Source organism: Micromonospora sp. C28ISP2-4, assembly GCF_030519385.1.
GTDB lineage: Bacteria > Actinomycetota > Actinomycetes > Mycobacteriales > Micromonosporaceae > Micromonospora > Micromonospora tulbaghiae.
On the sequence record NZ_JAUMKG010000006.1, the window covers coordinates 287040 to 402382 of the forward strand.

The 115343-nt window shown below is 73.6% G+C and carries 79 protein-coding genes (1 of these 79 only partly in view); 53 read left to right on the plus strand and 26 right to left on the minus strand.

From position 1 onward, the window contains the following. Positions 1 to 3 precede the first annotated feature (3 nt). From Q3W68_RS22445 to Q3W68_RS22505, 13 genes are all read left to right on the plus strand, one after another. Complete coding sequence (locus tag Q3W68_RS22445) at positions 4 to 324, plus strand: WXG100 family type VII secretion target (protein WP_013286989.1); 321 nt, start codon at positions 4 to 6, stop codon at positions 322 to 324. A 37-nt stretch (positions 325 to 361) separates the two neighbouring features. Beyond that, complete coding sequence (locus Q3W68_RS22450; protein WP_013286988.1) at positions 362 to 664, plus strand: WXG100 family type VII secretion target; 303 nt, start codon at positions 362 to 364, stop codon at positions 662 to 664. A 132-nt stretch (positions 665 to 796) separates the two neighbouring features. After that, the gene (locus tag Q3W68_RS22455; RefSeq protein ID WP_302907320.1) at positions 797 to 1633 is read left to right on the plus strand and encodes a hypothetical protein; all 837 of its coding nucleotides are present in this window, start codon (positions 797 to 799) and stop codon (positions 1631 to 1633) included. A 42-nt stretch (positions 1634 to 1675) separates the two neighbouring features. Continuing rightward, entirely contained in the window at positions 1676 to 5143 is a 3468-nt protein-coding gene (locus Q3W68_RS22460) for a hypothetical protein (RefSeq protein WP_302907321.1), read from the plus strand. A gap of 2 nt (positions 5144 to 5145) precedes the next feature. Further along, positions 5146 to 5544 (plus strand): hypothetical protein, encoded by a 399-nt coding sequence (locus Q3W68_RS22465; protein WP_302907322.1) that lies wholly within the window; start codon positions 5146 to 5148, stop codon positions 5542 to 5544. After that, the gene (gene eccCa, locus Q3W68_RS22470) at positions 5541 to 9500 is read left to right on the plus strand and encodes a type VII secretion protein EccCa (protein ID WP_302907323.1); all 3960 of its coding nucleotides are present in this window, start codon (positions 5541 to 5543) and stop codon (positions 9498 to 9500) included. Before Q3W68_RS22465 ends, eccCa begins: the two co-directional genes overlap by 4 nt. Before the next feature lie 13 nt (positions 9501 to 9513). Next, positions 9514 to 10923 (plus strand): type VII secretion integral membrane protein EccD, encoded by a 1410-nt coding sequence (gene eccD / locus Q3W68_RS22475; protein ID WP_302907324.1) that lies wholly within the window; start codon positions 9514 to 9516, stop codon positions 10921 to 10923. 6 nt (positions 10924 to 10929) lie between these two features. After that, positions 10930 to 12285 carry a type VII secretion protein EccB gene (gene eccB, locus Q3W68_RS22480; protein WP_302907325.1) on the plus strand — a complete coding sequence of 452 codons (1356 nt, stop codon included), beginning with the start codon at positions 10930 to 10932 and terminating at the stop codon, positions 12283 to 12285. A 4-nt stretch (positions 12286 to 12289) separates the two neighbouring features. After that, entirely contained in the window at positions 12290 to 15238 is a 2949-nt protein-coding gene (locus Q3W68_RS22485; protein ID WP_302907326.1) for a hypothetical protein, read from the plus strand. 4 nt (positions 15239 to 15242) lie between these two features. Further along, on the plus strand, positions 15243 to 18530 hold the full coding sequence (locus Q3W68_RS22490; RefSeq protein WP_302907327.1) for a right-handed parallel beta-helix repeat-containing protein: 3288 nt from the start codon (positions 15243 to 15245) through the stop codon (positions 18528 to 18530). Between the two features lie 31 nt (positions 18531 to 18561). Further along, positions 18562 to 18882, plus strand: a complete 321-nt coding sequence (locus Q3W68_RS22495; protein ID WP_302907328.1) for a YbaB/EbfC family nucleoid-associated protein — start codon at positions 18562 to 18564, stop codon at positions 18880 to 18882. Between the two features lie 119 nt (positions 18883 to 19001). Further along, entirely contained in the window at positions 19002 to 19637 is a 636-nt protein-coding gene (locus tag Q3W68_RS22500) for a response regulator transcription factor (RefSeq protein WP_302907329.1), read from the plus strand. 1 nt (position 19638) lies between these two features. Beyond that, complete coding sequence (locus Q3W68_RS22505; RefSeq protein ID WP_302907330.1) at positions 19639 to 22254, plus strand: hypothetical protein; 2616 nt, start codon at positions 19639 to 19641, stop codon at positions 22252 to 22254. 198 nt (positions 22255 to 22452) lie between these two features. Here the strand turns inward: Q3W68_RS22505 and Q3W68_RS22510 are convergent, their stop codons facing one another. The 6 genes from Q3W68_RS22510 to Q3W68_RS22535 form a co-directional block, all read right to left on the minus strand. Beyond that, positions 22453 to 22860, minus strand: coding sequence for a four-helix bundle copper-binding protein (locus Q3W68_RS22510; RefSeq protein WP_302907331.1), 408 nt, complete (start codon positions 22858 to 22860; stop codon positions 22453 to 22455). A gap of 85 nt (positions 22861 to 22945) precedes the next feature. Next, positions 22946 to 23341, minus strand: coding sequence for a DUF4190 domain-containing protein (locus tag Q3W68_RS22515; RefSeq protein WP_302907332.1), 396 nt, complete (start codon positions 23339 to 23341; stop codon positions 22946 to 22948). 297 nt (positions 23342 to 23638) lie between these two features. Next, complete coding sequence (locus tag Q3W68_RS22520; RefSeq protein WP_302907333.1) at positions 23639 to 25675, minus strand: BTAD domain-containing putative transcriptional regulator; 2037 nt, start codon at positions 25673 to 25675, stop codon at positions 23639 to 23641. Further along, positions 25672 to 27858, minus strand: coding sequence for a BTAD domain-containing putative transcriptional regulator (locus Q3W68_RS22525; protein WP_302907334.1), 2187 nt, complete (start codon positions 27856 to 27858; stop codon positions 25672 to 25674). Before Q3W68_RS22525 ends, Q3W68_RS22520 begins: the two co-directional genes overlap by 4 nt. 288 nt (positions 27859 to 28146) lie before the next feature. Beyond that, positions 28147 to 29376, minus strand: a complete 1230-nt coding sequence (locus tag Q3W68_RS22530; protein WP_302907335.1) for a cellulose binding domain-containing protein — start codon at positions 29374 to 29376, stop codon at positions 28147 to 28149. 148 nt (positions 29377 to 29524) lie between these two features. Beyond that, positions 29525 to 31522: an acyl-CoA dehydrogenase gene (locus Q3W68_RS22535; RefSeq protein WP_302907336.1), complete on the minus strand. Its 1998-nt coding sequence runs from the start codon at positions 31520 to 31522 to the stop codon at positions 29525 to 29527. Between the two features lie 167 nt (positions 31523 to 31689). Between Q3W68_RS22535 and Q3W68_RS22540 the strand changes: the two genes are divergently transcribed. Genes Q3W68_RS22540 through Q3W68_RS22550 form a run of 3 tightly spaced genes read left to right on the plus strand, consistent with a single transcriptional unit; the run spans position 31690 to position 36774 of the window. Then, a complete protein-coding gene (locus Q3W68_RS22540; protein ID WP_302907337.1) occupies positions 31690 to 33411 on the plus strand; it encodes an ABC transporter ATP-binding protein in 1722 nt (573 codons plus the stop codon). Then, on the plus strand, positions 33408 to 35216 hold the full coding sequence (locus Q3W68_RS22545) for an ABC transporter ATP-binding protein (protein ID WP_302907338.1): 1809 nt from the start codon (positions 33408 to 33410) through the stop codon (positions 35214 to 35216). Before Q3W68_RS22540 ends, Q3W68_RS22545 begins: the two co-directional genes overlap by 4 nt. A gap of 34 nt (positions 35217 to 35250) precedes the next feature. Then, positions 35251 to 36774, plus strand: coding sequence for a methyltransferase domain-containing protein (locus Q3W68_RS22550; protein WP_302907339.1), 1524 nt, complete (start codon positions 35251 to 35253; stop codon positions 36772 to 36774). 63 nt (positions 36775 to 36837) lie between these two features. On the opposite strand, the gene Q3W68_RS22555 is transcribed toward Q3W68_RS22550, so the two are convergent. The 6 genes from Q3W68_RS22555 to Q3W68_RS22580 are packed head-to-tail and all read right to left on the minus strand — an operon-like array spanning position 36838 to position 41956. After that, complete coding sequence (locus tag Q3W68_RS22555) at positions 36838 to 37530, minus strand: LysE family translocator (RefSeq protein ID WP_302907340.1); 693 nt, start codon at positions 37528 to 37530, stop codon at positions 36838 to 36840. Next, positions 37523 to 37897 carry a hypothetical protein gene (locus Q3W68_RS22560; RefSeq protein ID WP_302907341.1) on the minus strand — a complete coding sequence of 125 codons (375 nt, stop codon included), beginning with the start codon at positions 37895 to 37897 and terminating at the stop codon, positions 37523 to 37525. Before Q3W68_RS22560 ends, Q3W68_RS22555 begins: the two co-directional genes overlap by 8 nt. A 5-nt stretch (positions 37898 to 37902) precedes the next feature. Beyond that, positions 37903 to 39162, minus strand: coding sequence for a lysine N(6)-hydroxylase/L-ornithine N(5)-oxygenase family protein (locus Q3W68_RS22565; RefSeq protein WP_302907342.1), 1260 nt, complete (start codon positions 39160 to 39162; stop codon positions 37903 to 37905). Beyond that, positions 39159 to 40205 carry an FAD-binding oxidoreductase gene (locus Q3W68_RS22570; RefSeq protein WP_302907343.1) on the minus strand — a complete coding sequence of 349 codons (1047 nt, stop codon included), beginning with the start codon at positions 40203 to 40205 and terminating at the stop codon, positions 39159 to 39161. Before Q3W68_RS22570 ends, Q3W68_RS22565 begins: the two co-directional genes overlap by 4 nt. After that, entirely contained in the window at positions 40198 to 41562 is a 1365-nt protein-coding gene (locus Q3W68_RS22575; protein ID WP_302907344.1) for a class I tRNA ligase family protein, read from the minus strand. Before Q3W68_RS22575 ends, Q3W68_RS22570 begins: the two co-directional genes overlap by 8 nt. Beyond that, positions 41555 to 41956 (minus strand): cupin domain-containing protein, encoded by a 402-nt coding sequence (locus tag Q3W68_RS22580; protein WP_302907345.1) that lies wholly within the window; start codon positions 41954 to 41956, stop codon positions 41555 to 41557. Before Q3W68_RS22580 ends, Q3W68_RS22575 begins: the two co-directional genes overlap by 8 nt. 315 nt (positions 41957 to 42271) lie before the next feature. Here Q3W68_RS22580 and Q3W68_RS22585 point away from each other — a divergent pair, with 315 nt between their 5' ends. Next, on the plus strand, positions 42272 to 43180 hold the full coding sequence (locus Q3W68_RS22585) for an NB-ARC domain-containing protein (protein ID WP_302907346.1): 909 nt from the start codon (positions 42272 to 42274) through the stop codon (positions 43178 to 43180). Between the two features lie 45 nt (positions 43181 to 43225). Here the strand turns inward: Q3W68_RS22585 and Q3W68_RS22590 are convergent, their stop codons facing one another. Continuing rightward, positions 43226 to 43900: a pyridoxamine 5'-phosphate oxidase family protein gene (locus tag Q3W68_RS22590; protein ID WP_302907347.1), complete on the minus strand. Its 675-nt coding sequence runs from the start codon at positions 43898 to 43900 to the stop codon at positions 43226 to 43228. Positions 43901 to 44179: 279 nt separating this feature from the next. On the opposite strand from Q3W68_RS22590, the gene Q3W68_RS22595 reads away from it, so the two are divergent. Further along, complete coding sequence (locus Q3W68_RS22595) at positions 44180 to 44731, plus strand: hypothetical protein (protein ID WP_302907348.1); 552 nt, start codon at positions 44180 to 44182, stop codon at positions 44729 to 44731. Positions 44732 to 44959: 228 nt separating this feature from the next. Further along, on the plus strand, positions 44960 to 45742 hold the full coding sequence (locus Q3W68_RS22600) for an AfsR/SARP family transcriptional regulator (protein ID WP_302907349.1): 783 nt from the start codon (positions 44960 to 44962) through the stop codon (positions 45740 to 45742). Between the two features lie 59 nt (positions 45743 to 45801). Here the strand turns inward: Q3W68_RS22600 and Q3W68_RS22605 are convergent, their stop codons facing one another. From Q3W68_RS22605 to Q3W68_RS22615, 3 genes are all read right to left on the minus strand, one after another. Beyond that, on the minus strand, positions 45802 to 46482 hold the full coding sequence (locus Q3W68_RS22605; protein ID WP_302907350.1) for a response regulator transcription factor: 681 nt from the start codon (positions 46480 to 46482) through the stop codon (positions 45802 to 45804). Then, on the minus strand, positions 46479 to 47552 hold the full coding sequence (locus tag Q3W68_RS22610; protein ID WP_302907351.1) for a sensor histidine kinase: 1074 nt from the start codon (positions 47550 to 47552) through the stop codon (positions 46479 to 46481). The genes Q3W68_RS22605 and Q3W68_RS22610 overlap by 4 nt, the downstream gene beginning before the upstream one ends. Positions 47553 to 47649: 97 nt before the next feature. Beyond that, positions 47650 to 48195, minus strand: a complete 546-nt coding sequence (locus Q3W68_RS22615) for a DUF3995 domain-containing protein (RefSeq protein WP_302907352.1) — start codon at positions 48193 to 48195, stop codon at positions 47650 to 47652. Between the two features lie 277 nt (positions 48196 to 48472). Here Q3W68_RS22615 and Q3W68_RS22620 point away from each other — a divergent pair, with 277 nt between their 5' ends. From Q3W68_RS22620 to Q3W68_RS22730, 23 genes are all read left to right on the plus strand, one after another. After that, positions 48473 to 49684, plus strand: a complete 1212-nt coding sequence (locus Q3W68_RS22620) for a beta-ketoacyl synthase (protein WP_302907353.1) — start codon at positions 48473 to 48475, stop codon at positions 49682 to 49684. Further along, positions 49681 to 50802: a beta-ketoacyl synthase N-terminal-like domain-containing protein gene (locus Q3W68_RS22625; RefSeq protein ID WP_302907354.1), complete on the plus strand. Its 1122-nt coding sequence runs from the start codon at positions 49681 to 49683 to the stop codon at positions 50800 to 50802. The genes Q3W68_RS22620 and Q3W68_RS22625 overlap by 4 nt, the downstream gene beginning before the upstream one ends. Next, complete coding sequence (locus tag Q3W68_RS22630; protein WP_302907355.1) at positions 50780 to 51907, plus strand: beta-ketoacyl synthase N-terminal-like domain-containing protein; 1128 nt, start codon at positions 50780 to 50782, stop codon at positions 51905 to 51907. The genes Q3W68_RS22625 and Q3W68_RS22630 overlap by 23 nt, the downstream gene beginning before the upstream one ends. Further along, positions 51897 to 52817, plus strand: coding sequence for a beta-ketoacyl synthase N-terminal-like domain-containing protein (locus Q3W68_RS22635; RefSeq protein ID WP_302907356.1), 921 nt, complete (start codon positions 51897 to 51899; stop codon positions 52815 to 52817). Before Q3W68_RS22630 ends, Q3W68_RS22635 begins: the two co-directional genes overlap by 11 nt. Continuing rightward, the gene (locus Q3W68_RS22640) at positions 52814 to 53635 is read left to right on the plus strand and encodes an alpha/beta fold hydrolase (RefSeq protein WP_302907357.1); all 822 of its coding nucleotides are present in this window, start codon (positions 52814 to 52816) and stop codon (positions 53633 to 53635) included. The genes Q3W68_RS22635 and Q3W68_RS22640 overlap by 4 nt, the downstream gene beginning before the upstream one ends. Further along, positions 53632 to 54534, plus strand: coding sequence for a thioesterase (locus Q3W68_RS22645; protein WP_302907358.1), 903 nt, complete (start codon positions 53632 to 53634; stop codon positions 54532 to 54534). The genes Q3W68_RS22640 and Q3W68_RS22645 overlap by 4 nt, the downstream gene beginning before the upstream one ends. After that, positions 54531 to 55244 (plus strand): 2-hydroxychromene-2-carboxylate isomerase, encoded by a 714-nt coding sequence (locus Q3W68_RS22650; RefSeq protein ID WP_302907359.1) that lies wholly within the window; start codon positions 54531 to 54533, stop codon positions 55242 to 55244. The genes Q3W68_RS22645 and Q3W68_RS22650 overlap by 4 nt, the downstream gene beginning before the upstream one ends. Before the next feature lie 23 nt (positions 55245 to 55267). Continuing rightward, the gene (locus Q3W68_RS22655; protein ID WP_302907360.1) at positions 55268 to 56212 is read left to right on the plus strand and encodes a beta-ketoacyl-ACP synthase III; all 945 of its coding nucleotides are present in this window, start codon (positions 55268 to 55270) and stop codon (positions 56210 to 56212) included. Positions 56213 to 56477: 265 nt separating this feature from the next. Further along, a complete protein-coding gene (gene sbnA, locus Q3W68_RS22660) occupies positions 56478 to 57467 on the plus strand; it encodes a 2,3-diaminopropionate biosynthesis protein SbnA (protein WP_302907361.1) in 990 nt (329 codons plus the stop codon). 16 nt (positions 57468 to 57483) lie between these two features. Next, the gene (sbnB, locus tag Q3W68_RS22665) at positions 57484 to 58500 is read left to right on the plus strand and encodes a 2,3-diaminopropionate biosynthesis protein SbnB (RefSeq protein ID WP_302907362.1); all 1017 of its coding nucleotides are present in this window, start codon (positions 57484 to 57486) and stop codon (positions 58498 to 58500) included. Positions 58501 to 58543: 43 nt separating this feature from the next. Continuing rightward, the gene (locus tag Q3W68_RS22670; protein WP_302907363.1) at positions 58544 to 59506 is read left to right on the plus strand and encodes an ATP-binding cassette domain-containing protein; all 963 of its coding nucleotides are present in this window, start codon (positions 58544 to 58546) and stop codon (positions 59504 to 59506) included. Next, the gene (locus Q3W68_RS22675; protein ID WP_302907364.1) at positions 59503 to 60291 is read left to right on the plus strand and encodes an ABC transporter permease; all 789 of its coding nucleotides are present in this window, start codon (positions 59503 to 59505) and stop codon (positions 60289 to 60291) included. The genes Q3W68_RS22670 and Q3W68_RS22675 overlap by 4 nt, the downstream gene beginning before the upstream one ends. Before the next feature lie 111 nt (positions 60292 to 60402). Continuing rightward, positions 60403 to 69612, plus strand: coding sequence for a non-ribosomal peptide synthetase (locus Q3W68_RS22680; RefSeq protein WP_302907365.1), 9210 nt, complete (start codon positions 60403 to 60405; stop codon positions 69610 to 69612). 2 nt (positions 69613 to 69614) lie between these two features. Continuing rightward, positions 69615 to 84587 (plus strand): non-ribosomal peptide synthetase, encoded by a 14973-nt coding sequence (locus Q3W68_RS22685; RefSeq protein ID WP_302907366.1) that lies wholly within the window; start codon positions 69615 to 69617, stop codon positions 84585 to 84587. Continuing rightward, positions 84584 to 84829, plus strand: a complete 246-nt coding sequence (locus Q3W68_RS22690) for an MbtH family protein (protein WP_302907367.1) — start codon at positions 84584 to 84586, stop codon at positions 84827 to 84829. Before Q3W68_RS22685 ends, Q3W68_RS22690 begins: the two co-directional genes overlap by 4 nt. Next, positions 84829 to 85566, plus strand: a complete 738-nt coding sequence (gene fabG, locus Q3W68_RS22695; RefSeq protein ID WP_302907368.1) for a 3-oxoacyl-[acyl-carrier-protein] reductase — start codon at positions 84829 to 84831, stop codon at positions 85564 to 85566. Before Q3W68_RS22690 ends, fabG begins: the two co-directional genes overlap by 1 nt. 86 nt (positions 85567 to 85652) lie before the next feature. Further along, entirely contained in the window at positions 85653 to 86072 is a 420-nt protein-coding gene (locus Q3W68_RS22700) for a 3-hydroxyacyl-ACP dehydratase FabZ family protein (RefSeq protein ID WP_302907369.1), read from the plus strand. Next, entirely contained in the window at positions 86065 to 86547 is a 483-nt protein-coding gene (locus Q3W68_RS22705; protein WP_302907371.1) for a 3-hydroxyacyl-ACP dehydratase FabZ family protein, read from the plus strand. Before Q3W68_RS22700 ends, Q3W68_RS22705 begins: the two co-directional genes overlap by 8 nt. 28 nt (positions 86548 to 86575) lie before the next feature. After that, the gene (locus Q3W68_RS22710; RefSeq protein ID WP_302907372.1) at positions 86576 to 86833 is read left to right on the plus strand and encodes an acyl carrier protein; all 258 of its coding nucleotides are present in this window, start codon (positions 86576 to 86578) and stop codon (positions 86831 to 86833) included. A 73-nt stretch (positions 86834 to 86906) separates the two neighbouring features. After that, a complete protein-coding gene (locus Q3W68_RS22715; protein ID WP_302907373.1) occupies positions 86907 to 87722 on the plus strand; it encodes an alpha/beta fold hydrolase in 816 nt (271 codons plus the stop codon). Positions 87723 to 87743: 21 nt separating this feature from the next. Then, entirely contained in the window at positions 87744 to 88367 is a 624-nt protein-coding gene (locus tag Q3W68_RS22720) for a DsbA family protein (RefSeq protein WP_302907374.1), read from the plus strand. Continuing rightward, positions 88364 to 88831, plus strand: a complete 468-nt coding sequence (locus tag Q3W68_RS22725; RefSeq protein ID WP_302907375.1) for a cobalamin B12-binding domain-containing protein — start codon at positions 88364 to 88366, stop codon at positions 88829 to 88831. Before Q3W68_RS22720 ends, Q3W68_RS22725 begins: the two co-directional genes overlap by 4 nt. After that, entirely contained in the window at positions 88828 to 90135 is a 1308-nt protein-coding gene (locus Q3W68_RS22730; protein ID WP_302907376.1) for a methylaspartate mutase, read from the plus strand. Before Q3W68_RS22725 ends, Q3W68_RS22730 begins: the two co-directional genes overlap by 4 nt. Positions 90136 to 90200: 65 nt before the next feature. On the opposite strand, the gene Q3W68_RS22735 is transcribed toward Q3W68_RS22730, so the two are convergent. The 3 genes from Q3W68_RS22735 to Q3W68_RS22745 all read right to left on the minus strand — a co-directional run bounded on the left by Q3W68_RS22735 (position 90201) and on the right by Q3W68_RS22745 (position 94010). Further along, positions 90201 to 92456, minus strand: a complete 2256-nt coding sequence (locus Q3W68_RS22735; RefSeq protein WP_302907377.1) for an MMPL family transporter — start codon at positions 92454 to 92456, stop codon at positions 90201 to 90203. A 323-nt stretch (positions 92457 to 92779) separates the two neighbouring features. After that, positions 92780 to 93562, minus strand: coding sequence for a DUF2470 domain-containing protein (locus Q3W68_RS22740; protein ID WP_302907378.1), 783 nt, complete (start codon positions 93560 to 93562; stop codon positions 92780 to 92782). Positions 93563 to 93713: 151 nt separating this feature from the next. Further along, a complete protein-coding gene (locus Q3W68_RS22745; protein ID WP_302907379.1) occupies positions 93714 to 94010 on the minus strand; it encodes a DUF1540 domain-containing protein in 297 nt (98 codons plus the stop codon). Positions 94011 to 94602: 592 nt separating this feature from the next. Between Q3W68_RS22745 and Q3W68_RS22750 the strand changes: the two genes are divergently transcribed. Continuing rightward, positions 94603 to 94902 (plus strand): hypothetical protein, encoded by a 300-nt coding sequence (locus Q3W68_RS22750; RefSeq protein ID WP_302907380.1) that lies wholly within the window; start codon positions 94603 to 94605, stop codon positions 94900 to 94902. 15 nt (positions 94903 to 94917) lie between these two features. Next, positions 94918 to 95181 carry a VanZ family protein gene (locus tag Q3W68_RS22755; protein ID WP_302907523.1) on the plus strand — a complete coding sequence of 88 codons (264 nt, stop codon included), beginning with the start codon at positions 94918 to 94920 and terminating at the stop codon, positions 95179 to 95181. Between the two features lie 94 nt (positions 95182 to 95275). Here the strand turns inward: Q3W68_RS22755 and Q3W68_RS22760 are convergent, their stop codons facing one another. Further along, positions 95276 to 97996: a sugar-binding protein gene (locus Q3W68_RS22760; RefSeq protein ID WP_302907381.1), complete on the minus strand. Its 2721-nt coding sequence runs from the start codon at positions 97994 to 97996 to the stop codon at positions 95276 to 95278. A 523-nt stretch (positions 97997 to 98519) separates the two neighbouring features. Here Q3W68_RS22760 and Q3W68_RS22765 point away from each other — a divergent pair. The 7 genes from Q3W68_RS22765 (at position 98520) to Q3W68_RS22795 (ending at position 107142) form a co-directional block, all read left to right on the plus strand. Then, the gene (locus Q3W68_RS22765) at positions 98520 to 99668 is read left to right on the plus strand and encodes an ROK family transcriptional regulator (protein ID WP_302907382.1); all 1149 of its coding nucleotides are present in this window, start codon (positions 98520 to 98522) and stop codon (positions 99666 to 99668) included. 235 nt (positions 99669 to 99903) lie between these two features. After that, on the plus strand, positions 99904 to 100956 hold the full coding sequence (locus tag Q3W68_RS22770) for an extracellular solute-binding protein (protein ID WP_302907383.1): 1053 nt from the start codon (positions 99904 to 99906) through the stop codon (positions 100954 to 100956). Positions 100957 to 101017: 61 nt separating this feature from the next. Further along, on the plus strand, positions 101018 to 102091 hold the full coding sequence (locus Q3W68_RS22775) for an ABC transporter ATP-binding protein (RefSeq protein ID WP_302907384.1): 1074 nt from the start codon (positions 101018 to 101020) through the stop codon (positions 102089 to 102091). After that, positions 102088 to 103836 carry an iron ABC transporter permease gene (locus Q3W68_RS22780; RefSeq protein ID WP_302907385.1) on the plus strand — a complete coding sequence of 583 codons (1749 nt, stop codon included), beginning with the start codon at positions 102088 to 102090 and terminating at the stop codon, positions 103834 to 103836. The genes Q3W68_RS22775 and Q3W68_RS22780 overlap by 4 nt, the downstream gene beginning before the upstream one ends. Further along, positions 103824 to 104645: a creatininase family protein gene (locus Q3W68_RS22785; RefSeq protein ID WP_302907386.1), complete on the plus strand. Its 822-nt coding sequence runs from the start codon at positions 103824 to 103826 to the stop codon at positions 104643 to 104645. Before Q3W68_RS22780 ends, Q3W68_RS22785 begins: the two co-directional genes overlap by 13 nt. Positions 104646 to 104692: 47 nt before the next feature. After that, positions 104693 to 106147: an argininosuccinate lyase gene (locus Q3W68_RS22790; RefSeq protein WP_302907387.1), complete on the plus strand. Its 1455-nt coding sequence runs from the start codon at positions 104693 to 104695 to the stop codon at positions 106145 to 106147. A gap of 95 nt (positions 106148 to 106242) precedes the next feature. After that, the gene (locus Q3W68_RS22795) at positions 106243 to 107142 is read left to right on the plus strand and encodes an ROK family protein (RefSeq protein ID WP_302907388.1); all 900 of its coding nucleotides are present in this window, start codon (positions 106243 to 106245) and stop codon (positions 107140 to 107142) included. Positions 107143 to 107262: 120 nt separating this feature from the next. Here the strand turns inward: Q3W68_RS22795 and Q3W68_RS22800 are convergent, their stop codons facing one another. The 5 genes from Q3W68_RS22800 to Q3W68_RS22820 all read right to left on the minus strand — a co-directional run bounded on the left by Q3W68_RS22800 (position 107263) and on the right by Q3W68_RS22820 (position 112837). Next, positions 107263 to 108120 carry a CoA ester lyase gene (locus Q3W68_RS22800; RefSeq protein WP_302907389.1) on the minus strand — a complete coding sequence of 286 codons (858 nt, stop codon included), beginning with the start codon at positions 108118 to 108120 and terminating at the stop codon, positions 107263 to 107265. A 542-nt stretch (positions 108121 to 108662) separates the two neighbouring features. Then, positions 108663 to 109247, minus strand: a complete 585-nt coding sequence (locus tag Q3W68_RS22805) for a TetR/AcrR family transcriptional regulator (protein WP_302907391.1) — start codon at positions 109245 to 109247, stop codon at positions 108663 to 108665. 60 nt (positions 109248 to 109307) lie between these two features. Then, positions 109308 to 110033: an ABC transporter ATP-binding protein gene (locus tag Q3W68_RS22810; RefSeq protein WP_302907392.1), complete on the minus strand. Its 726-nt coding sequence runs from the start codon at positions 110031 to 110033 to the stop codon at positions 109308 to 109310. Continuing rightward, positions 110030 to 111160 carry an ABC transporter permease gene (locus Q3W68_RS22815; RefSeq protein ID WP_302907393.1) on the minus strand — a complete coding sequence of 377 codons (1131 nt, stop codon included), beginning with the start codon at positions 111158 to 111160 and terminating at the stop codon, positions 110030 to 110032. The genes Q3W68_RS22810 and Q3W68_RS22815 overlap by 4 nt, the downstream gene beginning before the upstream one ends. Before the next feature lie 309 nt (positions 111161 to 111469). After that, positions 111470 to 112837, minus strand: a complete 1368-nt coding sequence (locus Q3W68_RS22820; protein WP_302907394.1) for a PHB depolymerase family esterase — start codon at positions 112835 to 112837, stop codon at positions 111470 to 111472. 237 nt (positions 112838 to 113074) lie between these two features. Between Q3W68_RS22820 and Q3W68_RS22825 the strand changes: the two genes are divergently transcribed. Then, positions 113075 to 114037 (plus strand): PaaX family transcriptional regulator C-terminal domain-containing protein, encoded by a 963-nt coding sequence (locus Q3W68_RS22825; RefSeq protein ID WP_302907395.1) that lies wholly within the window; start codon positions 113075 to 113077, stop codon positions 114035 to 114037. Positions 114038 to 114201: 164 nt separating this feature from the next. Here Q3W68_RS22825 and Q3W68_RS22830 read toward each other — a convergent pair whose 3' ends face one another. Then, positions 114202 to 114882, minus strand: coding sequence for a 4'-phosphopantetheinyl transferase superfamily protein (locus tag Q3W68_RS22830; RefSeq protein ID WP_302907396.1), 681 nt, complete (start codon positions 114880 to 114882; stop codon positions 114202 to 114204). Between the two features lie 450 nt (positions 114883 to 115332). Here Q3W68_RS22830 and Q3W68_RS22835 point away from each other — a divergent pair, with 450 nt between their 5' ends. Next, a protein-coding gene (locus tag Q3W68_RS22835) for a hypothetical protein (protein WP_302907397.1) crosses the window boundary here: on the plus strand, positions 115333 to 115343 show its start. It continues 469 nt past the right edge of the window; 11 of the gene's 480 nt are visible here — the first part of the coding sequence; it begins with the start codon at positions 115333 to 115335; its stop codon lies off the right edge, out of view.

Consider the following 115343-nt stretch of genomic DNA (forward strand, 5'->3'; position numbering starts at 1 on the left):
GCCGTGACGATGCCGACCGTCAGCACCACCGAAGAGGGTATGCAGCGGGCTGCCCAGGAGTTCTCCGACAAGGCCACCGCCTTCACCGGCCAGCTGCGCGCGGTCAACGGGCAGATGGCCATCCTGATCTCCTCCTGGACCGGCCAGGCGTCCCAGGGCTTCAACCAGGCCATGGACAACTGGGAGAACGCGTTCCAGCGGGTGATCAACGAGCTGCTGAACATGCTCGAGGTCATGGGCGTGACCACCAAGGGCTACCAGACGGCCGAGGACGAGGCGTCGAGCGTGGCCAACTCCTTCGGCGCGGCCCTGCCCGGTATCTGAGCCGCACCCCGACCCCCGATCTCCCGAGAGGACTGACGTGTCCAACTACACCTTCGACTTCGTGCAGGCAGACGCCGTGCTGACCGACATGAACCGCATCAACGGCCAGATCCAGTCGTCGCTGGAGGAGATGGAGCGCACCGTCGAGGCCAGCCTCGCGCAGTGGACCGGTGCCGCCCAGGAGCAGTACAAGGTCTCGAAGCTGGCCTGGAACCAGGCCGCCGACTCGATGGTCGGCTATCTGGAGCAGGCCCGGATGACGCTGCTGCAGATCTCGGACAACTACGGCACCACCGAGCAGCGTCACGCCATGATCTGGAACGACGTCCGGGGCGGCTGACCCGCCGGACGGCCGCCGCGGACGCGGTGCGGCGGCCCGCGTCGTCCGTCCCCGGCCCGGTGAGCTGGACGACCCGGGCCGCCGGGGTCTGTGCCAACGTTCCGCCGTCGACTCTCGAGTGGAGTGAGCTCCATGGCCCGCATTGACTGGGGATACCCCAACGACAAAGCCATCAGCGCGATGAACGCCTACGGCATGGGCGACGCCGCCCTCAAGAAGCCGGAGGGCACCGTTCAGGCGGCGCACGACTCCTGGATGGCCTTCTACAACAAGAACCAGAACAACCGCACCGGCGTGAACTACGAGAAGTGGAAGGACGAGGTCCGCGCCGAGCATCCGGAGTGGATCGAGGCCCGCGACTGGTACGACAAGAACATCCTCGACACCGACGGCTGGAAGAACCTCGTCAAGACGTACAAGGACAACATCACCGACCCGTCGAACGTGAAGCCGCCCGCGTTCACCGACCAGTCCGACTGGATCGACGACGAGATCTCGACCGGCTCGGGCTTCAAACCGCCGGCGATCAACCCGACGTTCAAGGGTGACACCGCCTCGACCGGTGGCGTGGCGGTCAACACCGCCGCGCTGAAGTGGTTCGCCGAGGAGGTGCTGGCCAAGGTCACCGGTGCCGGGAACATCCTGCTCACCACGGCCGACCAGGTGGGCGCGATCGACCCGCGTCCCGGTGCCTTCGCCCGGGCCGAGGTGCTGCGGCAGGCGATCGTCGGGGCGACGGCCCAGGACGGCGGCGTCAAGGGCGACATGAAGGACATGCTCGTCAACATGAACACCGCCCTGCTCGCGGTGCAGGCCGCCCTGCTGAAGATGGCCGCGGAGTACGAGAACCTCGAAGAGCTGAACGCGCTGACCACCGACAAGCTCGGCGAGATCATGGGTGACTCCTTCAAGGGCCTGGACAACCTGAGCACCTACGGCCAGAAGATCGTCAAGACCGACGGAAACTGACGCGGGCGAACAGGTCTCGCCGCTCGCGAAGAGGGACAGGGCATGGGCAACGGTCTCGGTGACAGCAAGCTCGACGGGTGGAACGACCCCGCGGAGGAGGCGGCCACCTTCCCACCCAAGGTGGTCCCCGTCAGCGACCTGTACGACTACCAGACCTGGGCGAAGGAGACCCGGGGCTGGCGGAAGCTCGAGGCCGCGGTGAACGGCGGCGCCGCGCTGACCACCGAGACCGGGCGGGACCACGCCGAAACGCTGGTGAGCGTCCGGTCCGTCGTCGAGACCGCGCAGGCCTTCCAGGCGACCCAGGACCTGCTGATCTGGCTCGAACAGACCATCCGTACCGCTGTCACCTCGATGGTCGGCGACGACAAGGCGTGGAAGGGGCCGGCGGCCAACGGGTTCCGCGACAAGATGAACTTCTACGCCGACCTGCTCGGCAAGCAGGCAGAGCACCTGGCCGGCGGCGCAATCCCGGACTCCACCACGGCGGCCAACAGCATCAACTCCTCGACCAACCGCAACTCGCTGCCGTCGCAGCTCTACGACGCCGCCAACCACCTGTCCTGGGCCCAGCAGACGATCGCCTACCTGGACCGCGCCTGGGCGACGATCGCCTCGGACAACGGCGTGGGAAGCGGCAGCGGCCCGGTGCCGATCAGCGGCACGGAGTACGAGAAACCGATGGCACAGCAGATGTCCGAGGTCGTCCACACGGTCGCCGAGAAGTACAGGATGACCACCGACAGGGCGGGGACGTCAGGGGTCACCATGCCGACGCCGAGCATCAGCGTGCCGACGGGCCCGCCGATCTCGTCGCCGAACCTCACGACGCCGAACCTCTCGGCCCTGTCGACGGTTCCCCCTCCGGTGTTCACCACGCCCTCCATCGCCGGCGTGACCACTCCACCGGTGAACGCGCCGCCGAACATCACGGTGCCCACGATCACCCCGCCGAACCTGGCCGGTGGGCCCGGCACCGGCGGACCGGGCGCCGGCCAGGGACCGGGGACCTTCACCCCGCCGTCGTTCTCCGGACCCGGCGGGATCGGCGGTCCCACGCCCGGCGGCGGGGGCGCCGGCAGCGGGCTGCCCGGCTTCGACGCGCCCGGCATCAACGGTCCCGGCTTCGACGCGCGCGGCTTCGACGCGCCCGGCATCAACGGGCCGGGCGGCCTCCCGGGCGGCGGTCTGCCCGGCAGCGGCGTACCGGGCGGGTTCGTCCCCGGTGTGGTTCCGCCGGGCATCAAGCCGCCCGGCTCGGCCAACCTCGGCGGCGGCGCGGGCGGCGCCGGTTCGGTCAAGCCGCCGTCGTTCTCCGGACCGGGTGAGGTGGGCGGCCTGAAGCCCGGGGCCGGCACAGGCGCCGGCATCGGCAGACCGGGCGGCGGCTTCACCGCTCCGGGTATCCCCGGCTTCGGCTCACCCGGCGGCGCCGGCCCCGGCGCGGGCGGTGGTCCGAGCCTGCCGGAGAAGCCGGACGCGAACGGTCTGCTCGGCAACAGCGACGACTTCGCCCCCGGCGCCGTCGGCGGTGTGGACATCCCGGCCGCCCCCGGTGGTGCCGTGCCCGGTGGCGGCGGCTTCCAGTCGCCGATGATGCCGGGCATGCCCGGCGCGGGCGCTCCCGGTGCCGGCGGCGGATCCGGTGTCCCCGAGGCGCCTGACGCCAAGGGCCTGGTGGAGGGCGACGAGGCGGACTGGCGGTCACCCGGGTTCGACGGCGTGCAGATTCCCGGTGCACCGGCGGGCGCCTCGTCCGGCGGCGCCGGGCTGGGCGCCGGCATGCCGCCCATGCCCGGCATGCCGGGGCCCGCCGGTGGCGGGAACAATCCCGGCGGGACCGAGTCGCCCGACGCCCGGGGACTCGTCAGCGGCGATCCGGAGACCTGGGGGCCGGTGGGCGTGGACGCGGGCGTACCGGACGGGTCGGGCGGTGCGCCGGCCGGTGGTGACGGGCTCGGCGTCGACGGTCCGCAGATCCCCGCCGCCCCGCCCGTGGCTCCGGGCGTCGGCGTCGACTCGCCGGTGGCGGCGCCGGCCGGCCCCGCCATGCCGATGATGCCCGGAGCGCCGGGTGCGCCGGGCGCCGGTGCGGGCGCGTCCGGCGCCGGTGTGCCGGACGCACCCGACGCCTCCGGGCTGATCCAGGCCGATGTCGACGACTGGCGACCGTCGGCCTCCGACACCGGCGTACCGCAGGCGCCCACCGGCGCGGACGCGGGCGGCGCCGGGCTGGTGGAGCCGGCCCTGCCGCCCTCCCTGCCGAGCACCGGTGCGACGCCGCCGGCGGCCGGTGTGGTGCCGCCGATGGCCGGCCCGGCGGGCAGCAACGCACCCGCCGGGACCACGCCCCGGACCGCGCCCGACGCGTCCGGCCTGATCCGCCCGGACGCGGCCGACTGGACCCCGGCCGGAGCGGGGAACGGCGTGCCGGAGGCGGGCGGCGGCACGGCGGCCGGTGGCGCGGGACTCGACGGCTCCGCGCCGGTCGCGGGCGTGCCCGCCCCGCAGCCGGAGCCGGGCGACGCCACAGCGGGCGACGGCGCGGGTCCCGACGGCTCCGTACCGGTCGCCGGCGTGCCCGCCCCGCGACCGGACGGTCCGCCCGTCGGCCCGGGTCCGGGCGTGCCGGAGGCCGCCGTCGAGGAACCGGCCGCGCCGGAGGTTCCGGCAACGCCCGGGTCCGGCATCGGCGGTACGTCGCCGGGCGCGCCCGTACCCGAGGTGATCGCACCGCCGACGGCGGTGGAGGTGCCGACTGTGGTCGACCTGTCCCCGGCGGTGGAACCGCCGCCGCGGGCCGAGCCGCCCGCGGCCGTCGTGCCGCCCCCAGCCGTCGCGACGCCTCCGGCGGTGGTGTCGCCTCCGGCCGAGCCGGCGGTCGGCGGTGTCGTGGCGGCTCCGGTGATCGTCGGTCCGCCGGGCGTGCCGGGCGTGCCCGCCCAGCCGGGCCTGCCCGCCCCGCCCGGCCCGGTGGCGAACCCACCCGCCCAGGCAGCCGCACCGAACCCGCCCGCGCAGCCGAACCAGCCCGCGCAGCCGAACCAGCCCGCGCAGCCGAGCCAACCGGCCCCGCCGGGTGGTGGCAGTCCGGAGGGGACGCACCGGAAGGCCGGCGTCGCCGTCGTCGTGGCCGAGGGCGAGGTGGCGGTCGTGGTCCCCGGCGCGCTCGGTCTGGCCGGCGCCGCCGCAGTGGCCGGGGTCGCCGGCCCGCAGGCGCCCGGCCGTTCGGCGGCCGGCGCGGACCCCGACGACCCGGCCCGGGCCGGTACGGTCCGGCGTCGCTCCGATCGCGACGACGACCGCGAGCCCGGCGCCGGCCGGGAGCCCGCCGCCGGGCTGCGCGAGGACGACGCCGTCTGGGGCGGTGACAGTGCCCGGCCGGCGGCCGACGACCACGTGCCGCTGGTCCGTCCGGACGACGACCCCGACGACACGACGGGCTGGGACGACCTCAGCGACGCCGACTGGCTGACCGGTCCGTCAGCGGACGACGGCAGGGAAGGGTGACCATGTCGGAGACACCGCAGCGCCCGCGCGCCGTGTGGCGGCGGGTCGCGCCCGCGAAGGCGCCCCGGCCGGCGGACGGCAGGTTCGACTTCTTCAGCGCCGACCTGGAGAAGATGCGCGGGTGCGGCGAGCCCGGCGTCAGCGACGCCGAGTTCACGGCGTCGCTCGCCGAGGAGGAGAAGGCGGCGGCCGCCCGCGCCGAGGCGTTCTGGGCGGAGCAGGAGCGACGGCGCCGGGACGAGGAGGAGCGGGCGAAGAAGGAGAAGAAGCGCCAGGCCGAGGAGGACGACGACGTCAAGGTGGCCGAGCGCTACCGAAACGACCGCTACGCGGTGAAACTGCTGCGCCAGGAACGCACCGTCTGGGGCGGCGACGGCGCCGACGCGGGGACGATCGGATGAGTACGGTCACCGTCAAGCGCCCGCCCCGCGCGCCGGGCCCGGAGGCGCCGGAAGGCTCGATCGAGCTTCAGGAGCCGCCGCTGATGGCGGAGGAGGCCCCGCTCGACTTCCGCTCGTTCGCGATGGTCGTGCCGATGGGCCTCGGCATGGGCGCGATGCTCGCCATGTTCGGCCTCTACAACCGCACCCCGATCATGTACGTGATGGGTGGCGCGATGGCCGGCGGCATGCTGCTCATGGGCGTCATGCAGATCGGCCGCGCGGCCGCCGAGCGCAAGCGCAAGATGCGCGGCGAACGGCGCGACTTCCTCCGCTACATCGGGCAGTTGCGCAAGCAGGCCCGCGAGGCGGCCGACCAGCAGCGCCGGCACGTGCTGTGGAACAACCCGCAGCCGGGCTGGCTGTGGTCGATCGCGATGGGCAGCCGGCTGTGGGAGCGCCGGCCCAGCCACGACGACTTCGGCCGGGTCCGCATCGGTCTCGGCCGGCAGACCGCGATGCTGAAGTTCGACCCGCCGTCCACCAAACCGATCGAGGATCTCGAACCGCTGTCGTCGATCTCGCTGCGGCGGTTCTCCGAGGCGTACCGGACGGTGTCCGGCATCCCCACCTCCGTCGGCCTGCCGAGCTTCACCAGCGTCGAGTTCGAGGGCGCGATCGACCCGGCGATCGACCTGGCCCGCGCCATGGTGGCGCAGCTCGCCACCTTCCACGCCCCGGACGAGCTGCGGATCGCCGTGCTCGCCGCCGAGGTGCACCGGGGCCCGTGGGAGTGGGTCAAGTGGCTGCCGCACAACGCGCACCCCACCGCGTACGACGCGGCCGGCCCGGTCCGGATGTTCGCCGGCAGCCACGACGCGCTGATGGACATGCTCGGCCCCGAGATCACCGACCGGGGCGACCACGACCGGGCCGTCAAACCGACCACGAGCGAACCGTTCCTGGTGATCGTCGCGCATCTGGTGGACCTGCCGGACAGCTCCCGCCTGCTCGGCGCGGGTATCCGCAACGTGGTGCTGCTCGACCTGACCGGCGCGATGCCCGGCGGCCCCAAGGTGCTGCGGCTCACTGTCACCGACGACGTCGTGGAGTTCCCGGCCGGCGCGACGACCGGCACGGCCACGCGTGACGGGCTGGACCAGACCCAGTGCGAGGCGCTCGCCCGGATCATCGCGCCGAAGCGGACCAGCGGCACGCTGGAGGTCTCCGACGAGCCGCTGGACACCAGCTTCGAGCTGACCACGCTGCTCGGCATCCGCGACGCGATGACCTTCGACGTGCAGGCCCTGTGGCGTACGCGGACGCCGCAGCGCAACCGCCTCATGGTGCCGATCGGCGTCACCGAGGAGGGCGAGGTCATCGAGCTGGACCTGAAGGAGTCCGCGCAGGGCGGCATGGGACCGCACGGACTGCTCATCGGCGCCACCGGCTCGGGCAAGTCGGAGCTGCTGCGTACCCTCGTCTGCGGCCTGGCCGCGACGCACAGCTCGGAGATCCTCAACCTGGTGCTCGTCGACTTCAAGGGCGGCGCCACGTTCCTCGGCATGGACAAGCTGCCGCACACCTCGGCGGTGATCACGAACCTGGCCGACGAGCTGCCGCTGGTCGACCGGATGCAGGACGCGCTCAACGGCGAGATGACCCGGCGGCAGGAGATGCTGCGCGCCAGCGGCTACGCCTCGCTGTTCGACTACGAGAAGGCGCGCGGCAACGGCGCCCAGCTCGTGCCCTTCCCGGTGCTGCTGATCATCGTGGACGAGTTCAGCGAGCTGCTGTCCAGCAAGAGCGAGTTCATGGACCTGTTCGTGTCCATCGGCCGGCTCGGCCGGTCGCTCGGCGTGCACCTGCTGCTCGCCTCCCAGCGCCTGGACGAGGGGCGGATCAACCGGGTCGAGGGGCACCTGTCGTACCGGCTGGCGCTACGCACGTTCTCCTCGATGGAGTCGCGGTCGGTGATCGGCGTGGGCGCCGCGTACGAGCTGCCGCCCGAGCCCGGCAACGGCTACCTGAAGGTGGACACCACGAACCTGGTGCGCTTCAAGGCGGCGTACGTCTCCGGCGCGTACACCGGAAGTGGGCGCCGCGGCGGCGTCGCGGACGCCGGGGACGAGCCGACCGCGGACGTGGTGCCGTTCACCACCCGGCAGGTCGCGGTGCGCCACGACCCCGGGCCGGAGCGCCCGGCCGAGCAGGTCGAGGAGCCCGCCGCCGACGCGAACGGGCCGAGCCTGGTCGAGGTGCTGCTGGACCGGCTCGCCGGCTCGGGTCCGCCGGCCCGGCAGGTCTGGCTGCCCCCGCTGTCCAGTGCGCCCAGCCTGGACTCGCTCATGCCGAGCGTGCTGCCCGACCCGGTGCGCGGCATGACAATCGCCGACCCGGCCGTCCAGGGCGGCCTGCGGGTCCCGGTCGGCGTCGTGGACCGGCCCGCCGAGCAGCTGCGCGAGCTGCTGGTGGTCGACCTGAACGGCGCCGACGGCCACGTCGGCATCGCGGGCGCACCGCAGAGCGGCAAGTCGACGCTGCTGCGCAGCCTGATCCTGGCGCTGTCGCTGGCGAACACGCCGCGCGAGGTGCAGTTCTACGGCCTCGACTTCGGCGGTGGCGGTCTCGCCTCGGTCGCCGGCCTGCCGCACGTCGGCTCGATCGCGACCCGGATGGAACGCGACCGCGTCGTCCGGACGGTCGAGGAGGTCCTCCAGGTCATGGAGAAGCGGGAGGCCGAGTTCGCGCGGCACGGCCTCGACTCCATGTCCAGCTACCTGGCCAAGGTCGCCGAGGGGGTGATCGAGGACGGCTTCGGACATGTCTTCCTGGTCATCGACGGCTGGTACACGATGAAGCAGGACTTCCAGGAATTGGAGCAGAAGTTCCAGGAACTGGCCTCGCGTGGCCTGTCCTTCGGCGTGCACGTGATCGTCACCGCGACCCGCTGGTCGGAGCTGCGCACCTGGATGCGGGACCTGCTCGGCACGAAGCTGGAGCTGCGGCTCGGCGACGCGATGGAGTCCGAGCACGGCTCCCGCAAGGCGGCCACGGTGCCCAACCAGGTCGGCCGCGGCCTCACCGCGGGCGCGCTGCACTTCCTGGCCGCGCTGCCCCGGATGGACGGCAGCTCCGAGGTGGGCGACCTGGCCGAGGCGACCAAGTCGGTGGTCGAGGAGATCGGCACGTTCTGGCCCGGCCCGGCCGCCCCGCCGGTACGCATGCTCCCCGCGCATCTGATGGTCGAGACACTGCCGCCGCCCGCGTCCGACTTCAAGTTCGTCATCGGCCAGGACGAGCAGCGTCTCGCCCCGGTGTGGCACGACTTCATGGCCACCCCGCACATGCTGGTCTTCGGCGACAGCGAGACCGGCAAGACCAACCTGCTGCGGCTCGTCCTGCGGTCCATCCAGCAGCACTACCCGCCGGAGCGGGCAAAGGTCGTGCTCGGCGACTCGCGCCGCGACCTGGACACCGCGATCGGCGCCGCGTACCAGGTGGGCTTCGCCTTCACCGGCGACAAGATGCACGAACTGGCCGGCCACGCGTCGGTCTCGATGAACCGGCGGATGCCCGGGGCGGACGTCTCGTCCGAGCGGATGCGCAAACGCGACTGGTGGGAGGGGCCGGAGCTGTTCGTCATCGTCGACGACTACGACCTGATGACCAAGAGCACCGGGATGGGCTCGACGCTCGACCCGCTCCTGCCGTTGCTGGCCCAGGGCGCCTACATCGGGCTGCACGTGATCGTCGCGCGGAGCACCTCCGGCGCGATGCGGGCCATGATGGACCCGGTGATCCGGCGGATGTGGGAGCTGGGCACGCCCGCGACGCTCTTCTCCTACCCCAAGGAGGAGGGCAAGTTCCTCGGCGAGGCAAAGCCCCGCCAACTGCCGCCCGGGCGCGCCCAGCTCGTCACCCGGCGCGGCGTACGCCTGATGCAGACCGGTTTCGTGTCGGACACGGCCCGATGAGAGAGGCTCGCTGGTGACCGCAGCGCTGAACGACCAACTGTGCCGGATCACGGTGATCGGGCCGGCGCGCCGGGCCGACCTGGCCGTGCCGGCCCGGATGCCGGTGGCGAACCTGATGCCGCTGCTGGTGCGGCACACCACCGACCTGGCCCGGTTGCCCGACGGCGAGGTGCCCGACGAGTCGTGGGTGCTGCAACGCCTCGGGCAGGCGCCGTTCGAGCTGTCCGGCACGCCGGAGAGCCTGGACTGGCTGGAGGGCGAGGAACTGCACCTGCGCCCGGCGCAGGACCCGCTGCCCGAACTCGACTTCGACGACCTGGCCGAGGGCGTCGCCACGGTGGTCAACCGGCGGGCCGACAGGTGGCAGCCGGAGTACCGCCGGGTGCTGTTCCTTCTGCTCTCCCTGGTGGCGATGGGCCTGATCGCCGCCGTGCTCGTGGACCGGGGGCCGGTGCTGCCCCAGGTGGTCGCCGGCGCCGTGCTCGCGGTCGGCCTGTTCACAGCGGCGATCGTCAGTGCCCGCCAGCAGACCGACGGCGCGTTCCCGTTGCTGTTCGGCGGCGGCGCCGCCTTCTTCGCGGCGGTCGCCGCGTCCAGCGCCGTCGACGGCGACCCGGACGGCGTGGCCTGGAACGCCACTGCCGGGCTAGCCGCCGCCGTCGCGATCGTCGCGGTGACCGCGTTCCTGCTGATCGCCCAGCGCACCGTCACGCCGGTCATGCCGTTCGCCCCACTGCTGATCGCCGGGCTGACCGCCGCGATGGTGGTGCTCGTGCTGCTGGCCGGCGACGGCTTCGCGCTCACCGCGCCGGAGGTCTCCGCCGTGGCCGTGTCGGTGATCCTGGTGCTGATCGTGATCGCGCCCCGGGTGGCGGTGAAACTGGCCCGGCTGCGCGGGCCCCAGCTGCCGAAGACCGGCGCCGACATGTCGTACGACATCGAGCCGGAGGACTCCGACCTGGTCAAGTCGCGCGCCGACGAGGCGGACACCTACCTGACCGCCTGCATGACCGCGTCCGCCCTGGTCCTGCCGGTGCTGATGCACCACACCATGCGGGCGCCGGGCTGGTCCGGGTGGACGCTCGTGCTCGTGACATCGAGTGCAATCCTGTTGCGCTCGCGTACCTTCTTCGGGTTCTGGCAGCGGGTCGCCCTGGTGGGGGCCGGTACCGTCGGCTACCTCATGGTGGCCCTGATGTTCTCCGACAAGCTCGCCCCGACCGGCCGGTACGTCCTGCTCGGCGGGCTCGTCGCCCTCCTGGTGCCGCTGGTGATGGCCGCGCTGCGGCCGTGGCCGCGGCGCATGCTGCCGTTCTGGGAGTACACCGCCGGCGGCCTGGACGTCGCCACCGGCCTGGCCGTGCTGCCGGTGCTCGCCCAGGTGCTCGGGCTCTACGCCTGGGCCCGCGGACTCTTCGGGTAGCCGGCCGTGCAGACCCAGCGCGACCACGTCCACGCCCACCAGTTCATGATGGGCCGGTTGAGTTCGGCCCTGGTGCAGGGCGACCCGTCCACAGCCGAGATACCCGGGCAGCGCGCCGTCACCGGCCTGGCCTTCGGCGTGCTCATCAGCGTCCTGGTCGTGGCCGGGTTCGCCGTCTACGGCTGGATCGTCCCTGGCGGCAGCAAGGCGTACACCAAGAGCGGCGTGATCCTGGTGGAGAAGGAGAGCGGCAACCGGTACGTCTACCTCGACGGCGTGCTGCGCCCGACGCCGAACCTCACCTCGGCCATGCTGATCCAGGGCGGCGGCGCGACCGTCAAGCTGATCTCCAAGGAGTCGATCAAGGACGTTCCGCGCGGGCCGTCGATCGGCATCGACGGCGCCCCGCAGTCGGTCGCCACCGGGTCGATGGTCGCCGGCCCGTGGCTGGCCTGCCTGCCCGGCTCCGTCGCCGACGAACCCGGCGACCGGCTCGGCATCAACCTCGACCCGCGTGCCGAGGCCGTACCGGTGCCGGCCGACCGCTTCGCCGTCGTCCGCCGCGCCGACGGGCCGACCTACCTGGTGACCGCCGGCCGCAAGCACCGCGTCGCCGACCCCGCAGTGCTCGCCGCGCTCGGCGCCACCACCACCCGCAAGGTGCCCGCACCGCGGGACTGGCTCGACTTCCTGCCCGACGGACCGGACCTGGCGCCGGCCACTGTCCCCGGCGAGGGCCGCTCCGGCCGGGTCGGCGACCGCACGTACCCGATCGGCACGCTGTTCCGCCAGCGTCCCGACACCGGCGCGGAGCAACTGCTGGTGCTGCGCCGCGACGGCCTCGCGCCACTGAGCCGGACCGAGTTCCTGCTGGCCACCGCCGCCTCCGGGAAGGAGCCGGTGGAGCTGAGCGCCGCCGAACTCGCCGCGGCGCGGATGTCGGCCGACCGGTCCCTGCTCACCCGGCTGCCCGACCTGACCGGCCTCACCCCACAGGAGCCCGGCCCGTACGCGCTGTGCCTGCGGCAGAGCCCGGTGGACGGGACGCGGTTCGACAGCACCGCGGTGCTCGTCCCGCCGGCCCGCTCCGGCGTCCGCCCCGACGGCCGCACGACGGTGCTCCTGGCGCCCGGCAGCGGCATGGCGGTGCTCCCGGCGCCGGTCGGCTCCGGTGTGGCGCAGCCCCTGCCCACGTACATCGCGGACGACGGAAAGGCGTACCCGATCGGCGACCAGGACGCGGTACGGGCGCTGAAGCTCGACCGGGTCGTGAGCGTTCCCTTCCCGAGGCAGCTGCTCGCGCTGGTGCCCCAGGGGCCGGCGCTGAGCACGAGGGCCCTCGCGGCCGCAGAAGTGGGGTAGGTCGATGGCAACCCGGATCCGGGACCTGTTCGGCGGCGGCAAGGACCGCCCCGGGGGCGTCGTCCAGCACACGGTCGGCAACGCCCTCGTGGTGCACGCCGAGGACGCCATCAGTCCCGAGGCCCAGTCGCTGGCGCTGTCCGTGATCGAGGACGCGGAGAACGACGTGGTCGTGCTCGACCTCGGCGACGGCATGCCGATCAGCGCGTGGGAGGCCATGGCCGGGGTGCTGCCGCGCCGCCGCCGCGGCATCCGGCTCATCGCCTGCGGCCGGCACGGCAACTCGGCGGCGATGGCCGGTCAGTGGCTCTCCGAACGCCTCAACCGCACGGTCATCGCCCCGGACGGCGACCTGGTACGCGGCTCGGCCGGGACGCTGTTCGTCCACTCCGCGCCGGGCAGCGGCTGGGTGCGGTTCCGGCCCGGCCGCCCGCCGGCCTGGGACGCCAAGCGCTACCCGACGCCGCGATGGGACCGGGCCGCGATCGACACCCGGCCGTCCAGCGCCACCGCGGAGATCGAGCCGATCCCCGCCGGGGTCTGGATCCACAGCAACCGCGACCCGCAGGTGGTCGACCCGCAGCGGCAGCGGCTCACCGCGTACGTGCCCTGCCAGGCGGAGACCATGACCGTGCTGCTGGGCTGCCCCGGCACGCCGCCGCTGTCGCTGGACGACGTGGTGCGCTTCTGGCGCGGGCTCGACGAGGAGAACCGGCAGCGGGTGCGCTTCGTGCAGTTCGGCGAGGTCCGGATCCCCGAGGGCGAGGCGTTCGGCCAGGCGCTCGCCGACCTGCTGAACACCGAGGTCACCTGCTACACCGGCGTGCCGATCGGCAGCCCGCACCGGTACGAGATCCGTACCGTGCTGCCGGACGGCGCATTCGGCTGGGCGCCGTACGCGCTCGAACTGTCCTACTCGCCCCGGGCGCACCCCAACTCGCGCGCCCGCCGCCCTGCGGTGCTCAGCCACCGCCCGCCGCTTCCAGGTGCCGAGGAGGTAGCGCCCCGGGTCTACTGGTTCGCCCCCGGCGCCGTGGTCGAGGTGGTGCAGACCGGTCTCTGGGTACGTTCCACGGCCGAGCCGAGGAACGCCGAGCAGGTCCGGTCCGCGATGCTCGACGCGCGCAGCGGCACGCTCGTCTTCGACGACACCGTGCACTCCACCGCCCACCGGATGCGGGAACTGGCGCTCGACCTGGCCGCGCGGGTCGACGGCATGGCTGGTGCGGGCCGCGCGCTGATGCCCGCGTCGGTGCTGGTGCCCGGCGCGAAACCGGCCAGCCGGGCCGAGGTGGTCATCGACCTCGAAGCCGAGACGCGCGCGGTGGGCACGACAGTGCCGGTGCCCGCGTACGCGGAGGTCGCTCCGCCCGCGCCGGTCGCCCCGCCCGCCGCGGACAGCGTGGTGGTCGCCGTGCCCGCCCCGGTCCCGGCTCTCCCCGCCGACCTGGAGCAGGCGCCCGCGTCACGGCCGTCCTCCGCGCCGCCGCTGCCCGCACCCCCCGCGGTGCCGCTCCCGGTCGCGCCCGCACCGCCGCCGTCCCCGGTCGCGCCGCCCGGGGTCGAGTTGCCGGCTCCGCCCGTGGTGCCGATCGTGTCCGCGCTCCCGGATCCGCCGGCGGCGCCGGTACCGGCAGCGCCTCCGGTCGTGGCCGAACCGCCCCCGCCGGTGGTGTCCGAGCCGCCCACGGCGAAGACGGTGCCGATCGCGTCCGAGCTGCCGGCCCCACCGGCTGTGCCACGGCCGACGGCACCGCCGGTGGCGCCAGTGGTGGTGTCCGCGCCCACGCCGCCGGTCGCCGCCGGTGAGCCGGTCACGCCCGCCGTGCCGGCGGGGTTCCGCGAGCCGGCGCCGCCCACCATGCCCGCCGGTTTCGGTCAGGCGCTCTCGACGACACCGGTGGCGGCCGGGCCGGGGGCGCCGGTCGCGGCTCTGCCGTCGGTGCCGGTCGTCGCGGTCGACCTGCCACCCGCCCCGCCCGCCGGAGCCGGTCCGTCGCGCCTGGCCACGCCCGCGCGGACCGCCGAGCCCGCCGGACAGGCCGAGCCGTCGAGTGCCGCCGAACCCTCGAACGCCGCCGAGCCGGCGCAGGACGCCGAACCGGCGCAGGACGCCGAGCCGGCCGAGGTGGCCGCCGAGGCGCGGGTGCAGCCGGTGCCCTCGGCCGGCGCGGGCGCGCTGCTGTCGGAGAAGAAAGGGCTCGCCGATGAGCGCGCCTGGCTGCGCCGCACGCTCAGCCGCGAGTTCGACGTGATGGCCAGCTCGGTGTCCCGGATCATGTCCGAGCACCCGGGCATGCAGGGCTCCGGCGCGTCCACCGAGGACGTGCTGGCCGACTCGGTCGCGCTGCGGCTCTACCTGACCGGCCGCGGACCGGGCGTCGACGCCGGGCTGCGGTCGGGTCGCAAGGGACCGCACGTGCCGTTCGCGCGTTGCGTGGTCGCCGGAGTCTCCCGGATGCCGTCCTTCCGGGGCACCACCGTCTACCGGTTGTCCCCGACCGCCGGGGAGTGGGCGCTCTACCAGGACCGGCGGCTGGTCACCGACTGGAGCTTCGTCAACGCGCTGACCCAGCCGTGCGCGTCCGAGGACGGCGACACCGACGTGCTGATCTGGTCGATGACCGCCCGGCGGACCAGCCTGCTGGAGCCGGAGGGGGACGAGCACGTCGAGGACCGGGTGCTGTTCCTGCCCGGTACGAACTTCAAGGTGCTGGACCTGCGCCGGCCCTCGGCGGGTGAGCGCGGCGCGGTCCTGCTGCGGGAGATCGGCGCCAACGAGATCGACGACACCGGCCGGGTCGACCCCAACCGGGTGTCGCTGGACGAGCTGGCGATCACGTCGCTGCGGCGCAGCGTGGACCGCTGGGCCACGGCCGAGCCCCGGGTGCGCGTCGGCGCGGCGGCCCGCGGGCGCCTGCGGGTGCTGCCCGGCCTGGACCGGAAGGGATGACGCGGTGAGTCGGCAGGTTCTTGTGGTGGGCGACCGGAAGCCGGGTTCCTATCCGACGATCGGCTCCGCGCTGTCCCGGGCCGAGCCCGGCGCCACGATCGACGTCCACCCCGGCCGGTACGTCGAGAAGCTCGTCGTCGGCGACCGGGTGACGATCAGCGCGGCCCAGCCCGGCACCGTCGAGGTGCACGTGGAGGAGGGCAGCGTCCTCGTCGTGCGCGGCGAGGGCGCCCAGCTGCGCGGCATCACGCTCAGCAGCGCCGACACCACGCTGGCGGCGGTCGACGTGTACGCGGGCGAGGTGGCGCTCGACGACTGCCGGGTCAGCGGCGCCTCCTGGGTGACGCTGCTGGCCCGCATGCAGGGCACCGTCGCGCTGCGCGGCTGCGACGTGACCAGCTCGGCCGGCGCGGGCGTGGTGGTGATGTCGGCCGGGTCGAGCACGATCGAGGACACCGACGTCCACGACGTCGCCACGAGCAGCGTGGTGGCCGGGGAGCAGAGCGCCCTGACGCTGCGCCGCTGCCGCCTGCGCACGGCCGGCGCGAACAGCGTGTGCGCCGGCGGCGACGCGCGGCTCACGATCGAGCAGTGCGAGATCACCGGGGCCGGCAAGCCCGCCCTGGTGGTCGAGCAGCGCGCCTGGGCCCGGATCCGCGGCCTGTCCGTCACCGGCAGCGGCAACGTCGACGTCTTCGTCCGGGGCGAGGCGGACGTGCAGATCAGCGACTCGACGTTCACCGGCGCCGCGGTGCAGTCGGCGCACATCGCCGAGGGCGCGTCGCCGTCGTTCCGCAACTGCACGTTCGGCGGCGCCGGGCACACCGCCGTCCAGGTGCTCGGCGGCGGCCGGCCGACCTTCACCGACTGCACCGTCCAGGACGCGCCGGTCGGCATCGCCGTCAACGGCGGCGCGCCCCGGTTCCTCGGGCTGACCGTGCGGGGCACGCGCGACAACGTCGCCGTGCTCGCCGGTGAGTCGGCTGTCGTGCTCCAGCGGCTGCGCGCCGAGATCACCACGGGCGGCGGGGTGCTGGTCCAGGACAGCGCCTCGCTGGAGGGCACCGACCTCGTGGTGGACGCGGGCGAGGCGGCAGCGCTCACGCTGACCGGGCCCGCGCGGGGCGTCGTGCACGAGGCCCGCCTCACCGGCACCGGCGCGGCAGCCGTCCGGGTGGGCGCCGGCGCCGACCTGACGCTGCGCGCGGCCCTGCTCCGGGGTTCGGGCGTGCTGGCCGAGGGCACGCTCCAGCTCGGGGACAGCGAGATCGCCGGCGCGATCCGCGACGGCCTGCGGGTCACCGGGTCGGCGACCGTCACACAGATCCGGGTGCGCGACGCCCGGGCCGACGGGATCGTCTTCGAGGCGGGCTCCCGAGGGTCGGTCAGCGACGGGGAGGTGCTGGGCAGCGGCGCGGCCGGCATCGCCGTCGACACGGTGGAGCCGGTGTCGCTCGCCCGGTGCGTGGTGCGCGACAGCGGCGGCGAGGACGTCCGGCGTTGCCCCGGCGCCACGGTGACCATCGAGGCGATGACTGTGGGCCGCCCGCAGGCCGCCCCGGCGCCCGCCGGCCCGCCGGCCGCCGCGCCGGTCCCGGTCGCCGACGACGGGGGTACGGCGGCGGAGAGCGGCGCGGACGAGCTGAGCGAGCCGCTCCGCGAGCTGAACGGGCTGATCGGTCTGCGCGGCGTGAAGCAGGAGGTCACCGCGCTGATCAACCTGATCAAGATGTCGCAGGTCCGGCTCCAGATGGGCCTGCCGATGCCGCCGATGAGCCGGCACCTGGTCTTCGCCGGCCCGCCCGGCACCGGCAAGACCACTGTGGCCCGCCTCTACGGCTCGGTGCTCAAGGAACTGGGCATCCTGTCCAAGGGCCACATGGTCGAGGCGGCGCGGGCCGACCTGGTGGGCCAGTACATCGGCTCCACGGCGATCAAGACCACCGAGCTGGTCACCAAGGCGCTCGGCGGCGTGCTCTTCATCGACGAGGCGTACACGCTGTCCAGTGGCTCGGGCGGCTCCGGGCCGGACTTCGGCCAGGAGGCCATCGACGCGCTGATGAAGATGATGGAGGACCACCGCGACGAGCTGGTGGTGATCGTCGCGGGCTACTCCGAGCTGATGGAGCAGTTCCTCGCCTCCAACCCCGGTATGGCGTCCCGCTTCACCCGCACCATCGAGTTCCCGAACTACTCCGTCGAGGAACTCGTCACCATCACCTCGAACCTGGTCAGCAAGCACTACTACGAGCTGACCGACGACGCGGTGGAGGCGCTCACCGCGTACTTCACCCGGGTGCCGAAGAACGCCACGTTCGGCAACGGCCGGGTGGCCCGCAAGCTGTTCGAGGCGCTGATCAACAACCAGGCGTCGCGCCTGGCCACCACGCCGCCCACGAAGGACAGCGAACTCAACCGGCTCACCGCCGCCGACGTCGAGCCCGAGCTGGCACTGCTGGAGGACCTGCCGGTCGAGCAGGCCGAGCAACCCGACGCGGCGACCGACCCGACCGGCGCGATAAACGCGGCCCGCAGCTGGAAGCGGATCGGCGGCCTCGTCGGCGGCCAGCGGGTGAAGGAGGCGGCCGGGCAGACGCTGTTGCAGCTCTGCGAGGGTCGCAACCGCCGGCGCGGCCCCGGCCGCACCGGCAACGTGCTCCTCGCCGGCCGGGTCGGCAGCGGCCGCAGCGAGTACGCCCGGCTGTACGCGGCCTGCCTGTCGGAGCTGAGCCTGGTGCCGGTCGGCCATCTGGTGCGGGTGAGCACGAGCCGGGAGCTGGCGCCGCAGTGGCCCGGCCAGGCCGGGAGCCTGGTGGACGCGGTCCTCGACGACGCGGCCGGCGGCGTGCTCCAGCTCGACTACGTCGACGACTCCTCGGGCGTGGCGCCGGAGATCGCCGAGGCGCTCGTCGGCCGGATGCGCTCCCGGCTCGGTGACCCGGTGGTGGTGCTGACCGGCGAGGAGGCGGCCCTGGCGAGCCTGCGGGCGGCGGTGCCGGCGGTGAACGAGGTGTTCGGCCAGCAGTGGTCGGTACCCGAGTTCAGCACCGACGAGCTGGCCACGATCGTGCTGCGGCACCTGGTGCGGCGGGGCCACGAGGTGCCGGACGACGTCCGGGCCGCGCTGACCCAGATGGCCGGCCGGTTGCCCGAGCGCACCGTCCACGCCGCCCACCAGTTCTCGCTGGCGCTGACCCGGCGCACCGGCTCCCGTACCCTCGCGCTCGCCGACCTGGCCGCGCCCGGCCCGGCGGTCGGCGAGCGGCTCGGCGGCCTGGCCGCCGTCGGCTGACCATTCCCCGTCCCGCACAGAAAGGCCCGGCATGCAGCCCGAGTCCAAGCCGATCCCACCCTCGTTCCAGGAGTTCATGGAGAACGCGCAGCGCCTGGAGGACCAGATGCGCAACGCGCAGTCGGAGCTGGAGCGGGCGATCGTCACCGGCCGCTCGCAGGACGCCACTGTGGTGGTCATGGCCAGCGGCCTGGGCAAGGTCCAGGCCGTCCGGGTCGACCCCCGGGTCTACGAGCAGCGTGACGCAGCGTCGCTGCAGACGGCGATCATGGAGGCGATCCAGGCCGCCGCCGCGAACGCCGGCAAGCTCGCCACGGAGAAGATGGGTCCTGTAGAAATCAATCTTCACTGACTGAAAAAAGTCTGACCAGGGCTTTCGTTCGGATCTTCACGGTTCGGTGCCATTGGGAAGGAGAGTGTGGAGATTTCCTGAAGGGCTCTCCATGAGACTGTCAGCCCCTACTGACAGTGATGGAGATGGCTGTGGAGCAAGTTGCCGTCTTTGTGCACGCGCCCGACCCGCTGACCCACACCGGCCTGACCGCCCACCTCAGGTCGCGCTCCGACATCACGCTGCTGGACAGCGCGGACCGGACGCGGGCGCAGGTCCTGGTCGTCGCGGCGGAGCGGCTCACCACCGACGTGATCGCCATGCTGCGCCTCGCGGCGACCGAGATCGGCGCGCCGGTCGTCCTGGTCACCACGGAGGTCAGCGAGCAGGAACTGCTGACCGCAGTGGAGTGCCGGGTCGTGGCGGTCCTGCCGCGCGCGACGGTCACCGCCGAACGCCTCGTGCACAGCGTCCGGGCGGCCGCCTCCGGCGGCGGCGTGCTGCCCCCGAACCTGGTGGGCGAGCTGCTCAAGCACATCGAGCGGCTGCAGCGCGACGTGCTCAACCCGAACGGGCTCAACGCCTCCGGCCTGACCGCGCGCGAGATCGACGTGTTGCGGCTGATGGCCGAGGGCTTCGACACCAACGAGATCGCCGACGAGCTGCGCTACTCCGAACGCACCGTGAAGAACGTGATCTACGGCCTCAACCACCGGCTGAAGCTGCGCAACCGCTCGCACGCGGTGGCCTACGCCCTGCGCTCCGGCATGATCTGAGGTGATCACGCGCCACACCGTCGGCAACGCCCTGGTGCTGCACGTCAGCGAGCGGATCAGCACGGAGGCCCGTACGGTCGCGCTGTCGGTGGACCGGGATCCCGACAACGACATCGTGATCCTGGACCTGCAACACGAGCTGCCGTTCGACATCTGGGACACGGTCGCGACCGAGCTGCGCCGGCAGCGCCTGCGCCGGGGCATCCGGCTGGTGGTCTGCGGCGCCCGCCCGGAGACCGGGGCGCTCGCCGGCCAGTGGCTCTCCGACCGGCTCGGCCGGCCGGTGATCGCCCCGTTCGGACGGATGATCCCGGGCGCGGCGGGGCTGCTCTTCGTGCACGCCGAGGATCTCGGCGGCTGGGTCTGCTACCGGCGCGGCCACACGCCGGTCTGGCAGTCGAAGCGCTATCCCGTACCGGCCTGGGACGGCGCCGCCGTGGACCACCTGACGATCAGCTCGACCTGCGCCGCCGAACCGCTGCCCGGCGGCGTCTGGCTCCGGGAGAGCCGCGACGAGGCGGCCGTCGCCGTACACGGAAGCCACCTCACCTCGACGATGCCGTGCCTGCCGGACGCGATGCCGGTCCTGGTGGGCTGCCCCGGGACGGCGCCGCTGCGTCTCGACGACATCGCCCGGTTCTGGCGCGGCCTGGCGCCCGAGGGCCGCGAGCACGCCCGCTTCGTCCAGTACGGCCCGGTCGCGCTGCCCGACGGCGAGCAGTTCGGGCAGGCGCTGGCCGACCTGCTGCGCTGCCCGGTGCGCGTCTTCACCGGCGTGCCCAGCGGCCGGCCCGGCGGCCCGGCCATGTTCACAGTCGACGCCGACGGGCGGCCCGGCTGGCAGGTCTTCGCCGAGGAACTGGCCTACCGTCCCCGGGAGACGCTCGGGGCGAAGGCGGTGACGCCGCGGATCCTGCGTCACCGCGCGCCGCCGGAACTCGGCGAGCCGGTCGGCCCTCGCGTCTACCAGTACGCCCACGACGCGGTGGTCGAGGTGATCCCGTCCGGCCTCTGGCTGCGCGCCCCGGAGCCGCCCCGGCACGCCGACCGGATCCGCGCGGTCCCGATGGACCCGGACCGCGTCCGGCTGGTCGTGGACGATCCGGCATCGGCCGTGGCCGACCGCCACCGCGAGCTGGCCGGTGACCTGGCGGCACGGCTGGACCCGGCGACCCGCAGGCGCGCGGCGGTGCAGCCGTCCTCGCTCGTGGCGCCGGGACGCCCGGGGCTATCGGCGCGCGGGATCGAGGCCGGTACGTACCGGCACGCGACCGCTCACGCCGCCGACCTGCTTCCCGCGCCGTCGGTGCCGGCGCCCGTCCCGGAGGCCGTGCCGGTCGCCGTGGCCGGCCCGGCCGCGCCGGCGACGGACGAGGCGGCCGACGTCGGCGCCGCTCTCGCGAGCGCCGGCTCCACCGCCTCGCCGGACGAGGCCGGGCTGAACGGGGCCGGGCCGATCCGGGCCGGGCTGAACGGCGCCGGGCTGAACGGCGCCGGGCCGAACGGGGCCGGGCTGAACGCCGCCGGGCCGAACGGGGCCGGGCTGAACGGGGCCGGGCCGGACGGGGCCGGGCCGGACGGGGCCGGACTGAACGGGGCGCGGCTCCACGGGGCCGGGTCGGACACGGACGGGCTGCACGGCGCCGGGCCGGACGTGGCCCGGCTCCACGGGGCAGGGCCGGACGAGGCCCTGCCGGACGACGCCGGGCCTCGGGTGGCCGGGTCGGGCACTGCCGGTCCGCACGTGGCGGTGCCCGACGTGGCCGGGCCGGCCGGGCCGGTGCTCGGCGGCGGCGCGGGCTGGGCGACCAGCCCGACGATGACACTGCCGGTGCACCGCCCCGCACCGGCGCCCGTCCGCTTCCAGCGCACCCCGGCCGACGACGCGCGGGGCGTACGCCCGGGGCCCGACCTGGACGAGGAGCGCACCTGGTTCCGGCGCGCGTTCCGCCGGGAGATCGCCGCCGTGGCCGCCGACGTGGCGGGCGTGCTCGCCGCGCATCCGGGGCTCGGCGGCGGCGCCGACGCGACTGAGTACGCCACAGCGGTCCGCCTCTACCTCTCCGCCGCGGGCGACGGCCTCGACCAGGCGCTGCGGTCCGCCGAGCCGGGCGGTCACGTGCCGTTCGCCAGGTGCGTGTCCGCGGGCGTACGCCGGCTACCGGCGCACCGTGGCGTCGCGTACGCAGCCGCCGAGCTGACCACTGCGGACCTGCGCCGGATCGCGCAGCGCCGGGTGCTCACCGACTGGGGGTTCACCAACGCGCTCGCCGAGCCGCCCGCCGACCTGCCGGGCACAGTCGAGGTGCTGGTCTGGTCGGCCACCGCGCGGCGTACGGCGGCGTTCGAGCCGGGCGACGGCGTACCGGCCCGTGTCCTCTTCCTTCCCGGTACGGCGTTCACCGTGCTCCAGGTGCAGGAGCCGGAGGCCGGTGCCCCCGCCCGGCTGCTGTTGCGGGAACTGGCGGTGGAGGAGCCGCCGGTCGACGGGCGGGTACGCTTCGACGCCCTCGCCCTCGCCGCCCTGCGCCAGCACCTCGCGCGCCGGACCGGACCGGGGACGCCGGTCCCGGCGGCCGCCGCACGCCGGTTCGTGGCCGTGCCCGGGCTGCGCTAGACGTCCTGCGGGCATCTGTCCGCTTTCGCTCCGGACCAAGGGCCGTGCTTCTAGGGCAGTCGCTGGAGACGAGCGTCTGCCGGAATCCGGACGGAGCCGCCGCCGGTTGGGCACGGGGAGGGCCAGACAGGACGCCGAGCGGTGATGTTGCGCCTGAGGTCGTCGGCACCCTCCCCGTGCCGGCGGCCCGTGCCGTCCTCAGCTGATCGTTGCCAGCAGGTCCCGGCAGGCCTGCTCACAGGCGCGGCATGCGTCCGCGCAGATCCGGCAATGCTCGTGCTTGTCGGCGTGCGCCGCGCACTCGTCGCCGCACGATCGGCAGGCCGTCGCGCACGCCTCCAGCAGCGTGCGGCTGATGGTGGCGTCGTAGCCGGTGTGCCGGGACAGCACCCGGGCGGTTGTGGCGCAGATGTCGGCGCAGTCCAGGTTCGTCCGGATGCACTTCGTCAGCTCGGCGACCATGTCCTCGCTGAGGCAGGCGTCCGCGCAGGCGGTGCAGGCCTGGGCGCAGTCGTTGAGGGCATCGACCGCCGCTGCCAGCTTCGCCCGATCCAGGTTGATCGACTTCGGGTACGTCTCCAGCATGGGCCTGGTGGTGCTCGGCATCGAACACTCCTCTCTCGTCGGTTTCCGTAGCCGCTGGGAGTGCCGTCCGTGCTGCCCGGCGAGGTGGTGGGCGAGGGCGGGACACCTAACGGTCGAGTCGTTCGCGCAGGTCGTCGACCTGCTGCTGGAGCCGGTCCACCGCGCCCTCGTTGTTGAGGAACGTCGTGAGGCCCGCGCCGAGCGCTAGCCCGACCAGCAGGGCGATCACACTGAGCACCAGCCCGCCGATCGCCACACCACGACCGGTCACCCCTGGTCGCGCGGCCATCTTGAGCCCGACGACGCCCAGGATGATGCCGACGATGGCCAGCACCACGCCGATCCAGGCGAGGATGGCGGTGAGCACGCTGAACAGCGCGGCCACGCCGAACACGAGCGCGAAGGCGGCGGCCGCGCTGGTCTTGGCCGCCCCGCCGGTTCGGGTCCGGCCGGCACGGGTCGGAACGCCGGCCCCGGGGGCCGGCTCGCTGGACGCGGTCATGGGCACTCCCTTCGGTACGCCGTGAGGCGTACGCTGCGTGCCGCCGCTTCCCCCGTCACCGGCGACTCATGCCTGCCCTTTCGCGGTCCGCCCGCCGATCTCGGGCAGATGTTGCGGCAGCGCCGCCGAGGCCGGGTCGGCGAACACGCCGTTCGGCAGGGTGTGATCCACGGCTGTCCGGTGGGCGCGGACCCTGCGCCAGTCGCGGCGTCTCGGCTCGTGCACCGCGGCGACCGGCGCTGTCCGGCATCCGCATCAGCCGGCCTCCGGTGTCACTGCCGTCCCGGCGTCGAGGCGCTACCGGTCCGGGCCGTCGAGGAGAGCGGCGAGCGTCGCCCGCGCCGCCTGCGGCAGGCGGTGGCTCGCCAGGGCGCGGCGCAGCAGCTCCCGCGCCGGCTCCGGGGCCTGCCGGGACAGCTCCGCGCCGTGTGCGACCAGCCAGCCCACCAGCCACTCGTCCACCTCGGGCGGCCCGGCGAGCAGGTGTTCGGCGACCCGGGCGGCGGGGCCCCCGTTGTCCGCGAGCGCCTGCGCCGCGTGCCGGTGCAGCGTCGGCCGCAGCGCGGCGGGGATGCCGGCGGCGAGCGCCCGCCGCAGCACCGGCTGCCGGAACGCCAGTTCGCTGCCCGCGTCCACGAGGACGTCGGCGGCGACCGCCTCCTCCAGGTCGGCCATCAGGTCGAACGGCGTGCGCCCGGTGACGGCCGCGACCTCGGCGACGGCGAACGCGTCGCCGAGCAGCGCGGCGTAGCGCAGCGCCTCCCGTGCGCCGGAGGAGAGGTGGTCGAGGCTGGCCCGCACGGTGTCCAGGAGCGACCGCGGCATCTCGTCGGCCCGCGCGTTGACCTCGGCGAGCCCGTCGACCACCCGTACCCCGTCCTCGGCCACGAGGCCGGTGACCAGTTCCCGGGCGTACAGCGGGTTGCCGGCGGCCAGCGGCGCCAGCGACCGCAGCGTGGCGCCGGGCGGCACGCCCACGGTCCGGCCGAAGATCTGCTCGATGTCCGACGGGGGCAGGGGAGTGAGCCGGATCAGGTGCCCGTCCCGGGTGCCCACCCCGCGCCGCAGCCGGGCCAGGTCGCGGCGGCCGGGCTCGGGCCGGGCGGTCGCGACGAGCAGCAGCGGCAGCCACCGGGTGAGCGCCGCCAGCCGCTCCCAGGCCAGCAGACTCGCCTCGTCGGCCCACTGGAGATGGTCGACGGCCAGCACCAGCGGGCCCTCGGCGGTCAGCCGGCGGACGTGGCCGAGCACCCGGTCGACGGCCCTCGCCGGGTCGTCGTGCGGCGCGTCCTCCAGGTGCAGCGCCCGGCGCATCACGTGTAGCGGGATCCGGCTGCTGAGTTCCTCGGCGCTGCCGCGCGCGACCCGGTGGCCCAGCGCCCGCGCCTCGTGCAGCGCCGCGTCGAGCAGCGCCGACTTGCCGATGCCCGGCTCGCCCTCGATCCACACGATCGCGCTGCGGCCCTCGCCCAGCGCGTCCAGCAGGCCGCGCAGCAGCGCCAGTTCGCCGTCGCGTCCGACCAGGCGACCCCGCCGCGGTACGTCCGGCGCGACCACCGCCGCCGGCGTCACGGGTACGGCCGGTGCGGGCGGGGCCGGTTCGGCGAGGATCCGGCTCTGCAGCTCGCGCAGGGCCGGGCCGGGCTCGACGCCGAGTTCGCCCACCAGCACCCGGCGCGCCGCGTGGAAGACGTCGAGCGCCTCGGCGCCCCGGCCGGCCCGGTGCAGCGCGCACATCAGCAGCTCGTGGAACGGCTCGTGCAGCGGGTGGTCGCGGACCAGGGCGGCCAGGTCGGCGATCAGCGCGTCGTCGCCGCCGCCGGTCAGGACCAGCCGGGCCCGCCGCTCCGCCGCGGCGATCCGCAGCTCGGTCAGGCGGTGCCGGTCGAGGTCGGCGAAGAGTCCGGTGACGTTCGCGTACGCCTCGCCCTGCCAGAGCGCGAGCGCCTCGTCGAGCAGGGCGACGGCCTGCCCGGGCCGTCCGGCGGCAGCCGGCGCCACCGCCGCCTCGCACAGCGCCTCGAACCGGTCGGCGTCCAGCGCGCCCGGTTCGAGGCGCAGCGTGTATCCGGCCCGGCCGGAACGCAGCATCCCCCCGGCCGGGCCCAGGCTGCGCCGCAGCCCGGAGACGTAGGTGTAGATGTTGCCCGCCGCGGTGCTCGGCGCCGACTCGCCCCACAGTGCCCGGATCAGCTCGGCGCGGGTGACCGGGCGGTTGGCGTTCGCGGCCAGCATCGCGAACAGGGCCCGCCGCCGGGCCGGCCCGAGGTCGATCTCGACCTGGCCGTTCCAGGCGCGTACCGGCCCCAGAACGGTGACGCGCAGTTTCCTCACCGGTGCCCGACGACCGCCGGTCCGACGCTCGGGGACGGCCCGTCCACGCCGGCGATCCGGCTCATCTCGGCGCGCGTCGCGGCGTCCCCGGTGTGCGCCGACACCCAGTTCGCCTCGGCCTCGGCGGGCAGCCCGCAGCGGTGCAGCACCCGGGCCAGTTCCGCGGTGAGCAGCTCGCGGGACGACGGGGAGAGGCCGGGCGCGGCGACGGCGTGCCGCAGCACCGCGATCGCGGGCGCGGGGGCGACGGCGCCCAGTTGCGCGGCGTGCGTGGTCAGCCAGTCCTGCACCCAGGCGTCGACCGGCACCGGCCCGGCCAGCAACTGGCCCGCGACCCGGCCCAGGTCGCCGCCGGCTTCGGCGAGCCGTTGGGCGAACTGCCTGTGCATCAGCACCCGCAGCGCGGTCGGGATCGCGCCGCGCAGGACCCGGCGGAGGACCGGATGCCGGAACCGCAGGCGGCGCCCGTCCTCCACGAGGAACCCGGCGGCCAGCGCCTCCTCCACTGCGGGCACGAGTTGCGGCGCCGACTTGCCGGTGACCGCGGCCAGGTCGGCGACCAGGTAGTTGTTGCCGAGGAACGCGATCGCCCGCAGCAGTTGGCGGGTGTCGTCGGCGAGCGGTTGCAGGTGCCGGGAGACCGCGTCGGTCAGTTCGGGGCCGGGCGTGTCGGCGGTCCGGCCGTCGTGGTCGGCGAGCACGAGATGCCGCAGGTAGTACGGGTTCCCGGCGGCCGCCGCGACGAACGAGCGGGTGGTGCCGGCGCCCGGACCGGGCGGGCGGGACCAGTCGCGTACGAGCGCGGTCGCGGTGTCGTCGTCCAGTGGGCCGAGCTCGACGAGCGTGGTGCCGTCGCGGGGCAGCACCCGGCGCAGGAGCCTCACCTCGTATCCGGCCGGGACCGGGCGGGCGGCGGACACGAGCAGCAGCGGCAGCCGCGTGGTGAGCTTGTGCAGCGCGTGCCACACCAGCAGCGACATGTCGTCGGCCCACTGGAGGTCGTCCAGGACCAGCAGCAGCGGCCGTTCGGCGCACCGCGCCACCACGAACCGCTGGACCGTGTCGATCACGGTCAGGGTCGGTGGCGCTCCACCCGAGCAGGCGTGCAGCGAGGCGGGCAGGCCGTCCGCGTCGTTGCCGAGGGAGAGGCACTCCAGCACGATGCTCAACGGCATCCGGTACGCCAGCTCGTCGCCGACGGCCCACCCGACCTGGACGCCGAGCGGTGCCGCGCCGCTGAGTCCTTCGGCCAGCAGCGCTGACTTCCCGATGCCGGCCTCGCCGCTGATCCAGACGCTGCCACCGCGCCCGTCGGCCAGGCCGGTGACCGCCGACCGCAGCCGGGCCAGCGCCGCGGAACGGCCCCGGAAGCCGGGGTGCCGCTGCGGGACCGGGCCACGCGCCGGGGCCGGGCTGCCGGCCGACAGCTGGTCGTGGATCTGCCGGACGGCGGCGGCGGGTTCGGTGCCCGACTCCTCGACCAGCCGGTCCCGTAGCGTGGCGTAGAGCGCGAGCGCCTCGGCGGTACGGCCCTGCGCGGCGAGCGCCCGCATCGCCACCGCGTACAGGCTCTCCCGGGCCGGGTGGCGGTCGACGAGCGCGAGCAGGCGGTCGACGACCTCGGCGCCGCGTCCGAGGCCCAGCATCAGCTCGGCCTGCCGTTCGACTGTGGTCAGGTACAGCTCGCCCAGCCGGATCCGGTGGCCGGCGGCGCGCGGTCCCGGTACGCCGACGAGCGCCTCGTCGCCCCGCCACTGCGCGAGCGCGGCGTCCAGGGCGGCCAGTTCCCCAACCGTGTCGCCGGTGGCGCGGGGCGCGCGGCTGCGTTCGCGGAACCGCTCGAAGCGGTGCACGTCGACGGCGTCGGCGTCGAGGTGCAGTCGGTAGCTGCCGCCCTCGGAGGTGAGCACCCGGCCGGAGGACCACCTGTCACGGTCCGGTTCGAGCATCCGGCGCAGGGCGGAGACGTACGTGTAGAGGTTGCCGGTCGCGCTGGCCGGCGGGTGGTCACCCCAGACGGCGGTGATCAGCTCGTCCCGGGACAGGCCCCGCTCCGGGGTGAGCGCCAGCGCGCTGAAGACGGCCCGGCGCTGTGCCGACCGAAGTGGCAGTTCCCGCCCGGCGTACGTGATCCGGAGATTGCCCAGCAAGCGGATGTCGAAGCCACTGCACTGTGCCGTCATGCCGTCCTCGTGGTGACCGGATACCTGCCTCGGTGACAACCGTTCGGCGGAACCCTAGCCCAACCATCAATCATGTCAACTTCGTGTGGATGACGGAAAGGCTTACGGCGCAGGACTTCACGGTGCATGCGACGCTCGGCGCGGCCCGCTGCCGGTCGCGCTAGCAGGCAGTCTTCCCGGGCTCGGCCCGGGCCGTCCACGACGGACCGGCAGGCGGCCGGGGGTGGCGGCGAGACGATACTCACCTCGCCGGGGGCCGGCGTCCGGCGCCGGCCCCCGGGAGGCGGTTCAGATCCCGGCGCAGGTGGCGGTGGCGCCGCCGCCGGTTCCGGTGCCCTGGAATCCGAAGGTGGTGGTCTGCCCCGCGCCGAGCCGTCCGTTGTAGCTCTGGTTGGCCACCGTGACGGTGCCGCTGGTGCCGCTGGGCACGCCGTTCCACAGTGAGCTGACCGCGGCGCCGCCCGGCAGCGCGAGCGTCACGCGCCAGCCGGTCAGCGCGGTGCTCCCGGCGGCGACTGTCACGTTGGCGACGAAGCCACCGTTCCACTGGTCCTGGACGGCGTATACGGCGGTGCAGGAGGCCCCGCCCGGCGGGGGCGTGGTCGGCGGCGGCGTCGTGGGCGGCGGCGTGGTGGGTGGCGGGGTCGTGGGCGGGGGAGTGGTGGGCGGCGGGCCGTCCAGCGTCAGGTTCTTCTGCTGGACGCTCCACTGGCTGCGGCACAGGCCGCAGTCCGGGCCGACGAAGTTGGCGCCGGCGCTGATGTCGCCCTTCAGGCGCCACTTGAGGTAGAGCACCGCGACGCGGCCGAACTCGCCGCCGTCGGGCTGGTCGTACGTGCCGCCGTGGCCGACGTTCAGGTTGCCCATGAAGGCGGGCAACCCGGCCGGCAGCTTGCCCCAGTCGTCCATCGCGTTCGGGTATGCGATGTCGCTGGGGCCGCCGATGAAGTACGCGATCGGTCTGGTCAGTCTCCGTAGCTGGTAGTCGTCGGCGTCGTTCAGCAGGCCGCTGCTGAAGATGCCGGTGGTGGTGACGCGCGGGTCGTTCGAGACCGCGTACGCCTCCAGGCCACCGCAGGAGAACCCGGCCACGGCGATCTTCGTGGTGTCGATCCGGTTGTAGTACTTGCCGCCCGACCGGGAGTTCTCGGCCACCGCCCAGTCGATGGACTGGGTGAGCATCTGGGAGTTCGTGGAGCCGGAGCCGTTCGGTGCGCCGTTGGCGATGGCGAGGAAGCCGTGGGAGGCGATCTCGCGGAGGAAGTTGCCCTGCGACAGGCCGTTCGCCGAACAGGCGCCGTTGCCCCAGACCAGGACGGGAAGGCGCTCGGACGGGAGCGTCTGGGGCCGGAAGATGGTGTGGTTGGGCAGGCTCGACGAGGTCTCGTAGTCGGCCGGGTAGGGCCCCGACCCGCCGATCGCGGCGCCCGCCGGTGCCGCGCCGAGCGCCACTACCACGGAGGCGAGCGGGACGAAGGCGGCCGCCAGCCCGGCGTAGATCTTCGATCTTCTTCTCATGCGCCCTCCAGGGGACGTCGTGACGGCGCTCCCTGGATGGTGGTGGTGGCGGTGTGTCGGCCACGTCGGCGTGGCGCCGCCGCGATGCGTCCCAGCGGAGGGACCGGCGGGAGCTTTGCAGTTACTGTCACCGCCGTAACGAAATGTGTCAATGCGAGCCGGCGGCGGCGTCCTGCCGGTCGGCGGCGTCCTGGGCGGCCATCTCGTCCTGCCGGGCGGGCTCCTCGCGCAGGATCGCGGCGTGCAGCCACGCATCAGGGATGGCGAAACCGTCCACGAGCGTGCGCATGTACGGGCGCAGCTCCTTGAGCAGCCCGTTCACCACCCCGGTGATCGCCTTCGACCGGGCTGGGGTGAGCCGTCCGTGCTCCAGCAGCCAGCCCTTGTTCGCCTCGATGACGCTCAGCGCGTACAGGTCGCAGACCCGCGACAGCAGCTCCTTGACCGCCGGGTCGGCGGCGGCGTCGATACCGGCTACGAACGCCTCCAGCGTGACGCGGTCGACGTGCGCGGCGGCGACTGCGAGGACGTGGTCCTGGACGTCGTTGAAGATGTCGAACGGGCGGTCCTTCTTGCTGGACGCGCCGCCGCGCAGGCGGCGGACCGCGCTGTCCAGCAGGTGCTCCTCCCGGTCCTCGAACACCTTGAGCTGCCAGCCCCGGTCGGTCACGGCGACCTCGTCGTCCCGGCCGGGCACGGTGCCGACCAGCCGCGCGATGAGCGCCCGGGCGGCGGTGCGCTCCAGCACCATCTCGCGTACCTGTTCCGCGACGAACGAGGCGCGCCCCCAGCCGTCCAGCGAGCCGAACTCGTCCCGGTAGCCGGTCAGCAGCCCCTTGGCGACGAGCTGGAGCAGGACCGTGTTGTCGCCCTCGAACGTGGTGAACACGTCGGTGTCGGCCTTGAGGCTGGGCAGCCGGTTCTCCGACAGGTAACCGGCGCCGCCGCACGCCTCCCGGCACGCCTGGATGGTGCGGGTCGCGTGCCAGGTCTGCGCCGCCTTGAGCCCGGCGGCCCGGGACTCCAGTTCCCGCTGCCGGTGCTCGTCGACCGGCCCGTCGCCGCCCTGGATCTCGTCGAGCGCGGCGACCAGCTCGGTCTGGGCGAAGTGCAGCGCGTACGTGGTGGCCAGCGCGGGCAGCAGCTTGCGCTGGTGGGCCAGGTAGTCGTTGAGCAGCACCTCGCGGTCGCCCTCGGCGTCGCTGAACTGGCGGCGGATGTCGCCGTACCGCACCGCGATGGCGAGCGCCGCCTTGGCGGCCGCCGAGGCGGCGCCGCCCACGCTGACCCGGCCCCGCACCAGCGTGCCGAGCATGGTGAAGAAGCGGCGGGAGTCGTTCTCGATCGGGCTGGAGTACGTCCCGTCCTCGGCCACCTGGGCGTACCGGTCCAGCAGCATGTCCCGCGGCACCCGTACGTGGTCGAAGCTGAGCCGCCCGTTGTCCACGCCGAGCAGGCCGGCCTTGGGTCCGGCGTCGCCGATCGTCACGCCGGGCATCGGGTTGCCGTGCTCGTCGCGGATCGGCACCAGCCACGCGTGCACCCCGTGGCGACGCCCGCCGCTGATGAGCTGGGCGAAGACCACAGCCATCCGCCCGTCCCGGGCCGCGTTGCCGATGTAGTCCTTGCGCGCCGCCTCGTGCGGCGTGTGCAGGTCGAAGGTCTGCGTCCGCGGGTCGTACACGCAGGTGGTGCGCAGCTGCTGCACGTCCGAGCCGTGGCCGGTCTCGGTCATCGCGAAGCAGCCGAAGATCCGTCCCTCGACGATGTCCCGGAGATAGGCGTCGTGGTGCCGCTTCGTGCCGAGGGCGGCGACCGCCCCGCCGAACAGGCCCCACTGCACGCCGGCCTTCACCATGAGTGACAGGTCGACCTGCGCCAGCATCTCGGTGGCGACGATCGAGGCGCCCACGTCGGACCGGCCGCCGTACTCGGCCGGGAAGCCCGCGGCGATGCCCAGCTCCACCGGTAGTTCGCCGAGCAGCCGGGTGATCCGCTCGCGCGCCTGGTCGCCGGTCTCGCCGTAGACCGGGAGGAAGCGCTCGTCGAGGTGTTTGCGGTGAGCCTGACGGACCTCGGCCCACGGTCCGTCGAGCGTCTCCTGAAGGCGGGCGATGTCGATGCGGCCGGACGCGTGATCGAGCATGGTCGCTCCTCGGGGCAGCGGACATATGGGTGCACTCTCGGCCTGATCAACATTACCGGCGGTTACCGTGCCCCGCTGGCGGAGACCGTGGTGAGCCGTGCCACCCGATTCGCCCGTCGAGGCTGAGGTTAGGCTGTCCTCACTTCGATCACTGGAGGCATCCCCTCGTGTCCCCGCTCCCCGCCGGCAGCGCCGTCACGGCCCGGTACGTGCTGCGTCAGGCGTTGCGCCGCCAGCGACGGCCGGTGCTGATCGGCGTGACGCTGCTCGGCCTGCACCAGGTCGCCGAGGCGCTCGTGCCGGTGGCGATCGGCCTCGTCATCGACCGCGCCGTGGTCACCGGCGACCCGTGGGCGCTGGCCTACTCGGTCGCCGGCCTCGCGGCCCTGTTCGCCGTGCTCGCGTTCGCCTACCGCAACGGCGCCCGCCAGGCGTTCGCCGCGGTGGAGCGGGAGGCGCACCTGCTGCGGGTGGAGATCGCCGAGCGCGCGCTCGACCCGCGCGGGCACCGCTCCGGCCTGCGCGACGGTGAACTGCTCTCGGTCGCCGCCTCCGACGCCGAGCTCTCCGCGCTCGTGGTGCGGGTGGCCGGCTTCGGCGTGGCCGCGGTGACCGCGCTCACCGTCGCGGCGACCGCGCTGCTGGTCATCGACGTCCCCCTCGGGCTCGGCGTGCTCGTCGGCGTGCCGGTGCTGGTCCTGGTGCTGCAACGGATGGCCCCGCTGCTGTCCCGGCGCAGCACCTCCCAGCAGGAGGCTCTCGCGGAGACCACGGCGCTCGCCGTGGACCTCGTCTCCGGCCTGCGCGTGCTGCGCGGCATCGGCGCCCAGCACCACGCCGCCGGCCGGTACGCCGCCGCCAGCCGCAACGCCCTCGCGGTCACGCTGCGCGCCACCAACACCAAGGGGCTGCACCTCGGGCTCACCACCGCCGCCAACGGCCTGTTCCTCGCGGCGGTCGCCGGGGTGGCCGGCTGGCTCGCCCTGCGCGGCCGGCTCACCATCGGCGAGCTGGTGACAGTGGTCGGGCTCGCGCAGTTCGTCGCCGAGCCGGTGCAGACCATGGGCTGGTGCGTGCAGCTGTTCGCGATGGCCCGCGCCTCCGCCGCCCGGGTGGCGCGCGTGCTCGGCGCCGAGCCGCTGACCCGCCCCGGCGACGCGCCGGCCCCGGCACAACCCTACGGGCCGCGGCTCGCCCTCGACGACGTCGGGCACGCCGGACTGGACGGGGTGAACCTGCGCGTCGGCCCCGGCGAGGTGGTCGGTGTGCTCGCGTACGACCCGGCCGACGCCGAGGCGCTGGTCGCGCTGCTGTCCGGGCGGGTCCCGCCGGATGCGCGCCGGGGCGCCGTGCGTGTCGACGGCGTACCCGCCGACGAGCTGCACGTCGACGCGCTGCGCGGCACCGTGCTGGTCGAGCCGCACGACGTGACGCTGTTCGAGGGCACGGTGGCGGCCAACCTCGCCGCAGGCACCCGTACCGACCCGGCGCGGCTGCACGCCGCCGTCCGCGCGGCCGCCGCCGAGGACGTGGTGGACGCCCACCCCGACGGCCTCGACCACCGCCTCGTCGAGCGGGGCGCGAACCTCTCCGGTGGGCAGCGCCAGCGGCTCGGGCTGGCGCGGGCCCTGCACGCCGACCCGCCCGTGCTGGTGCTGCACGATCCCACCACCGCCGTCGACGCGGCCACCGAGGCGCAGCTCGCCGACGGACTGGCCGAAGCGCGCCGGGTGGCGCCCCGGGGCACCCTGCTGATCACCAGCAGCCCGGCCCTGCTGCGGATCACCGACCGGGTGGTGGTGATCGCCGACGGCCGGGTGGCCGCCGAGGGACCGCACGAACACCTGCTGGCCTCCGACGCCCGCTACCGCGAGGAGACACTGCGGTGACCGCTGACCCGCGTACCCCCGGTCGGACGTTGCTCCCGGTCGCGTCCGCCCGGCAGACCTGGGCCACGCTCGGGGCCCAGTTCCGCGACCGGCCCGGCCTCGGCGCCGCCGCCGCGACGGTGCTCGTCGCGGCCGCCGCGGGTGGCCTGGTCGCGCCCTTCGTGCTCGGCCGCCTGGTCGACGACGTCATCGCCGACGCCCCGGTCTCCCGGATCGCCGGCCGGGTGGCGGTGATCGCCGCCGCCGCCGTGCTCACCGGCCTGCTCACCGCGCTCGGCGCCGCGCTCGCGTCCCGGCTCGGCGAGACGGTGCTGGCCCGGCTGCGCGAGCGCGTCCTCGACCGGGCGCTGCACCTGCCGTCGGCGACGCTGGAGCGGGCCGGCACCGGCGACCTGCTGGCCCGCGTCGGCGACGACGTGGCGGTGGTGACGAACGTGATCGCGGTGAGCGGCCCCGCGTTCGTCGGCGCGCTGCTGTCGGTCGTGCTCACCGTGTTCGGGCTGGTCGCGCTGGACTGGCGGCTCGGCCTCGCCGGGCTGGTGGCAGCGCCCGCGTACGCGCTCGCGCTGCGCTGGTACCTGCGCCGCTCGGCGCCCTACTACGCCCGTGAGCGGGTCGCCACCGGCGAGCGGACGCAGGCGATGGCCGGCGCGCTGCGCGGCGCGGCGACGGTGCGCGCGTACCGGACCGAGGACGCGCACGTGGCAGCCATCGCCGAGCGCTCGGGCGTGGCGCGCGACCTGTCGCTGGAGATCTTCAACCTGCACACCCGCTTCGGGCTGCGGATCAACAGGTCGGAGTTCCTCGGCCTGGCCGCGGTGCTCGTGGCCGGGTTCTTCCTGGTCCGCGACGACCTGGTCACGGTCGGCGCGGCGACCACCGCCGCGCTCTACTTCCACCGCCTGTTCAACCCGATCGGCCTGCTGCTGCTGGAGTCCGACTCGGTGTTGCAGGCCGGCGCGAGCCTCGCCCGCCTGGTCGGCGTGGCGAACCTGCCCGACACCGCACCGCCCGCCGCGGCCGGCCCGGCCGCTGTGCCAGGCCCGGCCCCCCGGCCCTCCGGCCCGCGCGGCCCGGCCGCGCTGGACGTCACTGTGCGCCGGCACCACTACGACGACGGGCCGCTGGTGCTGGCCGACGTCGAGCTGCGCCTGGCGCCGGGGGAGCGGGTCGCGCTGGTCGGCGCCAGCGGCGCCGGCAAGAGCACGCTCGCCGGCATCGCCGCCGGGATCATCGCGCCCACCGACGGATCGGTACGCCTCGACGGCGTGCCGCTGACCGGGGCGGGCGAGGCCACCTCCCGGCGGGACGTCGCACTGGTCAGCCAGGAGGTGCACGTCTTCGCCGGGCCGCTCGCCGAGGACCTGCGCCTGGCCGCCCCGGACGCCACCGACGCCGAACTGCTCGACGCGCTGGAGCGGGTCGGCGCCACCTCCTGGCTGCGTGCCCTGCCGGACGGGCTGGCGACGCCGGTGGGCGAGGGCGGCCACCGGCTCACCGCCGCGCAGGCCCAGCAGGTCGCCCTGGCCCGGCTGGTGCTGACCGCGCCCGCCGTGGCGGTCCTGGACGAGGCGACCGCCGAGGCCGGCAGCGCCGGGGCCCGCGACCTGGACCGGGCGGCCCTCGCGGCCACGCGGGGGCGTACCACGCTGATCGTGGCGCACCGGCTCAGCCAGGCGGTCGGCGCGGACCGGATCGTCGTGCTCGACCACGGCCGGATCGTGGAGCAGGGCACGCACGAGGAGCTGCTGGCCGCCGACGGCCGGTACGGGCACCTGTGGCGTTCCTGGCGCGTCCCGGTATGATCACCGACCGCTCCACCGCCCAGGCGAGGTGCCCATGACCGACCTGCCGACCCGCTTCGTGCTGTTCCCGGGGCGGCACCACCTGCTGACCCGGTTCCAGGCCGACTACCTGCGCCGGCTCGCCGGCGACGAGGCCACGGTGGTCTGGGCGGTGACGTCGGCCAACCACGAGAACACCAGGCGCAACCCGGTCGCGTACCACAGGCGGGAGGCCGCGATCGAGCGGTTCAGCGTGCTGACCGGCCTGCGCTCGCTGGCCGTGCCGATCTTCGACACCGCGTACACCGACGCGTTCGCCGAGGTCACGCTCAAGAGCATCGCGGTGGCCACCGGGCTCGAACTCGCGCCCGCCGACACCGTGGTGGCCTGCTCCACGCCGGAGGTCGCGAAGCTGTACGAACGGCTCGGCTTCGCGATCGCGCAGGTCGAGGCCGACCCGGACCTGCGCGAGACGCCGGAACGCCCGTGGGACGTGCTGCTTCGCCTGGCCGCCGGCGACGAGACCTGGCGTACGCTCACCCACCCGGCGACGATCGACGTGTTCGAGCGCTACCGCCTCGTCGAGGCGATCCGGTCGGTCGTCAACGACCCGCTGGTGGGCGACGAGGGCGGCCTCACCGTGACCCGCGACTACCGGACGTACGTGGAGGCGTTCGCCTCGGCCGCGCAACGCAAGTGGGACTCGGTGCGCCGGTACGTGCAGCCCGGGCGCATCGTGGACATCGGCTGCGGCGCGGGCGCGGTCCTGGAGCTGGCCGACCGGGAGGTCACGCTGCGGGAGAGCGACCTGATCGGCGTGGAGGTGGCCCGCCACCTGTACCAGGAGTGCCTGCACAAGAAGGCGCAGGGCGGGTTCCGCAACGCCAACGTGTACTTCTTCCACCGCAACGTCCTCGGCGGCGCGGTGTTCAAGGACCGCTCCGTGGACACCACGCTCACCTTCGCGCTCACCCACGAGATCTGGTCGTACGGGCGGCAGCGGGAGTCGCTGCTCCAGTTCGCCCGCCGCATCCACGACCACACAGTGCCCGGCGGCGTCTGGATCAACAGCGACGTGTGCGGGCCGGACGACCCCGGCCGGCAGGTGATCCTGCGGCTGAGTGCCGACGACGGCGACAATCCCGCCTCGCCGCGCCGGGACCTGGCCGACCTCACCTCGGCCGAGGTCAGGCGGTACGTCTCGGGCCTGTCGACGCGGGCGCGGCTGGACCAGTTCGCCGTCGACTTCGCGTTCGGCTTCGCGTACGAGCCGCTCGCCGACGGCGCGGTGCGTATCGGCCTGGGCGCGGCGATGGACTACCTGACCCGCAAGGACTACACGGACAACTGGCTGTCGGAGACGAAGGAGCAGTTCTGCGGCCTGAGCTTCGCCGACTGGACGGCGCTGCTCACCGAGGCGGGCTTCGAGATCGGCCCGGCCTCGGCGCCGGTCCGCAACGACTGGGTGATCGACAACCGGATCGCGCCGGTCGCGTCGCTCACCGACCTGGACGGCCGGCCGCTGGACTGGCCGACCACCCACGTCCTCACCGTCGCCCACCGCCCGCGCAACGCCTGACACCACTGGCGCCCACCGGCCCGGCTGGATGCGGCCGGGCCCGGCGGGCGCCAGTGGTGCGGCTCAGTGGCTCAGCGCGATCCGCACCGCCAGGACGATCAGGATCAGGCCGGTCAGCCGTTCGATCACCAGCAGCACCGACGGCCGGGTCAACCAGGGCTGCAACCGGTCGATGAGCAGGATGTAGCAGGCCCACCAGAGCACGGCGAGGCCGATGAACGTCGCGGCCAGCACCGCCGTGCGGGCCGCCGCGCCGTCGCCGGGCTTGACGAACTGCGGCACGAACGAGACGTAGAAGACGACCACCTTGACGTTCAGCAGCTGACTGGTGACGCCCATGACGAAGGAGCGCCGCGCCACGTGCGGCTCATCGGCGGCCGGGGTGTCCCGGACCGGCGCGGCGTCTGTGCCGGCACCGGCCCCACCCGCACCGACCGGGACCGGCTGCGCCACCGCTGCCGCCCGGCGGGGCCGGGTGGCCCAGAGGATGGTGCCGCCCAGGTAGAGCAGGTACAGCGCGCCGGCGACGCGCAGCACCGTGTAGAGCGCCGGTGAGGAGACCAGCAGGGCGGACAGGCCGGCGGTGGCGAGCGACGCGTGCACCAGCGCGGCGGCGAACAGCCCGGCCAGCACCACGAACCCGGCCCGCCGCCCGTACCGGACGGTCTGTCGGGTGACCAGGGCGAAGTCGACGCCCGGCACGATGATGATGAGCAGGCTCGCGGCGACGAAGCTGACGATCTGGATGTCAGACACGCTGCTCCTCCCGCGCCTCGGCGTGGGCTGGGGCGGCCTCCTCGATCACCGAGACGCCGCTGTCGCGGCGCGGCCCGTGCCGGCGCCACTGCTCGCGCAGCCGGATCCGGCCGTCCGGCAGCCGCTCGGGCCGGGACTCGCACTCGCCGACCACGATGCTGCCGTCGGTGAGCACCTCCAGGTACGCGAAGCGCACCACGCCCTGCGCGTCGCAGGTGCCGGCGAGCCGGCCGTGCCGTACCGGGCCGCCGGAGATCTCCGCCCAGACCAGGTCGCCGCGCTGGTGGTAGTGCCCCCGCAGGGGGTCGGCGTCACCGGCGTGGTCGACGGAGACGAAGATCCGGTCGTCGTAGTCGAATGACGTCATCGCGCTCACGCCCATCGGGTGCTCAGGTAGTCGTCCCGGAACCGGCAGACGGTGCGGCCGGCGATCGAGTTGAGGATCATCGCGCTGCGGATCGGCAGGATGCTCAGGTTGGAGTCGACGAGCCCCTGGACGTACCGCCCCCGGTTCAGCACGAAGATCTTGTGGTCGTCGGCGTGCTTCCACCGGATCGAGTAGTCCGACTCGATGACCGGCTCGCCGCGCTCGTCCAGGTCGATCAGCGCGGTCAGCTCCGGATCGAAGGGCAACGGCGCCTGCCGGCGTCCGGCCGCGACGACCAGGTTCACCGCCCGGTGCCGTTCCTCGCCGCTGCCGGCGGTCAGGCACTCCAGCTCGACCTCCCCGTCGAGCTGCCGGGCGCCGGTCACGGTACGGCTCGGCATGATCGTCACCGGGAACCGGCCGGTGCGCAGCCGCTCCTCGTAGTTGTGCTGGTAGATGCCGCGCAACGTGCCCGGGGAGATGCCGTCGCTGGTCAGGATCTGGCCGGAGACGAGGCGTTCCCGCACGTCCCGGGACAGGGTGAGGAATGCCTCCTGGTAGGCGGGCCGGTACAGGTCGTTCGCGGACGGGGAGTCCTCCAGCGGGGCGAACCACGACCGCCGCCCGATCCACTTGATGTCACGGCATCCGCGGGCGAGCAGCGCCGCTACGCACTCCGCGCTGGTCTGGCCGCTGCCGATCACGATCCACGGCAGGTCCGGCTCGTCCGGCACGCCGGCGAGGCGCTGGTGCAGCTCGTCGGCGACGAACAGGTGCCGAGGATCGAGGGCGCCCAGGAACTCCGGTACGAAGGGGACGGTCCCGCTGCCGAGCACCAGGTGCCGGGAGCGGGCGACGGCCTCCCCGCCGCTGCGGCTCACCAGCGCGCCGTCGAACTCGACCCGGTCCACGCGGGTGCCGTACGTGATGCGCGGCAACTGACCCGCCGCCCACACCAGGTACTGCTGGTACTCGATCCGGGGGATGGTGTCGAACCCGGCACCCAGCAGTGCGTACACCCGGCCGGTGGTGACCAGGTAGTTGAGGAACGACAGCGGGTGGGTCGGGTCGTAGAGCGAGACCAGGTCCTTGACCCAGCCGGTCTGCATGCGGACGCCGCTGTGCAGCATCCCGTCGTGCCAGCCCGGCCGGTCGCGCGCCTCGAACAGCGCGATGTCGTGCGGCGCGAGGGTGTCGTACATCGCCGCGAGGCTCAGGTTCGCCGGCCCGGCGCCGATTCCCACTGTGTGAAAGGTCTGCGTCATGAGTCTGCCTCTGTCTGGCCGTGGGGGACAGGGATCGCGGTTCGGGTGTTCAGCAGGGCGGTGGCGGCGAGCCGGCTGGCGGCCAGGACGGTCTTGGCGGCGCCGCCGCTGCCGCCGGTGAAGCTGTGCACCGCGCCGGCCACGTGGCGCAGGGCCAGGCCGGCGGGTTCGCTGTAGCAGTCGGCTGCGCTGACCGGCGGCCCGGCCGGTCGCGGGTCCAGGCCGGGCAGCCGCCGCACGGCAACCGCCCGGACCCGTGCCGCCAGTGCGGTGTCCGGCTCGGGGGCCGGCGGGTCGACGTCCCACCTGTCGCTCGGCAGCCCGAGCAGCACCCGCCCGGGACCGGCCGGCCGGCCGTAGAGGCCGCTGGTCTCGTCCACGAAGCACGGCAGGTCGGCGCGGCCGGTGGCGTGGTGGGCGTACTGGATGTGCTTGGTGCGCAGCGAGGCCGGCAGCCCGGCGGCGCGCAGCAGGCGCGGGGTCCAGGCCCCGGCGGCCACGACGACGAGGTCGCCGGTGAGGCGGCGGCCGTCGCGCAGCTCGACCGCGCGATCGTCGAGGCGGGCCACCGGTGTCGTCTCGGTGCGGTCCAGGCCACGCAGGACGCTCCGGCGCAGCCGGTCCGGATCGAGGTAGCCGGCCCGGTCCTCCCAGATTCCCACCGCGCCGTCAGGGAGTCCGGCGAAGCCGAACCGGTGGGTGACCTCGTCCAGGGTGAGCACCTCGGCGCCGTCCACGCCGGCCGCCGCCCCGGCGTCGAGCAGGTAGAGCGAGCCGGTCCGCCGCCACCCGGCGGCGGCCGCGAGGGACGGGTCGCCCAGCAGCTCGGCGAGGCTCGCCGCAGCAAGGGAGCGGGCGGCTGGATCGGGCTCGAAGGCCCGCACCAGCCCACCGGACGCGGCCGTCGCGTCGGCGGGCCGTCCGGCCGCGCCGCCGCCGTGCGGGCCGATCAGGACCGCCTCGGCGCCCGCGTCCCGCAGCCGCCGGGCCAGCAGGACACCGCTCACGCCCGCGCCGACGACGAGCACGCGCGGCTCACCCATCGGACTCCGCCGGTTCCGCGCCGCCGATGATGCCGAGCAGCCGGGCCGCCCGCTCCGGCCGATCGGGGTACGCGGCCAGCGCCGCCCGGACCGCGGTGGCGGGGTCGAAGTGCTCCAGGCGCAGCGCCTGCTCGCCGCGGATCAGCTCGGTGTCGGCGAGCACGCTGTCCAGGCCGGCGCTGGTCCCGGCCAGGGTCGCGGCGTACCGGGCGGTGAACGCCTCGTACGCCTCCGGGCGGAAGTCCGACTCGTAGCTGTCGGGCCGGTCCCAGCTCAGGAACGCGCGGACCACCGCCGGGTCCTCGGTGGCCAGGAACTCGTGCGCCCAGATCGCGTGTTCGCGGCTGGTGGAGAACTTGGCACCGGTGAGCCGGTAGAACTCGTTGACCACCAGCCCGGTCGGCCGGTCGGGCAGCCCGGCGGCCAGGTGCACTGCCGGGATGAGCAGCGCGTAGTAGAAGGCGTTGTCGATCCCGAGGAAGATCCACTGCTCGTCCACGTCCCGCCACGCGTCCAGGTACCCGGCCAGCGTGTCCGCGTCCGGCCGCAGGTGGCGGGCGGGCAGGATCAGGTTGGCCAGTGCCATCTCGGCCCAGACGTCGATGCGCAGGCCGTCGTCCCACTCGATGCCCCAGTCCGACGGGTACGCCAGCGGCACCTCGGGTAGCCCGCCGTCGAGGTACGACGCGACGAGGCGCCGCAGCCGGGGCGGCAGCACCGCGCGGGACCAGAACTCGACGAGCCGGTCCCGGTGCTCGTCGAGCCGGAGCACCGGGACCGTGCGGGTGACCGGTTCAGGTGCCGCGTCGCAGCAGGTCGACCGCGCGCCGGCCAGGTTCGCGGCGGTGCAGAACCCGCCGCAGCCCTCGCAGGTGCCGCCGTTCGCGCCGGCGCCGCAGGCCGGGCAGCGCCCGGCGACCCGGACGTGGTGCACGGTCCGCCCGCAGGCCCCGCAGGCGCGTAGCGACACCGGGGCGACCTCCACCACCTTCGTCTCCACCAGTTCGGTGAGCAGGCCGGCCACCGCCCGGCGGTAGCCCTCGTCGGCCAGCGGGTCGGCCATGACGTCGTACCGGATGCGCGCGGCGCGCAGTGCGGCGTGGATCGACGACCCGTAGCGGCCGACGGTGTCCGCCGGGGTCTCGCCCTGCGCCTGCGCCCGGGCCAGCACGTAGTTCTGGTGCGCGTCCAGCCCGCACTGGGTCACCACCCGCCGGCCGGCGGCGCGCAGCGCCCGGGCCGCGATGTCCCCGGCGACGTACGGGCCGCTGAGGTGCCCGAGGTGCAGCGGCCCGTTCGGCGTCGGCGGCGGCGTCACCACCAGCACCGCGCCTGCTGCGGAGGCGGCGTCAGTCATGGCCGGCTCCGTCGGCCGCGTCGCCCGGCCCGGCGTCCGTACCGGCCTGCGCAGCCTCGTCGGGCCGGGGCATCCAGTAGATGCTGAGGATGGTGAGCGGCTGCTCGGGCGAGGGATTGTGGATGACGTGCCGCTGCTCGGGTTCGAGCAGGATCACGCCGCCGGTCGGCACCTCGACCTTCTCGCCGCCCGCCTCGTAGATGGCCGTGCCGCGGGTCACCACGGCGAACTCGACCTCGGGGTGCAGATCCTCGCTGCTGCTGCCACCGGGCGGGATCACGCACCACATGGCGTCGAACGGCAACGGGCCGAGATCGCGGTACTGGGTCCAGCGGCCGATCTGGATGCCGTACTCGTCGGTGAGTTCGGCGGTGTCGCTGACGTACCTTCGCATGTTCGTCCTCCTGGTCGGCGCGCTGCCCTCCGGGCCCGCGCCGGACGGATCTGAGGTTTGCGGAGAGTGACCGGAAGTGCTGCTTCTGCGACGCTGCACCGATGCCGGGAAGGGCCCGTCTCGTCGACCGTCGATTCGACTCCGGTCGATAGCGTCGGACCCACTGTGGACTTAACCTCGTCTGGCCAACAGGAGCTTCACCGGCAGATCACCGGCAATGTCGCTGCTGACTGCCCGCTCAGCGGTCGGGGCGGCGGTGGTTCACGGTCACGAATCCACCAGAACCGGTACGGAGACGACGCTGTGATCGGCTACATGGATACGCTGAGTCATGAAATCGCTACCGCGCGGCGGCTGGCCAACCTCACCCAGGAGGAGTTGGCCGCCCGCACCGGGCTGAGCGTCCGGAGCATCCGCAACCTGGAGTCGTCGCGGGTGACACGTCCGCGGCCCGCGACCGTCCGGCTGCTCCGCGAGGTCCTCGGCCTGCCCGCCAACCCGGCGCTGTCGGCCCGGATCCGCCCCATGCAACTGCCGCTGGAGATTCCCGGCTTCACCGGCCGTTCCGCCCAACTGCGGCAACTCGACCGGCTGCTCGACGGCGGACCGCGGCGGATGTCGAGCGTCGTCGTGTGCGTGCTGTCCGGCCGGTCCGGCATCGGCAAGACGGCGCTGGCGCTGCGCTGGGCGCACCGGTCGGCGGCCCGGTTCGCCGACGGGGTGCTGCACGTCCAGCTCGGCGGCAGTGACCCGGGCCGGCCGGCGGTGGCGCCCGCGGAGGCGCTCGGCGGTCTCATCGAGGCGCTCGACGTACCCGGGGGCGTCCCGTGCGGACCGGCGGCGCGCACCGGGCTCTACCGCAGCGCGCTCGCCGGCCGCCGGATGCTCATCGTGCTCGACGACGCCCGCGACGCCGACCAGGTGCGGCCGCTGCTCCCCGGCGTACCCGGCTGCATGGTGGTAGTGACCAGCCGGAACCGCCTCACCGGCCTGGTGGTCGGCGAGGCCGCGTGCCCGGTCGTGGTCGACGAGCTGGCCGCCGGTGAGGCGTGGGAGCTGCTGGCCGCCCGCCTCGGCGAGCGTCGCCTCACCGCCGAACGCGCGGCGGTACGGGAGATCATCGCGCACTGCGCCGGCGTGCCCCGGGCGCTCGCGGTGGTGGCCGCCCGCGCGGCCGTCGCGCCCCGGCTGCCGCTGGCGGAGGTGGCCCGCCAGCTGCGGTAGGGCTCGGCCGGTGGGCCGCGCCGCCCGCGCGGCCCGCCCGGCCGGTCAGCCCTGGTCGGCGCGGGTGCCGGCGCGCGCGGCGACGTGCGCCGGCACCGGCGTCGTCGGCGGCAGCGCCGGGTCGGTCGCCGGCTGGTCCCAGCGCGCGACCAGCGGAAGCTCGCCCGCCCACAGCCCGAGGGCGGCGTCCGGGCCGTCGCCGTCGTCCGGCGGACCGCTGCGCGTCTTGACCGACGCCTCGGCCAGCGGGAGCGCCAGCAGCGCGGTGGCCGCGAGCTCCCGCCGGTTCGGCCGGCGGGCGTGGTCCCACTGGCCGGGTGCCACGTGCTCGGTCAGCAGCCGCAGGCCGTGCAGCTTCTCCTCGGCGTCGGTCACCCACCGAGGCCGGCCGTAGATCATCGCGCTGCGGTAGTTGATCCCGTGCTCGAACACCGAGCGGGCCAGGACCAGGCCGTCGACCACCGTGACCGTCACGCAGACCTCGGCGTCGGTGGTGAGACTCCGGCTGGCCACCGAGCCGTGCAGGTAGAGGTGCCGGTCGTCGAAGCCGTAGACGGTCGGCACCACCATCGGACCGCCGTCGACGAGCACGCCGAGGTGGCAGACGAAGGCGGCCCGCAGCACGTCGAACAGGGCGGCGCGGTCGCGGTGCCCCTTCTCCTTCATCCGGCGCAGGGTCGTACGCGGCGTCGCTGACAACCGCCCGTCGGTATCGGTCATGGCTGATCTCCCGTCGGTCCCGCCGTTTCTACCGGGCCGGACCCGGATCAGCAAGGATCGGCTGCTGCCCGGTCGGCCCGGGGCCGCCGCCACTTCCCGGTGCGAGGCCGCGCGCCGGCACCGCGCGCCGGCCGGCCGATTCCAGCCGCCGTCGACGCCCTCTCGACTCGCGCACTGTCTACTGGCCGACCTGCGAATGCGCGCACCGGTCGGGGCCCGTGCCCGGCCGGCTCATCGAGTCAGAGGCGGAGAGCTGTGCTGAGCGAGAGACTGCGGCGGTTGGACCCTCGGGTGTGGAACGCCACGCCCGAGGAGATCGCCGCCCGATACCCCTGCGACAGGTATCTGAACGTTCCGTTCCGCTCGTTCGTCCGGGCGGTGGACGTGGCGGCGCCGGTGCCGGTGGTGTACCGGTGGCTGTGTCAGCTGAAGGTCGCACCGTACAGCTACGACCTGATCGACAACCTCGGTCGGCGCAGCCCGCGGGCCCTGACCCCGGGCGCCGGCGAACTGGCTGTCGGACAGAAGTTCCTGATCTTCAACGTGGTCGAGTTCGCTCTCGACGACCACCTCACCGGCGTCATCGCCGAACGCCACCGACGTAGCTACGGTGAGGTCTCGGTGACCTACCGGGTCACTTCCGCGCCCGGGGGCACGCGGCTGGTGGGTCGGCTCGCCGTGGGCGCGTCCACAGCCTTCGAGCGGGCCCGCCGGGGCGCGCTGGCGGTCGGGGACGCGCTCATGGGGCGCAAGCAACTCCTCACCATCAAGTCGCTGGCCGAGGCGACTGCGAGGGACCCCGGACCTGACGGCCCGCTCCGCGCCGGATGAGCCCTGGGAAAGTGGTGTGAATGCTATTCGCGAACCGGTTCGGGGGCACGGTTTATTTGATCCGGGGAATGTCGGCGACGCATCCGGCGGATTCGACGTACTACCTCTAAAGACGTACCGCTGCACGCCGATCGGTAGCCGCGATGATCACGTTGGGTGCAGCGGGGGCGGATTCCGGCTGGTCGACGATTAGCGTCTACACCAGTTGCGAAGAGAAGAGGGTTCACATTGCTCCGCTTCAACATTCTCGGCGGCCTGGAAGTACGGCATGACGGTGTCGACTTCGCCCCCACCGCACCCAAGGTCCGGGCAGTTCTGGCGCTGCTGCTGCTACGGGCGAACCAGACCGTGAGCCAGGATGCGATCTTCCACTGGTTGTGGGGCGACCGGCCACCCCGGAGCGCGGCCACCACCACGCAGACCTACATCTATCAGCTCCGTAACCTGTTCGAGCGGGTCGGCGCTACCGGCCCCTCCGGGCAGCTTCTCTTGACCCGCCCGGCCGGCTACCGGCTGTCGGTACGGGAGGATCAACTCGACGCCACCGTCTTCGCCCGCCTGTGTCGAGAGGGAGACTCCTTGTTGGACCAGGGACGGGCGGCCGAGGCGGTCCAGGTGCTGCGCCGCGCCCTGTCGATGTGGCGGGGGTCGGTGCTCGACGACGTCAGCGTCGGGGCGTGGGCCAGCGCGGAGGTCACCCACCTGACCGAGCTGCAGATGCGGGCGCTCGAGCTGCGCATCGAGGCCGACGCGCGGCTGGGCCGGCACCGCGAACTCATCACCGAGCTGCGCGCCCTGGTCGCGGTGCACCCGCTCAACGAGTGGCTCCACGCCTACCTGATCTCGTCGCTCAACCGGTGCGGGCGGCGGGCCGAAGCGCTGAGCGCATATCAGAGCCTGCGGCAGACCCTGGCCGATGAGCTCGGCCTCGAACCGACGCCGGAGTTGCAGGACCTGCAACGGCAGGTGCTCAACGGCGCGGACGCACGCCTGCTGGTGCCGGCCGGCTGAGCCGAACCGACCGGGCCCCCACCTCGCGCACGCCGAGGTGGGGGCCCGCGGGCCGACAGCTATCCCCGGGGCACCGACGCGGCCGGCTTCTCCGGCGAGATCAGGTTCAACGCGACGGCCTTGTTCACCGCGTCGAGCCGGGACACCGCACCCAGCTTCGTGAACACGTTGCGCAGGTGCCGTTTGACGGTCCCCTCGGTGATGTCCAGGCGCCGTCCGATCTGTGAGTTGCTGTACGCCTGCGCCACCAGGACGAGGATCTCCGCCTCGCGGACGGACAGGATGCTGGAGCCCCCGTCGCTGACCCGCTCGAAGCTCTCCCGTGAGATCGACAGCATGACCCGGTCGCCGTCGCCCCGCACACTGCGCAGGGTCGCTACGAGATCATCGCGCGTCACCGTCTTGACCAGGTAGGCCTGGGCTCCGGCGCCGAGCAACTCCTTCACCACGGCCGGCTCGTCGAACATGCTGAGGATGATTATCCGGGTCTCCGGGGCGACTGCGAGCGTACGAGCGATGGTGGCGGCGGCGCGCTCACCCGGGATGCCCGCGTCGAGGAGCATCACGTCCGGCCGGTGCTTCGCCGCCATCACCACCGCCTCGGCTCCCGTGCCGGCCTCGCCCAGCACGATCAGATCCGGCTCCATCGACAGCAGCTCGCGCAGGCCGTCCCGGAACAGCGCGTGGTCGTCCACGAGCATGATGGTGATCGACGCGTCGGATGCAGCAGACGGTGTCATGTCTTCCTCAACAAGGGGACGAATATCTCGATGTGAGTGCCGCGCTCCGGCGCCGTGTGCAGGACGAGCTTCCCACCGAGCAGATCGATCCGCTCGCGCATGGAGGTCAGCCCGTGACCGTGCACGTCGGTCGGATCGAAGCCCTGTCCGTCGTCGCCTACCCAGGCGCGCACCTCGTGCGGCGCGATGTCGACGTGGCTCACGATCGTGCTCGCGCCGGCATGGTGGAACGCGTTGCGCAGTGCCTCACGTACCACGAGGAAGAGCTCCGCGAGCACCTCGGGCGGCACCCACGACTCGTCCCCGCTGATCGCGAGGTCGACCACGGCGCTGCCGTCGGCCATCGCCTCGACGAAGCCGCGCAGAGCCTGTTCCAGGTTGTCGAATTCGGACTCCAGGCGCAGGTCCGTCGCCACGCCCCGGACCGCGTCCATGCTCTGCACGCTGGCTTCGTAGGCGACCTCCACCTTCTCCTGGAGCCGGTTCAGGTCGACCTCGGCGTACCGCTTGGCCAGCTGCAGATTGCGGTTCACCACGCTGGCCGGCCCACCCACCCGGTCGTGCAACTCCCGGGCGATCCGGCGCCGCTCCGCCATCTGCGCCTGCTGCACCCGGTCGAGCAGGAACGCGAGGTACGACTCCGAGGACCAGCGGATGCGCGTGAGGACACTGCGCTGGAGCGCCTGATTGGCGGTTCGGAAGATGCAGGTGGCGTCGGGCAGACCGGCCGCGGTCTCGATCACCGCGTCCAGCACGGGCTCGATCAGTTCGTTCGCGGCCCGCAGCGAGTCGACCGGGTGGATCACCGCCCGGGTGCGCCCCGGGCTGGTCTGCCAGGCGAGGCCGATCCTCACTTCGTTGATCTCGGGCTCTCCGGTGCGCAAGCTCGCCGTGACATCGTCGAGCACCTGCCCGGCCTGGGTGAGCACTTGGTCCAGCTGGTCCTGGTCGAGACCCAGATCGCCGCTGACCGTCAGGAGGCGCTTGCGAAAAGTGGCCATAATTGTGGCGCGCCGGCCCTCGAACGCGCTCGCTACGGACAAGCCTGTCGCGAGCGCGTTCGTATCCATAAGCCCTCTGTCCCTTCGCCACCGGACCCGCGTGCGAAGGATAGTTTCCATTGGCCCCGCCGGGTCGGCAAGATCTCGTCGGGACAATCTCGCTAGTTCACCATTTTGTGTTCTTGGCTGCCCGCGGTGACCGAGTGTAGGAAATTGCGGCCAATGTGAACAGGGCACCGCCGGAGAGCCAGACCGGATCCCAGAGAAACAGGTGCCAGGGCAGGGCTGAGCCGAGCCCGGCGGGCAGATCGACGACTCCGGACACAATCAGCAGGTGCTGCGCCAGGTTGGCCACCCCGTAGAGAGACAGTAGCGCCGCCGCGCCCCATCCGCCGAGCAGCAGCAGCCAGCGTGGCACCCAGCGCGGGCGTCCGGTGGCCAGCGCCAGACCCAGCGGCGCGGCGAGCAGCTTGAGCACAGCGGTGGCCCACAGCAGGACGACGAACGCCGGCTCCCGGGCCAGCGCCGGTTCCTCGACAGCCGGACCGATCGTGCCCTGGCCCACCAGCCCGCCGGCCGCCCAGTAGAAGCTGAGCCCCGCGAACAGCAGTGCCCAGATGCAGGCACCGTACCCGGCCCAGGAGCCCGGCCGTGCGCCGGTGCTGCCGTCGCCGCCCCGGCCGTCGGTGTGGGTTGCGGTGGTGCGGCTCACGTGTTCCTCCCGGTCGGTGCGGCGGTCCGTCGGATGGTATCGATGAAGTTCGGCGCACGGCGTTGCACCGGTCCGCCCGACGGTCACCCGTGGTCCTCGAAGCACTCTCCACGCCTGCTCGACGCGCCGCAGTCCTGCTCGAGGTGACGTCGAGGGTGCCGCGAGCCCTGCACAAGGCCCTGGCCCGAGGGTGGCATCCGACCGCGCCACGGATGGCGGGGTGGCGCCCGGCGCTCCCGCGGCCGCGGCCCAAGGACTCACGGAGGACACCCCAGTGATGAACCGAAGGGTTGTGGTGACCGGGCTCGGGCCGGTCTCGAGCATCGGAATGGGCATCGACGTCTTCGCGGCCGCGCTGCGCGCGGGACACAGCGGAATCACGCCGATCGCCGGCTTCGACACCACCGGCTTCCTGACCGAGCGCGCCGGCGAGGTGCACGAGTTCCAGCCGCACGACATGGTGAGCCGCATCGACCCTGCCGAATGGGGCCGCAGCAGCCTGTTCGCCGCGGCGGCGGCCCGGCTCGCCCTCGTCGACGCGGGGGCGCTCGACGTGCCGGCGAGCGCCGCGGCCCGCGTGGGTGTCTGCATGGGAACCACCAGCGGTGAGTCGCAGGTGGTGGAGAAGCTCACGGAGCACTGGCTGCGCCACGGGTACCCGCAGACGCCGCGGCAGCTGACCCGTCAGATGCCGGCCGGGCGGGTCGCCGAGGCGGTGAGCCGAGAACTCGACCTGCGGGGCACGACGATGACCGTCTCGACGGCCTGCTCGGCGAGCAACTACGCCCTGGGATACGCCTTCGACGCCATCGCGACCGGTGACCAGGACTACATGGTCGTCGGTGGGGCCGACTCGGTGTGCCGGTGGGCGCACGCGGGGTTCTACCGGCTGGGCGCTCTGGCCGCCGAGCGTTGCGCGCCGTTCGACCGGGACCGCGCGGGGGTGATCACCGCGGAGGGCGGCGTGGCGCTGTTCCTGGAGAGCCTCGACTCGGCCCAGGCCCGCGGCGCCCGTGTCTACTGCGAGGTGCTGGGCTACGGCCTCACCTGCGACGCCAGGCACCCGACCGCACCGGACGCGGCGAGCGTGGCGCGGTGCATGCGGCTGGCGCACCGCGACGCCGGCATCAAGCCCGACGAGGTGGATTTCATCTGCGCCCACGGCACCGCGACGCCTGCCAACGACGCCGCCGAGTACGAGGCGGTCCGCGAGGTCTTCGGCGATCGGCTGCCCCCCATGAGCTCCGTCAAGTCGATGCTCGGGCACACCATGGGCGCGGCGAGTGGTTTCAGCGCCGTCGCCGGGGCGCTGGCTCTGTCGTCCGGCTTCCTGGCTCCCACCATCAACCACCTCACGACCGATCCGACGATGCCCGGCCTCGACGTGGTGCCGAACCAGGCCCGCCCCGCACAGGCGCAGATCGTCCAGGTCAACGGATTCGCCTTCGGTGGCAACAACGCCATCACGATCCTGGGACGGCTCGCATGACCATGACCACAGATCTTCCCGGCACGACGACCGTGCTCGGCATCTCCGGGTGGGGTGTGCTGTCACCGTACGGGCTGGGGGCCGACGGGTTCACCGCGGGCCTGTACGAGGGCCGTGACGCCACGGTCGACACAGTCGAGCTGACCGACGAGCCCGTGCCGCACGCGCGGGCGTACGCCCTGGCGGGCTTCCGCGCCCGGGACCATCTCGGCCGCAAGGGCACCAGCTTCCTCGACCGTCGGACCGCCTTCGCCGTGCTCGCCTGCCGCCAGGCGTTGGCCGACAGCGACCTGGTCGTCGACGACAGCAACCGGGAGCGCGTCGGGGTGGTGCTCGGCACCAGTGTCGGGAGCCTCCAGTCGACAAGCGACTACAGCCGTGACACCCATGTGCAGGAAAAGCCCTACCTGGTCAACCCGATCCTCTTCCCGAACACGGTGCTCAACTGCGCCGCCGGGCAGGCGGCCATCTGGCACGGGCTGCGCGGGCTCAACACCACCCTTGCCGGTGGCGGGACGGCAACCCTCACCGCGCTGCGGTACGCCCGGACCATGTTGGGCCGCGGTCGGGCGGAGGCGCTGCTGACCGGGGCGGTCGAGGAGTACACGCCGCACATGGCCTGGGCCGGTGGCCCGGCTGCCGACGGCGCCTCGGCGACCGCCGGCGGTGAGGGCGGAGCGGTCTTCCTGGTCGAGGATGCCGCCGCCATGCGGGCCGCCGGCCGCACGCCGTCGGCAGAGGTCATCGCGGTCGAACTCGCGCACACCGGGGCGACCGCGGACGTCACGACGGCGCTCGCCGACCTGGTACGCCGGATGCTGCGGCAGGCGGGCGTGGCGGCGACGGACCTCGCGCGTGTGGTCACCGGTGGCGCTGGCGACGAGGAGCGGGCCCTGGACGCCGCCGTCGGCCGGCATGCCGACCGCAGCTCAGCCACCGACCTTGTCGGCGACTGCCCGGCCGCCGCCGGTGCGCTCCAGGTCGCCGCGCTGCTGGCCCACCACCGCCGCACGCCTGACGACGGCTCGCTGTCGTTGATCGTTGCCAGCAGTGCCGACGGCACCGTCGGCGCGGCCCTGCTGAGGGGAACCGGGCATGCCGCTCGCAGTCACCGGTAGCGCCATGCGCACCGCCCTTGGTGGCACCGCGGAGACGTTCACCGCGTTGCTCGCCGGGCAGTCCGGCCGGCAGCCGCTGCGGTACGTCAACCCCGACCAGGTGAATGTCCGGTACGGCTACCATGTCGACGCCGCCGGACCGGAACGCCCGTACCGGGCCAGCGCCTGGCTCGGCGGGTGCGTGACCGAGGCGGCCCGGCAGGCCGGCCTGGACGGCACCCGGGAACGAATCGTCGCGATCGTCGGCACCGGCCTGCGGGAACTGCGCGCGGTGGAACGGTGGCGGGTCGACGGCCTGCCTGTGGAACCGCACGCCCTGCACTTCGCCGGCGCCGTCCGCGACGCGCTGCCCGGCGTGACCGAGGTGATCACGGTCTCCAACGCCTGTTCGGCGTCGTCGCACGCGCTGGCGCTCGCCGCCGACCTGATCCGCCTCGACGAGGCCGACGCGGTCGTGGCCTGCGGGGCCGACGCGACGACCGAGAGCATGCTCGCGATGATCGGACGCGTCGGCGACGAGTCCAGCGACGCGGTCCGGCCGTTCGACGCGGACCGCCGGGGTGTCCTGCTCGGCGACGGCGCGGTGGCCGTCGTGCTGCGGGCCGTGCCGGACCGCGAGGCCGAGGTGCGACTGCGCGGCGTGGGCATGTCCTGCGACGCCTACCACGAGACGGCGCCGGACCCGGACGGCCTGCGCGCCGCGATGGCCGACGCCTACCAGCGGGCCGGCCTGAGCCCCGCCGATGTCGGCTTGGTGCTGGCGCATGGCACCGGCACCGCGCTCAACGACCCCACCGAGGCCCGGGTACTGGCTGGGCTGTTCGCCGACGTGCGCCGACCGCCGCTGGTCACCGCGATCAAGGGCGCGATCGGGCACACCTCCGGCAGCGCCGGGCTGATGAGCCTGCTGGTCGCGGTCGAGGCGCTGCGGCACGGCATGGTGCCGCCGGTGACGGGACTGCGGATGCCGATCGCCGAGGCGGCCCCGCTGGACCTGGTGATCGGCCGGCCGGCTCCCACCGGCGCACACGTGGCCCAGGTCAACGCGTTCGGCTTCGGCGGCGTGAACGCCGTCTGTCTGGTGGAGGTGCGGCATGACCGATGACGGCGTGCTGATCGAGGCGGCGGCCGTGCACGTGCCCGCCGTCTCCCCGGGCCTGTTGATCGCCTCGGACACCACGCCCGCCTGCGGTCCGGACGAGGCGCACGGCCTCCTCGGGCGGAAGGGTCTGCTGTTCAAGGAACCCGCGGTGCGGATGGCGATGTGCGCCGTGCACAGTGCCCTCGGGCTGCCGCCGGGCCGGCCCGCCGAGGCGGTGCCCGGTGCCGCCGGCACGGCCGTGGTGGTCAGCTCCAACCTTGGCAACGTCGCCACCGTCTGTGACATCGTCGACCAGGTCCGGGTGGGCGGTCTGCGCGGGGTGAGCCCGATGCAGGCCCCGAACGCGTCGAGCAACATCATCGCGAGCAGCATCGCCATCCGGTACGGCTTCACCGGTCCGAACCTGATGGTCTGCTCCGGCGCCACCGGCGGACTCGACGCCGTACGGCTCGGCGCGCTTCTGGTCCGTGCCGGCCGTACCCACCGCGCGGTGGTGGTAGGGGCGGAACCGGCCGACGAGGTCGCGACCGCGTTGCGGGTCGCGGCCGGGCTTCGCCCGGGCCCGCCGGCCGGGCTCGCCGCATGCGTGGTGCTCACCGCGGGGCAGCGCCCGGGTGGGATCCGGCTGCGTTCGGTGCGCCGGCACGGATCGCCGGAGGCGGCCCCAGCCGACGAGCACTCCCCGCTGCGGATCTTCTGCGACGACGTCGCCGATCCCGACCTGGCCGCCGTGCTCGGCTCCGGCTACGGCGCCACGGGTGTGCTCCAGACCGCGCTTGGCGCCCGGTGGCTGGCCGACCCGTCCGCCCGGCCGTCCGGTGTGGACGGCGCCACCGAAGCGATCGTCACCTGTGGATCGGCCGACGACGGCTACGCCACCGCCCGGTTGAGCCGCACCGGGGGACGGGCGTGACCTGGCGACTGCTGGCCGCGCCCGGGGCCGCCCCGGCCATCGGGCCGGTGCTGGCCGCGGTACACGGCCTGGCTGACAATGCGGGCACCTGGCAGGCGCTCGCCGCCCGGCTCCGTCCCGCCGGCTACCGCTGCTACGCCGCCGATGCGCCGTGGCGCGGCGACGCCGGCCGGTCACCGGCCGACTGGACCACCAGCTCGACCGGGCCCGCCGAATGGCTGGGTTCGGCCCTGACGGAACTGCCCGAACCGGCCGACGTGCTGGTCGGGCACTCCTTCGGCGCGAACGTCGTCCTGGACCACCTGGCAGCGCACCCGCAGCCGCCGGTGCGTGCCGCCGTCCTGCTCGCGCCGCTGGTCCGCCCGTCCGGCCGGGCTCCTCGGCCCGACCTGCTCGCCCGCACCCGGGCCGCGATTGGGCAGGTGGTGGCCGACGGGCTGCGCGCCCGGCTCGGGGAACGCGCCGGCCGCGTCGGCGACGACGTGGTCGCGGCCATGGCTCGCAAGGCCCTGCGACAGATCCCCGACGGGGCGGCCGACGTGGTACTCGACCGGCTGCTGGCCACCCCGCGACCCACGCTGGCCCGGATCGCCACCCCGACCCTGGTCCTGGCCGGTCACGACGACCAGCGGCTGGCCGGGGTACGGCCCGACTCCCTCGCCGTGATGCCCGCGGCGCAGGTCCGCGTGCACGCCCACTACGGCCACTTCTGCCACATCACTCAGGCGGCCGAGGTCGCCGCGGAGTGTGCCGGCTTTCTCGACCACGTCGTGCCGGCAGCCGCGCCGGCCGGCCCGACCATGGAGGTTCCCGTATGACAGTCGCCGTTGACGCCCAACCCACCACCTCTCGCGGCCGCCCCCGGTACGAGGGCGGCAACATCGGGACCTGGGTCGGATTCAAACAGTTCGTGTACCTGGCCGAGGACGCGGTGTTGCAGCACTACCGCGACCGCGGGAACGGGCCCGGCCGGCTCTTCCACGAGACCGGCGCACAGCTGTCCTTCGTGGAACACGCGGTTCGGCTGCCCGGCCCGGTCTTCGTCGACGACGAGGTGTGGGCCGAGGCGGTGCCGGTAGCCGGTGGCGCCGGCGCCGAGGACACCTTCGCTGTCACCCTGACCGTGCGGCGCGACGGGCAGACCGTTCCCGTGCTCAAGGGCAAGGTCAGGGTCGCCTTCGTCGCGCCGCACGGACTCACCGGCGAGCTGGCGGCGGAGCTGGCCGGCCGGGTGGTGGCCGACCTGGCCGACCTGCGCCCGGCCCTACCCGGGCCGGCGGACTTCCGTCCCGGTTTCCGATGGACCGGGACCATTCCGTACCCGCACTGCCAGTTCTCGGACCGGATGCAGCACTCCGGCTACGTGCGCGACCTGGAGGAGGTGGTGCACCGCTACCTCGCCGAGCGCGGCATCTCGATCCGGCGGATGCTCACCGAGCGGAACTGGATTCCCGCGGTGACGCGCTCACAGGTACGGCTGCTCGCCGACGCGTACCTGGAGGAGGAGCTGCACACCGTCTTCAGCGTGGACGACATCGTCAAGGACGTCATGTTCAGCGGACGGATGGACTGCTACGTGGTCCGCGACGGGCGGATCGTGCACACCGCCACCGGGTCGATCACCCACGGGTACGGCGTGGCCAGCGGCCCGGACGCCGGTCAGGTCGCGGTCATGGATGCCCGGACGCAGGCCGCGCTGCTGTGGGACGCCTCGTGACGGATCGCCCCCGCCTGTACTTCTCGTTCCAGAGCCCGTTCAGCTGGATGGCGTTGCGCCGGCTCGAAGAGCGGGTGCCGGATTTCGCGAACCGGTTCGAGTACGTGCCGTTCTGGGACCCGGACGCCCGGATGCGCGCCGATCTCGCGGCCCGGGGAGCGGACTTCCACTACACCGTGATGAGCAAGGCCAAACACCTGTACATCCTGCACGACACCAAGCGGCTCGCCGCCGGTTTCGGCTACCGACTGGCCTGGCCGGTCGATGTCGCACCACGTTGGGAGCCCTCCGCCCTGGGCTGGCTGCGCGCGCGGGAGATGGGCTGCGAGCGCCGGTTCTACCGCATCGTCACCGAGGTCCGCTGGGACCGTGGCGAGAACATCAGCGACCCCGCGGTGCTGCAGGCCGCCTGCGACGCGGCGGGGTTGCCCGGCGCGGAGCTGATGGCCGCCGTCGACGACGAGCGGATCCGCGCGCTGGGCCTGGAGGCGCTGGTGGGCGCGCACCGTGACGAGGTGTTCGGAATTCCGCTGTTCATCGTCGACGGACAGCGCTTCTGGGGCGTGGACCGGGTGGCCGATGTCGAGGCGGCGGTACGTGACCTGGGGGGCCGGCCGCGTGACGGCGCGAACCCACTGGACCGGCTTCCGTTGGCGGCGCTCGCCACGGTCGGTTCGTTCGACCACGACGAGCCCGGCGGCTGCGGCTGACCGGGGTGAGTGAGGAGACGACCGTGCGCAACTGGCAGGGATCCCGCATCGCCGGGCTGGGGTACTACCAGCCGCCCCGGGTGCTGACCAACAAGGAGCTGTCCGAGCGGGTCGACACCGACGACGCGTGGATCCGCAGCCGCGTCGGCATCGAGCGGCGACATGTCGCCGACACGGAGTCGGTGGCCGACATGGCCACCCGCGCCGGCGGCCGGGCACTCGACGCCGCCGGACTCCGGCCCGCCGAGGTGGACCTGGTGGTGGTCGCCACCTGCACGTCCGTGGACCGCGTGCCGAATGTGGCCAGTCGGGTCGCTGCCGAGCTGGAGATGGAGGGACAGGCGGCCTACGACATCAACACCGCCTGCTCCGGCTTCTCCTACGCGCTCGCCACCGCCGACCACGCCATCCGTGCCGGGGCGGCGGGCAGTGCCCTGGTGATCGGGGCGGAACGGCTCACCGACTACGTCGACTGGAAGGATCGCAGCACCTGCATCCTGTTCGGCGACGGCGCCGGGGCGGCGGTGCTGGTCGGGGCCGATGAGCCGGGCGTCGGCCCGGTGGTGTGGGGCGGGGCCGCGCAGCGCGGATCGGCCATCCGCATCGAGGGCACGTCGGCGCGAATCGAGCAGGACGGCCAGACGGTGTTCCACTGGGCGACGACTGCGCTGACACCGATCGCCCAGGAGGCCTGCCTGCGAGCCGGGGTCAAGCCGGAGGAGCTGGCCGGGTTCGTGCCCCATCAGGCGAACCTGCGCATCATCAACGCGATCGCCCGGGACCTCGGCGTGGAGGAGGCGGTGATCGCGCGGGACATCGTCTCGTCGGGCAACACCTCCGCGGCGAGTACGCCGATCGCCCTGGCAAAACTCGTGCAGCGGGGGGAGGTGCCGCGCGGGGCACCCGTACTGCTGCTCGGATTCGGCGGCGGATTGACCTTCGCCGGTCAGGTGGTGAACTGCCCCTGACGCCTCCGGGTCCGCCCGTCGCCGCCACAAGCAGGCGCCGGGCGGGCCCGTGGCGGCGTCACCGGGCAGTTACGCCGGCCGTTCTGCCCGGCTCGAGCGGGCCGCTAGCCGGCCCCCATCACGGTCCAAGTGCCCCCCGAGCCGTGTAGCGCAGGCTGAGCGGACGTTCAGCCACCTGCCCGCCGGCACTCACCGCCGAGCCGCCGGGCCCACCATCGAACCCGATCGGGAGCCGGACAGATGCCGCAGTGCGGAAGTGTTGATCATGAGCCATGAGGCCCTGCTCGGACGCCTGGCGATGGTGGGGCGGGCGATGCCGCGTACCCCGTTGGTGCAACTGCGTCACGACCGGCTGAACCTGTTCGCCAAGTTGGAGTACGTGAACCTCAACGGCAGCTCCAAGGACCGTTCGGCGTACTGGATCCTGCGGCGGGCCGTCGAGCGCGGAGACGTCACCGAGCAGACCACCATCGTGGAGTCGTCCTCGGGCAACTTCGCGATCTCACTCGCGTCGTTCTGCCGCTGGCTGGGGCTGTCCTTCGTCCCGGTGATCGACCCCAACGTCAACGCCGCGACCGAGGCGTACCTGCGTCGGCTCTGCGACCGGGTGGAGAAGGTCACCGAGCACGACACGACCGGCGGCTACCTCTCCACCCGGCTGCGCCGGGTGGAGGAGTTGCGCGCCGAGCTACCCGGAGCCTACTGGCCCAACCAGTACGCCAACCTGGACGCCGTCGACGCGCACGACCAGCTGACCGGCGCCGAGTTGTGCCGGGACCTGCCCCGGCTCGACTACCTGTTCGTCGGGGTGAGCACCGGCGGCACCATCGCCGGGCTCTCCACCCGGCTGAAGCGGTTCCGCCCGGACACCTGGGTCGTCGCCGTCGACGCCGAGGGGTCGGTCATCTTCGGCAGCCCACCGGCGAAGCGCCGGCTGCCCGGTCTCGGCTCCAGCATCGTCCCGCCGCTGGTCGGCCGGGCCCACATCGACGACGTGGTGATCGTGCCCGAACTGGACGCGGTACAGGGATGTCACGAGCTGTTCGAGCGGCACGGCCTGTACGCCGGCGGCTCGACCGGCAGCGTCTACAGCGCGATCGAACGGTACTTCGCCGACCACAGTGGGGCGCGCCCCACTGTCGCCTTCCTGTGCGCCGACCGGGGCACCGGCTACGCCGACACCGTGTACGACCCGGACTGGGTCGCCCGGTTCGCCGCCCGACACGACCGCGGCCAGACCGTCGCGCTGGTGTGAAAGGAACCCGAACAGCATGACCGACCGACCAACCGTTCCCGCGTTCACGGTGGTGGCCGCGGCCGAGGTCGCCGCAGCCGTCGAAGCCGACCGCGCGGCCTGCCTGGAGGCGGTTCGCCGCGGCTACCTCGCCCACGACGAGGGCGCCAGCGTGTTACCGCACAGCAGCTTCCTGCGTTTCCCCGACCTGCCGCGGGACCGGATCATCGCCCTGCCCGCCTACCTCGGCGCGGACTTCGAGGTGGCGGGCATCAAGTGGATCGCCAGCTTTCCGGGCAACACCGCGCACCGGATACCGCGCGCCTCGGCGGTCCTGATCCTCAACGACCTGGCCACCGGTTACCCGTACGCCTGTCTGGAGTCGTCGCTGATCTCCGCGACCCGCACCGCGGCGTCCGCGGTGCTGGGGGCTGAGGCGCTGGTCGGCGGGCGGCGGGCGCCCAGCGTCGGCTTCATCGGCACCGGCCTGATCGCCGAGCACGTCCGCCGCTTCCTGCGCGACCTGGACTGGGCGATCGGCGAATACCGGCTCTTCGACCTCGACCCGGCTGCGGCCGGTCGGTTCGCCGCGACGGTCCGCGCCGACGGCGTAGGCGCGGTCAAGGTGGTGCCGGAATCGGCCGACGCGTTCGCCGCGGACCTGGTGGTCCTGGCCACCGTGGCCGGCGAGCCGCACCTGCACGACCCCGCGCTGCTCGCCCACCGCCCGACCGTGCTGCATCTGTCCCTGCGCGACCTGTCGCCGGAGATCGTGCTGGCCGGGCAGAACATCACCGACGACGTCGAGCACGCGGTCCGCGAACGCACCTCGCTGCATCTGGCCGAGCAGCGGGTCGGGCACCGTGACTTCGTCGACGGAACCCTCGCCGACGTGCTGCGTGGTCGTATCCGCCGGGACCCCGGCCGGGCCGCGATCTTCGCCCCGTTCGGCCTCGGCGTCCTCGACCTGGCCGTCGGGTCCTGGGCCTTCGACCGGGTACGCGCCGCCGGTGGCGGTCGCACCGTCGCCGACTTCTTCCCGTCGGCGACCTGATGTCCGCGCACAGTTCGCACGACGACCGCCGATGGGGTGGCACATGGACCTGACGATCGAGGCCGAAGGGCTCCGCAAGAGCTACGGCACCCACACCGCCCTGGCCGGTGTCGACCTCGCGGTGCCTGCGGGCACCGTGCTCGGCCTGCTCGGCCCGAACGGGGCCGGCAAGACAACCATGGTGCGGATCCTGTCCACGCTGCTCGCCCCCGACGGCGGCAGCGCCCGCGTCTGCGGGTACGACGTGGTCCGCAAGCCGCGCGAGGTGCGTCAACGGGTCGGTCTCACCGGCCAGTACGCGGCCGTGGACGAGTTGCTCTCCGGCCGGGAGAACCTGGTCCTGATCGGCGTCCTGCATCACCTCGGGCGGCGGGCGGCCCGCGCCCGCGCCGACGAGCTGCTGGAGCGATTCCAGCTCACCGATGCCGCCGGCCGTACCGCCCGCACCTACTCGGGCGGCATGCGCCGCCGCCTCGACCTGGCCGCCAGCCTGGTGGCGGACCCCCCGGTGCTGGTGCTCGACGAGCCCACCACCGGGCTGGACATCACCAACCGGAGGACGCTCTGGACGATGGTCCGGGAGCAGGTCGCCAAGGGCACGACGGTGCTGCTGACCACGCAGTACCTCGAGGAGGCCGACCAGCTCGCGGGCCGGATCCTGGTCCTCGACGGCGGGAAGGTCATCGCCGAGGGCACCTCCGACGAGCTGAAGCGCAAGGTCGGCGACGAGCACCTCCAGATCCGGGTACGCGACGCCGGGCAGCGCGCCGCGGCCGTCGCCGCCCTGGCCGTCGTCACCACCCACCAGCCGGTGCTCGACGCCGACGGCGTGAGTCTGCGGCTGCCGTTGGGCGAAGGGCTGACCGGCCTCGCAGCCGCCGCGGCGGCGCTCGAAGCCGCCCGCATCGACGTCGAGTCGTTCGCCAGCGGCGCGCCGACCCTGGACGACGTATTCCTCAATCTCACCGGACGCAGTGCCGCCGAGCAGCCGGAGGCAGTGGCATGACCACCCTCACCGTCGAGACCTCGGCCCTGGTGGGCCGTCATCTGCGCCACCTGGGCCGGGTGCCGATGCGGCTGCTGGGGGTGACAGTCATGCCGGTCGCCTACGTGGTGATCTTCGGCTACCTGTTCGGCAGCGTCATCGAGGTGCCCGAGGGCGGGTACCGGGAGTTCCTGATGGCCGGGATCTTCGCCCAGATGATGCTGACCAACCTTCAGCACACAGCGCTCGGTGTGGTCGACGACCTGGGCAACGGCATCGACGACCGGTTCCGGTCACTGCCGATAGCGGGGCTCGCCGTGCCGCTGGCCCGGACCCTGGCCGACCTCACCCGCGTGGTGATCGCCTGTGGCGCGATGGCGCTCGTGGGCTTTGCGATGGGGTGGCGTACCCACTCCGGGCCGGTGCAGGTGCTCGCCGGCTTCGGCCTGCTGCTCCTCCTCGGCTTCACCGCCTCCTGGATCGGCGTCCTGCTCGGGCTGAGACTCCGCTCGGCGGAGACGGTCAGCGCGGTCGCCTTCCTCGTCATCATGCCGATGACCTTCCTGTCCAACGCCTTCATCCCGCTGCGCGGGCTTCCCGACTGGCTGCGCGTCCTCTGCGAGTGGAACCCCCTCTCCGCTGTCGTCGCGGCCTGTCGCGAGCTGTTCGGCAACCCGGGCACGACCGGCGACGCCCTGCCGATGCGCCACCCGGTCGCCGCCTCCCTGCTGCTCACCATCGCGCTGCTGCTGATCAGCGCGACGCTGGCCACGCACACGTACCGCGCGGCGGCCCGGGGCCGCTGACCGCACCGTCACCGGCCGGGTCGCGCCCGATCCGGCCGGGCGGCCGGCGGCCCGCGCACGGCGCGGCCGGCCATCCACGAACCGCCGCGTCCGCAACTCCGGAGGACTGCCGTGCCCGATCACGAGGACACCCCCTGCCCGCTGACCACCGCGCAGTTCGGGATCTGGCTGGCCCAGCGGCTCGAGCCGGACAACCCCGTCTACAACCTGGCCGAGTACGCCGACCTGGCCGGCCCCGTCGACCCGGTCGCGTTCGAGGCGGCGCTGCGCCGTACCGTCGCCGACGCCGAAGCGCTGCGTGTGCGGGTCGAGGAGCCCGCCGAGGGGCGCCCGGTGCTCTCGGTGCTGCCCCGGGTCGACTGGACGCTGCCCGTGCTCGACCTGCGGGGGGAGTCCGATCCGTATGCGGCCGCGACGGAGTGGATGCGCGCCGACCTGTGCCGGGCCGTGGATCCGCACCGGGAGCCGGTCTTCCGCTACGCGCTGTTGCGCCTGGCCGGCGACCGCACCCTGTGGTACCAGTGCTACCACCACCTTGCCCTCGACGGGTACGGCATGGTCCTGGTGGCCCGACGGGTGGCCGAGGTCTACACCGCGCTGAGCGAGGGCGGCGAACCCGGCCCGGCGCCGTTCGGCTCCCTGCGGGCCCTCGTGGCCGAGGAGACCGCCGATCGGGCCGGTGAACGGTTCGCCAGGGACCGTCGCTACTGGACCGGACGCTTCGCCGACCGGCCCACCCCGACCAGCCTCGCCGGCCGGGCGCCCACCACCGCGCGCCGGCTCGTCCGGGGCAGCGCGCCGGTCGACGCCACGACGATGCGGCGGCTGCGCGCCGCCGCGCGCGAGCGGGACGTCGCCGTGCCGGCGATCGTGGTCGCCGCCGTGGCCGCGTACCTGAACGGGCTCGCCGGCGACGAGGACGTGGTGCTGGCCCTGCCCTCGACCGCCCGCCGCAGCACCCTGGCGCGGAGCGTTCCCGGGACGGTCTCCACGATCGCGCCCCTGCGCGTCGCGGTACGGGCCCGCACGCCGCTCGGCCAGCTCGTGGCCGAGGTCTCCCGGGAGCTGCACGGCGCGCTGCGCCACCAGCGTTACCGCTTCGAGGACCTGCACCGCGACCTCGGCCTCACCGGCGGCGCGTCGGTGCTCGGCCCGCACGTCAACATCCTGCTCGGCGCCGACAGCGGTCGCATCCGGTTCGGCGCGGCCACCGGCACCGACCACAACCTGGCCGGCGGGCCCGTCGACGACCTGGCCGTCGTGCTCGACGGCCGGCGCGGGGACGGCGACGCCCGGCTGGATCTGGACGCCAACGCCGACCTCTACGGCGCGGACCAGGTCGCCGAGCACGCCCACCGGCTCGCCGCCTTCCTGGGCACGTTCGCCGCCGTTGCGGCGGCAGCGCCGGACACCCCGACCGGCCGGCTGGACCTGACCGGGCCCGACGAGCGCCGGTTCGTGCTGCAGGAGTGGAGCGGGACGACAGCGCCGGTGCCCGACCTGCGGTTGTCCACCCTGATCGAGCGTCAGGTGGCGGCCACCCCGGACGCACCGGCGGTGACTCGCGGCGACATCACAATGACGTACGCGCAACTCAACGCCGCCGCGAACCGGCTCGCCCGCGTGCTGGTCGCCCGCGGCGCGGGCCCCGAGCAACTGGTGGCGCTGGCGCTTCCCCGGTCGGCGGAGATGATGGTCGCCCTGCTCGCCGTGCTGAAGGCAGGCGCCGGCTACCTGCCGGTGGACCTGCGGTATCCACCGGACCGCATCGAGTTCATGCTGGCCGACGCCGGCCCCCGGCTGGTCCTCACCGGCGCCGACGCCGCCGACGGGCTGCCGGCGTCCGCCGCCGGCCGCCTGCTGCCGCTCGACGGGCCCGCGCTCGTCGCCGCGCTCGCCGAGCAGGACGACACCGACCTGACCGACGCCGACCGGCTGCGCCCGCTGCGCGGTGCCAACCCGGCGTACGTGATCTACACGTCCGGCTCCACCGGCCGCCCCAAGGGCGTCGTGGTCAGCCACGACAACGCCGTCGACCTGGCTTGCTGGGCGGTCGCCGAGATCGGCCCGGACGCGCTGCGCCGGGTGCTGGCCAGCACCTCGCTCAACTTCGACGTCTCCGTGTTCGAGATGTTCGGCCCGCTGGCCTGCGGCGGTGAGATCGAGGTGGTCGACGACCTGCTCGCCCTCGCCGAACGCCCCGCCGGCTGGTCCGGCAGCCTGATCAGCGCCGTGCCGTCGGCCTTCGCGCAGCTGCTGGCCGGGGGAGCAGTCGACGCTCGCGCCGATGTCGTCGTGCTCGCGGGCGAGGCGCTGTCGGCCGCGGCGGTGCGCGATATCAGCGCCGCGCTGCCCGGGACACGGGTGGCGAACATCTACGGCCCGACCGAGGCGACCGTCTACTCCACCGCGTGGCACGGCGGGGACCTCCCCGACGGGACCGCCCCGCCGATCGGCCGGCCGACCACGAACACCCGGGCGTACGTGCTGGACGCCGCGCTGCGTCCGGTGCCGCCCGGTGCCGCCGGAGAGCTCTACCTCGCCGGCGCCGGACTGGCCCGGTGCTACCTCGACCGGCCCCGCCTGTCCGCCGAGCGGTTCGTCGCCGACCCGTTCGGAGCGCCCGGCACGCGCATGTACCGGACCGGCGACCTGGTCCGCTGGCTGGCCGACGGCGACATCGACTACCTCGGGCGCGTCGACGACCAGGTGAAGGTGCGCGGCTACCGGATCGAGCCGGGCGAGATCGAGGCAGTCCTGCTGACCCACCCCGGGGTGGGCCGGGCCGCGGTGGTGGCCCGCACCGACGCCGGTGTCACCCATCTCGTCGGCTACGTCGTCCCGGCCGGCTCCGCCGCCGTGCCGTCCGCCGCCGAGCTGCGCGACCACGTCGCCGCGGCGCTGCCGGCGTACATGGTGCCGGCGGCGTTCGTGCCGCTGGCGGCTCTGCCGCTGAACCCCACCGGCAAGTTGGACCGGCGCGCCTTGCCCGCGCCGGACTTCGCCGCGGCGGCGGGCGCGGGCCGGGTTCCCGCCGGCCGCCGTGAGACGCTCCTGGCCGGCCTCTTCGCCGAGGTGCTGGGGGTGCCCACGGTCGGCGCCGAGGACAGCTTCTTCGACCTGGGCGGGGACAGCATCGTCTCCATCCAGCTCGCCAGCCGGGCCCGGCTGGCCGGGCTGCGGCTGACACCGCGCGACGTGTTCACCCACCGGACGCCGGCCGCCCTGGCCCGGGCGGCCGGCGACCTCCACGGGACCGACGTCGAGGACCCGGGGGACGCTCTCGGCGAGGTGCCGCTGCCGCCGATCGTCGAGTGGCTACGCGACCGGGCGGGCGCCGCCCACCCGGTCGACGCGGTGGCACAGAGCGTTGTGTTGCGTACGCCCGCCGGTCTGGGCCTGGCCGAGTTGACGGCCGGCGTGCAGGCGCTGGTCGATCGGCACGACGCCCTGCGGATCATCCTGGACCGGGATGGCGCGGCGTGGCAGCTGACGGTCCCGCCGCGCGGCGTCGCCGCCGACTGCCTGCGCCGGGTCGACGCCACCGGGCCGGCCGAGCCGCACGGCGCGATCCGCGCCGCCCGCGCGGAAGCGGTGGACCGGCTGCGCCCGGCCGAAGGGCGGCTGGTGCAGGCGGTGTGGGGCGACGCCGGCTCGGACCGCCGGGGATGGTTGGTGCTCGCCGTCCACCACCTTGCCGTGGACGGCGTGTCCTGGCGGATCCTTCTGGACGACCTGGCCGCCGCCGTGGCCGCGGCCGCGGCCGGCGCGCAGCCACGGCTGGCCCCGGTGCCTACGTCCTACCGCACCTGGGCCCGGCGCGTCGCGCAACGGACCGCCGCGGCCGTCGAGGCGGTGCCGTCCCGCGTGGACCGCCCGCTCGCGCGGCGGCCGATCCGCCCGGACGACATCGAGGCGACGGCGCGGCGACGTACCGTCGGGTTGCCCGTGTCCCGCACCGAGACGCTGCTGCGCACCGCCGCTGCCCGCTGGCATGCCGGGATCGACGAGCTGCTGCTGACCGCGCTGGTGATCAGCGTGGCCGACCGGCGGCGACACGAGCCGGGTCCGGGCGCGGACCTGCTGGTGCACGTCGAGGGCCACGGCCGTGACGACATCGACGATCTGGACCTGTCCCGCACGGTGGGCTGGTTCACCCGCCTGGACGCGGCGCGACTCGGCCTCGGCGACGTGGACCCCGCCGAGGCGCGGACCGGCGGCCCGGCCGTCGGCCGGGCGGTCAAGCGGATCAAGGAACAGCTGCGGGCGGCCCGCTCCGGCGACTCTTCCGCCGCATCGTCCGGGCCGGAGATCGGGTTCAACTACCTCGGCCGGCTGGCCGTCGGTGACGGCGACTGGTCGGTGGTGACGATTGACGGCGCAGTCGCCCTCGGCGGCGTCGGAACGTTGCCGGTGGCGCACCCGCTGGAGATCAACGCGGTGGTCGTGGACGGGCCGGACGGCCCGCGGCTGACCGCCGAGTGGACCTGGCCGGACGGAGTGCTCACCGACCGGGACGTGCGCGAGCTGACCGACGGGTGGCTCCGCGCCGTCGAGGCGATCACGGAGTACGCGGAGCAGCCGGGCGGCGGTGGCCGTACCCCCTCCGACCTGCCGCTTGTCGAACTCGACCAGGACGAGGTGGAGCGGCTCGAGGCGGCGTACCCGGCGCTGGCCGACGTGCTGCCGCCGGCCCCGCTGCAGGATGGGCTGCTGTTCCTCTCCGCGTACGACGAGCGGGCCCCCGACGTCTACACCGTCCAGTTCGTCTTCGACCTCGAGGGGACGCTGGACGCCATCCGCCTGCGCGCCGCCGCGCAGGCGCTGCTCGACCGGCATCCCGGACTCCGCAGCGGCTTCACCCAGCACGAGCTGCGCCGCCCGGTGGCGGTGGTGCTGGCCGCGGTCGAGGTGGACTGGCGGGAGCCGGACCTGTCCGCCACCGCACCGGCCGAACTGGACTCCGCACTGGCCGGCCTGCTCGCCGCCGACCGCGCGGAACGCTTCGACCTGGCCCGCCCGCCGCTGCTGCGCTTCACCCTGGTCCGGCTGCCCGACGACCGGTACCGGCTGGTGCTGACCAACCACCACATCCTGCTGGACGGCTGGTCGATGCCGGTGCTCGCCGGTGAGCTGTTCGCGCTCTACCGCTCGGGCGGCCGGGGTGACGGGCTGCCGCCGGTCACCGACGCCCGGGCGTACCCCGCCTGGCGAGTTCGGCAGGACCGCGGCGCGGCCGAGACGGCGTGGCGCGAAGCCCTCGGCGGCCTGACCGAGCCGACCCTGGTGGCGCCGGCCGTCACCGGACGCTCCCCGACGCCGCCGGAGAAGCTGCGGCGGCAACTGCCGACGTCGCTCACCGAGGCGCTGACCCGGACGGCCCGGACCGCCGGGGTCACCCTGAACACAGTGGTTCAGGCCGCCTGGGCGGTGCTCGTCGGCAGCCTCACTGCCCGCGACGACGTGGTCTTCGGGGCCACCGTGGCGGGCCGGCCGGCCGAGCTGCCCGGGGTGGAGAGCATGGTCGGCCTGTTCATCAACACCGTCCCGGTACGGGTACGCCTGGACCCGGCCGAACCGGTCACCGCCATGCTGCGCCGGGTCCAGGAGCGGCAGAGCGCGCTGCAACCGCACCAGCATCTCGGGCTGGCCGACATCCAGCGGCTCGCCGGGCACGGAGAACTCTTCGACACCCTTGTGGTCTTCGAGAACTACCCGGTCGACCCGGGCGTGCTCGACCTCGCCGGCACCGGCCTGGCCGTACGCGGCGTGCACGGGCTCGACGCCACGCACTACCCGCTGAGCCTGGTGCTCGTCCCCGGCGACCGGCTGGGGCTGCGGCTGGAGTACCGGCCGGACGTCGTCGACCGGGACGGCGCCGATGCGTTGCTCGATCGGGCGTGCCGGCTGCTGGGCGACATCGCCGCCGACCCGGCCGCCCCGGTGGGCCGCCTCGAACCGATCACCCCGGCCGAGCGGCGACGGGTGCTCGTGGAGTCGAACGCCACCACCCATCCCGTCCCCGAGGCCACGCTACCCGACCTGCTGGCCCGGCAGGCGGCGGCCACCCCGAACGCCGTCGCGGTGGTCTTCGAGGGCACCGGCCTGACCTTCGCCGAGTTGGACCGGGACAGCAACCGCCTGGCCCGGCTGCTGATCGCCGGCGGAGTGGCCCCCGAGCGGTTCGTCGCAGTCGCGGTGCCCCGTTCGCGGGAACTGGTCGTCGCGCTCTGGGCGGTGCTGAAGGCCGGCGCGGCGTACCTGCCGGTGGACCCGGACTATCCGGACGACCGGATCGCGTACCTGCTCGACGACGCGCGCCCGGCGCTGGTCCTCACCACCCGGGCGACCGCCGGGCGGGCCGGTGACGCCGCCGTGCTGGTGCTCGACGCCGACGAGGTCCGGCGCGCGACGGCGGAGCTGTCCCCGGCCGCGCTGACCGACGCCGACCGGCACGCGCCGCTGACCGCCGCCAACCCGGCGTACATGATCTACACCTCCGGCTCGACCGGCCGGCCCAAGGGTGTCGTGGTGCCGCACGCCGGCATCGTCAACCGGCTGGCGTGGATGCAGAACGAGTACCGGCTCACCGACGCCGACCGGGTGCTGCAGAAGACGCCGTCCAGCTTCGACGTGTCGGTCTGGGAGTTCTTCTGGGCCACCGTCGTCGGCGCCACCCTGGTGATGGCGCGGCCCGAGGGCCACCGGGACCCCGCGTACCTGGCCGAGCTGATCCGCGCCGAGCGCGTGACCACACTGCACTTCGTACCGTCCATGCTGGCGGCGTTCCTCGCCGAGCCGGCCGCCGCCCGGTGCACCGGCATGCGCCGCGTCATCTGCAGCGGCGAGGCGCTGCCCGTCGAGCTGGCCGAGCGGTTCTTCTCCACCGTCGACCCGACCGGCGAGCACGGCGTCGAGCTGCACAACCTGTACGGCCCGACCGAGGCATCGGTGGACGTGACGTATTGGCCGTGCCGTCCGGGGGAGCGCAGCGTGCCGATCGGCGTGCCGGTCTGGAACACCCGCCTGTACGTGCTCGACGCCTTCCTGCGCCCGGTACCGCCCGGCGTGGCCGGCGAGCTGTACCTGGCCGGAGTCCAGCTGGCCCGGGGTTACCGGGGCCGCGCCGGCCTCACCGCCGAGCGGTTCGTCGCCGACCCGTTCGCCGCGTCGCTGGCCGCCGCGGACCCGTGTGTGGTCCCCGGCGAGCGGATGTACCGGACCGGGGACGTGGTCCGCCGCCGTTGCGACGGGGTGCTGGAGTACGTGGGCCGCACCGACCACCAGGTCAAGATCCGCGGCTTCCGGATCGAGCTGGGCGAGATCGAGGTGGTCCTCGCCGAGCACCAGTCGGTGGGGCAGTGCGTGGTCCTGGCCCGTGAGGACCAGCCGGGGGTGAGACGGCTCGTCGGGTACGCCGTTCCGGCAGCCGGCCGGGAGATCGACGAGACCGCGCTGCGCGAGCACGTGGCCGGGCGACTGCCCGACCACATGGTGCCGGCGGCGGTGGTCGCTCTCGACGTCCTGCCGGTCACCGTGAACGGCAAGCTCGACCGGGCGGCGCTGCCCGCGCCGGACTTCGTCGAGGCCACCACCGGCGGCCGTGCCGCGTCCACTCCACGCGAGGAACTGCTCGCCGCGCTGGTCGCCGAGGTGCTCGGGCTTCCCCGGGTCGGTGTCGACGACAGCTTCTTCGACCTCGGCGGCGACAGCATCGTCTCGATCCAGCTGGTCAGCCGGGCCCGCTCGGCCGGGTTGACGCTCACCCCGCGTGAGGTCTTCACCCACAAGACCGTCGCCGGGCTGGCGGCGGTGGCGCGGGAGACGGCCGGCGTCGCCGTCACCGATCCCGACGCCGGCATCGGTGAACTGCCGCTGACCCCGATCGTCCACTGGTGGCTGGAGCGGGCCGGTCCGCTGGGCGGTTTCCACCAGTCGGTGGTGGTGCCCGCCCGGGCCGGGATGAACCTCGACCGGCTGCGCGACGCGGTGCAGGCGCTTCTCGACCACCACGACGCGCTGCGCATGCGGCTCATCGGTGGGGTGGGGCAGCGGCGACTGGTGATCGGCCCGCGCGGCGCCGTGGCGGCGGAGGATCTGATCACCCACCGGCCGGCCGCGGCGGACCCCCACTCCGAACAAGGGGTACCCGATCTCGCCGCGCTGGCCGAGGCGGCGCGCCTGCGGCTGGACCCGGCCGCCGGGCGGATGCTGCACGTGGTGTGGTGCGAGGGCGCGGCCGGGCAGCCGGGGCACCTGCTGATCCTGGCCCACCACCTGGTCGTCGATGGGGTCTCCTGGCGGATCCTGCTGCCCGACCTGACCGCCGCCCTCGCCGCCCCGCCCGGCTCGCCGCCCCGGCTCACCCCGGCCGGGACGTCGCTACGGGAGTGGGCCGGGTACCTGGTACGGGACGCGCACAGCCCGGACCGGCTGGCCGAGCTGCCGTTCTGGACCAAGCTGCTGGACCAGGCGGAGCCGCCGCTGGCCGCCCGCGCGCTCGACCCGGCCCGGGACACCGTCGCCACACTGGCCGAGTTCCGGGTGGAACTGCCGGTCGACCGGACCCAGTCGCTGCTGACCACCGTGCCGGCACTGTTCCACGCGCGGGTCGACGACGCGTTGCTGGCGGCGCTGGCTCTCGCGGTGGCGCGCCGACGCGCGCAGCGAGGGCTGGGCGACGACCCGTCGGTGCTGGTCGACCTGGAGCGGCACGGCCGGGCCGACCTGCCCGGCGTCGACCTCTCGCGCACCGTCGGCTGGTTCACGAGCCTGACTCCAGTCCGGCTCGATCCCGGGACTGTCGACTGGCATCAGCTACGCGAGGGCGGCCCCGCCGTCGCCGTGGCACTGAAACGGGTCAAGGAGCAACTCCGGGCCGCCCCGGACGACGGGCTCGGGTACGGCCTGCTCCGGCATCTCAACGAGGAGACCGCCGGGGTGCTGGCCGAATCGGCCGAGGCGCAGGTGATGTTCAACTACCTCGGCCGGCTGGGCGGCGCCGACGGTGCCGGTGCCGGCATCGGCGGCGGCGCGGATCCGCAGCAGCCGGTGGCGTACCCGGTCGAGGTGGCCGCCTGGACCGCCGACACCGACGCCGGACCCCGGCTCACCTCGGTGTGGCGCTGGCCCGGCGAACTGCTCGACGAGGCGGACGTGCGGCAGCTCGCCGACGACTGGCGGGCCGCCCTGGACGGTGTCGTCGCGTACGCCGCGTCCGGTGGCACCGGCGGGCACACCCCGTCGGACCTGACCCTGGGCTCGCTGTCCCAGGACGAGATCGACGAGTTCGAGGACGAACTGGAAGCGGAGTGGGAGTAGCCGTGGTGAAGCAGTCGCGCGTCGAGGACATCCTGCCGCTGTCACCGTTGCAGCAGGGCCTGCTGTTCCACGCGCTCTACGACGGGGCGGGATCCGACCTCTATACGGTGCAGTTCGTGCTGGACCTGACCGGTCCGGTCGACGGCGGCCGGATGCGGGACGCCGTCGGCGCGATCCTGGCCCGCCACGCCAACCTCCGGGTCGGCATCCGGCACCGCCGCAGCGGGGAGTCGGTGGCGGTGGTGCCGCGCGAGGTCACGCCTGCCTGGCAGGAGCACGACCTCAGCGGCCATCCGGTGACCCGACGCGACGGCGAGGTGGCCCGGCTGCTCGCCGCCGACCGCGCCGCCGGTTTCGACCTGGCCCGCCCGCCGCTGCTGCGCGCCGCGTTGATCCGCACCGGACCGGACCGGTCCCGGCTGGTGCTCACCAACCACCACGTCCTGCTCGACGGCTGGTCGATGCCGCTGCTGGCCAAGGAGTTGTTCGCGCACTACGCGGCGGGCGGGCACGACCGGACGCTGCCGCCGGTCACGCCGTACCGCGAGTACCTGGGCTGGCTCGACCGGCAGGACCGCGACACCGCCGAGCAGGCCTGGCGGGACGCGCTGGCGGGGCTGGCCGGTCCGACGCTGCTGACGCCCGCCGACCCCGGCCGCCGACCGGCCACCCCACGGCAGCTCACCGTGTCGCTGCCCGAGGAGCTGACCGGTGGGCTCACCGCCGCCGCCCGCCGGCTCGGTGTCACTCTCAACACTGTCGTGCAGGGCGCCTGGGCCCTCCTTCTCGGTGCCCTCACCGGCGACGACGACCTGGTCTTCGGCGCCACCGTGGCGGGTCGTCCGCCGGAGCTGCACGGCGTGGAGTCGATGCTCGGACTGTTCATCAACACGGTGCCGGTGCGGATCCGCCTCGACCCGGCCGAGTCCCTGGCCGCCCTGCTGGGGCGGGTGCAGGACGAGCAGGCGTCGCTGATGGCGCACCAGCACCTGGGGCTGGCCGACATCCGCCGGCTGGCCGGCTCCGGCGACCTGTTCGACACACTGACGGTCTTCGAGAACTACCCGCTGGACCCGTCCGCGCTGGACCTGGCCGGCACCGGCCTGCGGGTCACCGCGGTCACCGGCCACGACGCGACCCACTACCCGCTCACCCTGGCCGTGCTGCCCGGCGAGCAACTGACCCTCCGGCTGGACCACCGGGCGGACCTGCTGGACGAGCCGGCCGCCCGCCGGATCGCCGACCGTCTGGTCCGCCTGCTCAGCACCGTCGTGGACGAGCCGCAGACCCCGGTGGCCACGCTCGACGTGCTCGACGACGCGGAACGCGCCGTCGTGCTCGGCACCTGGGCCACCGGCCCGGCCGCTGCGCCGCCGCGTACCTTCCCCGAACTATTCGCCGCGCAGGTCGCGGCCCGCCCGGACGCGCCTGCCCTGATCGGCGACGACGACACCATGTCGTACGCCGAGGTGGACACCGTCGCCGACCGGCTGGCCCGGCTGCTGATCGCGCACGGCGTGGGCCCGGAACGGACGGTGGCGCTGGTCCTGCCGCGCAGCCCGGAACTCGTCATCGCCGCGCTCGCGGTCAGCAAGGCCGGCGGCGCGTGGCTGCCCGTCGACCCCGGCTACCCGCCGGACCGGATCGCGTTCATGCTCCAGGACGCCCGGCCGGTGCTGCTGGCGACGCTGAGCGGGACCGCGCTGCCCGGCACCGACGTGCCGCACCTGCGGCTGGACGAGGCGGAGACCGTCACCGACTGGTCGGCGCAACCGGCCGGAGCGCTCACCGACGCCGAACGCCTCGCCCCGCTGCGGACCGAACACCCGGCGTACGTCATCTACACCTCCGGTTCCACCGGACGGCCGAAGGGCGTCGTCGTCACCCATGCCGGACTGCCCAGCTTCACCGACGCGGTGGTCAGCGGCTTCGACGTCGACGAGACCAGCCGGGTGCTCCAGTTCTCCTCGCCCAGCTTCGACGCCTCCGTGTTGGAACTGTGTGCCGCCTTCGGTGCCGGGGCGTCGCTCGTCGTACCGCCATCGGGCCCGCTGGTCGGCGACGACCTGGCGACGGTGCTGGTGAACCACCAGGTGACGCACGCGCTGATCCCGCCGGCCGCGCTGGCCGGCCTGCCGGACGTGGTCCCGCCGGTGCTGCGCACCCTGGTCGTCGGGGGGGACGCCTGCGGCGACGACCTGGTCGCACGGTTCGCGCCCGGTCGGCGCATGGTCAACGCGTACGGCCCGACCGAGATCACCGTGGCCGCCACGCTCAGCGCGCCGCTGTCGCCAGGTGCCGGCCCTCCGCCGATCGGCACCCCGGTCGCCGGCGCCCGGACGTACGTGCTCGACCGGTTCCTGCGCCCCGTCCCGCCCGGCGTGCCGGGGGAGCTGTACGTCGCCGGGCCGGGTCTGGCCCGCGGCTACCTGGACCGGCCGGGGCTGACCGCCGACCGCTTCGTGGCCGACCCGTTCGGCGCACCCGGCCGACGCATGTACCGCACGGGTGACCTCGTCCGCTGGCGCTGTGACGGGGCGCTGGAGTTCGTCGGCCGGGCCGACGCACAGGTGAAGATCCGTGGTTTCCGGGTCGAGCCGGGCGAGATCGAGGCCGTGCTGGCGCGCCACCCGGCCGTGGCGCAGGTCGCGGTGATCGCCCGGGAGGACCAGCCGGGCGTGAAGCGCCTGGTGGGCTACGTCGTGCCGGCCCCCGGCGCGTTGGTCGACGGGGTTGCGCTGCGGGCCCACGTCGGCGCCGACCTGCCCGAGTACATGGTGCCGGCGGCGGTGGTCGGCCTGTCCGCGCTGCCGCTGACGCCCAGCGGGAAGCTGGACCGCCGCGCGCTGCCCGTACCGGGATTCAGCTCCACAGGCGGCGGACGGAAGCCGGCCACCGCCGGCGAGGCGCTGCTCGCCGCGCTCTTCGCCGAGGTGCTCGGCCTGGAGACGGTCGGCGTCGACGACAGCTTCTTCGACCTGGGCGGGGACAGCATCGTCTCGATCCAGTTGGTCAGCCGGGCCCGCAAGGCGGGCTTGTCGTTCACGCCCCGGGACGTCTTCGTGCACCGCACGGTGGGCGCCCTCGCCGCCGCCGCTGTCGTCGCCGGCGCCGAGGCGGTGGCCGTCGACGACGGTACCGGGGAGGTGCCGCTGACTCCGATCGTGCACTGGCTGCGCGAACGGGGCGGGCCGATCGACGGTTTCCACCAGTCGATGCTGGTGAACACGCCGGCCGGGCTGCGGCCGGAGCACCTCGTCGCCGGCCTGCAGGCGATGCTCGACCACCACGACGCCCTGCGGATGCGGCTGGTCGTCGACGAGTCGGGCGGCTGGCGGCAGGTCGTCGGCGCGCGCGGCAGCGTGGCCGCCGCGGAACTGGTGACGCGGGTCGACGCAACCGGGCTGGACGCCGAAGGGCTGCGCGGGCTGGTCGAGGAGCGGATGAAGACGGTCCAGGCCGGACTGTCCCCGGTCGCGGGACGGATGGTGCGGGCGATGTGGTTCGACCTCGGCCCGGACCGCCCCGGCCGGTTGCTGCTGGGCCTGCACCACCTGGTGGTCGACGGGGTCTCCTGGCGGATCCTGCTGCCCGACCTGGCCGCCGCCGTCCAGGCGGTGGCTGCGGGGCGCACCCCCGAGCTGGAGCCGGTGCGGACCTCGCTGCGCCGGTTCGCGGGCCGCCTCGCCACCGAGGCCGTGCGGCCGGAGCGGGTGGCCGAACTGGACGGCTGGCTGGCCAGGATCGGTGACGCCGAGCCACCGTTGGCCGGCCGGCCGCTGGACCCGGCCCTCGACACCGTGGACAGCGGACGGACGGTGACCGTCACCCTGCCCGCGGAGCGCACGGCGCAGCTGTTGACCCAGGTGCCGGCGGCCTTCCACGGCGGGGTCAACGACGTGCTGCTCACCGCGCTGACGCTGGCCGTCGGCAGGTGGCGACGACGCCGCGGCACGGCCGGGCACACCGGCCTGCTGATCGACCTGGAGGGGCACGGCCGGGAGGAGTTCGGCGACCGCCTGGACCTGTCCCGGACGGTCGGCTGGTTCACCAGCATGCATCCGGTCCGCCTGGACCCGGGACCGCTGGACCTCGACGAGGCGTTCGCCGGCGGTGCCGCCGCCGGCCGGGCGGTCAAGCGGGTCAAGGAACAGCTGCGGGCGGTGCCGGACAACGGCATCGGGTACGGGCTGCTGCGTCACCTGAACGCCGAGACCGCCCCACGGCTGGCGGTGGCGTCCACGGCCCAGATCGGTTTCAACTACCTCGGCCGGTTCCGTGCCGACGACCGCGGCGACGCCGACTGGACGGTTTCCGGGGACGCCCAGGCGATCGGCGGCGGCGCGGACGGGAACTTGGCGGTGCCGCACGTCGTCGATGTCACAGCGGTCACCCGCGACCACGCCGACGGCCCGCGCCTGTCCGCCACCTTCGCCTGGCCGCAGACGCTGCTCGCCGAGGCGGAGGTGCGGGCACTCGCCGACGACTGGCTGGCCGCGCTGGAGGCCCTGGTGCGGCACGCCGCCACGCCCGGCGCCGGCGGGCACACCCCGTCGGACCTGCTGCTGCCGCTGTCCCAGGAGGAGATCGAGTCGATCGAGGCGGCGCAGCCGGATACGACCGACCTGCTGCCGCTCTCCACGTTGCAGGAAGGTCTGCTCTTCCACGCCCTGTTCGACGGACCGGACCGCGACGTCTACACCGTGCAGCTCTGTTTCGACCTGGCCGGCGAACTGGACGGGGCCGCCCTGCGCGGCGCCGCCGACGCCCTCCTGGCCCGCCACCCCAACCTGACGGCCGGGTTCCGGCAGCGCCCCAACGGCGAGGCGGTTCAGGTGCTGGTCGGCGGGCTGCGTGCCGGATGGCGGGAACACGACCTGCGCGCGCTGACCGACGCGGCGCGGGCCGAGCGGGTCCGTGCGGTGCTGGCCGCCGACCGGGCCGAGGGCTTCGACCTGACGCGCCCGCCGCTGCTGCGGTTCACCCTGCTGCGCCTCGGCGACGCGACGTACCGGCTGGTGCTCACCAACCACCACATCCTGCTGGACGGATGGTCGGTGCCGACGCTGATGCGCGAGCTGCTGGCCCTCTACGCGGACGGCGGCCGGGAACTGCCTCGCGTGGCCCCGTACCGCGACTACCTGGCGTGGCTGGGCGCGCAGGACCGCACGGCCGCGGCGCGGGCCTGGACCGCCGCGCTCGCCGGTCTGGCCGAACCGACCCTGCTCGTGCCGGCCGATCCGTCCCGGGCCCCGCAACCGCCGGAGCGGCTCACCGTCGACCTCTCGACCGAGCTGACCGTCGCGCTGCGGGCCCAGGCCCGCCGGCACGGGGTCACCTTGAACACGGTCCTGCAGGGCGTCTGGGGCGTGCTGCTCGGCGCGCTGACCGGCCGGCGGGACGTGGTCTTCGGCGGCACGGTCTCCGGCCGTCCGCCGGAGATCCCGGGCGTGGAGACCATGGTGGGCCTGTTCATCAACACTCTGCCGGTGCGGTTGCGACTGGACCCGGCCGAGCCGCTCGCGGGGCTGCTGTCGCGCCTGCAGGACGGGCAGTCCGCGCTGATGGCCCACCAGCACCTGCCGCTGACCGAGGTGCAGCGGCTTGCCGGCCACGCCGAGCTGTTCGACACCCTGGTGGTGTTCGAGAACTATCCGCTGGACCCGAAGCTGCTCAGCCTGCCCGGTGCCGGCCTGCGGCTGACCGGGGTGTCCGGCCGGGACGCCACTCACTATCCACTGACCGTCACCGCCGTCCCCGGGGAGCGGCTGCGGCTGCTCCTGGACCACCGCGCCGACCTCATCCCGGCCGACGCGGCGCGGCGTCTCGCCGACCGGCTGCTGCGGCTCCTCGGGGCGGTCGCCTCCGACGCCGACACGCCGGTGGGCCGGTTGGACGTGCTGACCGCCGCCGAGCAGCGCCTGGTCCGCGACGAGTGGAACGCCAGCGGGCAGCCGGAGCCGGCGTCGACCGGCGGGGTGGCCGGCCGGTTCGCCGCGCAGGCCTCCCGGACCCCGGACCGGGTCGCCGTCTCCACCGTCGACGGCACCGCCCTGACCTACCGTGAGCTGGACGCCCGGGCCAACCGGCTGGCCCGGCACCTGGTCGCGCTCGGCGTCGGCGTCGAGGACCGGGTCGCCCTGCTCCAGGAACGCTCGGTCGATCAGGTCGTGTCGGTGCTGGCGGTCCTCAAGGCCGGTGCCGCGTACGTGCCGCTGGACCCGCGCTACCCGGCGCACCGGCTGACCCACATCGTCGCCGACACCGGCAGTTCCGTCCTCCTCACCGACCGCGCGATGGCGCGCGTGCGGTTCGACCACGGCATGACAGTGGTGACCGTCGACGACGAGACCACCGCCACCGAGATCGCCGCCCGGCCGGACGTCGACCCGGAACGGCCCGCCCATCCCCGGCAGCTCGCCTACGTCATGTACACGTCGGGTTCCACCGGCACCCCCAAGGGGGTGATGGTCACCCACCACGACGTGGTGAGCCTCGCCGGGGACCGCTGCTGGCGTACCGACCGGCAGCGCCGCGTCCTGCTGCACTCGCCGCTGGCCTTCGACGCCTCGACCTACGAGCTGTGGGTGCCGTTGCTCAGCGGCGGCCTGCTGGTCGTCGCCCCTCCCGGCGAGCTGACCATGGACGACCTGAGGGCGGTCCTGTCCGATGGCGCGGTCACCGCCCTCTGGCTGACCGCCGGGCTGTTCCGGCTGCTGGCCGAGGAGAGCCCGGAGGCGTTCGCCCGGGTACGCGAGGTGTGGACCGGTGGCGACGTGGTGCCCGCGCCGATGGTGAGAAGGGTGCTGGCCGCCTGCCCCGGCCTGGTGGTCGGTGACGGCTACGGCCCGACCGAGACCACCACCTTCGCCTCCCACCACCTGATGCGGGCGGTGGCCGAGGTACCCGACTCGGTGCCGATCGGCCGGCCGCTGGACAACATGCGGCTGTACGTGCTCGACGACTTCCTGCGTCCCACACCGCCGGGGACGGCCGGTGAGCTCTACATCGCCGGGGCCGGGCTGTCCCGCGGCTACCTGAACCGGCCGTCGCTGACCGCCCAGCGCTACCCGGCCGACCCGTTCGGCCGGGCCGGGGAGCGCATGTACCGCACCGGCGACGTGGTGCGACGTCGCCCTGACGGCGCGCTGGAGTTCGTCGGCCGTGCCGACGAACAGGTCAAGATCCGCGGCTTCCGCATCGAGCTCGGCGAGATCGAGGCGGTGCTGGCCCGCGACCCGGGCCTGGGCCAGGTCGCCGTGGTGGTACGCGAGGACCGGCCCGGCGACAAGCGGCTCGTGGCGTACGTCGTGCCGGCCGCCGGCGCGCCCGCCCCCGACCCGGAGGCGCTGCGCGCCCAGGCCGCCGGGGTGCTGCCCGAATACATGGTCCCAGCTGCGGTGGTGGCGCTCGACGTCCTGCCGCTGACCGGCAACGGCAAGGTGGACCGGCGTGCCCTGCCGGCGCCCGACTACTCGGCCGGCTCCACCCGGCGGGCGCCCCGCAACGGGCAGGAGGAGACGCTCTGCGGGCTCTTCGCCGACGTGCTCGGCCTGCCCGAGGTCGGCATCGAGGACAACTTCTTCGCCCTCGGCGGCCATTCGCTGCTGGCCACCCGGCTGGTCAGCCGGATCCGGGCCGCGCTGGGCGCGGAACTGGCCATCCGGGACCTGTTCGAGTCACCCACGGTGGCGGGCCTGGCCGAGCGCCTGGGCGGCGCGAAGCGGGCCAGGCAGGCGCTGGCGCCGATGCCGCGCCCGGAACGCATCCCGTTGTCCTACGCGCAGAACCGGCTCTGGTTCATCAACCGGCTCTCCGGCGCCGACTCCCCGTACAAGATCCCGATCCTGCTGCGTCTGACCGGTGAGCTGGACGTCGCCGCCCTGCGGGCCGCGCTGCGCGACGTGATCGCCCGCCACGAGAGCCTGCGCACCGTCTACCCGGACGCCGACGGCGACCCGTACCAGGTGATCCTCGAACCGGACGCTGCCTGCCCGCCGATCATCGCCGAGCCGGCCGACCCGGACCGGCTCGGTGACCTCCTGCTCGCGGAGACCGCGCGCGGCTTCGACCTGGCCGTGGACCCGCCGCTGCGGGCCCGCCTCCTCGCCCTCGGCGCCGGGGAGCACCGGCTGCTGCTGGTGCTGCACCACATCGCCGGTGACGGCTGGTCGATGGCGCCGCTGGGCCGTGACTTCTCCACCGCGTACGCCGCCCGCGTCGGCGGCCGGGAGCCGGAATTCGATCCGCTGCCGGTGCAGTACGCCGACTACGCCCTCTGGCAGCGCGCGGTGCTCGGCGACGAGTCCGACCCCGGCAGCGCGATCGCCGAGCAGATGCGGTTCTGGCGCGGCGCCCTGGCCGACGTCCCGGACGAGCTGACGCTGCCGGTCGACCGGCCGCGCCCGCCGGTCGCCACCCACCGGGGCGGCATGCTGAGCTTCGTCGTCGAACCGGCGTTGCACGAGCGGCTCAACGCGCTGGTGCACGCGACCGGGGCGAGCCTGTTCATGATCTTCCAGGCGGCCCTGGCGGCCCTGCTCACCCGGCTGGGCGCCGGCACCGACGTGCCGATCGGCAGCCCGATCGCGGGGCGTACCGACGAGGCCCTGGACGACCTGGTCGGCATGTTCGTCAACACGCTGGTGCTACGTACCGACACGGCCGGCAACCCGACCTTCCGGGAGCTGCTGGACCGGGTGCGCACCGCCGACCTGGCCGCCTACTCCCACCAGGACACCCCGTTCGAGCGGTTGGTGGAGGTGCTCAACCCGCCCCGGTCGATGGCCCGCAACCCGTTGTTCCAGGTCATGCTCGTGCTGCAGAACAACGCCACGGTGGACCTGGACCTGCCGGGACTGCGGGTGACCGTGGACCAGGTCGGCGCGCACGCCGCCCAGTTCGACCTGTCGATCGACCTCACCGAGCGGCCGGGTGGGAACGGCGGCATCGACGGGCGGCTGGACTACAGCGCCGACCTGTTCGACGACGCCACCGCGCAGCGGATCCTCGCCGGTTTCGTCCGGATGCTGGAGGCCGCCGTGTCCACGCCCGACGCGCCGATCGGCGTCGTCGACGTGGTCGGGCGGGACGAACGGCGGCGCGTGCTCGACGACTGGAACGCCACCGGGCGCCCGCTGCCCGGCGAGGACACGGTGACCTTGATCCGGGCGGTCGCCGCCGCCCGACCCGACGCGGTGGCGGTGACCGACCCCGGGCAGACCGTCACCTACGCCGGGTTGCTCGCCCGCGCCGACGCGCTCGCCGCGCGGCTGCGTGCCGCCGGCGCCGGGCGGGGCGCGCTCGTCGCGCTGCTGACCGACCGGGGCGTGAACGCCGTCACCGGCGTGCTGGCCGCGCTCACCGCCGACAGCGCCTACCTGCCGCTGGACCCGCGTTCGCCGGTGGCCCGCAACGCCGGCCTGCTGGCCGACAGCGGCAGCAGGTGGCTGCTGGTGGACCCTGCGCACGAGGCGGTGGCGGCCGAGGTGGTGGCCCGCCTCGGCGTGCCGGTCACCGTGCTGCCGCTGGCCGGGACCGGTCCGGCGGTGCCGTCGACGCCGCCGGCGACCGGCCCCGACGACCTCGCGTACGTCATCTTCACCTCAGGTTCGACCGGCCGCCCGAAGGGTGCGATGGTGCACCGGCGGGGAATGCTCAACCACCTGCTGGCCAAGGTGGAGGATCTCGACCTCGGCGCCGCCGACGTGGTCGTGCAGAACGCCGCGCTCACCTTCGACGTGTCGGTGTGGCAGATGCTCGCCTCGCTGCTCACCGGTGGTGCCGTGGACGTCGTCGACGACGACACGGCGCTGGACCCGGGCGCGCTCTTCGGTCGCGTGGACACCAACCGGGTGACAGTGCTTGAGGTGGTGCCGTCGCTGCTGCGCACCGCGCTCGACGCGTGGGACGCGGGCGCTCCGCCGCCGGAGCTGTCGACACTGCGCTGGCTGCTGGTGACCGGCGAGGCGCTGCCGCCGCAGCTGTGCCACAGGTGGCTCGCCCGCTACCCGTGCGTCCCGCTGCTCAACGCGTACGGGCCGACGGAGTGCTCGGACGACGTCACCCACGCGGTCGTCAGGGTGCCGGCCGACGCCGCGGGCGACCGGGTGCCGATCGGCCGCGCGGTGCGCAACACCCGGCTGTACGTGCTGGACGCGAACCTTCAGCCGCTTCCGGCCGGGGTGCCGGGCGAGCTGTGCGTCGGCGGCGCCGGGGTCGGCCGGGGTTATCTGGACGACCCGGCCCGCACCGCCACCGTCTTCGTCGCCGACCCGTTCTCCGCCCGGCCCGGGGCCCGGCTCTACCGCACCGGCGACCGGGTGCGCCACCGCGCCGACGGCCAGCTGGAGTTCCTCGGCCGCGCTGACGACCAGGTCAAGATCCGTGGGCAGCGGATCGAGCTCGGCGAGGTGGAGGCGGCGCTTCGCGACGCGGCCGGCGTGACCGCCGCGACGGTGACCGTGAACACCGACCCGGCCGGCACGAACCGGCTCGTCGGCTACGTGGTCGGCGACGCCGACCCGGAGGCGGTGCGCGAGCACGTCGCCGGCCGGCTGCCGGACGCGATGGTCCCCTCGGTGGTGCTCGCCCTGGACGCGCTGCCGCTGAGCGCCAACGGCAAGGTCGATCGCAAGGCGCTGCCCGCCGTGGAGTTCACGGGTGCCGGTGCCGGCCGGACCGCCCGTACGCCGCAGGAGGAACTGCTCTGCGGGGTCTTCGCCGATGTGCTCGGCGTCACCCGGGTGGGCGTGGACGACGACTTCTTCGCACTCGGTGGCCACTCGCTGCTGGCCACCCGGATCGCCAACCGGGTCCGCTCGGTCTTCGGCGTGGAACTGCCGATCCGGTCGGTCTTCGAGACCCCGACTGTCGCCGGCCTCGCCGCCCGGCTGCTGGCCGGGAGGGACAGCCGGCCGCCGCTGCGCCCGGGCCCGCGCCCGCCGCTGGTGCCGGTGTCGTACGCGCAGCGCCGGCTGTGGTTCCTGAACCGGTTCGACGACTCCGACGTCAGCTACAACGTGCCGCTGGCGCTGCGCCTCGACGGCGAGTTGGACCGGGCGGCGCTGCGCGCGGCGCTGGCCGACGTGGTGGCCCGGCACGAGACCCTGCGCACCGTTTTCGCCGAGGTCGACGGCGAGCCGTACCAACTGGTCCTCGACCCGCCGGCGGCCGTACCGACGCCGGCCGAGCGGGACGTGACCGCCGCGGAGCTGCCGGCCGCGCTGGCCGCGGCCGTCGGGCACCGGTTCGACCTGGCCGGTGAGCCGCCCTTGCGTGCCCACCTGTTCCGCCTCGCCGACGACGCGCACGTCCTGCTGCTTCTGATGCACCACATCGCCAGCGACGGGCAGTCGGCCGGACCGCTGTCGGCGGACCTCGCCGCCGCGTACACGGCGCGGCGGGCCGGGCGGGCGCCGGAGTTCACTCCGCTGCCGTTGCAGTACGCCGACTTCGCGATCTGGCAGCGGCAGACCCTCGGCGACGAGGCCGACCCGGCGAGCCTGATCGGCCGGCAGACCGCTTACTGGGCGGACGTGCTGGCCGGCCTGCCCGAGCAGCTGGAACTGCCGGTGGACCGGCCCCGGCCGGCGGTGTCCTCCCGCCGCGGCGGCAGCGTCACCTTCGACGTGCCGGCCGAGCTGCACGGCCGGTTGACCGCTCTGGCCCGCGACCGGCAGGCGAGCCTGTTCATGGTGGCCCAGACCGCGCTGGCCGCGCTGCTCACCCGCCTCGGCGCGGGGGAGGACATTCCGCTGGGTGCGCCGGTCGCGGGCCGGGTCGACGAGGCCCTCGACGGGCTTGTCGGCTTCTTCGTCAACACCCTGGTGCTGCGTACCGACACCGCGGGCGACCCGACCTTCGCCGAGCTGCTGGACCGGGTCCGTGCCACGGACCTGGCCGCGTACGCCCACGCGGACGTCCCGTTCGAGCGGCTGGTCGAGGTGCTTAACCCGACCCGGTCGGTGGCCCGCCATCCGCTGTTCCAGGTGGTGCTGGCGGTGCACAACCACGCCCGGCTCGACGTGGCGCTGCCCGGCCTGGCGGTGTCCGGCCTGCCGGCGGGCACCGGCGGGGCGAAGTTCGACCTGAACGTCAGCCTCGCCGAGCGGGTGGACGGCGACGGCGCGCCGGCCGGCCTCTCCGGCCGGATCGAGTACAGCGCCGACCTGTTCGACCACGCCACTGTCGAACGGATCGCGGCGTGCTTCCAGGTCCTGCTCGGCGCGCTGGCCGTCGACCCGGAGCAGCCGATCGGCGCGGTCGACCTGCTCACCGGACAGGAGCGCCGGCAGGTGCTGGTGACGTGGAACGACACCGCCGCACCGGTGACGGCGGCGACCCTGCCGGAGCTGTTCACCGCGCAGGTCGCGCGCACCCCGCGCGCCCCGGCCCTGGTCGACGCCGACACCGAGCTGACGTACGCGGAGCTGGACGAGCAGAGCAACCGGCTGGCCCGGCTGCTGGTGGCGCACGGCGTGGGGCCGGAGCGGTTCGTCGCGGTGGCGCTGCCCCGCTCCGCCCGGCTGGTCGGCTGGTTGCTCGCGGTGCTCAAGGCCGGCGGCGCGTACGTGCCGATCGACCCGGACTACCCGGCGGACCGGATCGCCTTCATGCTCGCGGACACCGCGCCGGCGCTGCTGCTCACCGACGCGGCCACGGCGGCCGTCCTGCCGCCCGCGACCGGCGACGTGCCGCGGCTGCTGGTGGACCAGGTGGAGCCGGACGGCTTCGCCGCCGCGCCACTGACCGGGGCTGACCGCGCCGCGGCCCGGCTGACCAACCCGGCGTACGTCATCTACACCTCCGGTTCGACTGGGCGACCCAAGGGGGTGGTGATCGAGCACCGCTCGCTCACCGACTACCTCACCTTCGCCGGGAGCGACTACCGGGGCGTACGCGGCAGCGCGCTGCTGCACTCGTCGGTGTCGTTCGACCTGAGCGTGACCGGCATGTGGGTGCCGCTGACCGTCGGCGGCACGGTGCACGTCGCCGGCCTGGACGACGATCCGGCCACCCGACGACGGCTGGCCCGGCACGCCTGCACCTTCCTCAAGGCCACCCCCAGTCATCTGCCGTTGCTGGCCGCGCTGCCCGACGACTACGCGCCGGCCGACGAGCTGCTGCTCGGTGGCGAGCTGCTGCTCGGCGAGGTGGTCGACGACTGGCGTCGGCGGCATCCCGGGGTGGCCGTCTACAACATGTACGGCCCGACCGAGACCACTGTGAACTGCACCGAGTACCGGATCGGGCCGGGCGATCAGGTGTCGCCGGGACCCCTGCCGATCGGCGGGCCGCTGGCCAACACCCGCCTGTACGTGCTCGACGCCCGGCTGCGCCCGGTGCCGCCCGGCGTGCCCGGCGAACTGTACGTGGCCGGTGCCGGCCTGGCCCGTGGCTACCTGGCCCGGCCCGGGCAGACGGCGGGCAGGTTCGTGGCCGACCCGTTTGGGCCGCCCGGAACCCGGATGTACCGCACAGGTGACGTGGTGCGGTGGACCGACACCGGCGAGCTGATGTTCCTGCGCCGGATCGACGACCAGGTCAAGCTGCGCGGCTTCCGCATCGAGCTGGGTGAGATCGAGGCGCTGCTGGCCGCCGCCGACGAGGTGGCCCGCTGCGCGGTGATCGTCCGCGAGGACCGGCCGGGCGACCAGCGGCTGGTCGCGTACGTGGTGCCGGCGCCGGGCGCAGCGCCGCAGCCGGCCGCGCTGCGGGCGGTGGTGGGGGCGGCGCTGCCCGAGTACATGGTGCCGGCGGCCGTGGTGGTCCTCGACGACCTGCCGCTGACCCCGAACGGGAAGCTGAACCGGGGTGCCTTGCCGGTGCCGGAGGTCGCTGACACCGGCGCGGGCGCGCACCGGTGTGGCCCCCGCAGCCACCGGGAGCGGGTGCTGTGCGGCCTCTTCGCCGAGGTGCTGGGCCTGGCCGAAGTGGGCATCGACGACGGCTTCTTCGACCTCGGTGGACACTCGCTGCTGGCCAGCCGGCTGATCAGCCGGGTGCGCGCCACCTTCGGGGTGGACCTGGCCCTGCGTACCCTCTTCGAGGCGCCGTCGGTGGCGGAGCTGACCGACCGGCTCGACACCGGCGACGACGGCCGGGGCGCGTTCGAGGTGCTGCTGCCGCTGCGCCGCCACGGCGCCCGGCCGCCACTGTTCTGCGTCCACCCGGCCAGCGGTTTCAGCTGGTCCTACTCCGGACTCATGGGGCACCTCACCGACCGGCCGATCTACGGGCTCCAGTCCGCCGGCCTGGCCGGGCAGGAGGAGCTGCCGGGCAGCGTCGAGCAGGTCGCCGAGGACTACCTGGCCCGGATCCGCGAGGTCCAGCCGGGCGGCCCTTACCACCTGCTCGGCTGGTCGTTCGGCGGTCTGGTCGCCCACGAGATCGCGGCCCGGCTACGTGCCGAGGGGGAGCGGGTGGCGCTGCTGGCACTGCTGGACGCGTTCCCGAAGACCGAGGCGGAGCGGGCCGACGGCGGCACGCTGAACCGGGCGGAGTTCCTCGCCGGGATGCTCCAGCTCGCCGGGTACCCGGCCGACGACGACGGACCGCCGGCCGGCGAGGAGCAGGTGGCTGAGCTGCTCAACCGCAACGAAGGGGTGCTCGGCCGGCTGGAGGCGGGACACCTCAGCGCGTTGTACGAGGTGTTCGCGAACAACACGCGGCTGGCGCGCGAACACCGGCCGGCGTACGCCGACCTCGATGCGCTGCTGTTCGTGGCCACCCGGGACCGGGTGTCCGGCCCGGACCCGGTGGCCGCGTGGCGACCGCACCTGTCCCGGGTGCGGACGCACGACGTCGACTGCCGGCACAACGACATGACCCAGCCGGAGCCCTTGGCCGCCATCGGCCGGGTGCTCGCCGACCGCCTCGCGGCGATCGACGCCGCGGCCGACCCGCACGTCGGCGCCGGCTTCCAGACCATCGCCGGCACCAGCGCCGGCGCCGACCCCGAGGGGGACAGATGAGCAGCAACCCGTTCGAGAACGAAGAGGGACGGTATCTGGTGCTGGTGAACGACGAGGGGCAGCACTCGCTGTGGCCGTCGTTCGTGCCGGTGCCGCAGGGCTGGCAGGCCACCTTCGGCGAGGACAGCCGGCAGGCATGCCTCGACCACGTCGAGCGTGAGTGGACCGACATGCGGCCGAAGAGCCTGATCGCCGCGATGGCCGCGGACGACGCCGCGCTCGCGGGCCCCGGGGAGTCCTGATGGAGCAGCGCACCGCGCTGGTCACCGGCGGCTCCCGGGGCATCGGTCGCGCCGTCGCGCTGCGGCTGGCCGAAGACGGGTACGACGTGGCGTTCTGCTACCGGGCGGGCGGCGACGCGGCCGCGGAGACCGTCGACGGGATCAAGCAGCGGGGGGCGCGGTGCTTCCACGCCGCCTGCGACGTGGCCGACCCGGACGCGGTGGGCGGGTTCGTCGCCGCCGCCGAGGCGGAGCTGGGGCCGGTGCGGACGTTGGTCAACAGCGCCGGCATCATCCGGGACAAGCCGCTGGTGCTGATGTCGTTCGCCGACTGGGAGGCGGTGCTGGACACCAACCTCACCGGCACCTTCAACTTCTGCCGAAGCGTCTCGTTCGGCTTCATGAAGCGCAAGCTCGGCACGGTTATCAACGTGTCGTCGGTGGCCGGCGTGTACGGCAACGCCACCCAGGCCAACTACTCGGCCAGCAAGGGCGGGATCAACTCGCTGAGCCGGTCGATGGCCAAGGAACTGGGCCCGTACGGCATCCGGGTGAACGTGGTGGCCCCCGGGTTCATCGAGACGGACATGACCGCCGGGCTGACCGAGAAGGCCAGGGCGAAGGCCGCCGGCATGATCCCGTTGCGCCGGCTCGGGCAGCCGGCCGACGTGGCGGACCTGGTGTCCTTCCTGGCCTCCGACCGGGCCGCCTACATCACCGGCCAGGTGCTCCAGGTCGACGGCGGAATCGTGCTCTGAGGTGCCTGAGCCGGCCCTGAGCCGGCCCTGAGCCGGCCTCGAGCCGACGCGGATGGAATACCTGGAGCCGATCGCGAAGGAGGGTCATGAGTCGCAGTTTCGCCGCGCCACTGGACGCGGTCGACGAGGTGCAGGTGCGCGCCGGCGGGGTGACCGCGGTCAAGCGGATCGTGGCCACCGACCCGTACCTGGAAGGTCACTACCCCGGCTTCCCCATCTACCCCGGGGTGTTCACCGTGGAGACCGTGCACCAGGCGGCCCGGCGGGCCGTCGAGACCGGCCGCGGTCCGGGTGTGCGGGTCGAGCTGGCCGCCGTGCGGTCGGTCCGGTTCCAGGCGCCCCTCCTGCCGGGAGACGTGCTGACGGCGGTGTGCCGCCTGCAGGACGACCCGGAGGACGGACGGCGGGTGCGGGTGGACGCCGACTGCCGCCGCCACGACGGCGGGGTCACCGCGAAGGTGAGCCTGGAGCTGCTGGTGCTGCCGGAGGAGCCGGCCGATGCTTGAGTACGCCGAGCTCACCGCGATCCTGCCGCACCGGCACCCGATCCTGCAGATCGACCGGGTCCTGGAGGTCGAGCCCGGCCGGCGCATCGTCGCGGTCAAGGCCGTCACCGGCACCGAGCCGTGCTTCGCAGGCCTGGCCGAAGGGCTGGCGCCGGGCGCGTACGGGTATCCGCCGGCACTGCTGGTGGAGTCGCTCGGGCAGGCCGGGGCGGCCCTCTGGGTGCTCTCCGCGCGAGCCGGCGGCGAGACGCTCGACGGCACCCTGGTCTTCGGCGCGGCCCGCGACTTCCGGTTCGTCGGCGCGGCGTACCCGGGCGACGTCATGCGCCACGAGGTGGTGGTGGAGTCGCTGAAAGCGAACAGCGCGGTCATGCGCGGCGAGACCTGGGTCGGTGATCGGCGGATCGCCGTCGTCGGCTCGATGCTCGCGGTCGCCCGGCCGGAATCCGAACTGGCCGCCGGACCGACCGGCTGAGCCAACCGACACACGAGAGGGAAGACAGATGACCCAGGTCATGAGCGACCGGATGAACGAGCTGCGCGAGGTCGTCGCCGAGGTGCTCGAGGTCGAACCCGAGGAGATCACCGAGACCAGCCACTTCGTCGACGACCACGACGCGGACTCGCTGCGCGCCATCGAGATCCTGGCGCGCCTGGAGAAGATGTACAAGATCGAGATCCCGCAGACCGAGCTGCCCAGGATGGAGAACCTCCGGGCGGTCCACGAGGTGGTCAAGCAGTACGCCGGCTGGCAGGACTGACCCACTCGACCGTCTCGCGCCGCTGCGGGAGCCGACGCCGGCTCCCGCGGCGGCCGGGGCTCGGAGGTACGCCGTGACCTGGTACCACGTCGACGAGACCGGACACGACGGAGAACGTCTCGCCGTGCACCGCGGGCCGGGCAGCGGCCCGGCGCTCGTGTTCGTGCACGGCCTGGAGGACTCCTGGCAGAGCTGGCAGCCGTTCGTCGAGGAGTTGGCCGCCGGCCGGCCGTTCACCCCGTACGCCCTGGACCTGCCCTGGCGGGCCGGTGCCGGCTACGGTTGGGTGCACCGCACGAGCCCGGCGGAACTGCTGCGGCACGCGCTGGCCCTGCTGCCCGAGCCACCCGTCCTGCTGGTCGGGCACTCCTTCGGGGCGAACGGGGTGTTGGAACTGCTGGCTGCGGCGGACCGGCCTGCGGTGGCCGGCGCGGTCCTGCTCGCGCCCTACTACCGTCCCCCGGACGACCCGATCACCTGGCAGCTCTTCGACCGGGAGCTGTCCCGGTTCCGGAGCGTGATCGGCGAAGGGCTGCGACGTCGGCTGGGTCAGCGGCGGCGGGCGCTGCCGCCGGAACTGGTCGACACCATGGTCGAGAAGGCGCTCGACCGGGTCGGTCCGCTGGGTTTCGTCGCCCTGCTCCGCCAGTTCGTCACCACCGCCGATCTCGAGCTGAGCGCCGTCGACGTGCCCACCCTCGTGATCAGCGGTGCCCTCGACCCCGCCCTCGCCGGGCACCGCACCGACGCGCTCCTGCGGGCGATGCCGGCGGCGAACGTGCACACCCGGCCCGACGGCGGCCACTTCTGCCACCTGGAGCAGGTCAGCGAGGTGACCGGCGAGGTCCGGCGGTTCCTCGCGGCGCTGCCCCTGCCCGTTGCGGTCTGATCACCAGGAGAGACATCCCCCATGCGCAAGCCACCCCGGCTCTACTTCTCGTTCCGCAGTCCGCGTAGCTGGCTGGCGGTGCGGCAGCTCACCGAACGCTGGCCGGACGCTCCGGAGGCGGTCACCTTCGTACCGCACTGGGTGCCGGACGGCGCCCTGCGTACCTCGCTGGCCGAGGCGGACGCGGGTTTCCTGGACACTCCGGTCAGCCGCGCCAAGCACACCTATCTGCTGGCCGGGACCGACCGGCTCGTCCGGCGGTTCGGGTACCGGATGGTGTGGCCGGCGGAGGTGGACGTGGACTGGGCCGGACCGCACCTGGCCTGGTTGTACGCCTGCGAACAGCAACGCGGCTGGCAGTTCTACCAGGCGATGGTGCGGGCCCGCTGGGAGCGCGGCGAGAACCTCGGCGACCGGGCCGTGGTGGCCGCCGCCGCGGCCGAGGCGGGCGTCGACCCGGTCGGCGCCAACGCGGCGGCGACCGACCCGGCGATGCGGGCACTTGCCGTGGCCGCGCTGGCCAGCGCCTACCAGGACGACATCTTCGCGGTGCCGTACTTCGTCGTGGGCCGGCACCGGTTCTGGGGCCTGGACCGGCTCGACGGGTTCCTCGACGCCGTACGGACCGCGGGGGTGCGTGGGTGACCCTGCCGGCAACCGTCGAGCGGGCACCGGTCCACGGCGGACGCACCGTGGTGCTCGGCACCGTCGCCTCCGACGCGCACACCTGGAACCTCGTCTACCTGCAACTGCTCCTGGAGGAGGCCGGGCACCGGGTGATCAACCTCGGTGCCTGCGTGCCGGAGGAACTGTTCGCCGCGGAGTGCCGCCGGCATCGGCCGGACCTGGCGGTCGTGTCCAGCGTCAACGGGCACGGCTGCACCGACGGCAAGCGGCTGGCCGCCGTCCTGCGCGCGGATCCGGCGCTGGCCGGCCTGCCGGTGGTGATCGGCGGCAAGCTCGGCGTCGACGGGAGACTGAGCGCGGCCCAGGTGGCCGAACTCTTCGCCGCCGGTTACACCGCCGTCTTCCACGACGGCGCAGACGCCGGCCGGTTCCTGGAGTACCTGGGCCGGATCGAAGTGACGGCACCGGAACGGTCCGGATGAACGGGGCGGAGCCGGCAACGGCGCGAGGGCCCTTCGCCGCCGCCGTCGCCGCCGCGCGGGCCCGCGGCGAACTGGTCGTGCAGCCCCGGATGGGGTTCGGCGACCCGGCCGTCATGCGAGCCGGGCTGGATGCGGTGGCACGCGCCCCGGCGGCCACCGTGGCAACGGTCACCCTGGACAGCTACACCCGCGTCGGCGATCACCCGGCCGCCGCCCGCGCGCTCGCCGAGGGTGCGCCGCTCAACGGGTATCCGATCGTGGCTCACCCGCCGGAGGTGACCCGCCGGGTGCTCGACGGCGCGCGCCGGTACGGCGTACCGGTGCAGGTGCGGCACGGCTCGGCGCTGCCCGAGGCGATCTTCGCAGCCCTGCTGCGCACCGGGGTGGACGCCACGGAGGGCGGCCCGGTCTCCTACTGCCTGCCCTACAGCCGGGTGCCGCTGCGCGAGGCCGTCGGGAGCTGGGCCCGCTGCTGCGAGCGCTTCGCGCGCCTGCGCGACGCCGGCGTCGAGCCGCACCTGGAGAGCTTCGGCGGCTGCCTGCTCGGGCAGCTCTGCCCGCCGAGCCTGCTGATCGCCGTGACCGTGCTGGAGGGGCTGTTCTTCCAGCAGCACGGGCTGCGCAGCGTGTCGCTGAGCTACGCCCAGCAGACCTGCGCCCAGCAGGACGAGGAGGCGCTGGCAGCGCTGCACCGCCTGATCGGCGAGCTGCTGCCGGACCTGGACACGCACGTGGTGCTCTACACCTACATGGGGGTTTATCCGCGTACGCCGGCCGGCGCGCTGCGCCTGCTCGGCGCCGCAGCCCGGCTGGCCGTGCGCGGGGGAGCGGCGCGCCTGATCGTCAAGACCCCCGCCGAGGCGCACCGGATCCCCACGATCGAGGAGAACGTGGCGGCCCTCGCGCACGCCGCCCGGGTGGCCGCCGCCGAGCCACCGGTCATGTCCGCGGTCGCCGACACCGGCATCTACGCCGAGGCGCGGGCACTCGTCGGGGCGGTGCGGGAACTCAGCCCGGACGTGGGCGTCGCGCTCTGCCGTGCCTTCGAGCGTGGCGTGCTCGACATCCCGTACTGCCTGCATCCGGACAACGCCGGTCAGGCCCGTGGCCTTCTCACCGACACCGGCCGGCTGGTCTGGTCCCGGTCGGGCCGGATGCCGGTGCGGGTGGACCACGGCGGCGGCGGAGGTGAGATGACCAGCGGCCGCCTGCTCGCCGCGCTGTCGTACACGGCGGCCCGCTACGACGACGGGGTGGGGCCGGCGGTGGAACGCGGTGGGGCCGTCCCGGAAGTGGCCGGTTGAGGCGACCCCACCCGCGACCCGCACCAGGGAGCCCCTGCCGTCATGACGGCAGGGGCTCCACGCACTCATCCGACCGACACCGGATCGGAGGCCGGTGACGCCCTGCGTTCCTCGCCCTCGCCCTCGTCCATGTCCGCTTCACCGTGCGACAGCGTGGGCAGCCGGGCCAGCCAGCCGGGCAGATACCACGCCCGGGCTCCGAGCAGCTTCATCGTGGCCGGCAGCAGTACCGCGCGTACGACAGTGGCGTCGATGAGGATGGCGACAGCCAGTCCCACGCCCATCTGCTTGAAGCTGAGCAGCGACATGGTGCCGAACACGGCGAACACCGCCACCATGATCAACGCGGCGCTGGTGATCACACCTGCGGATGACTTGATCCCGGTGCTGACCGCCTGTTCGGTGGTCATGCCGCTGTCGTACGCCTCGCGAATCCGGCTGAGGATGAACACCTGGTAGTCCATCGACAGCCCGAACAGGATGACGAAGAGGAACAGGGGCAGCCAGTTGACGATCGGCCCCGGTGTGAAGCCGAGCAGTTCCGCGCCGTGCCCGTGCTGGAACACCAGCACCAGCACACCGTAGGCGGCGGCGACCGAGAGCAGGTTGAGCACGATCGCCTGGATCGCCAGGGTGATCGACCGGAAGCTGGTCAGCAGCAGCAGGAACGCGAAGATCAGCACGAAGGCCAGCACCAGGGGTGCGGTACGGGTCATCTGCCGGTTGAAGTCGACGGTGGCGGCCATGTTGCCCGTGACGTACGCCCGCACCCCGGGTTGCCCGCCCACCGTCTCCGGGATGATCCGCTCGCGCAGCGCGGTGACCGCCCTCCGGCCCTGGTCGCCGTACCCGATGCTGAGCTGGACCGTGGCGACCGTCCCGGCCGGGTTCACCTGGACGCTCACCGGTTCGTGTGCCACGCCTCCGGCGATCGCCCGGCTCTTGAGCTGTTCGATCGCCTCCCGCATCTGCGGGCTGGACACGTCCGGGGCGCTCACCGCCACGGTCGCCGGCTCGTTACCGCCCGGGAAGGCCCGATCGATGGCCTTGAAGGTGGCCGCGATCGGGTAGTCGCCCTGAAGATCGTCGATGCCGGGCTGTCCGAGCCGGATGCCGACGACGGGTGCCGCCAGAGCTACCAGCAGGACGGTGGTGACCACTGTGGAGGCCCAGGGGCGGCGCAGTACAGCGGAGAGGACGGCGTTCCACGCCCGGCCACCGCCGGTGCGGCCCCCCAGCCGGCGTCGCCAGGTGACCCGGCCCCGGGTGGCGACCCGCACGATCCCGTGAATCACCCGGGCGTCGACGGCGTCGCCGAACACCGCCAGCATCGCCGGCAGCACGGTCACCGAGGCCACCATGGCGGTCAGTACGACCAGGATCGTCCCCTGGGCGAAGCCCATGAACACTCCGTGGTCGGTGAGGAACAGGCCGGCCATCGCCACGATCACGGTGACCCCGGAGATGAGCACCGCCCGGCCGGAGGTGGCCGCGGCGATCTCCAGCGCGCGTTCCTTGGAGCGGCCCTTGGCGCGTTCCTCGCGTTCCCGCCGGACGTAGAACAGCGAGTAGTCCACGCCCACCGCCAGCCCGATGAGCAGCATCAGGTTGGTGGTGGTGTCGGCCACGTGCAACACCTTGCTGGTCAGGGCCAGCAGGCCGGTGGCCGCGACGAACGCGGACAGGGACACCCCGAGCGGAATGAGCGTGGGCAGCAGCGTGCCGAAGGCGATCAGCAGGATGATCGCGGTGATCGGCAGCGACAGGGCCTCGGCGCGCCTGAAGTCCTCGTTGACCGCCACCCCGGCCAGCCGCTGCGCGCTGGCGCCGCCGGCCTGCTCCACCCGGAGTTCGGGGTACCGCCCCTGCACGCCGGCGACCGCGTCGAGGACCGGCTGGACCCGATCGTCGGCGGTGTCGCCGGCGCCGGCCATGTCGAACAGCACCAGCGCCGTCGTACCGTCGCTGGTCCGGGGCGCCGGGCCGGCCGGGTCATATGGCGTGACGAGATTCTCGACCTGGCCGGTCGCCTCGACCGCCCCGCGGATCTCCTGCACGGCCTGGCGGAACTGAGGGCTCTCCACGGTGATGCCGCCGTGGCGTGCCTGCACGATCACCATCTCGCGGGCCACGTCGGGGAAACCCGCCTCGTCGATGATCTGCTGGGCGCGGCGGGAGTCGCCGTTCTGGCCCTCATGGCTCTCCATCGCAGTGGTGCCCACCGTGCTGCCGACCACGGTGGCGAGGGCCACGAAGCCCAGCCAGATCAGGATTGCCCACCACCGGTGACGTGCGCTCCACCTTCCGAGGCGAGCTGCCACGCTTCTTCTCCGCCTGGTTCCTACCGTGGTCAATGTCGGCCTCCGCCGGTCCTGTGACGGCACCGCGCGCCGGCGCGCCCGTCGGTCGGTTCGCGGCTCGTGATCGAGCCTGAACCACGACTGAAGCAGCGAGGCCTCGAAGCAGGCTCGACGCGCCGCCGTGCCTGGGGCGGCATGTCAGGACAGGCTGACTGTGGTACGGCGGCGCGCGGAAGAGCAGTCGTCGACGGTTGCCGGGCGAGTCGGCGCCCCGGACGTGAGGCGGCTGTTCCGGCGCTCCGGCGGCTCGACCGCTGCGCGGGCGGGCGATCCGATTGCGGACCTCAGCGGACCAGCGTCCGTAGCGCCTCGGTGAGTGCGGCGGCCGCGACGACCGGCGCGCGGAAGGGCAGCCGGATGTCGATGTGATCGTCCGGACGCTCCGCCCGCAGCACGATGCCCTCGGCGTCGAGCGCGACCGGGACGATCCGCGTCGCGTCGGCGCTGACGGCGGGATCGACGAGCGTGCCGAGCCGGTCGAGGACGTCGCGGTGGCACCGCGACAGGTGTGCGAGGTGGGCGGCCTCGTCGACGGCGATCGGATCCGGGCGGGCGGCACGATACGCGTCGAGGTCCACCGCGACGGGATCGGCTGCCCGGTCGATGACGACCTCGTCCGGCGCGATCGACCACAGCGCCACCGGAGGCAGGTCGAGCAGCGACATCACGGTGGCCGGATCGCAGGCGTCGAGGGCGGCCGGGTCGAACCGGCGGGCGGTGCCGAGGATCCGCAGCCGGGCGCGCACCCGGGAGCGCACGGCGACCGGGGCGAGGTGGGTCACGTCGAGGCGTACCGCGCCGCTGTGGCCGCGCGCGGCGACGAGCAGGCCGCCGGTGCGGCTCATCGCGTCGACCGCGAGGACGACCGTGCCGTCGGGGAGCACGGCGTGGGCGGAGAGGAGGTCGGCGGTGGTGTCGCCGAGCGTGAGCCGCAGCGAGTAGGCAGCGCTCAGCACGCACCGGGCGGCGACGGCGTCGCGGGGCGTGGAGGGGAGCGCCGACAGCCCTGCGGCGACCGGGGCGACGCCGGCCGGCGAGGCCGGGCGCCCGGCGGGGTGCAACGCCATGTCTGTCTCCTCGGCCGGAAGGGGTGAAGTCGGCCCAGGTCAGACGGTAGTAGGTAAGGCTTACCTGTGCAACGGCGGGTCGGGTGCCGCAGACGCGGTACGGGTCACGACGGTGACCGTCGTGACCCGTACGGACGTGCCGTCCGGTTTGTCAGGCGGGCTGGTAGGTGAGGCAGTCGCTGACCGTGGCGCCCGGACCGACCGTGATCGACTCGGCGGTGCAGGCGAGGTTGGTGTTGAACACGCACTCGGCCCGCGCGCACGCGCCCACCGCGCCGGTGACCTCCTTCATCCCACCGCTGAGCGACGACTCGACGAACGTCGCGCAGGAGGCCGCGTCGGCGGTCGCCGCCACGGTGATCGCGGGAGCGTGACAGCCGTTGTCGTTGAAGCTGCACGCGGTGGCGGCGCATTCACGTACCGGCGGAGACTGCAACAGGGTCTTCATGGTGCCTCCAAGTCATGCGGGCCGGCGAACGTGAACGGCCGGCCTCGTCGTGCTCGAATGCCATCTCGTATTTGCCGTGCGGCCGGGTGCTCAAACCCGTCGGCCGTCAGTGCGGATCATGCTCACCTTAACAACGGAATGCGGGGTTGGCAGCCGTACGGTGCCGTTTCCACGCCGAATACCGAAGCACGAAGATAAGGCTAACCTTGGTTAGGTGAGTCTTTCCTGGCTCACCGGCACGGCGAATGCCGACGCGCATTTTGTGGCCGCCGGACCAGGGCTCACCTGCAAGGACGCCGCTGTCGCTCCGGGGTTCGCCGATGGTGCATCGGGCGGGCGTGACGCCGGTGGGTCCGGCGCGGCTTACGCCATTCGGGTCCCGCCGGAATGAGGTCCGGGAAATCAGCTGATCGGCGGGGATTCGGCGGTTCGGCCGGGCGGTGAAATGCGAATCCGGTGGCAGGAAGGGCGGGCGCCGCAATCGCGATGTCCTCCGGGCGGGGGCCACCTGCCGGCGCGGCCGTGGCACCCTGAGCGGACCGCGGGCCCGGTGCGGGCCCTGCGGATCCGGGGTGGGACGGGTGGAGGCGGCGTGACCGAGGGGTGGCACGGCTGGTTCGGCACGATCAACGGGGTCGTGCTGCTCACGGTGGCCGCGTTGCCGGCGGCCGCGCTCGTGGTGTGGCTCCTGGCCCGCCGGCGCGGCGGCACGCGGCCGGCGTGGCGCAGGTCGCTGGCCGAGGTGGGCATCGTCTACGGGACCGTGCCGTGGGTCTGGATGATCATGCTGCCGGGGGACGGCGCCGGCGTGGTTCCCGGCCGGGTGAGCCTGGTGCCACTGCGGGACCTGCTCACCGTCCTCACGGGCGGGCCGCTGACTGTGACGGTCTAGATCGTCGGCAACCTGCTGGTGTTCGCGGCGCTCGGGCTGTTCGCCCCGCTGCGGTTCGCGGCGCTCGCGTCGATGCCCCGGATCCTGGCGCTCGCGGCCGGCTGCTCGGTCCTGGTCGAGGTCGCGCAGTACGCCCTGCGGCTGGACCGGGTGTCCTCGGTCGACGACGTCCTGCTCAACACCGCCGGCGCCGGGCTGGCAGCGCTGGCGTCGCGCCGCTGGTGGCGCGAGCCGGCCGGGGTGTCACCGGCCGCCACCGGTCCGGCGCCGGTTCGCTGAGCGGGGCGCGGCGCGTGTCACGCGGACGGCACGATGGGCCGGGCCTGCCGGCCCGGCCCATCGCGTGCGTCAGGTCGACGCGTTCAGTGGCCGCTCAGGAGATCTTCTCGGCCAGAGCGGTGGTGGCGCCGCCGTGCTCGTACGAGACGAGCAGCGAGGTGCCGGCCGGAAGGTTCCCGCTCAGCGGCAGGACGAGGGTGCCGTCCTTGCGCAGCTCGGCCTTGGCGTCCGCCACGACCCGGGTGCCGTCCCAGAGGAAGGCCCGGGCGGTGCCGGCCTTCTTCACCTGGAGCTGAACGGACACCTTGCTCGCGCTGCGGGTGACCTTCTTGATCTTCACGGTGTTGCCCGCCAGCTTGGCGTAACCACCCGGTGCGACCCCGTCCGAGACGGACTGCAGCAGGGTCTGCGGCGAGTCCACGCTCAGCGCCGCGGTGTCGGGCATGATCGGAGCCTTCGGCGCCGACGGCTTCGCCGGCAGGTCCGGCAGGAGCGCGTTGCCCCAGCGCCACGGGTCGGCCCGCACGCCGCTCCAGGTCGACCAGCCGACCCGGGTCTGCGAGCTGAGGTCCTGCGTGTCCGAGTCGTTGACCAGGATGTTCAGGCCCATCCGGCTCGGGTCGATGGTGTCCGGCAGCACGCTGAACGGAATCTTGACCTCGATCCGGTAACCCGTGTACGGGTTGCTGGTCACCACGGAGGCGATCTCCACACCCGGCGCGGTCTCCGGACCGCCCTGGTGGTTGTCCCGCTCCCGGGCGAAGCACGGCGGGTTCCCGTTGGCCGGGTCGTTCGTGGCCGGGAAGAGCGCCATGTTGAACACGGTGGAGGTGTTCGCCGAGTTGCCGCGCGGGTCGATACCGAACTCGATGTTGTCGTTACGCCGCGGACGCTTGCAGTCCTCCGGCGGCAGGACGGTGCCGAGCACGTCATCGGTGATGTTGAAGATGGCGTACAGGGCGTCGTCGGTGTGCGTCAGCTGGGCGGTGCCGGAGATGTCCGACGCCGGGGCGGCGGTGCCCTCCCAGCGGGTCGAGATGTCGATGACCTCGCCGGTGTACTCGTGGTCGTGCCCGTGGCCGTCCACCGTCGGCGCGGTGGCGGCCTTCGGGATCGTGGTGGTCGGCACCAGGTTGAACACGCCCGGCTCGTTCGCGCTGCCACCGGTGTAGCTGGTCTCGATCTGCACCCGGTAGGCGCCGTCGTTCGGCGCCCGGTTGGCCGTCGGCAGCGACGTGTCGGTGTTCGTGACGGTGAACGTCACCGAGGTGCTGGCGCCCGGCTGCAGCCCGCTGTACGGCACCTGCTGCTCGGCCACCGAGAAGCCGGCCGGAACGTTCAGCTTGACCGCTCCGGACTCGACCCGGGTGCCGTGGTTGGTCAGATTGACCGCGATGCTCCGGGTGCCACCGCTGGGGAGGCTCTGCAGGGACTCGATGAGCGCGTCGAGCTGCTGGGTCTTGTTCCGCACGGTCCACGCGCGGAAGTCGGCGATCTCCTCCAGCGGCGCCAGGGTGCCGCGCACCGGAGCGGTGCCCTGCACTCGGGCGCTGCTGGTGCCGCTGCCGTCCTTCTTACTGGTCAGCGTGGCGTTGATCTTGAAGCGGGTGCCGACCTCGACCTGTGCGGGCGGGGTGACGGTGAAGGTCTTCACGACCTCCTTGCCCGGGGTCAGCGTGCCGACGTTGCCGTTGCCGCTGACCGTCCAGCCGGCCGGGACGTCCAGGGTGACCTTGGCACCCGGGATGGCCTTCTCGGCGTAGAGGACGGTGTCCACCTTGATCGGCAGGCCCGCGACGGCCTCCCAGGCGCGCGGACGCACGTGGACCTCGGTGCCCAGCGGCAGGCCGCCCGGAGCGCGCAGGGTGGCGCCCTGGAGCGCGCCCGTGCCGGCGCCCACGTTCGGGTCCGGGTACGGGGTGCGGGTGTCGATCAGCGTCAGCCGGTTGCAGCCGATGGCGTCCGGGTTGGTCGTCGGGAAGGAGCTGTTGCCCCAGCCCTGCGACACGTACTCCCGGCGGGCCCAGGTCTGGACCGTGTTCCACCGGTTGCCGTCGTGACGCGCCGACTCGTACCCCTGCCAGGTGCCGAAGATGACGTTGCTGGCCTCGGCCGGCGTGAACGTGGTCTCACAGGCGGGGCCGTTGGTGCCGGTGGTGCCGCTGCCACCGGTCTGGAAGATGCGGGAGACCCGCCAGGGCTGGAGCCCTTCCTTCTTGATCTGCTCCGGGAACGCCTTGGGGTCGGCCGCCGCGTAGAAGGCCTCCACGGCCAGCATGGCCGCCTTCTGGTGGTTGCCGTGGTTGCCCTGGGTCGCCGAGGGGTTCATCGTGAGGATGACCTCGGGCTTGGTGGTCCGCAGGACCCGCACGATCCGGGACAGCGTCTCCTGGTGGCCCCAGACCTCCTCGGTCAGGGGGGCGCTGGCGGTGTACCAGAAGTCCAGCGCGTCCAGGTTGTAGATGTGCTCGATGCCGGCCCAGCCGACGGCCTTGCGCTCCTCGGCCTCCCGCAGGATGCCCAGCTCCGGGCCCTCCTCGAGGCCGGTGGCGTTGCCACCGCCCTCGCCGCGGGTGGTGGTGATGACGCCGGCCTTCATGCCGTGATACTCGTTCCAGTATCCGAGCATGCCGAGCTGGCCTGCCTCGTCGTCCGGGTGGGCCCCGATGAACATGATGTCCAGGTCGACCGGCTTGTCGGACTTCTTGGCCTGGGGCTTCGGTGCTGCTTGCTGGGGGTTGGCCTGGGCCGGAGTGGCCAGGCCCAACGACAGCAGACCGCACATGGCGATCGCTGCGCTGGTGCGCCATCTCATGGGCATACCTCTTCGTCTCGAAGCGAGAGTGCTGCGGCTGGGGACGGTCGGCCCGGCACGGGCCGGCTGACACGTGGCTCGTGCCGGGCCGTGATGCAGACAGCTGTCCACTGAGGACTGTCAGGTCCTCGGGGGTCGTGGTGCTCGACAACGGGATGGTGGTGCTCGCGCACCGTCACGGGGTGAGCGGTACGCACGGTGGTGACGTCGGTCCACCGGAAGGCCTTCGGGCCGTAACCTAGGGATCTTGCGGAGGCGTCGTCAATAGCTCTGGACGACTTTCTTCCTTATCCGAATAAACGATCGTGCCTGCTCAGGGCGATCACCGAGAGGCTGGCCATGACACGGAGGCAGCCTTTGTCCAGGTTTGGCACCCCAATGTGGACCGTAGGGCTCGGTTTTGCGCGTCATGTCGGGCTGGCCCCGGCCCGACCGGCTTGTCGGTCGCAGAATTTTCCCTGGTCGGCGGACCGAGATCATCTCGTTACTTGACTGCAGAATTTTTTCTCACTAGGAAGAAAGTGTGTCTGACAAAGCCCCGACCAGCCCGGTCAGCCGTGAGCGGTCCCGTGAGATCAAGCGTCTCTCGGTGATCTTGGCCGCCCGGCAGGCCCGGCGGCTGTCCCGCGTGGACCTGGCCGAGATGACCGGTCTCTCGGCGGCCACTGTGACCGCGCTCGTGCGGGAACTCGTCGCCGAGGGCTACCTCATCGAACGCGGCCCCGGCGCGCCCACCACCGGCCGGCCCCGGGAGATGCTCGAGTTCAACCCCCGAGCCGAGCTCGTCGCGGCGGTGTCGCTGGAGCCGCCCCGGATCAGCTGCGAGATCGCCGACAGCGAGGGCGCGGTCATCGCGCACCGCGTCGCGCGGCTCGGCGCGAACGTGGTGGAGACCGTCTGCGAGTTCGTCCTCGACCTGGTCGGCGACAACCTCCCGTCGCTGCGCGGTGTCGCGATCGCGGTGCCCGGCGTGTCCAGCGACGGCGCGGTACGCCTCGCGCCGTCGGTCGGGCTGGTCGAGGCGTGGCCGATCGGCGAATCGGTGCAACGGCGGCTCGGCGTACCGGTGGTCGTCGACAACGACGTCAACCTCATGGCCGCCGGCGAGTGCGTCGCCGGCGCCGGCGCGGACGTGGCCAACCTGCTGCTGATCCACGTCGCCGACGGCATCGGCGCCGGGCTCGTGCTCGACGGCAAGGTCCGCCGCGGCGCCAGCGGAGCCGCGGGCGAGGTCGGCTTCCTGCCGCTGGGCGGCGCGACCGAGCGCCGCTACAGCGGCGTCGGCGAGTTCGAGGCACGGTGGTCGGTCAACGCCATCGCGGAGCGGGTCGTCGCGCTCAACCCGGGCCGCCGGCCCGAGTCGCCGGTACGGGAGCTGAGCCGGCTCGCCGCCACGTCGGCGCCCGCCCGCGACTACCTCGACGAGGTCCTCGGCGCCTGGGCCGGGCTCATCCTCTCCTGCGCCTGCGTGGTCGATCCGGGGCTGGTGCTGCTCAGCGGCGCCGCCGCGGAACTCGACGACCCGGCGCTCGACCAACTTCAGACCCTCGTCTCCGCCCGGACCCCGGCACCCACCGAGGTACGCCGGGCCACCCTCGGCGACCAGGCCGTGCTGCACGGAGCGATCAGCTACGCGCTCTCGGCCGCGGTGCCCCGACCTTCGCTTCCCTGACCCCTCGACCCCCCCGCCCCCGACAACCACCACCGTCACCGCCACCGTCGCGGCGACCGCGTCCCCACACGGGACGACCGGTCGCGGCGCGGTAGGGCGCGCCCCGGTCCGGCGCGCCACCCGCTGACATATCGACCCCGTCCCGGGGAACCGGCGAACCCGCCGGCGCCCCTGGTCGGGATCGCACACCGTCTTTTCCCGCTTCCGATAGTTCCCCCGCAAAGTGGAGGTACCAATGAAACGTCGTTTGGCCTTGGCCGTCGCGTTCAGCGCGCTGCTGGCCGTCAGCGCGTGCGGCAGCAGCGACGACGACAAGGACGCCGGCTCCTCCGGCTCCGCGTCGGCCGAGAAGGTCGTCATCTACAGCGCCCGCGACAAGTCGGTCACCGACTACGTCGTCGAGCAGTTCACGACCAAGAACCCCGAGTACAAGGGCAAGGTCGAGGTGCTCAACATGGGCGCCCAGGAGGTGCTCGAGCGGGTCCGCGCCGAGAAGGCCAACCCGCAGGCGTCGGTCTGGTGGGGCGGCACCCAGCAGGGCCTTGCCGCCGGCGCGTCCGAGGGCCTGCTGGAGGCCTGGCAGCCGTCGTTCGCCTCGAAGATCGACGCACGGTACAAGGACGCCGAGGGCCGCTGGTTCGGCGAGATCCTGCTGCCCGAGGTCATCATGTACAACAACAAGGCGCTGACCCCGGAGACCGCGCCGAAGGACTGGGACGACCTGGTCGACCCGAAGTGGAAAGACAAGATCATCATCCGGGACGTGGCCGCCTCCGGCACCATGCGCTCGATCTACGCCTCGATGATCCAGCGCTTCACGGCCGACGGGTCCAACCCGCAGCCCGGCTACGACTGGCTGCGCAAGCTCGACGCCAACACCGTCGAGTACGCCGCCAACCCCAGCGACCTCTACCTGAAGATGTCCCGTGAGCAGGGCGTGGTCAGCGCCTGGAACCTCCAGGACATCCTGCTGCAGGCCAACGAGAAGATGCCGTTCGGCTACGTGATGCCGGCCTCGGGCGCCCCGGTGCTCGTCGACGGCGTGGCCGCGGTCAAGGGCGGCAACAGCGAGGGCGCGAAGAAGTTCCTCGAGTTCCTGTTCGACGACTCGCTGCGGGCCAGCCTGGCCAAGGACTACTTCCAGATCCCCGCTGTCGACATCGCCGAGAAGCCCGAGTGGCTGACCAAGCTCGACCTCAAGCCGATGGACGTCGACTGGGACGTGATCGGCAAGAACGAGACCGCCTGGATCACCCACTGGAACGCCCAGATCAAGGGCAAGGGCTAAGACGCTCGGAACCGGGCCGTGCTCCGGCACGGCCCGGCTTCGTCCTGGAAGGACCCACGAAATGATCGATGTCCGACTGACGGCGGTCAGTAAGCGCTTCGCCAAGTCGAGCGACTCCGCGGCGGTCGATGACGTCACCGTCACCATCGGAGCCGGCGAGTTCTTCACGCTGCTCGGACCGAGCGGTTGTGGTAAGACGACGACGCTGCGCATGGTGGCCGGCTTCTACTTCCCGACCTCCGGTCACATCCACTTCGGCGACGACGACGTCACGCACTGGACCCCGAACAAGCGGGGCACCGGCATGGTGTTCCAGAACTACGCGCTGTTCCCGCACATGACGGTGGCGCAGAACGTCGCGTACGGGCTCAAGGTCCGCCGGGTCTCCCGCGCCGACCAGGCCCGCCGGGTGGAGGAGGCGCTCGCCCAGGTGCACCTCGCCGGGTACGGCGACCGGCGCATCGACGCGCTCTCCGGCGGCCAGCAGCAGCGCGTCGCGCTGGCGCGGGCCCTGGTGATCCGCCCCCGCACCATGCTGCTCGACGAGCCGCTGTCGAACCTCGACGCGAAGCTGCGCGAGGAGACCCGCGCCGAGATCCGGCGCATCCAGCGGGAGAGCGGCACCACCTCGATCTACGTCACGCACGACCAGGCCGAGGCGATGGCGATGTCGGACCGGATCGCGGTGATGGAGTCCGGCCGGGTCCAGCAGGTCGGCACCCCGCACGAGGTCTACTACCAGCCCGCGAACGCGTTCGTCGCCCGGTTCATCGGGCGCAGCAACGTGCTGAGCCTGCCGGTGACCGGCGCGGCGGAGCAGCGCGTCCAGGTACGCCTGCCCGGCGGCGCCACGATCGAGGTCGGCGCTCCCGCCGGTCACGGGCTCACCGAGGGCGACACCGCACTGGTCTCCGCGCGCCCCGAGCACATCGCGCTCGGCGGCGACGACGACACGGCGGCCATGCGTGGCCGGATCAGCCACGTCGAGTTCACCGGCATGGCCACCCACATCACCGTCGACGTCGACGGCGACGAGGTGATGGCCGCACTGGTCGACGCGCCGGCCGGCATCCAGCTCGGCGACGTCGTGGGCCTGCGGCTCGTACCGGAGCGGCTCTGGGTGGTCAAGCCGTGACCGCTGCGACCCCGACCGCCCCCGGCTGGGCGGCGGCCCTCGGCCGGCGCCTGACCGGCGGAGCCGGCTCCCGATGGTTCCCCTACCTGCTGGTGCTGCCGCTGGTCCTGGTGCTCTGGGGCTTCGTCGTCCAGCCGATGTTCGCCACCTTCCGCGAGAGCGTCAGCGCCAACGGCAGCGACAACTACCTCCAGTTCCTCTCCTCCTCCGGCGTGGCCCGCGAGTCGCTGTTCACCTCGCTGTTCATCTCGGCGGCGAGCGTGCTGCTCTGCGGCATCGTCGGCGTGGCGATGGCGTTCCTGCTCAAGCGCTTCCACTTCCGCGGCCGGCGGCTCATCGAGGCGTTCATCCTGGTGCCGGCGGCCCTGCCGCCGCTGATCGGCGCCGTGTCCTTCCAGCTGCTCTACAGCAACATCGGCATCGTGCCGCGCGGCCTCCAGGCGCTGCTCGGCACCGACAAGCCGGTCCTGGCCTTCGACGGCATCGCCGGCGTGCTGGTGGTGCACACGTTCACCATGTACCCGTTCTTCTACCTGGCCGCCTCCGCGGCGCTGGCCGGGATGGACCCCTCGGTCGAGGAGGCGGCGTACAACCTCGGCGCGGGCCGGGTGCGCGTGTGGCGCACCGTCCTGCTGCCGATGCTCACCCCGGCGCTGATCTCGGCGTCGCTGCTGGTCTTCATGACGTCGCTGGCGTCCTACACCGCGCCACTGCTGTTCAACGTCAGCCAGACCATGACGATGCAGATCTACATCAACCGCACCAACGGCGACCTGCCGATGGCCTCGGCGTATGCCTCGGTGCTCGGCATCGTCTCGATCATCTTCCTGCTGGCCATGCGCTGGTACGAGGGACGGCGCAACTACCAGTCGCAGTCCAAGGGCATCTCGGCGGTCCGGCGGGAGATCACCAACCCGATCGGCCGCTGGCTCGCCCCGCTCGCCTCGGTGCTGGCCACGCTGGTCCTGCTCGCCCCGGTCGGCGCGATCGCGCTCGTCGCGTTCTCCGCGGACCGGTCCTGGACCACCGAGGTGCTGCCGCCGACGTACACGTTCGAGAACTTCGTCACCATCTTCACCGACCCCAAGGCGTTCCAGCCGATCCTCAACTCGGTGCAGATGAGCCTCATCGCGGTCGTGGGGTGCGTGGTGATCGGCGTGCTCATCGCGTACGCCGTGCGGCGGCTGAAGTTCGTCGGCCGCGGCCTGCTCGACGTGGCCGTGATGATCGCCTGGGCGCTGCCCGGCACGGTCGTGGCGATCAACCTGATCTCGGCGTTCAGCACCGGCAACGCGTTCAGCTTCGGGCAGGTGCTGGTCGGCACGTTCTGGATCCTGCCGCTGGCCTACTTCGTACGGTTCCTGCCGATCGTGTTCCGGTCCAGCTCCGCGACGCTGGCGCTGATCGACCCGTCGCTGGAGGACGCGGCGCGCAACCTGGGCGCGTCCTGGCTGCGGGCGTTCTACACGATCACCGTTCGGCTCATGCTGCCCGGCGTGCTCGCCGGCGCGCTGCTGGCGTTCGTGCACGGCGTCGGCGAGTTCGTCGCCTCGGTGCTCATCTACACCTCGTCGACGGTGCCGATCTCGGTGGCCATCAACAACCGGATGTACAGCTTCGAACTGGGCACCGCCGCCGCCTACGGCATGCTCCAGGTGCTGCTCATCTTCGTGGTGATGTGGTTCTCCGGACGGCTGGAGAGCAGCCGGACCGCGACCCGGAGGGCCGAGCAGTGGACGAACTGATCGAGCGGTGGCGGACCGGGGGAGGGCTGCTCCCGGTCACCCGGGTACCCGGGCACGCGTTCGCCGCCGTGACCGAGGCGGCCGACCTGGCGGTGCTGCCGGTCGGCGCCGTCGAGTGGCACGGTCCGCACCTGCCGATCGGTACCGACCTGATCCTGGCCGAGGGCTTCGCCGGGGAACTGGCCACCGGGTCCGCCCGGGCGGTGCTCTTCCCGGCCACGCCGTACGCCGCCTGCCCCGGCCAGACCCGGCAGTGGCCCGGCACCGTGGCGCTGCGGCCGGAGATCGCCGTCGGCTACCTCGCCGACGTGCTCGCCGGCATCGTCGAGGCGGGCTTCACCCGGGTGCTCGTGGTCAACGGGCACGACGCCAACATGTCCACCGTCCGCGCCGCGATGGAGTGGGTGTCCGGGCGGCACCGGGCCAGCATGATGCTGGTGAACTGGTTCCAGCTCGTCGGCCCGGACGAGACGGCCGAGATGTTCGGCGAGCTGCCCGCCCGCGGGCACGGCGGCGCGTACGAGAGTTCCGCGGTGCTCGGCTTCGACCCGGCCGCGGTGCGCCTGGACGCGGCACCGGACCTGCCGCCCAAGCCGAAGCTGCCCACCCCGTACCCGTACGTGCTGGTGGAGTCGCGGCCGGACCCCTGGCAGGGCTGGTCGGGCCACATCTCGCTGGCCGGCGAGGAGGCCGGCGGCCGGATCCGCGCCACCGCCGGCGCACGCCTGCGCGAGCTGGTCGGGGCGTGGCTCGCCGCGCCCCTGCCCGGGCCGCCCGGCGCCGACGGGACCGACCGGACGACCGGATGACCACGCGCGGCACGCCGCACGACAACGCACCACCTCGGGAGGCCACCATGAGCCCGTCACTGACCGTCTACCAACAGCACCATCTCCGCGTCGTGTTCGACCACCACGTCGCCCACCTCTACCCGGCGATGGTCACGGCCAGCAAGGCCCACGTCGTCATGCTCGCCGAGCAGGGACTGATCTCCGACGAGGCCGCCGCGACGATGCTGCGCGGCCTGGTCGCCCTCACCGGCGACCGGCCCGAGGAGCTGGAGTACGACGGCAGCGTCGAGGACGTCTACTACACGCTGGAGAAGCGCCTCGCCGCCGCGGCCGGCATCGAGGTGTCGCAGCTGAGCGTGCAGCTCGCGCGCAGCCGCAACGACCTCGACGCCGGCGTCTTCCGGATGGTGCTGCGCGACCAGCTGCTCCAGGTGCTCGACGCGCTGCTGGCCACCGGCCGGACCGTGCTGGACCGCGCCGACCGGCACGCCGACGTGGTCGTCACCGGCTACACGCACCGCCGCCCGGCCCAGCCGACCACCATCGGGCACGTCTTCGCCGGCTACGCCGAGGCGCTCGCCGGCGAGGCCGCCGCGTACGCCGACCTGCTCGACGAGATGAACCGCTCGCCGCTGGGCTCCTGCGCCTTCGCCGGCACCGACCTGGACATCTCGCCCCGCCGGCTGGCCGACCTGCTCGGCTTCGACCAGCTCATCGTCAACTCGTACGAGGCGGTGGCCGGCGCCGACCACCTGATCCGGGTCGCCACGCTCAACGCGCAGGCGCTCGCCACCGGCGCCCGCCTCGCCCGCACCCTGATGGACTGGCTGAGCTGGGGCTGGGTGGTCACGCCCGGGGAGTTCACCCAGGGCAGTAGCATCATGCCGCAGAAGCGCAACCCGGTGGTGCTGGAACACCTCGTCTCGATGGCCGGCGCCGCCGCGGCCGACGCGGCGAGCGTGCTCAACAACGTCGGCGCCGCCTGGTGGGAGGACTCGAACAACGCCACCACCGACGTGCAGGCCCGGCTCTGGGAGGGCGACGACCGGGCGTACCGGTTCTTCTCCCTGCTCGGCGGCCTGATCGAGAAGCTGGACCCGCAGCGCCCGCCGTCCGGTGAGGAGATCGTCGCCTCCGGCGCAACCACCACCGCGGCGGCCGACGCGCTGGCCCGCCACGGCGTGCCGTTCCGGGGCGCCCACTCGCTGCTCGGCCGGCTGGTCCGCGGCGGCGCGCCCGCGACCTGGACCGAGGAGCTGGTCCGGTCCACCGCCGCCGACCTCGGTCTGACGCTCGACGCCGCCGCGGTACGGGACCTGCTGGCCGCCGCGGTCCGCCCGGAACTCGTGCTGCGCCGCGTCCAGGCCGACGGCCCCGGCGAGGCGGCCGTCCGGGACCAGGTCGGACGACTGTCTACAATGCTCGACGGGGTGCAGGAGCGGGCGCAGACGTTGCGCGAGCGGCTGACCCGTGCCGACGCGGCACTCGCCGAGGCGGTCGCGGCGAGGGTAGGCCCGTGACGGGGCGGCAGACGCAGCTGGCCGTGGTCGCGGACGTCGTGTCGCGGCGACCACGTGATCTGGACCGACGGCCCGAAGGGCGATCTGACATCACCATGGAACGACCGGCAAACCCACGCCTGCTCGGCATCGACTTCGGCGGCACCAAGATGGCGATCGGCGTGGGCGACACCGACGGCCGGCTGCTCGTCTCCGAGCGCCTGCCCACGATCGCCGAGCAGGGCGCGCAACAGGCCCTCACCCGGGCGTTGGACCGGGCGTGCGAACTCGCCGAGCAGACCGGCGGAACGATCGTCGCGGCCGGCATCGCCTCGCCCGGCGTCGTCCACGACGACGGCATCGAACTGGCGCCGAACGTGCCCGGCTGGGAGCAGTTGCGGCTGGCCGACGCGGTCCGCGCCCACCTGAACCTCGCGCACGTGCGGGTGACGAACGACCTGAAGGCCGCCGCATACGCCGAACTGCGGCTCGGCGCGCTGCGGGACGCCGATCCGGGACTCGTCGTCGGGCTCGGGACCGGTGTCGCCGCGGCGGTCACCGTCAACGGCGAGGTGCTGCCGGGCCGCCACGGCGCGGCCGGCGAGATCGCCTACGGACTGACCGACCTCAGCTGGCCGCCCCGGCTGGAACCGATGCTGGAGGCGACGTTCTCCGGCCGGGCCCTGGACGAGCTGGCGCAGCGGCTCGGGGTGGACGGCCGGGCCGCCGGCCTGTGCGCTGCCGCGGAGCAGCCCGGCCCGGTACGCGATCAGCTCCGCCTGCGCGTCGACGAGCTGGCCCGCCAGCTCGTCACATGCTGCCTGCTGCTCGACCCGCAGCGGATCGTGCTGGTCGGCAGCGTCGCCGGCAACCACCTGGTGCGGGAGCTGCTGACCGAGCGGCTCACCCACACGCTGCCGTACCCGCCGGAGATCGTGCTGTCGGGCTTCGCGCAGGACGCCGCGCTGCTCGGCGCGCTCGTCATGGCCACCGAGGCCCAGCCCGCGGTGGTCTGACCGGAACCACTGGAAGACGCCGCCGGGCGGGGCGCACGGGAGCGCCCCGCCCGGTTCGCGCCGGCCGGCTCAGGCCGGGGAGCCTGCCACCTGTCGACGGTCCCCGCCCGGCGTCACGCGTCAGCCGGTGGACGCCTCGGCGCGGCGCACCACCTCGGTGGCGGCACGCACCACCGCCCGGTCCAGCAGCCGCCCGTCGGCGTCGGTGGCCACCCCGGAGCCGCCGCGTTCGGCCCGCTCCAGCGCCTCCAGCACGGCCCGGGCGGAGGCCACCTCGGCCTCGGTGGGGGTGAACACCTCGTTGATCGTCGCGATCTGCCCGGGGTGGATGGCGCTGCGCGCCCGGAAGCCCTGCCGCAGCAGCGCCCGGGTGGTCCGCTCCAGCCGTTCCGGGTCGCGCAGCGTCGTCTCCACCGGCCCCACCGCGGGGGCGATGCCGGCGGCCGCCGACGCGACGACGACCTGAGAGCGGATCGGGGCGAACTCCGCCCGGTCCGGCCCGGGCTGCAACCCCAGCTCACCGGCGAGGTCCGCCTCACCGAGGCCGAGCCGCAGCACCCGCGGCGCGGCGGCCACCCGCGACGCGGTGAGCACGCCCCGGGCGGTCTCGATCAGCGCCACCACCCGGAACGCCGGGGCGTCCGGGCCGAGTCGCCGCTGCACCCGGGTCAGCGCGGCGTCGACCTCCGCGAGCAGCTCCGGCTCGGCCTTCGGCACCCACACCCCGGCCGCCGCGGGGGAGAGCACCTCGACGTCCGCCTCGACCTGGTCGCTGTTGATCCGCACCCACAGCCCGGGGCCGGACGGCGCGGCGGCGCCCAGGAACCCGGCGACCGTCTCCCGGGCGTGTGCCTTGCGAGCCGGCGTGACCGCGTCCTCCAGGTCGAGCACGAGCGCGTCCGCGCCCCGCCCGGCCGCCTTGTCCAGCAGGTCCGCCCGGTCGCCCGGCACGTACAGGTAACTGCGCGCCACCGCCATCAGTCGTTCCTACCGCGCCGGCAGCGCAAGTGCGGGCACATTGTTCGCTAGTCCGAAGGGTGCGTCGGGACGAAGACCCGGTTCCGCAGTGTGAGACGACCGAGCCGGGTGGCGGAGAGAAGAGCGAGAAGCTTGTCGTCGGGCATGCCTCGGACTTCCTGTTTCGGGCCGCACTCGGCGAGGCCGAGAGCGTTCGGAGGAACCGTACGCCGTTCGATTGAGTGGAGCGGTAGGGTGACACCGGTCTCCGTCAACGGCCTACTGATCGGCAACTTGGCCCGATGCAATTCCTCTGACCTGCTGTTCCACTGGGCGGAACGCAAGCCGGTGAGTTTTGTCTATGCGCCGCTCGATCGTTCGGCCGTCCGGCAGGAACGACAGTGCCGCCGACCGGCTACCGGTCGGCGGCGTGCGGCGATCATCCGGACAGGCCGGTCGGCACCGTCCGGTTCGGAGGGACCGCCGCCATTCGGGGGTCGCGCCGGCATGCGGCGGGGCCGAGGGCGGCGGTCAGGGCCGCGGCCGCGTGGCGGTGGTAGAGGTCAGGCCGCGTCCGGGCGCAGGTACGGGGTGAGCAGCTCGCGGCCGAGGCCGGTGGCGGCCGTGAGGTCGAGACCGTTCTCGATCATCCGGCTGAGGGCGTAGACGACCGACTGGACGAGCTCCGCCATCCGGTCCGGGTCGCTCGCCCCGTGCTCGGTGAGCGCGGCGCGCAGCGGGGCTTCGAGGCTGTCGTGCAGCAGCCGGCTGGAGGTCGCCAGCACGTCGCTGTTGCCCGCCGACGCCAGCGTCCGGGCCAGTGCGTGGTCGCCCCGGGCAACCAGTTGCAGGTTGGCCTCGACGTACGCCAGGATCCTCGCCCCCGGCGTGCGGGCCTCGGCCATCTGCTTCTCGACGAAGGCCGACCACCGGGGGAAGGTGTCGGCGACCAGCACGTCGAACATGTCGGTGCGGGACTTGAAGTACGAGTACGCGCTGGACCGGGCCAGCCCGGCGTGCCGGGCGACGTCGGCCAGGCTCGGAATCTGTTCCGGGTGCTCGGAGAGCAGGGCGCGGGCGGCGTCGAGCAACGCCGCCCGCTGTGCGGCCCGGTGTTCCGCGACGGTCGAGGCTTGGATCTTCGGCACACCGACCTCCCCGTGTCTCCCGCCGCCCGTGTCCGGCCCGCGTCGCTCCCTGGTCGTCGGTCAGCTGCTGGTGGCGAGCTTGCCGTCGATCATCTCGTAGATGGTGTCACAGTATTGCAGCACGTCGTGATCGTGAGTGACCATCACGACGGCCACCGAGCGCTCCCGCGCCTCCTGGGCGAGCAACTGGACGATGTCGTGGCTGCGGGCCCGGTCCAGCGCCGCTGTCGGCTCGTCCACCAGCAGCACCGAGGGTTCGGTCATCAGCGCCCGGGCGATGCCGACGCGCTGGCGCTCGCCGCCGGAGAGCTGGTGCGGCCGGCGGTCGGCCTTACCGGCCAGGCCGACGTGCGCGAGCATCTCCAGCGGGTCGCGTCCGGACCGCTCCCGTCGCCCGCCCAGCCGCAGCGGCAGGCGCAGCTGGTCGGCGGCGGTCAGCGCGGGAAGCAGGTTGCCCGACTGGAACACGAAACCGACGTGCCGGCGGCGCAGCTCGGTGCGTGCCCGGCGGCTGGGCACGGTCATGTCGTGCCCGGCCACTGTGACGGTGCCCTGGTCGGGGCGGGCCAGCCCGCCGGCGACTGCGAGCAGGCTGGACTTGCCCGCGCCGGAGGGCCCGACGATCGCGGCCAGCTCGCCCGGCGCCACGGTCAGGTCGACGTCGTCGAGCGCGTGCACGGTCTCCGCGCCGTCGCCGTGCCGCAGGTGCACGCCGCGCATGACCAGGCCGAGGTCGGTCGCCGTGGTCCCCGGCGTCGCGGGGGACGGTGTGGTCCGGCTGCTCATCGGTTGCCTCCCAGGGCGGTCGCCGGGTCGATGGAGGTGAGACGGACGACGGCGGCTCCCGCGCCGACCAGACCCAGCACGAGCAGTCCGGCCGCGGCGGCGGCGATGCTCTGCGGGTGCAGCGCGAACGGGACGTTACCGCCGGAGATCAGCGCGCCGAGGCCGAGACCGATCCCCATGCCCACGGCGATGGCGAGGGCGAGCAGGATCAGTGCCTGGGTGAGGGCGTCGCGCAGCACCCAGCGGGTCGAGGCACCCAGTGCCCGCAGAACGGCTACCTCCTGCTTGCGCTGGATCGCCCAGACCGCGAAGAACGCGCCGGCCACGAGCGCCGAGATGGCGTACAGGAAGCCCTGGATCAGCTGGAGCGTGGTCGTCTCGGCGGTGTAGCCCGGCGAGGCGCCGTACGACTCGTCGAGCGTCAGGCTCTCCGTACCCGCCGCCTTGTCGCCTGCGGCGAGGTCCACGGAGTCGCCGTCGGCCGCGCGGACCGCGACGGCGGTGATCTCCTGGGTCGCCTGCGCCGGCACCTGCGCGCCGGCCGGGGTGCCGGACTTGACCGCCTGCCACGTGGCCAGCGGCACGTACGCCACGTCGACGTGACCGAAGGTGTCCTGCTGCTCGGTGACGCCGACGACGCGCAGCCGCGTGCCCAGCCGGTCCACCGTCACGGTGTCGCCGACGCGCAGGCCCGCGTCGATGGCGGTGGGGCTCACCACGATCCCGTCCGCCGGGCCGAGCCGGTCGCCCTCGCTGACGGCGGGCGACAGGAACGAGTCGGTCTCGACGCCGAACAGGGCCAGGTCGACCTCGGTGCCGCCGTCGGTACGCCCGTTGACGAGCGTGTTGCCGAACGGGGCCGCCTCCGCCACGCCCGGCTGGTCACGCCAGGTGTCCACCGCCGAGGCGTCCACCACGCTGCGCGAGAACGCCGAGTCGTGCTGCACGCCGTGTGCGAAGGCGAACGAGGTGACCGGCAGGTTCTGCAGGCCGGAGACGCCGTCGCGGACCAGCCCGACGGACAGGCCGGACAGCATCACCATCAGCACCGAGATCAGCGCGATCACGGCCCCCATCAGGGCGAATCGCAGCCGCGCGAACCCCAGCTCGCGAATGGCCAGGAACATCAGCCGCCACCTCTCAGACTTGTCGACACCATGTCGTCATGTTAACAACGCGGTGTCGGCAAAAAGGGCGGGCGTGGCTGTCTACCCGGCCACACTCCGTGACGGTGCCGACCGGCCGTGACGGCGCGGCCGGAACGGCGTCAGGCGGCGACCCCTGTGACGGCGCGGCGCGCGCCTCGCTGATCGTGGCCGGGTCGACGTTATGCCGGAGGTGGGCGCGGCGGACACGCGAAACGGCCCCGCGACCGGTGCGGGTCGCGGGGCCGTCCCCGGCGCCGTGGGAAGAAACGCCGGAGTGTGCGGTGCCGGTCAGGCGAGCGTGCAGGCTGCCCCGTTGAGGCTGAACGCGCTGGGCCGGGCGGTGTTGCCGGTGTGCGTGGCCTGGAAGCCGATGGTGGTCGAGCCGCGGGCCGGGATGGTGGCGTTGTACGCGAGGTTGCGTGCGGTCACCTGACCCGAGGAGGGGGAGTAGGACGCGTTCCAGCCGGAGGTGATGGTCTGGCCGCCGGGCAGCGTGAACGCCAGCGACCAGCCGTTCACCGCGGCGGTGCCGGTGTTTGTGATGGTGATGTTCTCGGTCAGCCCGTTGTTCCAGGCGTTCAGCTCGATGCTCACCGAGCAGGCGCCGGTGCCGGGCGGCGGGGTGGTCGGCCCCGGCGGGGGCGTGGTCGGGCCGGGCGGAGGCGTGGTCGGTCCCGGCGGGGGCGTGGTCGGACCGGGCGGCGGCGTGGTCGGGCCGGGCGTGCCGGTCAGGCCGAAGAACGCCACCGCGACCGCGGCCATGCCGGCCGACGGCAGGCTGTGCCCGGCGCCCTGGATGCTGTACGCCTCGACCTGCACGGTGCCGTTGGCGTCGGCGTAACGCCGCCGGTTCCAGCCGGACTGCGGCGTGTCGGTGGACGTGGGGTTCTGGCTGAGGCCGAACACGTTCGTCCACTGCTCGATCGTCTCCTGGAGCAGCGAGTACGGCACCAGCGTGTCGTTGGTGCCGTGCCACAACTGCACCCGGGGGCGGGGCCCGGTGTAGCCGGGGTACGCCTGGCGGACCGCGTCACCCCACTGCTGCGGGGTGCGGTTCATGTTCCCGCCGGTGCACTGGCTGGAGCCGGGCGGGTAGTCGGCGGCGCCGGCGAAGCAGTTGAACGGCACGCCCATGAACGCCGCGCCGGCCTTGAAGACGTCCGGGTAGAGCGCCAGCATGTGGTTGGTCATCATGCCGCCGGACGAGCTGCCGGTGGCGAAGACCCGGTCCGGGTCGGCGCCGTACTGCTGCTGGACGTAGCGGACCATCGAGACGAGCGACACCGGGTCGCTGCCGCCGCCGCGCCGCTTGGCCGCGTCGGACCAGGTGTCGAAACAGTTGCCGAAGCCGGCCTGCTGGGTCGCGCTGGGGTAGATCACGATGAACCCGTACCGGTCGGCCAGGCCGGCGAACTCGCTGCCGGAGTAGAAGCCGGGGCCGGAACCGCCGCAGCCGTGCATGGCCACCACAGTGGCCGGCCGGGCCGGGCGGGCGTCCGGCACGTAGACGTGCATGCGCATCCGGCCGGGGTTGTCGCCGAAGCTGGTCACCTCGGTCAGCGACGCCGCGTACGCGGGTTGGACGGCGGGGATCACCAGACCGGCCGCCGCCAGCGACGCGGCCAGGGCCACCACCATCTTGGCTCTGATTCTCACGGAGACTCCTTCGATCGCCCTGTGCGGGCGGGGACGGGCGGGTGCGCGCCGCGCCGGCGACCCGGGCCGCCGCGGTGTCGCGCCTCACCCACTGACGTGGATCGCCCGGCCCGGCTCCGTCGTATGGCACATAGTGTTCCGGCCGGACGTCCAAGTGTCAATCGATGCGCTCCGATGAGCTGCGGCGGCGTTCGTCTACAGTCGGTGCACCGTCCCTGAGCCGAGCCCGGAGCGCGTGTGGCAAGCCCGTTCGACATCGAGGAGATCTACCCGGACGAGGGGCCGGCGCCGCGGCTGCCCCGGCGGCAGGCCGGCACCTCGCCGCAGAGCGTCGCGGTGACGCTCCTGACCGACTACACGCTGCGTACCCGCGCCGCGCTGCCGTCCGCGGCGATCGTCGCGCTGCTCGGCGAGGCCGGCGTGACCAGCGCCGGCGCGCGTACCGCGATCAGCCGGCTGGCCCGCCGTGGGGTGCTGGAGGGTGCCCGGCAGGGCCGCAACAGCTTCTACCGGCTCAGCCGCGCCGCCGCCGCCGACCTGTCCGCCGGCGGGAACTGGATCACCGCCTCCACCGCCGAGGCGCAGGCGTGGGACGGCTGCTGGACCATCGTCGCCTTCTCGCTGCCGCAGGACCACGGCACCCAGCGCCGGGCGCTGCGCGGCCAGCTGCGCTGGCTCGGTTTCGCCCCGCTCTACGACGGGCTGTGGATCTCGCCGTACGAGCTGGCCGGGCCCGCGCGGGCCCGGCTCGCCGAGCTCGCCCTCGGCGCGGTCACGGTGTTCCGGGGGCGGCAGGACGCGCTGGACGCGATCGGCCAGCGCGCTCCCGTGGACGCCTGGGACGTCGACGCGATCAGCGGGCACTACGAGGCGTTCCTGCGCCGGTGGACCCCGCTGGTGTCGCGGCTCGGCTCCGTCGACGGCGCCGCCGCCGTGCGGGCCCGGACCGAGGTGATGGACACGTACCGCCGGTTTCCCACGCTCGACCCGCGGCTACCGCTGGAACTGCTGCCCGCCGGATGGCCGCGCCGGGCGGCCCGGGACCTGTTCGCGGCCGTCTACGACGGCCTGGCCGAGGCCGCCGAGACCCACGTCCGGGCGGTCGTCGCGCGGTTCGCCGACCCGGTGCCGCCCGGCATCCGGGCGCACACGACCGCCGACATGCTCGCCGGTGTACGCGAGGAGCGGCCGTGCGCGTGACCGTCTCCCTCGACGAGCTGCTCGGTGACGAGGTGCGGCGCGACCCGTACCCGTTCTACGCCCGGCTGCACGAGGCGGGGAGGCGGTCGCGCTGCGGCCGGCCGACCCGCACGCGCTGGCACCTGTCCTCGCAGGCGCTCACCCGCGCCGGGTCGCCGCCGTCGTCACCGATCGTGACCGGGGCCGGTACGCCACTCCACCGTGTACGGCCGGTCGCCGGCGAGCGCGACCGCCACCGCGTACCCGGCGGCCGTGGGCAGGTCGGCGAGCCGGTGCGGGCCGGCCGGCTCGACGCACTCGACCACGTCACCCGCGTGCACCGGGACGCCGAGGTTGGGCCACAGCCGGCCCCCGGCCGCCTTGACGGCCGCCTCCTTGCGCGCCCACAGCCGGGTGAACCGCAGCGCCCGGCCGGCCGGGTCCGGTCCGGCGGCGACGTGCCGCGCCTCCCGGAGGTCGAAGAATCGTGTGGACGCCGACACCGGATCCCCGCCCGGCGCGACGTGCTGGATGTCCACCCCGACCGGACGGCCCTCGCTGAGCGCGACCGCCACGAGATTCCCGGAGTACGACAGACTCGTGTGCAGGCCGCTCCACGGTGCGGTCAGCGCCGGTTTGCCGTACCGGCCCCGGCGCCAGGTCAGCGCCACCGGTGACGTGCCGGTGGCCCGCCCGGCCAGGACGCGCAGCGCGCCGTGCGCCACGGTGAACCGGTCCCGCAGCGCCTCGGTGTCGAACCGCGCGGCCCGGTCCCGCTCGTCCGCGTCGAGCACCGCCCGGTACCGCGCCAGCTCGTCCGCCGGCACCGCTGCCGCAACGATCCAGACCCGGACGGCGTCCCGCATGGACGGCAGCGTAACCGTGCGCCGTCACGTTGACACGCGCCGATACGCGTCGCTCTGATGAACGGGTGTTCGCGCAGACGGCCCAGGCCCAGGTTCCCGTGGCGTTCGCCGGGCCGGGCGCCGGCACCGCGCCCCTGCCCTGGGGGCAGAAGGCCATCATGCAGGACATGCGGGAGACCGGCTGGACGCACAACGTCAGCGGCGCCCACCCGGCGCCCGCGGGTGTCACGATCGAGCAGGTGGCGGCGCACTGCCCGGACGTCCGCGACTGCACTGTCCTCGCGGCGGGGGAGGACGGCACGGCTGTCACGGACGTGCTGCTCCTGCTCGCCGACGGCGCCGATCCGGCGCAGGACCGCACCGACCGGGTCCGGGCCGCGCTGGGGCCGGCGGTGGCGCGGGCTGACCGGGGGAGATCGACGGTTGGCGTGGCCGTGCCAGAATCCAGCCGTGTCCTACCT

Bases quoted from the DNA above. Each gene is read 5' to 3' on its own strand.
- Q3W68_RS22485 (WP_302907326.1), top strand. From the start codon at position 12,290: ATGGCAACCCGGATCCGGGACCTGTTCGGCGGCGGCAAGGACCGCCCC.
- Q3W68_RS22585 (WP_302907346.1), top strand. From the start codon at position 42,272: ATGGATACGCTGAGTCATGAAATCGCTACCGCGCGGCGGCTGGCCAAC.
- Q3W68_RS22610 (WP_302907351.1), bottom strand. From the start codon at position 47,552: ATGGATACGAACGCGCTCGCGACAGGCTTGTCCGTAGCGAGCGCGTTC.
- Q3W68_RS22645 (WP_302907358.1), top strand. From the start codon at position 53,632: ATGACAGTCGCCGTTGACGCCCAACCCACCACCTCTCGCGGCCGCCCC.
- Q3W68_RS22570 (WP_302907343.1), bottom strand. From the start codon at position 40,205: ATGGGTGAGCCGCGCGTGCTCGTCGTCGGCGCGGGCGTGAGCGGTGTC.
- Q3W68_RS22530 (WP_302907335.1), bottom strand. From the start codon at position 29,376: ATGAGAAGAAGATCGAAGATCTACGCCGGGCTGGCGGCCGCCTTCGTC.
- sbnA (WP_302907361.1), top strand. From the start codon at position 56,478: ATGAGCCATGAGGCCCTGCTCGGACGCCTGGCGATGGTGGGGCGGGCG.
- Q3W68_RS22795 (WP_302907388.1), top strand. From the start codon at position 106,243: ATGGAACGACCGGCAAACCCACGCCTGCTCGGCATCGACTTCGGCGGC.
- Q3W68_RS22460 (WP_302907321.1), top strand. From the start codon at position 1,676: ATGGGCAACGGTCTCGGTGACAGCAAGCTCGACGGGTGGAACGACCCC.
- Q3W68_RS22675 (WP_302907364.1), top strand. From the start codon at position 59,503: ATGACCACCCTCACCGTCGAGACCTCGGCCCTGGTGGGCCGTCATCTG.
- Q3W68_RS22635 (WP_302907356.1), top strand. From the start codon at position 51,897: ATGACCGATGACGGCGTGCTGATCGAGGCGGCGGCCGTGCACGTGCCC.
- Q3W68_RS22720 (WP_302907374.1), top strand. From the start codon at position 87,744: ATGCGCAAGCCACCCCGGCTCTACTTCTCGTTCCGCAGTCCGCGTAGC.
- Q3W68_RS22510 (WP_302907331.1), bottom strand. From the start codon at position 22,860: ATGCCGAGCACCACCAGGCCCATGCTGGAGACGTACCCGAAGTCGATC.
- Q3W68_RS22575 (WP_302907344.1), bottom strand. From the start codon at position 41,562: ATGACTGACGCCGCCTCCGCAGCAGGCGCGGTGCTGGTGGTGACGCCG.
- Q3W68_RS22690 (WP_302907367.1), top strand. From the start codon at position 84,584: ATGAGCAGCAACCCGTTCGAGAACGAAGAGGGACGGTATCTGGTGCTG.
- Q3W68_RS22525 (WP_302907334.1), bottom strand. From the start codon at position 27,858: ATGACGGCACAGTGCAGTGGCTTCGACATCCGCTTGCTGGGCAATCTC.
- Q3W68_RS22700 (WP_302907369.1), top strand. From the start codon at position 85,653: ATGAGTCGCAGTTTCGCCGCGCCACTGGACGCGGTCGACGAGGTGCAG.
- Q3W68_RS22590 (WP_302907347.1), bottom strand. From the start codon at position 43,900: ATGACCGATACCGACGGGCGGTTGTCAGCGACGCCGCGTACGACCCTG.
- Q3W68_RS22455 (WP_302907320.1), top strand. From the start codon at position 797: ATGGCCCGCATTGACTGGGGATACCCCAACGACAAAGCCATCAGCGCG.
- fabG (WP_302907368.1), top strand. From the start codon at position 84,829: ATGGAGCAGCGCACCGCGCTGGTCACCGGCGGCTCCCGGGGCATCGGT.
- Q3W68_RS22815 (WP_302907393.1), bottom strand. From the start codon at position 111,160: ATGTTCCTGGCCATTCGCGAGCTGGGGTTCGCGCGGCTGCGATTCGCC.
- eccCa (WP_302907323.1), top strand. From the start codon at position 5,541: ATGAGTACGGTCACCGTCAAGCGCCCGCCCCGCGCGCCGGGCCCGGAG.
- Q3W68_RS22710 (WP_302907372.1), top strand. From the start codon at position 86,576: ATGACCCAGGTCATGAGCGACCGGATGAACGAGCTGCGCGAGGTCGTC.
- Q3W68_RS22550 (WP_302907339.1), top strand. From the start codon at position 35,251: ATGACCGACCTGCCGACCCGCTTCGTGCTGTTCCCGGGGCGGCACCAC.
- Q3W68_RS22605 (WP_302907350.1), bottom strand. From the start codon at position 46,482: ATGACACCGTCTGCTGCATCCGACGCGTCGATCACCATCATGCTCGTG.
- Q3W68_RS22830 (WP_302907396.1), bottom strand. From the start codon at position 114,882: ATGCGGGACGCCGTCCGGGTCTGGATCGTTGCGGCAGCGGTGCCGGCG.
- Q3W68_RS22495 (WP_302907328.1), top strand. From the start codon at position 18,562: ATGCAGCCCGAGTCCAAGCCGATCCCACCCTCGTTCCAGGAGTTCATG.
- Q3W68_RS22535 (WP_302907336.1), bottom strand. From the start codon at position 31,522: ATGCTCGATCACGCGTCCGGCCGCATCGACATCGCCCGCCTTCAGGAG.
- Q3W68_RS22770 (WP_302907383.1), top strand. From the start codon at position 99,904: ATGAAACGTCGTTTGGCCTTGGCCGTCGCGTTCAGCGCGCTGCTGGCC.
- Q3W68_RS22500 (WP_302907329.1), top strand. From the start codon at position 19,002: ATGGAGATGGCTGTGGAGCAAGTTGCCGTCTTTGTGCACGCGCCCGAC.
- Q3W68_RS22580 (WP_302907345.1), bottom strand. From the start codon at position 41,956: ATGCGAAGGTACGTCAGCGACACCGCCGAACTCACCGACGAGTACGGC.
- Q3W68_RS22740 (WP_302907378.1), bottom strand. From the start codon at position 93,562: ATGGCGTTGCACCCCGCCGGGCGCCCGGCCTCGCCGGCCGGCGTCGCC.
- Q3W68_RS22775 (WP_302907384.1), top strand. From the start codon at position 101,018: ATGATCGATGTCCGACTGACGGCGGTCAGTAAGCGCTTCGCCAAGTCG.
- Q3W68_RS22515 (WP_302907332.1), bottom strand. From the start codon at position 23,341: ATGACCGCGTCCAGCGAGCCGGCCCCCGGGGCCGGCGTTCCGACCCGT.
- Q3W68_RS22790 (WP_302907387.1), top strand. From the start codon at position 104,693: ATGAGCCCGTCACTGACCGTCTACCAACAGCACCATCTCCGCGTCGTG.
- Q3W68_RS22705 (WP_302907371.1), top strand. From the start codon at position 86,065: ATGCTTGAGTACGCCGAGCTCACCGCGATCCTGCCGCACCGGCACCCG.
- Q3W68_RS22625 (WP_302907354.1), top strand. From the start codon at position 49,681: ATGACCATGACCACAGATCTTCCCGGCACGACGACCGTGCTCGGCATC.
- Q3W68_RS22810 (WP_302907392.1), bottom strand. From the start codon at position 110,033: ATGAGCAGCCGGACCACACCGTCCCCCGCGACGCCGGGGACCACGGCG.
- Q3W68_RS22730 (WP_302907376.1), top strand. From the start codon at position 88,828: ATGAACGGGGCGGAGCCGGCAACGGCGCGAGGGCCCTTCGCCGCCGCC.
- Q3W68_RS22465 (WP_302907322.1), top strand. From the start codon at position 5,146: ATGTCGGAGACACCGCAGCGCCCGCGCGCCGTGTGGCGGCGGGTCGCG.
- Q3W68_RS22760 (WP_302907381.1), bottom strand. From the start codon at position 97,996: ATGAGATGGCGCACCAGCGCAGCGATCGCCATGTGCGGTCTGCTGTCG.
- Q3W68_RS22630 (WP_302907355.1), top strand. From the start codon at position 50,780: ATGCCGCTCGCAGTCACCGGTAGCGCCATGCGCACCGCCCTTGGTGGC.
- sbnB (WP_302907362.1), top strand. From the start codon at position 57,484: ATGACCGACCGACCAACCGTTCCCGCGTTCACGGTGGTGGCCGCGGCC.
- Q3W68_RS22565 (WP_302907342.1), bottom strand. From the start codon at position 39,162: ATGACGCAGACCTTTCACACAGTGGGAATCGGCGCCGGGCCGGCGAAC.
- Q3W68_RS22620 (WP_302907353.1), top strand. From the start codon at position 48,473: ATGAACCGAAGGGTTGTGGTGACCGGGCTCGGGCCGGTCTCGAGCATC.
- Q3W68_RS22670 (WP_302907363.1), top strand. From the start codon at position 58,544: ATGGACCTGACGATCGAGGCCGAAGGGCTCCGCAAGAGCTACGGCACC.
- Q3W68_RS22745 (WP_302907379.1), bottom strand. From the start codon at position 94,010: ATGAAGACCCTGTTGCAGTCTCCGCCGGTACGTGAATGCGCCGCCACC.
- Q3W68_RS22800 (WP_302907389.1), bottom strand. From the start codon at position 108,120: ATGGCGGTGGCGCGCAGTTACCTGTACGTGCCGGGCGACCGGGCGGAC.
- Q3W68_RS22560 (WP_302907341.1), bottom strand. From the start codon at position 37,897: ATGACGTCATTCGACTACGACGACCGGATCTTCGTCTCCGTCGACCAC.